This window comes from Streptacidiphilus pinicola (assembly GCF_003258295.1).
GTDB lineage: Bacteria > Actinomycetota > Actinomycetes > Streptomycetales > Streptomycetaceae > Streptacidiphilus > Streptacidiphilus pinicola.
The window spans coordinates 1-114,444 of sequence record NZ_QKYN01000040.1 but is presented as its reverse complement, the minus strand read 5'-3'; the positions used below and the strand labels follow the sequence as shown (position 1 = coordinate 114,444).

Below are 114,444 nucleotides of genomic sequence, written 5' to 3'. Positions count from 1 at the left end.
CCGGGACGCTGTGGCTCAGCTGGGTCCAGGCAGTGTCCTGGATGGCGGCCCGGGTGATGCGGCCCCAGACGCCGTCCAACTCCGCGATCAGCTCGGGGAGTTGCTCACTGAGGTTGCGTGAGTGCGGCCACCAGGCGCCACTGAGTCGGGACCGCGGACCGTCGGGGGTCAGGGCCAGCCGCAGCGAAGGCCGGGCCTGCGGCGCGGCTGAGAGTGCTGCGCGGGTGTACGTACTCATGATGCTGACCGCCTTGTCGGTTCTCGGTTTCGGGGCCGGGGTCTGGTTTCGGGTCCGGGGTCTGTGGGGGCCGGATCGAGACGGCGACCGTGGGTGGGCGGCGTCTCCTGCGCAGGCGCTGTTGGGCCCCGGTCGGGCTGTGCGTTCGCCGGGCGATGCGTTCGTTCGGCGGCCGGTCGTCAGGGACGGTGCTTTGTCCTGGCGTTGGCCAGCTGGATCAACAGCACGCAGGCGCTGATCATGGCGGCGAGTACGAGGATGGTGAAGAGCGTTGCCACCGTTCTCACCGCCCCCGGGACACGTGGACCCGGCCGATCGGCATGGACAGCGGTACCGGCAGGGGTGCGCCGCCCTCGGACTCCCACGCGGCTTCTGCGCCGGTGTCGCGGGACGGGGGGTTGCCGTCCAAACGGCTCCCCTCGGCGGCGATCAGAGCGCTGGCGGAGGGTGCGCCGGCCGGGTCGGAGGCGGCGGCCATCAGCCGGCCGGCGGACGCCTGGCCGGTGTGCGGTGGGATGACGAGCAGGTCCCAGCGGCCGGTGCGGTAGGACACGAGCAGGAGTTTGTGCGGGTCCTGCTCGGCGAACCGGCCGACCTTGACCAGGTGTGCCTGGGCCGGGACCTCGCGCGGCAGGGGCTGCCATGTGGTCGGGTTGACGTCGACCCTCGTGATGCGTCCCCACTCTCGGTCCAACACGGCAACGAGGGAGGGCAGTTCACGCAGGAGGTCGTCGGAGCGGGGCCACCAGGCGCCGTCCAGGGCGCCGACGGAGGGGCCGCTGCCTGCGGCGTGCCGCAGGGCGAGGCGCAGCGGGGGAGATTCCGTCCGGGGTGGGGGGACGAGGGAGGAGGGCGGTCGAAGGAGCGACACGGTCATCGTGCGTGTCCTGTCCCCGGGCCTGCGCGCAGGCCCGGTGTCGGCGTTCGCCGAGAACGACAGGGGCACTGCAGCCGGTGTTCGGAAGACCCTCGGTACCCTCAGCCTACTCCGCGCCGGGCCGGAAAGGACCGACCAGGACGCGGGAGCCGGGGGAGGACGGCTTCCTGGCCTGGGCCCGGCGCAGCCCGACAGCGGCACCCTGCTCCGCCCGCGGCGGAGTAGCGTGGAAGCGGGCCCCGCAGCGGCTCGGCGGGTCGGCCTCCCGGCCGCCATGCCTGCCGGTCGGCCGACAGGCGTCGGCCCTCGGGCGCGGTGGTCCGCGGCGAACAGGCGGTGTTCCATGAATGTCGATCCTTCGACACCGGCAGCCGGAAGGTTGCTGCCGGACACGAACGACTGGCCGCACGCGCCCGGCGCGGTGGTGTTGCGGCTGGAGACGACCGCCTCCCGGCTGGGGGCTCACGACGGTGCCTGGTGGCCGCGCTCGCGCCACCTGGCCGCGGAGCTTCCGGCGCTGATCACGGCGGTGGCGGAGTCCGTGGGGCCGATCCAGCGGGTGGGCCTGGACGCCGCCGCATGGGACGAGGTGCCGGGGCGGATGATCGTGGACGACCGCGTCGTCCACATCGACTGGTTCCCGGTCGGCGACGACACAGTGATCCTCACCCGAGGCGACCACGACCACTTCCTGCTCCTGGTCGTCCCTCCCGACACGGACCCCGCGGCTGCCCAGGCCGCCATGGCTGCGGCGGTGCTGGCGGGGGCATCGGACTCGGCCCGGCAGATCTTCGTCAAGACCGGCATCACATCCGCGGCGTGACCCGCGGACCGCCGGACGCTCGCAGCCGACGGTCGTCGGGTGCCCGTGGCCGCATGTGTTGTTCAGGCAAAGTATGTGCCGCTGCCCTGCCGTATCGGTGCTCGTTCGGGTGCACGATGGAAGGGACACACCTCTGATCTCCGAATCGGCATGCCCGCGCAGGGTGGATTCCCCTTCGGCCCGGGGCGACGTGGCGCCGAGGTTCGATCGTGGACCTCGAGGCGAGCGTCGCCCGGAGGAGCGGATCGCCACCTGGCGGCCCGATCGGATCCTGCGGGGGTGATGTCGCCAGAGGAGATGACCATGTTCGGTTATCGAGTTCCCGCTCCGGACCAGGCGATGCTGATCTCCGGGGGCCGGCGGGGGATGGGGACGGCGCCGTTCCGCGTCGTCACCGGCCACGGCGCGTTCGTGTCGCCGGTCTTCCGCAAGACCCGGTTCCTGACACTGGCGATGTGCGAGGCGGAGGTCGACGAGAACTGCGTCACCCACCAGGGCATCGCGTTGACGGTGCGGGCGGTGATCGCGTTCAAGGTGGGCAACGACAAGGAGAGCATCGTCAACGCGGGCCAGCGGTTCCTGTCCGACCAGGATCAGATGTCGGTGCTGACGGGGAGGATCTTTGCCGGTCACCTGCGTTCGATCATCGGGTCGATGACGGTCGAGGAGATCGTGACGGAGCGCCAGAAGCTGGCGACGGAGGTGCTGGAGACCTCGAAGGCGGAGATGGCCAAGATCGGCCTGATCGTCGACTCGTTGCAGATCCAGTCGATCGACGACGGGAAGACCGGCTACATCGCGGCGATGGCGGCTCCGCACCAGGCCGCGATCCAGCGGCAGGCGAAGATCGCCCAGGCCCAGGCCGCCCAGGCCTCGGCCGAGGCGGAGCAGGCGGCTGCCCGGAACCAGGCCGAGTACGCCCGCCAGACGGCGGTGGTGAAGGCCGAGTACACCGCCCAGGTCGACCGGGCCCAGGCGCAGGCCGCGCAGGCGGGTCCGCTGGCCGCGGCGCATGCGCAGCAGGAGGTGCTGACGGCGCAGACCGAGCTGGCCCAGCGCGCCGCGGAACTGCGTCAGCAGCAGTTGGTGGCCGAGGTCGTGCGGCCTGCGGAGGCGGAGGCGGAGCGGATCCGGGTGCTGGCGTTGGCCGAGGCCGAGCGGATGAAGATCCAGGCGGAGGCGGCGGCGTCCAACGACCGCGTCGCGCTGGACCGGATGTTGATCGACCAGCTGCCGCTGATCGTCAAGGAGGCGGCGGGCGGTCTGGCCGGCGCCAACGTGAACGTGCTGAACGGTGCGGACGGCCTCGGTGAGATCGCGGCGGGGCTGGTCGGACAGGGCCTGACGATCCTGGACTCGGTCCGGCAGAATCTCGGTACCTCCCGCTCCCTCCCGGACGGCGAGGGAGCAGCGCGCGCACGGCACCTCGGGCCGGTGGACTGACACTCCAGCAGATCCGGAGGCCGCCTGTCTGGCTGGGCTGCGGCGCAGGACCGGCTGAGGGGATCAGGACTGTCGTGCTACGCGCCGTCCGGTGGCGTGTCGGCGCAGCCGGCGGAGCAGAAGCGGCTGCGCGCACTGTTGCCCCAGCGTTGGTGCGGGGTGCCGCAGCGGGGGCACTGGCGGATGATGCCTGTGGCGTGGGGATCGATCAGGTCCAGGGCGCGGAGGAGATCGTGACAGTCCTTCGCGCCCTGCGCTCGGGAGGCCACCAGTAGGCGGGCCTGCTGACGGGTCTGGTGGTCCTGCATGGTGTAGATGTCGAACTCGCCTGAGTCGTAGGGGTCCCGCATGCGTGGCCTTCTCTCACGGACCGCTTTGGCGGTGGCCGATGTCGGGTTCCCGCCCGGCTGGGCGGGGTCGGTCGTGCGAATGGTGCGGTCATGCTCCGGTGCGGCGCGTCGGACGGGCGCGTCCGTCCCGACGTCAGCGTGCTCCGTCGCGGATGTCCCAGGTGCCGAAGCCCGGCAGGGCCGGTGGCCTGAGGGCCTCCAGACGTCTGCGGAGCCAGGCGATGCGCTGTTCGGCATGGTCGCCGCGGATGCCGAAGGTCAGGCCGTGCACGCGGCCGCGGTGCCGGCACTCACGGGTGCCGACGGCGCGGTCGAAGGCGTCGAGAGCCTCTTCGTACAGCAAGGCGTCGGCGCGGCCGTTGGGAGCGAGATTCTCCACCGTGAGGAAGTGCCAGCCCTCGGCGACGTCGTGAGCCTCCGCTACCAGCAGCCGATCGGCCCGGAGTTGCGCTTCGCCGTCGGAGGTCACCGGAGCGCAGCCGGGGGCGGGGTGGTGCGAGGCGCGCGTACCCGGCCGGGACTGCGTGGAATGTGGGACATGGGGCACCTTCTCGTTCGAGCGTCGGCGGGAGCCGTCCTGACGAGAACGCGAGCGCTGCATGGCGCGTGCTTGCCGTGGGCCTTCGGAAGCAGCTTGGCGCACGGAGGGGGTGTCTGACTAGGGCCGTCCGGTGGTGGCCCGGTGACGTCCTCTTCGGATGACCGACGGTTGGAAGCTATTCCGTGCTACTGTCGATATCAGTTGCAGTTGTGGTTCCCAAAAACTTCAAGTCCCCGCCCGGTCCGCTTCAGGGCCGAGCGGCGCGCTTTCTGTATTTCCGGTGCATCCGGACGGGGCAATCATCGCGGCGACCGCGGGTCCGCACAGTGCGGTTCCCGGGTATTGCCCCTGAAGGAGATTCAAGATGGCATCCGGTACGGTCAAGTGGTTCAACGCGGAAAAGGGCTTCGGCTTCATCGAGCAGGAGGGCGGCGGTCCCGACGTCTTCGCCCACTACTCGAACATCGCCACCCAGGGCTTCCGTGAGCTCCAGGAGGGCCAGAAGGTGAACTTCGACGTCACCCAGGGCCCGAAGGGTCCGCAGGCGGAGAACATCATCCCGGCCTGACACTGACGCGTCAGACGCGGCCGGGGCCCGCATCCACGGGGGTGCGGGCCCCGGCCGCGTCGGCTTTTCGCCGGTGGGCGATGTACCCGCCCGAGACGCCCGGATTCGGCCGCCGGGTGAACCCCTCGAACCTGCGCTCCGCTTTTTTGGAGCGCCGTCTGGCCCCGCCGTCGAGCGCCGGAGACGTTCTCGTCGTCCTGTGCGCAAGGCTCCACTTCACGTGAAGAGAAACCGTCGCTTTTGGCGTCGTTTCCGTTGTTCCGTTCGTTGCTGCAATTCGCACCGCAGTCGGCGGCCGTGAATTCCTCGAAGCGCCTGCCCGAGGAAGGATCTGCATGCACCGTACACACAGTTTGAACAACGAAACGCCGCTCGCCGGGCCGGACGACTCCGCGAGTCCGGCCCCGGCCACTCCGGCGATTGTCGCCACGTCCTTCGCGGATCTGGGCTTGCCGCCGGCCCTGGTGAGGGAACTGGCCCGTCAGCGGATGTCCGCGCCGTTCGCGATCCAGGTGGCCACGCTCCCCGACAGCCTCGCCGGGCGCGACATGCTCGCGCGTGGGCGCACCGGGTCCGGAAAGACGCTCGCGTTCGGGCTCTCCGTGCTGGCCCGGACCGCCGGGCAGCGCGGCGTTTCCCGGCGGCCTCGTGCCCTGATCCTGGTACCCACCAGGGAGCTGGCCCAGCAGGTGGCTGAGGCGCTCGCCCCCTATGCCCGGTCGCTGCGGCTCACGGTGGCGACCGTGGTGGGCGGCCGGTCGATCGGCAGCCAGGCTCGCATCCTGCGCGGCGGCGCCGAGGTCGTGGTCGCCACCGCGGGCCGGCTGGCGGATCTCGTCGAGCGCGGCGACTGCGTTCTGGACCGGGTCGCCGTCACGGTGCTCGACGAAGCGGACCAGATGGCCAACCTGGGCTTCCTGCCGCAGATCACCGCCTTGCTCGACCAGGTTCCGTCCGGGAGCCAGCACCTGCTGTTCTCCGCCACCTTGGACAGCGACGTCGACCAGTTGGTGGACCGCTACCTGACGGATCCGGTCGTGCATGTGGTGGACCCGTCGGCCGACGTGCTCGCCGCGACGGAGCATCACGTCCTCGAGATCACCCTGACGGACAAGCAGGCCGTCGTCGTCGAGATCGCAGCCCGCGAGGAGCGGGTGCTGCTGTTCGTGGAGACCCGTCTCGCGGTCGACCAGCTCACCGAGCGGCTCCTGGACGGCGGAATACGTGCCGACGCCCTGCACGGCGGCAAGTCACAGGCCCAGCGCTCGCGCACGCTGGAACTCTTCAAGGCGGGACAGATCACCGCGCTGGTGGCCACCAACGTCGCCGCCCGCGGCATCCATGTCGACAACCTCGGCCTGGTCGTCTGTGTCGACCCACCCGGCAACCACAAGGACTACCTCCACCGCGGAGGACGCACCGCGCGCGCCGGCGGATCGGGCACGGTCGTCACCCTGGTCCTGCCCCACCAGCGTCGCGCCGTCGCCCAGTTGATGGCACGGGCCGGCATCAGCCCGCACGCCGTCCAGGCCCGCGTCGGAGCAGGAGAGCTGAGCGACGCCCTCTGCCCGGCAGCCCGTTCACGCACCCCGCTGCACCAGCCCCCGGACAGTTCGCAGTCGGCAACCGGGTGACACACGACAAGCACGGCCTCGGGCGCGTGGTCGCGGTTGCCAGGGAGAGCCGCACGAGAGAGGACGCTCAGCCACCGGCACCGGTGGTAGGCGTGTGCCGGGTCCGAACGTGGAGGTGATGGCGAGGTGCCGCCGCCAAGGGGCCTGCGGGACCGTCGGTGACGAGCGCTCGGGCGGCCTGCTGGGCCCGCGCGCAGGAAGAACGCGCGTGCCCTGCCGCCTCGATGCTGCTTCGGGTGCAGGATGGAATTGGCTCACCCCCGGCGAGGGTGACCGGCCCAGCCATATTTCCCCGGATGCGACCGGCCGCGCCCGGCGGCACCCTGGACCGGGGACGCCATGACAGGAGACCGGATGGGTACGAACGCCGACCAGGTGGAGACACGGCTCTCGGTTCGGGAGAACAGTCCGGTGGCCGGCACGGTCCTGGACGTCCGGATCACCGCGGATGCCGGGACTGCCGGACGGATCGCCGACCTGGTCCGGGAGGCCTGCGCCCCGGGCCTGCTCGGCGGGGACCTCGCCGTGCCCCGGGAAGGCGAGCAGACCCGGCCGCTGCCGTCCTCGGACGGCATCGCCCGGATCGAACTCGTCTCCCAGGACCTGGCGCTGCTCGACGTGATCCGCAAGCACGTCGGCACCGTGTACGAGACGTCGCCGGACAGCGAACGCGCCTCCGCCCACGGCACCGTGCGCCTGGTGGTCCTGCGCGAGACCGACCGTCGTTGATCCGCGCGGAACGTGTGCGCGGCCGGTCGGGTGAACGGGGCGTGAGGTGAGCCAAGGAGGCATCGACTACCAGGCGGTGTTTCTGGCGCTTCCGGGGATGGTGGCGCTGCTGACGCCGGATCTGGTGTACGCGGACGCGAACGAGGACTTCGTGGGCAACTCCGGCCGCAGCCGGGAGGAGCTGATCGGCCGCTACCTGTTCGATGTGTTCCCCGACAACCCGAACGACCGCACGGCCACCGGGGTGCGGAACCTGGAGGCGTCGCTGCGCCGGGTGCTCGCGACCGGGGAGCGGGACACGATGGCCCTGCAGCGGTACGACGTGCAGTCGTCGCAGCGCCCCGGTGAGTGGGAGGAGCGTTACTGGAGCCCGATCAACGCGCCGATTCTGGACGCCGAGGGCCACGTCGTCCTGCTGGTGCACCGGGTGGAGGACGTCACCGAGCTCATCCACGCCCGCGGCCGGGCGGCAGCCGGCGGCCGGTCGCAGGTGATGGAGGCGGAGCTGTACACCCGCTCCCGGGAACTGCAGGACGTCAACGAGCGGCTGCGGCTGGCCCACGCCCGCGAGCGGGAGATCGCGCTCGCGCTGCAGGAGGCGATGCTGCCGGTCCCGCACCTGGCCGACCACCACCAGGCCGCGGTGCGCTACCGGCCTGCCGTCGGCGCGCTGAACGTGTGCGGGGACTGGTACGACCTGGTCGAGCTGCCGGGTGACCGCATGGCGGTGGCGGTCGGCGACGTGGTCGGGCACGGACTGGCCGCCGCGTGCGTGATGGGACAGCTGCGCAGCGCGCTCAGCGCCGCCTCCCGGGTGGCGGCCGGACCGGCCCAGGCCCTGGACGTGCTCGGTCTGTACGCCCGCGCGGTCGACGGCGCCGAGTCCACCACGGCCGCGTCCGTCCACATCGACTGGACCAGCCACACCCTGGCCTACAGCAGCGCCGGGCACCTCCCGCCCGCCCTGGCGCGCGCGGACGGAACCGTGGTCTTCCTCGACCAGGCCACCGACCCGCCGCTCGGCGCCCGTCCCGAGCACGTGCCCCGCCCCCAGGCCGGCCATGCCTTCACCAGCGGGGACACGCTCGTCCTCTACACCGACGGACTGATCGAACGCCGCCACGAGGACATCGGGACCGGCCTCGACCGCCTCGCCCGCTCCCTCGCGGCGCACCGCACCCTGCCACCGGACCACATCGCCGACGCACTCCTGCTCGATCTCCTCCCCACCCCGGGGGCCACCGACGACACGGCCCTGGTCGTCCTGCGTCTGTGACAGTCAGGCGGGCAACGGCCTGATCGGCTGTCAATCCTGGAGGGAAACAAGGCCGTCGGCCGCATACGTCGGAGCGAGCAGTTGGGCGGAGGTCTTGTGATTTCCGCGCCTGGAAGCGCCGGCCATCGCGGCCGACGCCGTGTCCGCGTCCGTGGCCGGTGGGATGACCAGGAGCAGGAAGTGGTCCTGGAAGCCGCGGGTGAGGCTGATGGTCCAGTCGCAGCCGGGGAACCAGCTGATCCGGATCAGGCGGCCGTTCACGGTGACCGCGCGGGGGACCCCGTCCCAGGCCACGCTGTCGAGTCCGACCCGTAGAACGCTGCCCAGGTGGGCGGTCAGCGCGGTGACCAGGTCGGGCAGCTCGGCCTGGACATGGCGTGAGCGCGGCCACCAGGCGCCGTCGAACATTCCGGTTCGCGACAACGTCGCTTCCAGCAGCAGCCGGGGCAGGAGCGGAGTGCCGAGCGCGTCCACGCGCAAAGGCGGGGGGTAGGAGGAAAGGTTCATCGGCGCCATGTGAGGTCGCCCGTCCGGTCCGCGAGCGGACCTGTCATGACCCAGGGCGGCACCAGCGCGGGTGTTGGTGGGAATGCGCTTCCTCGGTTCCCTCCACCGTACTCCGGCGGCGGGTCGCCGCCGCGGTTGTTCCCCGGCGGAGTAGGCTCGAAGCGTCCAGGGCACCCCGTATCCGGTACACGTCCGGTATCGTCCTGGGCTCACAACACCGCCGGGCCGTCCAAGGCCGCCCGGAGACAGGCGCAGGTGCCATCGTGGCCAGCCAACCTCTCGCCCCCCCGGGCCCCCGCCTGACCGTGGCCGACGCCATGGAACCGTACGAGCACCAGATCGCCGACGACACCACCATCGACCAGGCCAACGACCTCTTCGACGACAACCCCGGCATTCCCTACCTGCTCGTGCGCGACGCCGCCGGACGCTGCGAGGGCCTGGTCACCAGGTCAGCGCTGCTCGTCTTCCTGGCCCGTTCGTGGTACACCCAGCACACCTTCATCCGCGACGTCACCCACCAGCGCGGCCCCTTCGCCCGACCGGCCATGAAACTCGAGTTCGCCGCAGAGGCCATGCGGCTCAAGCGCCTGCGGGCGTGGCCCGTCGTCGACTACGACGGCCTTCTCCTGGGTGTCCTGACCACGCGTCGGGTCAATGCCCTGTCACCCGTCCTGCAGCCGTCCTGAGGGCGGCACGACCGCCCCGTCGCTCGAGGCGCCCCAGCATGATGCGCTCTTCTGACCGGGCACGCTCGCGCCGGACATGGTCCGGACTTGCTCCCGCTACTCGGCGGGCGCGGCTACAGGCGTCGGCATCACGGCGGTCCACAGGGGGCTGGCCTGGCCGCGGTTGCGGGCGCTGAGCTCCTCGAAGTACCAGTCTTGGCCGAGGAGTTGCTTCACGCGCGGGATCGCCTCGCCGTCCGGGCCCGAGTAGTAGTGGACCTTCTTGCGGTCGCCGTCGGTGACCATGCGGAACATGACCTCGGCCGTTCCGGCGGGGTCCGAGCGGACGAGGTTGAGCGAGGCGAAGGCCGCCCAGCCGGCGTCGTAGTCGGCGGGCACGTCCTCGGCGCGGTCGACCTTGCTGAAGATCTTCGTCTCGTGGCTGCCGGGGTGCAAGGCCTTCACGATCACGCCGAACTCCGCGAGCTCGGCGTGCAGGCCCTCCGTGAGGGACGCGACGGCGGCCTTGGACGCCTGGTAGACGGAGGTGTAGGGGTAGCCGCCGTCGGCGCTGATCGAGCTGACGTTGACGATCACGCCGGACCGCTGCTTGCGGAAGAGCGGGATGAACGCCTTGTTCAGCGCGATCAGCCCGAAGACGTTGGTCTGGAACTGGCGGTGCACCTGGTCCATCGTCGATGCCTCCAGGGGTCCACCTTGGAAGTAGCCGGCGTTGTTGATCAGGGCGTCCACGTTGCCGAACTGGGACAGGGCGAGGTCAGCGAACGCAAGGTCGGCCTGCTCGTCGTCGACGTCCAGCAGGAGCGTCTTGACGTTGTCCAGGCCGGAGTGGACGTCGAGGTCCGCCTTCTTGCGCACGGTGGCGACGATGTTCCATCCGGCGTCGGCGAAACGTCGTACGGCGAGATGACCGAAGCCGCTGCTGGTGCCGGTGATGACGACCGTCTTGGCTGGCATGGCGTGCCTGCTTTCACTTGCACTGGGAGCTGAGGGGGTCGCGCCAGGGGCGCACTCCTAGTGAAACGCTGTTTCGTTAATAGTGCAACCCGGTTGCGCTAGCATGATCGGGTGAACCAGCCGAAGTTCGAGCGCGCCCGCAGCCCCGAGGCCAAGCTGATCCGTGAGACCGCGATCCTCCAGGCGGCCGAGCGCCTGGCCACCGAGCACGGTGTCCGCGCGGTGACCCTCACCGACATCGCCTCGGCCGTGGGCATGCACAAGTCGGCGATGCTGCGGTACTTCGAGACCCGGGAGGAGATCTTCCTGCGGTTGGCGGCGGACGGATGGCGGGAATGGTCGCAGGACGTCCGCGACCGCCTTTGCCCGCCGGCGGGCAAAGGCGCTGCTGACACGGAGACCGGACCCGCCGCGGTCGCCGACGTCCTGGCGCGGACGCTCACGGCCCGGCCGCTGTTCTGCGATTTGCTCGCCCACACCCCGCTCAACCTCGAACGCGGAGTTTCCCTCGACGCCGTCCGCATCTTCAAGACCCTCGCCCTCACCGAGGCCGCAGCCGTCGGCTCGGCGCTGTGCGCGGTCCTCCCGCTCACCCCCGCTCAGGCCGGCAATGCCGTCGCGACCGCCACCGGCATGGCCGGCGCGCTGTGGCAGATGGCCGCACCCGGCACCGAACTGCGCCGCTTCTACGAGGACACCCCCGAACTCGCCCACGCTGTCGTCGACGTCGCACCGCGCCTCGCCGACATCCTCACCGCCGTCCTTCGCGGCTACTCCACCGGGAACGCGGCCTGACCAACGTGGGGGCCGTCGGCGGCCTTCCCTCATGGGGTCTTTGTGGTCGCGGGCTGTCAGCGGACTGCTCCGGCGTGGGTCATCAGGGCGAGCGTGCTGTGGGGAGCCTGGCCGTCGATCATGAGTGAGTACATTCCGTCGTCTGCTTCGACGGCCACGGCGCGGGCGAACAAGTCCTGCCCGAAGGCGGTCAGTGCGGCCTCCATGTCGTCGGGGTAGGCGGCGAGGGCCCGGCCGAGTTGGGCGGCGTCCTGCATGGCCAGATTCGCCCCTTCGCCGTTGGGCGCCCTGGGATGGGCGGCGTCGCCGACCAGGGTCCCGATCCGGCAGCGCTTGATGCGAGCTGAGTCTCATGATTGGAGTCAACTTGCTAGGCTTGGTCCATGGACACCAGTGAACCGACGACCCCGCAGGCCTCGACGGGCCGTGTGAACCAGAAGCTGCGCACGCGCCGGGCGATCGTGCAGGCCGCGGTGGAGTTGATGCGCAGCGGGCGCGAGGTGGCGATGCCCGAGGTGGCCAAGGCCGCGTTGGTGTCCGAGGCGACGGCCTACCGGCACTTCCCGGACCTGGTGAGCCTGCTCCAGGAGGCCATGGCGGGGCAGATGCCGTCCCCGGCCGAGGCGCTCGCGTCGGTCGCGGATTCCCGCGACCCGGTGGAACGCGTCGCGGTCGCGACCGAGCACCTGCTGCGGACGGTGCTGACCTACCAGGGGGCGACGCGCGCGATGATCGCGGGCACGATCACCCGCCCCGAGTCGGCCGGCGCTCGGCCGGCCATGCGCTTCGGGCTGATCGACCTCGCCCTCGCCCCGCTGGACGACACCCTCGCGGCCACCGACCCGGCCGCGCTGCGGCAGCTCAAGAACGACCTCGCCGTCGTCGTCAGCGCCGAGGCGCTGTTCGCCCTGACCGACCTGGCGCACCTGGACCCCGAGCAGGCCGTCGCCAGTGTCGTCCGGACTGCGAGCACCTTGACCCGGGCCGCCTTGGACGCCGCCGCGTCGCGCTGATGAGGCGTCATGCCGCTGCGCCGTCAGGGATGCCTGCTTGCCGCACAGGGCCTGGGCGCCAGCATGCTCAACCCGGTGGTCCGCTCACTGGAGCGTGCAGATCGCGGCCGACGGCGGGCAGGGCCACGTTCACGGCTGTGGTGGGGCGTGGGCGTCGTCACGCCGGCTCACTGCCGGGCTTGACCTGGGTGTCGACGAAGTCGCCGATCGCGGCGAAGACGGCGGCGGGCTGCTCGATGTGGGGGAAGTGGCCGGCCTCGGCGACGGGGCGGAAGGTGGCGTGCGGGAAGGAGTCGGCCAGGGTGCGCTCGTACGCCAGCGGCGCGATGCCGTCCTGTTCGCCGGCGAGTACGAGGACCGGGACGGTGACCCGGTGCAGGCGGCCCTGGAGCTTGGGGTCGTAGCAGAACGGGTCGCCCGCGTACACGGCCAGAGTGCGCTGGTTGGCGGCCATCGCGGCGAGCTGTTCGGGGCCGAGAGCGGCCGGGTCCAGGCGGAACTGCGGGTTGTGGAAGGCGAGTTCGCTGGTCTTCACCGGGCCGAGGTCGGCCGGGTCGGCGATCCGCGCCGGCGGTTCGGGGGCGATGCCGGTCGAGGCCAGCAGCGTCAGGCAGGAGATCCGGGCGGCGTTGTCGCGCAGCGCCATCTCCGCGGCAATCCAGCCGCCCACCGAGCTGCCGGCCACCATGACGCTGCGTAGGTCGAGCGCGTCGAGCAGGTCGAGGTAGGCGGTGGCCAGGTCGGCGACGGTGTCGGTGGTCTCGGGCCGGGGCGTGCCGTCGAACCCGGGGTGGGTCGGCACGACGACGTAGGCGTGCTGCGACAGGCCGGCTGCGAAGCCGGTCATCGACCGCGGTCCGGCGCCGCCGTGCAGTACGAGCACGCCCGTGCCCGCGGCGTTGGCGCCGAACTCCTGCATGGTGACGGCGAGGCCGCCCGGCAGGTCGATGGTGCGGGTCGTGGAGGTGGAAGCGGGGACGGTCATGGTGTGTGGCCTTTCGGGGGGAAGGCGGGAGGCGTCCTGGTAGCGCTGCGGGTTCTTGTCGCTGCGGGTGGTCAGGCGAAGTCGGTGGCCGGTTCGGTGGCGTAGCGGCTCATGACCTCGACGGTGGACTCGGGGGTGAGCGGGCGGCCGCCGGCGATCATGTCGCGCAGGTCCCGGAAGTAGTCGACGTACAGATCCGGCGTGAAGGTGTTCAACAAGACGGTGGTTTCGTCAGTGGGGTTGGCGAAGGTGTGCGGGGCGCCGGGCGGGATCATGACCAGCGTTCCGGCGGGCGCGTCGTAGACGGTCTCGCCGACGGTGAACCGAGCTGCGCCGGACACGACGTAGAAGCCCTCGTCGTGGCGGGCGTGGCGGTGCTGCGGCGGTCCTTCGGTGTGCGGGGCGAGCGTGATCTCGCCGACGCCCAGGCGGTGCCCGGTGGTGCTGCCGTCCTCCAGGATCCGCATCACGGTCGGACCGAGTTGGATCGACTCGCCGGCCTCGGGGCCGACCACGGAGACGTCTGCCATCTGAACCTCCAGGGAAGAGAGCTTGCCAACGTTGTGAGAGTTGGCTCTCATGAGAGTATGCGCTGCTCTATGCGATTCATGCAAGTGCACTCTCATGATGAGATATGACTATCTTCGGTGCGGCCGGCGTAGAGGTGCTCGGCCAGGGCGTCGCGGTAGAACGGGCGGCTGAGCTCAGGCGCGGGTGGGAGGCGGAGTTCGGCACCACCGCCCCGCTGCCGGCGGTCAGCCCGGCCACGAGGGGCGACTTCCGGGTCAGGAGCCGCGCGGTCCGGGTGGACGACGTGGCGGTCACCGACCTGCGCGGCGCGTCTGTCATCCGGACCGAGGGCCCGCTGGGCGGGCCGGAGGACGTGGTGCGGCTGTACGTCGTCAAGCGTGGCGCCTGGACATTGGGGGGCGGGCACGACGGTACCGAGCGCACCGTGTCGGCCGGTCAGTTCCTGCTGAAGCACATCGGAAGGCCGCAGCACTTCGCAACCGTCGCCGACACGACGGCGAAGGTCCTGGTGCTGCCGGCGCCCATGCTCACACCGCTGTTGGGGAACCGCGCCGTCACGGGCGCGGCGGGTACGGCGGAAGTGCGCCTGCTGACAGCGCACACGAACATGCTCTACCAGACGATGCACGACCTGGGCCCGGCCGGTGCGCAGGCCGCGCACAGCACCCTGATCGAGCTGGCCCGGGCGGCCAGGGAGCTCGCCGACGGCCGCCTGACTGACCCGGGGTTGTCCGCAGCGGTACTGGCACGGGATTTGAACGTGTCCGTCCGCACCCTGCAGCGGGCGTTCGCCGCGACCGGCGAGTCAGTGATCTCCTACATCCGCCGGCGGCGGCTGGAAGAAGCCAGGCTCGCGCTCGCCGCGCCGTCCCGCCGACTCAGCATCTCGGAACTCGCAGCGCACTGGCAGTTCTCGGACAGCAGCCACTTCATCCGCACCTTCAAGAAGCACTACGGCAGCACACCGAGTGAGTACGCCCGATCCCAGAAGCCGACCGGCGCCCTGATGCGCCGCGCCTCCGCGCACAGCGGTCGGCACGCGCAGCAGCGTGCCGACCGCAGGCGCCTTGGTGGGGCGTGAGGCGTCCTCAGAAAGCCGACAGGCCGTTCGGCGTCCCGAGACCGGTCGGACCGTCGTACCCCGGTACGGCGGTACAGAGGTAGTCCCCGGCACAGGATCCGTCGGACCCTCCCACCACGTCGTTCAGGCCGGCGGCGGCCGACGGCGCGTAGAACGCTGAGGCGTTGGGGAACTTCGCCGGGTTTCCGGCCTGCGCGACCACCCCGGCGAGGAACGGGGAGGAGGCGCTGGTTCCGCCGACGACGGTCCAGCCGCCCGACGGGCCGACATCGGTGGTCGCATACACCGCGGGACCGGTGTACGGGTCGGCGTCGGCCGACACGTCGGCGGTCATGCGTCCCGGACAGTCCTGGTCGGTCTGCCACGCCGGCTTGTCGATCCAGGCCGAGCAACCGGCACCCGCCCCGTACCACGCCGTCTCGCTCCAGCCGCGCGCGCTGGAGTCCTTGGTCAGCGAGGTACCGCCCACGGCGATCACGGAGCTGTAGGCGGCCGGCACGATCGGGATGCCGTAGCCGCTGTCGCCGGAGGAGGCGAAGATCGCCACTCCGGGGTGGGCGTAGTCCCGGGCGTCGGCCTGGATGCCGTTGCCCTCGGTGGCGCCGTAGCTGTTGGACACCTCGGTCGCCCCGAGCCGCACCGCGGTGTCGACGGAGGCGGCCAGGTTCTGCGAGTAGGCGTCGTCGGACTCCACCAGCAGGATGTGGCACTGCGGGCAGGCCGCGGACACCATGTCCACGTCCAGGGCGATCTCGATGCCCCAGCCCTGGTCCTTCGGCAGCGGAGCGGAGGCGCCCGTCTGGTTCACCTTCCTGAAGCAGCCGTTGGCCGTGGTGCAGGCCGGCAGGCCGTAGGTGGAGCGGTAGACGGCGAGGTCAGCCTCGGCGGTCGCGTCGTCGCCGGCGTCGACGATCGCCACGGTCTGGTTCGCGCCGCCGGTACTCGGCAGCTTGTAGGCGGCCTGCAGGTCGGCCGGGCCGAAGCCGGCCGGAAGCGCCGCCGCATGCCCGGTGACGGCCGCGGCCGCCTTGCCGCGCACGCCCAGGCCCTCGTGCACGTCCGTGCGGACCTCGGCCAGACAGCGGTCGTACCCGGCCTTCGCCGTACCGCACACGTCACGCACGGTGGGGGAGGTGGTGTGCGCGGACGCGGCCGGTCCGGCGTACGCCGTGGTGGACAGGGCCGCCGTCGAGACGGTCGCCGTCAGGGCCGCCACGCCCACTGCGGCCGCCCCGAGGCGGAATCGGGATCCGGATATCAGCCTCATGATGACGTCCCGTCAGCCGATGGTGTAGGCGTTGGTGATGGTCTGGGTGATGGAGCCGCCGATCGAATCGGTCGCGGTGACCCGCAGGGACGGCATGCTGCCCTTGGCCCCGGTGTCGGGCCAGATGGCCAGGTAGTGGTCCCGGCCGGTCGGGACAGTGGCCGCCGAGGTCCAGGTGGCGCCCCCGTCGAAGGAGACCTCGACCTTCGCCGACGTGGCCGCGGCCTGCGAACCCTGGCCGTCGTAGCTCTCGTGACCCACCGTCAGGCTCAGGACCGACACGGCGTGGCCGGTGTTGCTCCCGTCGGTGTTCAGCCGGTAGTTCAGGTTCAGCATGGGGAGGATCCGACACGACGCGGGATCGCTGAACCCCTCGTAGCAGGAGTCGCCCGGGGGCAGCGTCAAGTGCGGGTCGTCGGCGGGGTTGTAGACGAACGTCAGGTCCGTGTGGGTCTTCGTGGCCTGTGACACCGAGCTGATCCCGCTCGCGTCGACGTCGAACACCGCGCGGTAGGTGTCGACGTGCTGTGGGACGTCGGACAACCACGCGCCCACGCCTGGCTGCTGGGCGATCTGTTGGCCGTCCCGGTAGACCGTGAAGTTCTCGACGGTCGGGTTGGGGTACCCGAAGGGGACTTCGTAGTAGCCGGACGTCTCGGGTTCACTGTCGGTGAAGTCGCCGTTGAAGCCGATGCCCATCGACGTTCCGGCCACGCAGGCGAAACAGAGGTTGGGGCCGTTGAACCGGCCGACCTGCGGGGCCAACGGCCCGTGCCCCCAGGTGCGCCACACCTGTTGCCCGCCGGTGAAGCTCGGCAGGTCGCCCGGCTGCAGGCCCGCGAACCCCTCGTCCGGTGCCTTGCCCAGCTCCGCGTAGTAGCTCTGGAGCCACGCGAATCCGGTGGGCAGCGGTGCGGTGACGTAGTCGGTGAGGCTCATGGGCACCGTCACCGGGTAGGTGCCGACCAGGCCGCCCAACTGCTGGCTGCGCACGCCGATCTGGTACAGGCCGGTGTGGGCGGTGTTGGCCGCGTCGGTGTCGAAGGTGTAGTGGAGCGAGGCCAACCCGCTCGCCGACACCGGGTAGGTCTCGTTCGCGGGAACACCGTCGGTCTGCGGGAGCAGGACGTCGTAGCGGTACGGCGAGCGGGTACCCGCCGGGCTCACCCCGTCCCACATCGCCTGCGAGCTCAGCTTCCCGATCGTCGGCGCGCCCTGCGGGGAGACGAAGACGTTGCCTGACGCGACGGCCTGGACCGGAATCGCGTTGCCGACGGCGTCGGTCCGGGTCACGTCCAACGTCACGTTGTCCGACGTCGCGGGCCGCGGCGTGGCCGCGGTGACCTGGGCGGTGGCGGCGCGTTCGTCGGCGGTGACCACGGAGACGCCGGTGGTGTGCGGCACCGCCAGGTTGTCCTGCAGCACCAGACGCAGGCCCGTGGGATTGCCACTCGCGTCGTACTCGGCGAACCCGGTGTAGATGGCGTAGTTCCCCACCGGCACGGCCACGCGGGCCACCCCGCCGATGTCCGGGATCACCGCGGCGAACTTGCCGGCGGAGTCGACGTTCATCACAAAGCTCAGGGCGTTCTGTGCCGGCCCCGAGGCCAGGTCCTTCGCGTTGATCTGGACGATGTGCAGCGGATAGCCGGACGACGCCTGCCGCGCCAGCGTCGTGGCGAGCGGGGCTGCGGAATGCGACAGTTGCGGCACGTCGTACTGCGCGGTGTCGAGTGACGCGACGTCGGACAACGCGGAGGCCGGGATGACGTAGCTGTGCCCGTTGCCCGGATCGAACTTCAGGAACGGCACGGTCCTGCCGTCGCGCCCGACCACGTTGTACGTCCGGTGTCCACTCGCCCCCTGATACACGACGCGGTCACCGCCCGGGAGTGGTACTCCGGGCGGCGGCGAGGGGCTCGCCGACGGCGTCGCGTAGGCCGACGCGCTGCCGGCCACGGGAGCCAGCACGAATCCGGCCGCGCAGGCCAGCGCGAGGCAGGCCTTGCCGCCGCCACGTGTTCGGAGTCGTCGGGTCGACGTTGACGGTAGTGCTCTCACCAGCAGGACCTCCTGAGAATGTGTGAACCGCGCAGGGATTGCCGAAGCGTTCCTGTTCGTCGGCAGAACACCTGTGGTTCGCCCGCTGTCAGGCTATGAACGCGCTCTTGCCGCCGACCATGACGATTCGGATGATGGTTTCCGGCGGAATGCCAGGCAGTTTCCGTGGTCGGACCGATCGCCTGGGGCGCGCCACGAGCGGAGGGACGACGATGACGCCGGAGCTTCTGGGCGGTGACCTTCGCGCCCTCCGCCGGAGCAAGGGCCTGTCCATCGAGGAGTTGGCGACGCGCGCGGGGGTGAGCGTGCGCGCGATCAGTGAGATCGAGCGCGGCCGGACCCGACGACCGCATCCCAGCACGATGCGTCGCATCTCCGGGGTCCTGGGCGTCCTGCAGTTGACGCAGGCTCAGGGCACCCCAGCCGCCGGTGCGGCGTCCGGCCCCGGCGACGACGGTTCAGCGGCAGCGTACGCCACTGACGCGCGATGTCAGTTGCCCGCCGCGACACGGCTGTTCGCCGGCCGCTCGCGGGAGACGGCCGCGTTGACCGCGGCGGCCACCGCGTCGGAGTCCGTCGGCTGGCTGGTGATCGCCGCGGTGGACGGGATGGCCGGGATCGGCAAGAGCGCGCTGGCGATCCACGCGGCGCACCAACTGAAGGACCGCTACGGCGACGGCCAGCTCTTCGTGGATCTGCATGCCCACTCGGCCGGGCGGGAGCCGATGTCGGCGGCCGATGCCCTGGAGACGCTGCTGCGGTCCTTGGAGGTGCCCGCGCGGGCGATCCCGCCGGGGGTGGAGGCGCGGGCCGCCCTGTACCGGTCCCGGCTGGCCGGCACCCGCACCCTGGTCCTGCTCGACAATGCCCTCGACGCCGCCCAGATCCGACCGCTGTTGCCGGGTGAAGCCGGCTGCCTGGTCCTGATCACCTCCCGGACCCGCCTGACCGGGTTGGACGACGCGCACACGCTGACCCTGGACGTGCTCGACACCCATCAGGCCACGACGTTGCTGCGTCAGGTCGCCGGGCCGCACCGGGCTGCCGACGACGAGACGGACGCCCTCGCCGAACTGGCGGAGCTGTGCGGCCGGCTCCCGTTGGCGCTGCGGATCGCCGGAGCGCGACTGCGCCACCGTCCGGCCCTGCGCGTGGCGGACCTGGTCGCCCAACTGCGGGACGCGACCGACCGCCTGGTCCACCTGCGCGACACCGAGCGCGACGTGACCGCGGTCTTCGCCACCTCCTACGCCCGGCTGCCCGAGGCAGAGCGGCGCCTGTTCCGCCTGCTCGGTCTGCTCCCCGGCGACGACATCGACGCCTGCGCCGCAGCCAATCTGGCCGATCTGGGCGACCTGCGCACGGCCGAGGAGCTGCTGGAGTCCCTGCTCGACCACAACCTGCTGCTGCAGCACCAGGCCGGACGCTACCGCCTGCACGACCTCGTCCGCGCCTACGCCCGCACGCTGGCCGGACAGGAGGCACCCGGCGCGGCGGGCCCCGCCACTGCCCGGCTGCTGGACTACTACCAGCACACCGCCCGGTGCGCGCAGGCTCTGGTGACCTCGACGCCACGGCTCCCGGTCGAGGGTCCCGCGCCGAGGGTCGCTCCCACGTTGGCGGACCGCACCGCGGCCTGGGCCTGGCTGCGCACCGAACGAGCCAACCTGCTGGCCGCGTTCGGCCGCGCCGCTACCGACGACCCGCTCCGGGCCGTGCGGCTCGCGGGCGCGACAGCCTCCCTGCTGGCGACCGACGGCCCGTGGGACGAGGCGATCACCGTGCACACCACCGCCGCCGGCCTGGCCGAGGGACTGCGCCTGCCTGCCGTCCTGGGCACCACGCTGACCGACCTCGCCTATGTGCGAGCCCTGACGGGAGACTTCACCGGCGCCGCCGCCGACCTGGACGTCGCACTGGACCACTGCGAACGGGCGGGCGCGCACCTCGGGCACGCCAACGCGTTGACGCTACTCGCGCAGATCAGCGCGTTCACCGGCGAGCGCGCGCTGGCAGAGCGGCACCTTCACCACGCGATCGTGCGGTACGCGCGACTGGACGAGCGCCTCGGACTGGCCAACGCCCACACCCAGCGAGGAACGGTGTACCGGCTCAACGGCGACTACCCGGCCGCCGAGCGCGACCTCCACGCCGCCCTCGCCGGCTACGAGGCGCTCGGCCACCAGGAGGGGCAGGCCACCGCCCTGTCGAACCTCGGCGTGGTCCACGAGACCACCGGCGACTACCCCACCGCCACCCGCTACCAGCAACAAGCCCTGCACCTGCACCGCCAGGCCGGCAACCGGATCGGCCAGGCCAGGGCATTCCTGGGGCTCGGCCAGGCCTACGCCCACGCCGGCGACCACTTCGCCGCCATCGACGCGGCACGGCAGGCGCTCGAACTCTTCCGCGAGCTGGCCGACCCCAACGGCCAAGGCAACGCGCTGGGCAACCTCGGCTACTTCAAGCGCCTCGCCGGTGACCCCGAGGACGGGCTCCCGGATCTCCAGGACGCCCTCGACATCTTCCGCCGCATCGGCGCCCGGGGGAACGAGGCCTGGGCCCTGGACCTCTACGCCGGGACCGTCGCCGCGACCGGCGACCACGCCCGCGCCCTGCGGCTCTACCGCGACGTCCTGGACCTGGCCCGCCGGACCCACATGACCGCCGTCGAAGCCGCCGCCCACGCGGGTATCGGCGAGTGCTACCGGCAACTCGGACGTGTCGAGGACAGTGGCGGACACCTCGACCAGGCCCTCGACATGTTCCGGAACCTCGGCCTGAAGACCGAGGCCGCGCGTGTCCGAGCGAGCCTGGACGCCAGCTCGTAGGCCGACCGACGCGACGCGGTCAGTCGGCTCCGGCGACCGTGAAGGCCGACGTCACGAAGACATGGTGGGGCCAGTCGACGCCGATGAAGTGCACCTCGTACTCGCCGTTACCGAGCTGGACGACCCGGTCCACGACGCCGCCCGGGTAGGCCGCCAGGGCCGCCTCGGTCGCCTTGTCCGCGCTCGTTCCGCCGACGATCGTGCCCGAGCCCTCCGTGTAGTTGGCGGGGACCTGGCCGACCTGCTTGGACACGCTCGGCGCTCCGCTCTGGAACGGGACGACCTGGGACGCCGTCGAGCTTGTCGACCCGCTGCCGGGTGGCTGCACGATCACCTGCGAGGCGGTGACGGCGGTGCTGTTCACCGTGCCGAGGACCAGGACGGGCGCGCCTGCCGTTACCGCCGACGAGGACGCGGACGCGCTGCCTTCTGCGTAACTCGTCGTGGGCGTCTCGGTGACGGTCGCCGTCTCGCCGGTCGCCGTCGTCACGGTGAAGCCGGAGCCCGACACGGCCGAGACCGTGCCGGTCGTTCCTCCCTCGGCCGGGCCGGAGCGCGCGTTGGAGCCGGAGGCTCCCTGCGCCGAGGCGGGCACCGCCGCGGCGCCGCCGACCAGGAGGGTTGCCGCCGCGATCACCGCGGCCACGACGACACCCTTCTTCCTCCTGCTCCCGGGCCATTCGTCGCCGGGCCGAGGGTGTGCTGCCGGTTCGTTGCTGTTCATGACCGCGTCCTCCCGCTGCGTTGGGGTGGCGAGCTGCCTGGAACCCAGACTTCCGCGCGGCCATGAGGCGGCTCTGGACGTTCCCTGAGAAGCCCGTAAACCCCGTGAGGCTAGCGGAGGCGACCGGCCCAGGAGAGGGCGCCGAGCAGGTGGGCGCGGAAGGCGGGGTCCTGGTAGGCGTCGCCGGTGTGGCCGAGGGCGGTGACCAGGCAGCGGCCCGCGTCCAGCGTGTGGCACCAGACCAGCGGGTGGTCCGCGCCCATCCGGCCACCGTGGTAGCCGAGTTCGTCGACGCTCGCGAGGACGCGGACGCCGGGTCGTGGGTTCGCGGTGAAGTCGTACCACTCGTCGGTCCACGTCCACCGCGCGGGCAGGTGGGCGGTGGCGGGGTGGGCGTGGTCCTCCACCGTCACGGTGGCGGGCTGGAGTTCGGGGTGCCCGTCGAAGCGGACGCCGCCCAGGAGTTCGGCGTAGAAGGGCCAGCCGGGTTCCGTTCCGGCGGCGGAGTGCAGGGCCAGGAAGCCTCCGCCGCCACGCACCTGACGCTCCAGCGCCCGGCGGGCGTCGTCGTCCAGGACGTCGCCGCTGGTGGAGGCGAACACGGCGACCGCGCAGCCGCCGTTCTCCAGCGCGCGGGTGAGGACCACGGGGTCCTCGGTGTGCAGGACGGTGAGACCGTTCGCCGCGCCCAGCTCCTCGAACGCGGCGACGGCCGCCGGGATGGAGTCGTGGCGGTAGCCGGTGGTGCGGGTGAAGACGGCGATCACCGGAGGGCTAGTGGTCACGGGACGTCCCTTCGGAGGGGTGTCAGCTCCGGCTCGCCGGCCGGGATCGGCCGCAGGGCCAACGCGGCGGCGCCGACCAGGCCGGCGCGGGTGCCCAGCGCGGCGGGCAGGATCTGGATGCCGCGGGTGAAGGGCAGCGCCGCGTAGGTGCGCAGGTGGCGGCGGAGGGGGTCGAGGAGCAGCTCGCCCGCGCGCAGGACGCCGCCGCCGAGGATCGCCGCCTCCAGCTCCACCAGGGTCGCTGTCGCGGCGATGCCCGCGGCCAGCGCCCGGCCCGCGCGGTCGAAGGCGGCGAGTGCCACCGGGTCGCCCGCGCGGGCGGAGGCCGCGACCGCCGCGGCCGACGTGTCGTCACCCTCCGGGCGCCAGCCGTGGCCGGAGGCCCACGCCGCGATGGCGGTGCCGCTCGCCACGCGCTCCAGGCAGCCGCGCGAGCCGCAGGGGCAGGGGTCGCCGTCGAGGTCGACGGTGATGTGGCCCAGATGTCCGGCGTTGCCGGTCGCTCCCGCGTGGACCTCACCGTGCAGGACCAGCCCCGCGCCGACGCCCGTGGAGACCACCAGGCACAGCGCGTGGGAGAAGCCACGGGCGGCGCCCGCCCAGTGCTCCGCGGCGGTCATGGCGACCGCGTCCCCGCCCAGCACCACCCGGAGCCGCCCGACGGCCACGGCCGGGTGCGCGGCCATCCGGGCGACGAGCGGATAGTCGCGCCAGGCGGGGATGTTCACCGGGCTGACCGTGCCCGCCACCGTGTCCACCGGTCCGGCGCTGCCGACGCCGACCCGGTCCACCGCGCGCCAACCCTCGTGCGCGACGAGGAGGTCGAGCACGGCGCGGACCGCGCCGAGGACCTGCGCGGCCTCCGCCTTGGCCGGGGTCGGGACCTGGACCTCGTGCAACAGCGTCCCCGCCCGGTCCACCAGCCCGCCCGCGATCTTCGTGCCGCCGATGTCCAGGGCCGCGACCAGCGCGTCACTTCTCATGCCCGGATGTCCCGTCACGCTTCACGCCATCCGGGGCAGGTCGGTCCGGCGCACCTCGTGGCGGAGTGGCACCCCGGCCGCCAGGCGCTCCGCCTCCTCGACCACCGAACGGCCCAGCAGCTCCAGCTCGTTGCCGAGCGAGCCGGCGATGTGCGGGGTGAGCACGACGTTGGGCAGGCCGTGCAGCGGCGACCAGCGCGGGAGCGGCTCCGGCTCGGTGACGTCCAGGACCGCGTTGATGCGGCCGGAGACGAGCTCTGCCTCCAGCGCGTCCGGCGCGACCAGCGCGCCGCGTGAGGTGTTGACCAACGTCGCGCCGTCGGGGATCAGCGCCAGCTTGCGGCGGTCCAGCAGCCGGTAGGTCTGCGGGTTGTCGGGTGCGTGCAGGGTGACGACGTCGCTGCCGCGCAGCAGGTCGTCGAGGGGGAGCAGGGTCACGCCGAGCCGGGCGGCCTCCGCCTCGTCGACGTACGGGTCGCTGAGGGAGACCACGAAGTGGAAGGGCCGCAGCAGGTCGAGCAGGGCGCGGCCGACCCGGGAGGCGCCGATGACGCCGACCCGTCGCCGGTAGTTGCCCACCTCGGCGCCCGCGCCGGGCCGCTGTCGGCCCTCCTGGGCGGAGGTGCGGCTGAGGCGGAACGCGTCCTTGCCCGCGAGCAGGATCGCGGCCAGCGTGTACTCGGCCACGGGCCGGGCGTTGGCCTCGGCGGCGGTGGAGACGACGACACCCCGCTCCCAGCAGGCGTCACTGACCAACTCCCTTACTGTGCCCGCTGAGTGGAGCACGACGCGCAGGCGCGGAGCGGCTGCCACGGCCCGCTCGTCCAGCGGCGGGCACCCCCACCCGGTGACCAGTACCTCGACCTCGGCGAGGGCGGCGCGCTGCGCGTCGGTCGCGAGGCCGGAGATCACACGGGGCGCTCCGGGCTCGCCCAGGTCGAGCAGGGAGGCGAGCCGATCCATGAGAACGGGCGGGAACAGTCGACTGACGTTGACGGGATCCATGGCGAACGCCGCCGTGGGTCGATCGGCCACGGTGATCCTCCTGGATCTCGGGCGCTGACAGGGGAGGGGAGCGGGGCCGCGGCCTGAGCGGCCACCGGACAGTAAATCCATCGACTGGGCTAAGTCAATGGCCCGTCAGGGCATCGATGCGGCGCCCACCATGGCGGCAGCCGAGTTCTGTGCATCAGAGTTCATCCAACGTATTGACAAACTCGGACGCTGATTCGTAGGTTCGCCGGGCAAGCGACTACCACCCAACTCCGGGCGCCTCGGCGCGCGGTGCCGAGGGGAGCGTGCCACCACCTTGACCTCTGACAACGCCACCCGGCGGGCCCTGGTCGTCCGCGGCGGCTGGGACGGACACCAGCCCGTGGCGATCAGCGACAGCTTCGTCCCCTTCCTGAAGGAGCACGGGTTCGCCGTCGAGACCTCGGAGAGCCTCGCCGTCTACGAGGACGCGGAGCGCCTGGCCGCCACCGACCTGATCGTGCAGTGCTGGACCATGGGCACGATCACCCGCGAGCAGTGCGACAACCTCGCCGCGGCCGTGCGCGGCGGCAGCGGACTGGCCGGCTGGCACGGCGGCATCGTCGACTCGTTCCTCGACCACGGCTACCACCTGCTGACCGGCGGCCGGTTCGTGATGCACCCGCCCGGGTTCCACGACCACACCGTGCACCTGCTGCCCGAGCACGCGGAGCACCCTGTCCTCGCCGGGCTCACGGACTTCCAGGTGCACACCGAGCAGTACTGGATGCTCACCGACCCGCACATCGAGGTGCTGGCCACCACCACCTTCCCGCCCGACGAGCTGCGCGACCGGCCCGCGGTCACGCCGGCGGTCTGGACCCGCACCTGGGGCGCCGGGCGGGTCTTCGTATCGACCATCGGGCACAAGCCCGACGACTTCGACGTGCCGGAGGTCCGCACGTTGACCGAGAGGGGACTGCTGTGGGCGAGCCGCTGAGGATCGGCATCGTGGGCGCGGGCAAGATCAGCGGCGCGTATCTCGACACGCTGGCCCGCCTGACGTCGGTCCGGCCCACCGCCGCGACCGACCTGGACCGTGAGCGTGCCGAGGCCCTCGCCCGGGACGCGTCGACCGGGGCGGGGGGCAACGGGGTCGCGGTCGTCGGGTCCGTCGCCGAGCTGGTCGCCCGGGACGACGTGGACGCCGTGCTCAACCTGACCATCCCCGCCGCGCACGCCGAGGTGGCCCTGGCCGCGCTCGGCGCGGGCAAGCACGTCTACGGCGAGAAGCCGCTCGCCGTCGACCGCAAGGAGGCCGAGGCCGTCCTTGCGGCGGCCCGCGCCGCCGGACGGCGGGTCGCCTGCGCGCCCGACACCGTCCTCGGCACCGGGACCCAGACCGCCCGCAGGGCCGTCGACGACGGCCTGATCGGTAGGCCCGTCTCCGCCACCGCGTTCATGACCGGCTCCGGGCACGAGAAGTGGCACCCGGACCCGGAGTTCTACTACCGTCCCGGCGGCGGCCCGCTGCTCGACATGGGCCCCTACTACCTCTCCGCGCTGGTCCATCTGCTGGGTCCCGTGGTCAAGGTGACGGGGGCCTCCTCGCGTCCGAGGTCCGAGCGGACCATCGGCAGCGGCCCCCGCGCCGGGCAGAGCTTCCCGGTGGAGGTGGACACGCACATCACCGGCATCCTGGAGCACGCCGACGGCGCGCTGAGCACCCTGGTGATGAGCTTCGACGTCAAGGCCGCGCGCCTGCCGCGGATCGAGGTCCACGGCACCGAGGCCTCGCTGTCGGTGCCCGACCCCAACAACTTCGACGGGCCCGTCGAGATCAACCGCGGCGACGGCTGGCAGGCCCTGGAGCCGAGCGCCGGCTACCGGGATGCCGGGCGCGGCACGGGCCTCGCCGACCTCGCCGAGGCACTGGCGGCGGGGCGACCGCACCGTGCCTCGGCCGAACTCGCCGCCCACGTCCTGGACGTCATGCTCACCCTGACGGAGTCCGCCGGACAGGGCCGCGCCCTCCCGGTCGTCAGCACCTGTGAGCGCCCTGCCCCGGTGGCCTGAGCAAGCGCACACCGTCCCCTGATCCGCACCCCGTACGTTCGTAGCAACAGGAGATCCCATCCCATGCACGACGACCGGCAACTGGTCGAAGCACGACTGGAGCGCGTCCTGCGGGAGCGCATCCGTCCGGCCCTGTACCCGCTGACGGCCCCCCTGGACGTCGAGATCTGGTCCACCCCGGGTGAGCCCGTGCCCGTGGCCGAGGGGCTGACCGCGCCGACCCGCCCGATCGCCGAGGGCACGCCGTGGGGTGCGCCCTGGGGGACCAGCTGGTTCAAGGTCACCGGGACGGTCCCCGCCGAGTGGGCCGGGCGGACCGTCGAGGCCGTGCTCGACCTCGGCTTCACCCCGCGCACCCCCGGCTTCCAGTGCGAGGGCCTGGTCCACCTCCCCGACGGCTCCCCGGTGAAGGGCCTGCATCCGCGCAACTCCTATGTGCGGGTGGGATCCCCGGTGACCGGCGGCGAGCAGGTGCACTGGCGGATCGAGGCGGCCTCCAATCCGGACCTGGACTCGGCCGGCGTGCCGTTCCAGCCGACGCCGCTGGGCGACCGGGCCACGGCCGGCGACGCGCCCCAGTACGTGCTCGGCCCGATGCGGCTGGCGGTCTTCGACGAGACGGTGTGGGACCTCGTCATGGACCTGGAGGTGCTCGGCGAGCTGATGGCCGAGCTGCCGCTGGAGAGCGCCCGCCGCTGGGAGATCCTGCGCGCGGTCAGCCGCGCCCTGGACGCCGTGGACCTGCAGGACGTGAACGCCACCGCCCAGGCGGCCAGGGACGAGCTGGCCGGGGTGCTTGCCGCCCCCGCCGTCCCGGCCGCGCACCGGATCAGCGCGGTCGGTCACGCCCACATCGACTCCGCCTGGCTGTGGCCACTGCGCTTGACGGTGCGCAAGGTCGCCCGGACGACCTCCAACATGACCGCGCTGATGGAGGAGGAGCCGGAGTTCGTCTTCGCCATGTCCCAGGCCCAGCAGTTCGCCTGGATCAAGGAGCACCGGCCGGAGGTCTTCGCCCGGGTCAAGAAGGCCGTGGCGGACGGGCGTTTCGTGCCCGTCGGCGGTATGTGGGTGGAGTCCGACACCAACATGCCGGGCTCGGAGGCGATGGCCCGTCAGTTCGTGCACGGCAAGCGCTTCTTCCTGGAGGAGTTCGGCATCGAGAGCGAGGAGGCGTGGCTGCCGGACACCTTCGGCTTCGCCGCCGGGCTGCCGCAGATCATCAAGGCGGCCGGGGCACGCCGGCTGCTGACCCAGAAGATCTCCTGGAGCCGGACCAACCGCTTCCCGCACCACACCTTCCTGTGGGAGGGCATCGACGGCAGCCGGATCTTCACCCACTTCCCGCCCGTGGACTCCTACAACTGCGAGATGCGCGGCCGTCAGATCGCGCACGCGGCGAACAACTTCAAGGAGAAGGGCGTCGCCACCCGCTCGCTCGCGCCGACCGGCTACGGCGACGGGGGCGGCGGCACGACGCGCGAGATGGTTGCCAAGGCGGCGCGCCTGCGGAACCTGGAGGGCTCCGCCACCGTGCGCTGGGAGGCCCCCGCCGAGTTCTTCGACAGGGCCGAGGCCGAGTACCCGAACCCGCCCGTCTGGGTCGGCGAGCTCTACCTCGAACTGCACCGCGCCACGCTGACCAGCCAGGCGCAGACCAAGCGCGGAAACCGGCGCAGCGAATCACTGCTGACGGAGGCCGAGCTGTGGGCCGCGACGGCGGCGGTGCGCGCCGGAGTGCCGTACCCGTACCAGGAGTTGGACCGGATCTGGAAGACGGTGCTGCTGCACCAGTTCCACGACATCCTGCCCGGCTCCTCCATCGCCTGGGTGCACCGCGAGGCCCGGGAGACCTACGCCCGGGTGGGGGAGGAGTTGGAGGGGATCATCGCGACCGCCCAGCGGGCGCTGGCCGGTGAGGGTTCGGTCGAGCTGGTCTTCAACGGCGCGCCCCACGCGCGCGGTGGGGTGCCCGCGGGCGGTGCCGCGCCCGAAGCCGGGGCGGCCGGGGCGGTGGTGCCCCGGCCGCGCGAGGGCGGCGGGTACGTGCTGGACAACGGCCTGCTGCGGGTCGAGATCGACGCGCGCGGGCTGGTGGTCTCCGCCTACGACTTCGCCGCCGGGCGGGAGTCGGTCGCTCCGGGGCAGGCCGCCAACCTGCTCCAGCTGCACCCCGACTTCCCCAACCAGTGGGACGCCTGGGACGTCGACGCGTTCTACCGCAACACCGGCCGCGACCTGGTCGAGGTCGCCGCTCTCGGCGTCGAGGGTGCCTCGGTCCGCGTCGAGCGGGACTTCGGCGCGTCGAGGGTCGTCCAACTCCTGTCGGTGCCGCACGGCGTGAAGCGGCTCGACATCGACACCGAGGTGGACTGGCACGAGCGTGAGCGCTTCCTGAAGCTGGCCTTCCCCCTCGACGTGAAGGCCGACCGCTACGCCTCGGAAACCCAGTTCGGGCACGCCTACCGGCCCACCCACCAGAACACCAGCTGGGAGTGGGCCAAGTTCGAGGCCTGCAACCACCGCTTCGTGCACGTCGACGAGCCGGGCTGGGGCGTGGCCGTCGTCAACGACGCGACCTACGGCCACGACGTCACCCGCACGGTGCGCGCCGCCGACGGCGGCACCACCACGACTGTCCGGGCCTCGCTGCTGCGCGCCCCGCGCTACCCCGACCCGGAGACCGACCAGGGCGTCCACCGCTTCCGGCACGCGCTGGTGCCGGGAGCGATCGCCGACGCGGTCCGCGAGGGCTACCGGGCCAACCTGCCCGAGCGACGGGTCACCGGCGCCGCGAGCGAGGTGGCGCCGCTAGTGACGGTGGACGGGGACGCGGTGGTCGTCAGCGCGGTCAAGCTGGCCGACGACCGCAGCGGCGACCTCGTGGTCCGGCTCTACGAGGCCCACGGCGGACGGGCCCGCGCCACCCTCGCCGTGGCCGACGCCTTCGCCGCCGACCGCGCCGTCCTGACGGACCTGTTGGAGCGGCAGCTCGCCGACGCCGGGCCGCAGGCGGCCGGGCAGGGGAGCGTCTCGCTCGACCTGCGCCCCTTCCAGTTGGTGACCCTGCGCCTGCCGCGGGCCTGACACCCCGACACCGGCCACCCCCGATCGGAGGACCCACCATGAGCCGCACGCCCGCCGAGGACCGCGCCCACTGGGAGCGGACCGCGGACCGGATGCTGTTGGCCGTGCGACCGTACGCGACCGCCGGGCACGCCCTGATCGGGCTGCCCGGCGTGCCGAGCCTCAACGGCGCGCACAGCGACGGCCTGGAAGGCTTCGCCCGCACCTTCCTGCTGGCCGCGTTCCGGCTGGCGGGCACGGGCGGGGCCGACCCGCACGACCTGGCCGGCTGGTACGCGGCCGGGCTGGCCGTCGGCACCGACCCGGCGAGCCCCGAGCGCTGGCCGACCTTCGCCGAGGCCAACCAGGCGAAGGTCGAGGCCGCCTCTATCGCGCTCGCCCTGCACGAGACCCGGCCCTTCATCTGGGACCGGCTCGACGACAAGGTCCGCCGGCAGGTGCTGGACTGGCTCGCGCCGATGGTCGGGACCCTGATGCCGGGCAACAACTGGATCTGGTTCCAGGGCGTCACCGAGGCGTTCGCCCGCACCGCCGGAGGCGAGTGGCTCCAGCAGGACCTGGACCGCACGATCGCGCTCACCGATGGCTGGTACGCGGGGGAGGGCTGGTACTCCGACGGGCTGACCGGAGCGGAGCGCCGCAACTTCGACCACTACAACGGCTGGGCCATGCACCTGTACCCGCTGTGGTTCTGCCGCATCCTCGGCGACGCCGCCCCCGCCGGGCTGCTCGACCGCTACCGGGCCAGACTGCGCCGCTTCCTGGCGGACCAGCAGCTGCTGGTCGGCGCCAACGGCTCGCCGCTGGTCCAGGGGCGCTCACTCACCTACCGGCACGCCGCGCTGGCCCCGCTGTGGACCGGCGCGCTCTTCGACGCCACCCCACTGGCCCCGGGGGAGACCCGGGCGATCGCGAGCCGCATGCTCGACCACTTCACCCGCCACGGCGCCACCGACGAGCACGGCCTGCTCACCCTGGGCTGGCACCGCCCCTACCGGGGCGTCCTGCAGGGCTACTCCGGGCCCGCCTCGCCCTACTGGGCCAGCAAGGGCTTCATCGGCCTCGCGCTGCCGCCGGACCACCCGGTCTGGACCGAGGAGGCCACCCGACTCCCCGTCGAGCAGGCCGACTTCACCCGCGCGCTGACCGCGCCCGGCTGGCTGGTCTCCGGGACCGCCGCCGACGGCGTGGTGCGCGTCGTCCACCACGGCGGCGACCACGCCGACCCGGCCCGGCTCCACTCCGACGACCCCTGCTACGCCCGCTTCGCCTACTCCACCCACACCGCCCCGGAGACCCCCGGCGACGCCAGCCCGGGCCCCGGCTCCTGCCCGGACGCCGATCCACTCGACAACGCCGTGGTCCTGCTCGACGCCGACGGCCGCGCCTCCCACCGGCGTCCGTCCACCCGGCTGTCGGTCGACGGCGCCACCGCCGTCTCCCGCTCCCGCGCGCACTGGCCCGACGACGCCTCCTGGGACGTCTTCGGCGGCCCAGACACCGAGTACCGCCTCGGGCCGTGGATCACCGTCGGCTCCGCGCTGCGCGGCTCCGTCGAGGTGCGGGCCGTGCGGGTGGACCCGGCCGGTGACGGGGGATCAGCAGGCTGTCCGCTCCGGATCGGCGGCTGGGCCCTGGCCGGGGACGCGCCCGACGCGTTGACCTGCGTGGCAGGCAGGGCCACCGCGCGCGTCGCGACCGGTGAACTCGTCTCGCTCGTCACCGGCGTCCACGGACTGCCGCGCGCCGCCGTCGTGCCCGGCCGGGACAGCAACGCGATGGGTGCCTCCTCCGCGACGCCCGTCGTGGCGACCGAGGGCCGTGTCGCCCACGGCACCGCCTACGTCGCCCTCGTCCACCTCGGCGGAACCGACCCCGCCGCCCTGCCCGAGGTCGCCACCCGAGCCGAGGGCGCCGACCTGCTGGTGGACGTCCTCTGGCCCGACGGCACGCGCGACGGCTTCCGTCTGCCCGCCCCCGACGCCGATCCGGCCCCCGCGCAGGACCCCTGGAAGGACCTCCCCCGTGCATGACGACCGCCGGATCATCGAGACCCGGATCCGCAAGCTGCTGGACCGGGTGATCCGCCCCGCCCTCCACAGCCACCCCCGCCCGCTGACGCTGAGCGCCTGGCAGGTCGAGGGGGAACCCGTGCCCGTCGCCGAGGCGTTGACGGCCGACTACCAGCCCTTCGCGCTCGGCTCCAGCTGGGGCGGCCCCTGGTCGACGACCTGGCTGCGGGCGCGGGCGCGGATCCCCGAGGAGTGGGCGGGCCGCCGTGTCGAGGCCGTCTTCGACCTCGGCTTCGACCTCAGCCGCGGCCCCGGCGGCCAGGCCGAGGGCCTGATCCACGACGCCAACGGCTCACCGATGCAGGGCCTGCACCCCTACCACCGCAGCGTGCTGCTCAGCTGCTCCGCCACCGCGGGCGAGGACGTCGAGCTGCTGGTGGAACTCGCCGCCAACCCCTGGATCGTGGGCAGCGCCGGCCGCAACACCCACTACGGCTCGCGCGAGACGGCCGGCACCGAGCACCTCTACCGCCTCGGCCAGGCCGAGATCGCCGTGCGGGAGGAGGAGGTCTGGCAGCTGATCCACGACGTCGAGGTGCTCGACGAGCTGATGCACGAACTGCCCGAGCACTCCACCCGGCGCCACGAGATCCTGCACGCGCTGCGCCGCGCCGCCGACGCCGTCGATCCTGGCGACGTCCCCGGCACCGCCGCGGCCGCCCGCGCCCGGCTGGCGCAAGTGCTCGCCCAGCCCGCGCACGCCTCCGCGCACACCGTCGCGGCGGTCGGGCACGCCCACATCGACTCCGCCTGGCTGTGGCCGGTGCGCGAGACCGTGCGCAAGTGCGCCCGCACCTTCACCAACATCACCACCCTCGCCCAGGAGTATCCGGAACTCGTCTTCGCCTGTTCCTCGGCGCAGCAGTACGCGTGGATGAAAGAGCAGCACCCGGAGGTCTTCGCGCGCATCCGCAAGGCCGTCGCCGCGGGCACCTGGGCGCCCGTCGGCGGCATGTGGGTCGAGGCCGACGGCAACCTGCCGGGCGGGGAGGCGTTGGCCCGCCAACTGGTGTATGGCCGCCGCTTCTTCACCGAGGAGTTCGGTATCGACCAGCCCGGCGTCTGGCTGCCCGACTCCTTCGGCTACACCGCCGCCTACCCGCAACTGGCCAGACTCGCCGGGGCACGCTGGTTCCTCACCCAGAAGCTCTCCTGGAACGAGACCAACCGGCTGCCGCACCACACCTTCGCCTGGGAGGGCATCGACGGCTCCCGCGTCTTCACCCACTTCCCGCCCGTCGACAGCTACAACGCAGAACTGACCGGCGCCGAACTCGCCCACGCCGAACGTAACTTCGCCGAGAAGGGGGTGGCCTCGCGGTCGCTCGCGCCGTTCGGCCACGGTGACGGCGGTGGCGGGCCCACCCCCTCGATGCTGGAGAAGGCCCGCCGTCTGCGGGACCTGGAGGGCTCGCCCCGCGTGGTGGTCGAGTCGCCGGACGCCTTCTTCGCCGCGGCGGCGGCCGAGCACGAGCGGCTCCCGGTCTGGCGGGGGGAGCTGTACCTGGAGAACCACCGCGGCACCTACACCAGCCAGGCCCGCACCAAGCGCGGCAACCGCCGCGCCGAGGCGCTGCTGCGCGAGGCTGAGCTGTGGGCCGCGACCGCGGCCGTCCGTGCCGGCGCCGCCTACCCCTACGAGCGGCTTGAACGCCTGTGGCAGCGGGTGCTGCTCAACCAGTTCCACGACATCCTGCCCGGCTCGTCCATCGCCTGGGTGCACCAGCAGGCCGAGCGCGAGTACGGGGAGATCCACGGGGAGCTGGAGGAGATCGTCGCCGACGCGGTGGCGCAGCTGCCGGGCGGTCCGGGGTTCCTGAACAGCGGGCCGCTGCCACGCCGCGAGGTCGCCTTCCTCCATCCGGGCCAGGCGGTGGCCGGCGGCCAACTGCTCGCGGACGGCAGGACCGCCGTCCTGGCCGAGACGCCCGCCCTCGGCTCCGGCACCGCTTCGATTCCGGCGAGCCCGGTCACCGCCCGCGCGCAGGACGGCGGCTACGTCCTGGACAACGGCAGGCTCCGCGTCGTCGTCGACCACCGCGGCCTGGTGACCTCCGCCTATGACCACGCCGCCGACCGCGAGGCCGTCGCACCTGGCACGGCGGGCAACCTGCTCCAGATCCACCCCGACGACCCGAACCTCTGGTCGGCCTGGAACCTCGACTCCTACTACCGCGACACCGTCCGCGACCTCGACCACGCCGAGAGCGTCACCCTCGTCGACGAGGGACCGCTGCTGGCCTCCGTTCGCGTCGAGCGCGCCCACGGCGCCTCCCGCCTCATCCAGCACCTCGAACTCGCGGCAGAGAGTGGGTGGTTGACGGTCCGGAACGAGGTCGACTGGCAGGAGCGCGACACCGTGCTCAAGGCGGCCTGGCCGATCGACGTCCACGCCGAGCACGAGAGCGCCGAGATCCAGTTCGGCCACGTGCGCCGTCCCACCCACGAGAACACCAGCTGGGACGCCGCCCGGTTCGAACTGTGGGCCCACCGCTGGATCCACGTCGGCGAACACGGCTGGGGAGCCGTGCTGCTCACCGACTCCACCTACGGCCACGACCTGCGCCGCGACACCCGTGCGGACGGCGGCACCACGACCACCGTGCGGCTCTCGCTGCTGCGCGCCCCGCACAGCCCCGACCCGCAGGCCGACCGCGGCCATCACCGGTTCAGCTACGCCTTCGCCCCGGGAGCCGGGGTCGGTCAGGCCGTCGCCGGTGGCTACGCGCTGTCCCTGCCGCTGCGCCCCGCCGCCGTGGCGGCCGCTCCGCTGGTCGCGCTCGACAACGACGCGGTCGTGGTGGAGTCGGTCAAGCTGGCCGACGACCGCAGCGGCGACGTGGTGGTGCGCCTCTACGAGGCGGGCGGCGGCACGGCCCTGGCCCGCCTGACCGCCGGCTTCCCGCTCGCCGCCGCCTGGGACTGCGACCTGCTGGAGCAGCCGTGGCCCCAGCCCGCGCCGGGCACGCCCGGCGCGGCCGAACCGCGCCCGGCCGTCCTGCCGGACGGCGCCGACGCGCTCCGCCTGCGGCTGCGGCCCTTCCAGATCCTGACGCTGCGCCTGCGCCCGGCGCAGCCCGAAGGTGCGGAGGCCGCCGACGGCGGCGAGCCGGGGTGAGCCGGACGCGTTCTGGTACGGGGGACGGGTCCGCGCCGTCTTCCGCCGCGGGTCCGTGGCATACCATGCCAGCGGGCGGACGGCAGTCCACGGAGGCGAAGAGGCGCAGGTTGACGAGCATGAGGGCGGGTTCCGACGCGCAGTCGCCGATCCGGCGCGGGACCAATCTGCCGCGGGTGGGGGACTTCAACGAGTCCGTGGTCCTGGACGCGATCCGGCGCCAGCCGTCCGGCCTGAGCCGGGTGGAGCTGGCCAAGGCCACCGGCCTGTCGCCGCAGACCGTCTCCAACATCACCCGTCGGCTGCTCGACCAGGGCCTGATCCGCGAGTCCGGTCGGCAGAGCAGTGGCAGCGGCAAGCCCCGCACGCTGCTGGAGGTCGTGCCGGACTCCCTCTACGCCGTCGGCGTGCATCTCGATCCGGCTGTCATCACCTGCGTCGTGGTGGACCTGTTGGGCACGGTCGTGGCCCAGCGCAGCCAGAGCACGCCGAGCGGCGGCGACACCGACAAGATCGCCGCCGACATGGCCGCCTCCGTGTCCGCGCTGCTGGACGGCTCGGTCGCCGACCGCGACCGGGTGTTGGGCCTGGGCATCGCCGCGCCCGGCCCGATCGACGCCGCCGCCGGCTGGGTGGTGGACCCCCCGGAGCTGCCCGGCTGGGGCCGTTACCCGCTGCGTGACCGGCTGAGCGAGGCCACCGGCCTGCCGGCGGTGCTGGACAAGGACGTGACGGCGGCGGTGGTGGCGGAACGCTGGACGGGCGCCGCGACCGCCAGCCGGAACCTGCTCTTCTTCTACTTCGGCACCGGCACCGGCATGGGCCTGGTGGTCGACGACACAGTGCTGCGCGGGACTTCGGGCAACGCGGGGGAGATCGGCGGCCTCGGCGCGGCCTGCTCCACCCGGACGCTGGTGGAGGAGGCGGTCGCCCTCGGCGTGCTGGGCGCCGAGTACACGGTGGTCAACCCGGCGGACGCGCAGCGCGGGCTGCGGCGCCTCGCGGAGCTGTCCGCCTCGGGGGACGCGTCCGCCGACGGCGTCCTGGAGCGGCTGTCGGTCCGGATCGGCCGGGGCGTGTGCGCGGCGGCGACGCTGCTGGACGTCGACACGGTGGTCTTCGGAGGTCCCGTCTGGGAGGTGCTGGGCGAGCGGGTGCTGCGTACGGTGGAGCCGATGGTCGCGAGCAGCCCCTTCGTCAAGGCGACGCACTCGACCGCGGTCGTCTCGACCACCTTGGGAGAGAACGTCGCCGCGGTCGGGGCCGCGTCGCTGGTGCTGGACGGCGCCCTGTCGGCGCAGCCGGGCGCGCTGCTGCTGAAGTAGCCCCGCGAGCCCGCTCCGCTCAGGGGTTGCGGCGGAGCCGCGGCGTGAAGGTCGAGTGGAAGATGGTCGAGGCGGCGCCGACCGCCACCGCCTCACTGCTGTTGACGGAGCGTTCGACGCGGACGCGGCGCAGCCGCCGCGCGGTCGGGTAGGCGTTGACCGCGTGCTCGATCTCATTGAGGTAGACGTCGGCCACGTCCCCGGTGAAGAACGGGCCGCCGATGACGACCAGGCCGAGGTCGAGCAGGTCGATCACGGACAGCACGCCCTTGCCGATGGCCCGCGCCGCCTGGGGGACCGTCAGCCGCGTCCGCTGGCGCCCCACCACACGGGAGGGCTCCTGGCCGGAGTAGCTCCCGGGGTTGCACTCCGGGAGGATCTCCGGCCGCCCGTCGGGGTCGAAGCGGCCCAGGGTCACCGCGCAGAGCTGGCCGAACTCGCCGGCGTTGGCGGTCAGTCCGCGGTAGAGGTCGCCGTTCAGGAACAGCCCGGAGCCGACGCCCGTCCCGAGGTAGAGGTAGACGAAGTCGCAGGCGCGGCTCTCCCGCCCGATCCAGCGCTCGCCGACTGCCGCCGCGGAGCAGTCCTTCTCGATCACGATCGGACAGGAGAAGCGCCGCTCCAGCAGGGTGCGCAGCGGGACGTCGCGCAGGGCCGACATCAGCGGCGGGTCCAGCACCGTCCCGGAGACGGTGTCCACCGGGCCCGGAGTCGCCACGCCGATCCCGAGGAAGCCGTCCTCCCAGCGCCCGGGCCCGGCCTGCGCGAGCACCGTCTCGCCCAGGGCGGCGATCTGGCCCACGACCACGCCGGGGCGCGGATCGGCCGTGATCGGCTCCGCGTGGCGGGCCACGATCCGGCCGGAGAGGTCGACCAGTACGGCCGTCAGCACGTTCGGGTCGATGTGGATGCCGAGCGCGTGCGCCGCCCCGTCGCGCAGCCGGACGGGGCTGCTGGGCTTGCCGATCGACGAGTGGCGTGGCCGCTCCTCGACCAGCAGCCCGCGCTGGATCAGCGAGCGGGCGATCCGGGAGACGGACTGCTGGGTCAGCCGGGTGCGTTCGGCGATCTCGCCGCGGGTGACCGTGCCCGCCAGCCGGACCGTCTCGATCACCACGCACTCGTTGAACGAGCCGAGGTCGATGTGGTTGGCCCCGCCGCCGGCCGCGGGGCCCGTTCCGGGGGGCGGCGTCGGAAGCCGGGTGTCGGCCGTTGTCGGCAGCGGCTCGCGCACCCACTGGACCCGGGAGAGCCCGCCGCTCTCGGTGTACCCGGCGAGGGCCGCCGCGAGGTCGAGCAGGACCCGCGTCGAGGACTCCGGGTGCCGCGTGGCGTCGAGGGCGAGCACGGCGCGCAGGAACGAGACCTCGGTCGTGTGTCGGGGGATGTGGTGCACCGAGATGCCGCGCGCCCGGCCCAGTTCGGTGACGTCGTCCGCGCCGGACGCCGCACGCAGGACGACGATGTGCAGGTCCGGATGCGGATGGACGCGCCGCACCGAGTCCAGGAACCCGGCGGCGCCGCCGCGCTCCGGCGCCGGGCCCTGCGCGGGCACCTCCGCCACGAGCTGCGCCGCGACCGTCACCGCGTCCGTCATGGCGGAGCTGACGGTGGACAGCGCGTAGGAGTCGGCCCGCCGTCCTGGCGCGGGCGGCATCGGCGGGCCGCTGCGCCCGGCCAGCACCAGCAGGGTGCACTGCGGATCGAGATGCAGGCCCACCGTCCACAGGTCGGCCGGCGGCAGGGCGGGGTGCAGCGGGATCGCGGGCAGGCCCAGGTGACTGCCGGTCAGGTTCCAGCGGCGGCGGGTCTCCGCGATGACGGTGTGCGAGCAGCCGAGCCGACGGGCCAGCAGCCGCGAGCTCCGGTCGTCGGCGGGGGCCGTCAGGATGCCGACGACGATCTCCGCCTCGTCGATCTCCACCGGCCGCCCGGCGCGGGCCCGGTCCCGCAGCCCCTCGACGCCCTCGGCGGCGTACCGCTGTCTCCAGGTCGTGACCGTCTGCCGCGAGACACCGAGCTGCCGGGAGATGTCGCTGGGGGAGAGCCCCTGGGCGGCGAGCAGCACGATCGAGGCGCGGATCGCCAGGGGACCGCCCCCCTCGGCCCACCGCCGCAGCGTCTCGCGTCCGTCGGCGGGCGGCACGGTGCCGGTGGCGGGGGCGTCGGAGTGGAGGTGGTGCACGGTGGGGCGGTCCCTTCGAACGGTGGTGGCGGTGCGGGTGGCCCTGGGTCAGCCGGCGGACAGGGTCACGTTGCTGACATAGAGCGGTTGGCTGGGATCGGTGACGGAGAGCCGCAGGTCGGCGGAGAGGTTCTGCAGCTCGTTGAACTGCGCGCCCGTCAGCGTGACGGTCGCGGTCTGCCAACTGCCGGTGCCGCTGCCGGCCACGGTCGGTCCGCCGAGGTAGGCGTTGCCGGGTGCGTCGTACTGCACCTGGAAGCCCTGTCCGGCCACCGACCAGTAGGTGACGTCCACCGTCACCGTCGAGGCCTTCGCCACCTGGCTGGACGGGTCGAGCTGCAGGTAGAGGTTGGCCGGGCCCACGCCGCTCTGCGCGCTCGTCCAGGTCTGGTAGGCGGCGCGGCCGCCCTGCGTGACCAGGGTGAGGTTGCCGTCGGCGCCCAGGCCGGTGGAGCCGACGCTGAGGACCTTCACGCCGCCGCCGGTCTGACCGGCCGTGGCGGAGATGCTCGTCGCGCCGCCCGCCGTAACCGGGCAGGTGGCCGGGACGGGGGTGCCGGCCGGTGCGGCGCCGGGCAGCAGCGACCACTGGTCGAGCCGCGCCGGGCCCATGGTGACGGGCACGCAGACGCTGCCGTCGGCGAGCAGCGCCTGCGCGGGCACCTGGCCGCTGAGCGCGTCGACCACGTGGTAGCTGCCGGGGGCGAGGTTCAGCCCGTTCGGATGGAGCGTCACCGACCCGGTGTAGCCGAAGGAGGCGTTGACCTCGCCCACGGTGAGCGAGGCGCTGCGGTGGTCGGCGGCCGTCGCGGGGACGACCTGCAGCGCGTGCTGGCTGGTCAGGTCGGCGTAGGCGGGCACAGCCTGGTCGAACTGCGCGGGGCTGGTCAGCAGCGTCCCGCCGTTCTTCTGGTAGGCCGCCAGGTTCGCGTCGACGCCGTTCATCGGCAGCACGGCGCGGTAGTGGGCCAGGCTGTCCGCGTGGTTCGCGATCTCCTCGCTGGTGACCACGGAGAACCCGGCCTGGTGGCCGGCCCAGAGCGCGCCGATGCTGTTCTCCACGCCGCTCAGGGTGCCGCCGCCGGTGTTGCCGCGCGCCTGGGAGTAGTCGATGTACACGGCCACCGGCTGCGTCGGGTAGGAGCCGGACAGCTTCTGGAGCACCGGCAGCCAGGAGGTGAAGATGGGGAAGCCGACCACGTCCTTGCTGGTGCCGTCGTGGATGAAGAAGTCCTCACCGCCGCCGGTGGGCAGGGTCATCGCGTAGTCGGAGAGCCAGAGCGAGGCCTCCGCCGGCAGCAGCGAGTCGTCGGCCGTCACCGTCCACTCCTGGGCGACCGGGACGCGGTAGGCACGGCCCAGGCTGCCGAAGAGCAGGCTCAGGCCGTTGGAGTTGGCCGCGTCCTCGACCACGGTGACGCCGTACTTGCGCGCCAGAGAGAAGAAGACGTCGGGGAGGTTGCCCAGCTGGGGCGCGTTGGAGATGTGCCCGCCGAAGTAGTAGTAGAGCGGCGCGGAGGTGATCCGGCGGGCGGCGGCGGTGAGCCGGTCGTAGGTGTCCTGCACGCTCCACTCGCGGAACGCCTGGTAGACGCCGGCCAGCGGTGCGCCGGGGACGGCGGCCGGCACCTGCGCGAATGAGGTGTACGTCGTGCCGTTCTTGGCGTTGAACGCCGCGATCGTGCCGTAGGTGGCCGGGAGCCAGCTCGCGCGGAAGTAGGCGATGTCGGCGGGCGCCCAGCCGCCCGAGCCCGAGCTCTCGAGCCACTGCGCGTCGGTGTGGCCGTAGTCCATGAACGCGCCGCCGAAGCCCGTGCTGTGCGCGATGTGCGTCAGGGTGGTGGTGACGTAGGTGAAGTAGTCCTGCTGCTGGGTCAGGTCCCACCAGGCGGGCGCGACGCCCTTGGCGCCGGTGTTGGTCACCTCGAAGTCGGTGATCCAGCTCGCCGGGCTGCCGCGCCAGCCGGAGGACCAGAAGATCGGGACGAGCTTCACGCCCTCGGCGGCCGCGGCGGCGAGCTCCTGGTCCAGCTCGGAGAAGTCGAAGGTGCCGCGGCTGGGCTCGATCTTGGACCAGGGCATGTTGATCTCGGCGCGGTCGACGCCCTTGGCCTTGAGCTCCGCGAAGGTCGCGGTGGTCCAGGGCGTGCCGTTGTTGTCGAACTGGAACTGGGTGGCCCAGTAGGTCGACGGGCTGCCGCCGTCGTGCTTCTTGCTCTGTGGGTCCGGTGCGGGTGTCGGGCTGGCGTGCGCCGTGGTGGTGGCGAACACGGTGGTGGCGAGGGCGCAGCAGAGCAGTGGTATCGCTCCGCGTCGAACCGTGCGCGGCATCGTCTCCCCTTTCCCGGGGTCCGAGGGGCGGTTGGTTGACGTGCTCTCCAGGGCGCCGTCAGCGCGTGAGGGGTACGTAACTCCAAGAGTGTTACGTTCGACAAGACCTGCCCCCGAATTCCGCGTGTGGTCCGCGCCGACCTGCGGTGACGTAAGTTCGGTCGGGCCAGGTTAACGGTCTTGGCTGTCAGAGAAGTCTTTGCCCGTCATCAAGGGTTGACCTGCCCGCAACGTGGAACGGAGACTTCGGGCACTCCAGGACCGCGATGGCGACGCCCATCGCGCCGCGCCGTCGGCCGTGACCTCCCCTTCTGCCTGAGGAGCCGTCATGGCCAGAATCCTTCGTCATCGCCGCCCGCTCGCGGCGGTCGCAGCCTGTCTTCCCCTTGCCGCCGGCCTCACCGCCTGCGGGAGCGGCAGCGCGGGCTCGTCCTCGGACACCCTTGTGGTCGCCATGTGGACGAACCCCGCCGCCGTCCAGGCGACCCAGGCCATCGACACCGCTTTCGAGAAGGCCCACCCCGGCGTCACGATCAAGCTGCAGACCGCACCCACCACCGCGGGCGCCTGGCCGGCGCTGCAGAGCTCGCTGCTGGCCTCCAAGGACGTGGACGTGCTGGCCCAGTTCGCGCAGAGCCCGACCAAGTACCCGTCGGCCGCGACGAAGATCCAGCCGAGCGGCACGGCCGCCCTGGTGGCCAACAAGCAGTTCCTGGACCTCAGTTCGCAGCCGTTCATGCAGCGCTTCGACCCGGCCACGCAGAAGTTCACCATGGGCTACCAGGGTGGCGTCTACGGCGTGACCACCGCCGAGTACGTCAACAACACCGGCCTGTTCTACAAGAAGGACCTGCTGGCCAAGTACGGCCTCGCGGTACCCACCACCTTCGACGAGTTCATCGGCGACCTGAAGACCCTCAAGTCCAAGGGCGTCAGCCCGGTCTTCGTGGCCGGCAAGGACGGCTACCAGTCCATCATCTGGTTCGGCATCTACAACCAGCTGCTGATGCAGGACCAGCCCGCCTCCTCGGCTGTGAACGTCTGGATGCAGCGCGACCAGCAGTTCTGGAACGGCCAGCAGAACTGGAACAGCCCGGTCTACCAGGAGGCCGCCAAGCGCTACGAGGAGGTGATGTCGTACATCGAGCCCAACGCGGGCGGCGTCCCCGCCGCGACCGCCTCCGGCGTGTGGGCGACCAAGGCCGACGACTTCCCCTTCTTCGTGGACGGCTCCTTCGACGGCAACACCATCGCCCAGGCCAACCCCTCGCTCAACTTCGGCTTCTTCGCCGTCCCCGGCGCAGACAACGCTGCCTGGAACCGGGCCGACCTGGCCCCGGACCTGACCTGGGCGGTGCCCACCTGGGCCAAGCACCGGAAGCTGGCCCTGGAGTACCTGGACTTCTTCACCCAGCAGAGCAACTACGCCGCCTGGATCAAGGCCACCGGCTCCGTCTCCACCGAGCCGGCCGTGCCCACCCCCAGCCTGAAGTGGACGGACTGGCTGACCACCCACGCCGCCCAGGGCTTCATCGGCACCACCCTGCCCTGGCTGCCGCCGTCCGCCGGCAACGGCAACCCGGCGGGCGGGCCGACGCTCACCGACACCCTGCCCTTCGGCACCGAGCCGCTGGCCGCCGCGCTCGACAAGTCGGCGAGCGCCTACACGGCCGCCGTCAAGGGTTAGGAGCATCTGTGTCGTCGTCCACCACCTGCCCCTTCGGCACCCGGCGGACCAGGCGCTGGATCCCCTGGCTCTCCGTCGCGGTCCCCAGCCTCGGCTGGCTGGTCTTCGGGCTCTACCCCTCGCTGGCCACCGTCTACTACTCCTTCACCACCTACTCGGGGCTGCCCGGCACGCCGATGACCTTCTGCGGGCTGTGCAACTACCGGGACATGTTCACCAGCAACTACTCGCAGCTCTCCCAGGCCGTCGTCACCACGCTCGAGTACGTGGGCGGGGTGACGGTGCTGCAGATCGGCCTCGGGCTGGGCCTGGCGCTGCTGCTGCAGCGCCGGCGCTTCGGCTACGGCCTGTACCGAGCGCTGATCTTCATGCCGCAGGTCTTCTCGGTCACCATCGTCGGCGTCCTCTTCTCGCTGCTGCTCGACCCGAGCAGCGGCCCGGCCGAGGCCGTCTACCACTCGGTGATCGGCGGCTACAGCTCCTTCCTCGGCGACTCCAACCTGGCGATCTGGCTGATCGTCCTGGTCAACGTCTGGATGTTCTCCGGCTACACGATGCTGGTCTACATCGCCGGCCTGCGGCGCATCCCGCCGGAGGTCTACGAGGCCGCCTCGCTGGACGGCGCCGGGGCGATCCGGCGCTTCTGGAAGATCACCTGGCCGCTGCTGGCCCCCTCCACCACCGTCAACGTCTTTCTGACGGTGATGGGCAGCCTGGGCGAGTATGCCCTGATCCTGGTGCTCACCCAGGGCCAGTACCACACCCAGACGCTGGGGATGTTCATGTTCAACACGGCCTTCGGGGTCAACCCCGACCTCGGCCTCGGCTCCATGCTGGCGATGGTCCAGTTCGTGCTGACCGCGGTGATCGGCGGCGTGCTGCTGTGGGCGCTGCGGCGACGGGAGGTGTCGCTGTGACCACGACGCAGACCGCACGACTGCTACGGGACACCCCCGTGCGGACCGATGCCCAACGGGCAGCCCGGCGGCGGTGGTTGATCCGCGGGCTGCGGCTGAGCGGCGTCCAGTTGCTCTGCTTCGCCGTCTCGGCGGGCCTGTTCGCGCTGCCGCTGGTCTACCTGCTGCTGCAGGCGTTCAAGACCTACCCGTCGTTCCTCAAGGACCCGACCGGACTGCCGCACCCGTGGACGCTGAGCAACTTCAGCGCGGCGTGGAGCCAGGGCGACTTCGGCACCGAGATGGTCAACTCGCTGCTTTACGCGGTGGTCCCGGACGTCCTCACGCTGATCCTCGGCGTGTTCCTGGCCTTCCCCATCTCCCGGGGCTGGTTCCGCCGTTCCAACCTGCTCTACGGCTTCTTCGTCTTCTCCGGGTTCCTGCCCGCCGGTCTGATCCCGCTGTTCGGTGAGGCGCAGAAGCTGGGGCTGTACGACAACCAGGTCGGCTACCTGATCCTGACCTCGCTGACCGGCGCCGGGTTCTTCTTCTTCGTGGGCTACATCAAGACCATCCCACGGGAGTTGGACGAGGCGGCGGCGATGGACGGCTGTGGCTACTTCCGCTTCGTCTTCACCATCATCCTGCCGCAGATGAAGCCGGCCCTGGCCACCTTCGCCATCTTCGGTTTCGTGGCCTCCTGGAACAACCTGATCCTGCCGCTGATCATGCTCAGCGACTCCACCCTGTGGCCGGTCACCCGGGGTCTGTACGGCTTTTTCGGCGAGCACACCACGCAGTGGCCGCTGATCGCCGCGGCGACGGTGATCGTCGCCGCACCGATCCTGGTCGTCTTCGCCGTCCTGCAGCGCCACTTGGTCGAGGGCGTCGCCGGCGGCGCGGCGACCGGCTCGGCCGGGGTGGGCAACGCGCCCGCCGCGGCGGTGGCCGCGGAGGAGTAGGGACCGGGACGACCGGCTGGGACGAGGACGAGGGCTGCCGAGCACTCGGCAGCCCTCATCGTTCTCCCACAGCCCCCGCTCACGGTCCGCACATCCTTGACCTGCTGAATCTTCGCCTCTTAGGGTCGCGATCACCTTGGCCTCGGCAGCAGCTCACCCATGTGCGGAGAACCGACCGGATGCACCGCCCCCGCCCGACCCGGCTCGCGGCCCTCGCGCTCGCTCTCGCGACCGCGTTCGCCGCCACGGGCTGCGGCACGGGCTCGCTCGCCCCCGGACGCACCCGGGTGGAGCCGGCGGACACCCTCACCATGTGGACGTTCAAGCAGACCCATGTGGCCGCGCTCGAACAGGCCGCCGCCGCGTTCAGGCGACAGACCGGCGTCACCGTGACGATCACCGCGTACACCCCGGACGACGCGTTCAGCAGCAAACTGGAGAGTGCCGCCGCCACCGGGCAGCTGGCCGACGTGATCGAGGTGCACGCGGGCGGCGAGGACCGGACCTTGGGCGGCGCGCAGATCGCCGACGACCTGTCCAAGGACTTCACTTCCGCCCAGCTCGCCGCCTTCCTGCCCGGCACCGCCGAGGCGGGCCGGATCACCCCGGCTGTTCAGCAGGCCTCCCTCGCGCCCCAGGCCACCGACCCCGGCGTGCGCGTCGGCCAGCTTTTCAGCGTGCCGCTCACCGCAGGCACCTTCGGCATCGTCTACGCCGACCGCGCGCAGCTGACCGCCGCCGGGCTCGACCCGGCCCACCCGCCCACCACCTGGCAGCAGTTCGTCGCCTGGCTGGCCGCCGTCCACCGGCACGACCCACGACACGGCGGACTGACGGTCGGGCTGCGGACCAGCTCCACCGCATTCCAGTGGCTGCTGGAGCCCCTCGCCTACGCGGACCTCGGCGCCCAGCGCTACCACGCGCTCTTCGGCAAGAACCCGGACACCGACTGGGCCGGACCGGACGGGCAGGCGGTGCTTCGGCTCTACGACCAGATCACCCCCTACTGGCAGCCCGGCACCCAGTCGCTCGGCATCGACGACGCGGACCGCGCTTTCGCCCAAGGCAAGGCCGCCTTCGACCTCGGCGGCACCTTCACTCTCGCTTCCGTGCGACAGGACGGCATGCGGGCGGACCAGGTCGTGGCCTTCCCCGTCCCGGCACCCGCCGGCGGAGCGGCCCGTACCCTCAGGCTCGCGCCGATCGCGCTGACGGGCCTCACCGTCACCACCAGCAGCCCGCACAAGGCCGCCGCGCTGGCCTGGATCCGCTTCCTGACGTCCCCGCAGCAGGCCGCCGCCTTCGCCCGCGCCTCGCTCGACCTGCCCGCCACCGATCTGGGCGCCGCCACCGCGAACGTGGTCGGCCCCCAGGCCGCCGCGTTGGAGCAGGCCTTCGGCCCACCCGGCCCTGACACCTACACGCCGAACGACACCACCTTCAAGCCCCCGGCCGAGGACGACGAGCAGCTGGGCGACGTCCTGGTGCGGCTCTCCCCGCTGCGGGAGTCGACCGCCGCGGCCGCCGCCCGGCAGCTCGGCACGCTGACCACCGACGACTGGAAGTGAGGTGACCGTGCCATGGCCCTGCCCGCCCCGACAGCCCGCCGCGTCCGCGAGGCGCTGACCGGCTACGCCTTCGTGCTGCCGGCTGTCGCCCTCTTCCTGGTGATGGGCGTCTACACGATCGGCTACGGACTCACGCTCAGTTTCGCCCGCTGGAACGGCTTCAGCCGCCACTGGACCTGGGTCGGCCTCGGCAACTACCTCGACCTGCTCTACCGGGACCCCGTTCTCGCGCCCGCCGTCCGGTCGGCGGCGTTGCGCACCGGGGTGGTGATGGTCGCCGCACCCGCGTTCGCCGTCGTCATGGGCCTCCCGCTCGCCGTCCTGCTGAACCGGATCGGCCGACTGCGCGCCCTCTACCGCACGGTCTTCTTCCTGCCGTACGTCACTGCCGGCATCGCCGTCTACTACGCCTGGACCTACGCCCTTGCGCCGGACGGCTCCGTCAACTTCCTGCTGCGGCACCTGGGGCTCGGCTCGCTCGCCCAACCGCAGGGCTTCCTCGGCAACCCCGCCACCGCTCTGCCCACCCTGATCGTCGTCACGGCCTGGTCGGCGGTCCCGGTGGCCACCCTGCTCTACCTGACCGCGCTGCAGGCCCTGGACACCTCGGTGCTGGACGCCGCCGCCGTCGACGGCGCGGGCGGGGCGCGCACGATGACCGCCGTGGTGTGGCCGATGCTGCGGCCGATCACCGCGGCCGTGGTGATGCTCGGCATGCGCGACGCGCTGCAGGGCTTCCAGCTCTTCCTGGTGATGACGAACGGCGGACCGGGCGGGCACACCACGGTGCTCGGTCTGGAGGCGTACGACCTGTCCTTCGCCAACCAGTTCCGGCCCACGCTCGGTCTTGCCAGTGCGCTCGGATGGCTGCTCTTCGTCGTCGCCTTGCTGCTGTCCGCCGTCAACGTCCGAGCCTTGCGCAGCCGCGCATGACCAGACGCGTCGTGGTGCATCTGCTGCTCGGACTGTACGGGCTGGTCAGCGCGTACCCGTTCCTGTGGATGGTCTCCGGTGCCCTGCAGGGCACCAAGGAGATGCTCGGCGGCGGCCACCTGATACCCCGCCACCCCACCCTGGGCACGCTCGCGCAGACCTGGACGCAGCTGCACTTCCTGCGCTACTTCGGCAACAGCCTGGCCGTCACCGTGGCCACCACCGTCGGCGCGCTGGCGGTCTACTCACTGGCCGGCTACTCCTTCGGCGCGCTGCGCTTCCCCGGGCGGCGGCTCCTCTACGGCTGCTTCGTGGCCCTGCTGTTCGTCCCCGGCATCACCATGCTGCTGCCGCTGGTGATCCTGCAGAACAGGCTGGGCCTGCTGGGCACCCGCACCGGGCTGATCCTGCCCGGCATCAACGCCACCGCGCCGCTCGCCGTGATGCTGCTGACCAACGCCTTCCGGGCGGTCCCGCGCGAACTGCGCGAGGCCGCCCGGATGGACGGAGCGGGGGAGGCGCGCACCTTCGTCTCGGTGTACCTCCCCGCGGTGCGCCCGGCCCTGGTCACCCTGGCCCTGCTGACCGCGATCCCCACCTGGAACGAGTTCGTGCTGGCGCGGGTCTCGCTCGGCGACCCGGCCACCTACACCCTGCCGCTCGGACTGCAGGACCTCAGCTCCTCGGCGAACCCGCAGCAGAACACGCTGATGGCCGCCTCGCTGATCATCGTGATCCCGGTGGTGCTGCTCTTCGTCTTCCTGCAGCGCTCCTTCGTCAACGGGCTGACCGGCGCGGTCAAGGGCTGAGCCGGTCCGCTGACCGGCCTTACTTCCCAGCGGTGCCGGTGGACCAGAGCGAGGCCCCGGCCGCGCTGTAGAGCACGGTGTTGCCGTCGTTCTGCACGTCGAGGTAGGCGCCGGTGTTCCCGGCGGTCTTCGTCGACCAGACGGCCGTGCCCGCGCTCGTGGCGAGCACCAGGTTGCCGTCACCCTGCATCGTGGCGTGGGTCGCGCCGGAGTTGGTGGTGCCCGAGGACCACAGCGCGGTGCCGCTCTTGTACAGCACCAGGTTGCCGTCGCTCTGCAGGGTGAGGCGGTAGGTGCCGTTGCAGGAGGCGACCGACGCACCGGCGGCCAGCTGCTGGTTCGCGGTCAGCGCGCCGCACGAGGGCGGGGTGCCGGTGCCGCAGCCCGCGGGCGTGGGGGTACCCGCGGGTGCGGCCCCGGCCACCACCGACCACTCGGCGAGCGAGGCCGCCGCCACGTTCGCCGAGGCGCAGATGCCGCCGGAGACCGCCTCCTGAGCCATCGCCTTACCGGTCGCGTCGACGAGGTGGTAGGTGCCGGAGGCCAGCCCGAGACCGGCCGGGTGGACGGTGACCGCGCCGCTGTAGGCGGTGGAGGAGCTGATGTCCGCGAGCGTCAGCTGTGCGCCGGTCTTCGCGGCGTCGACGACCGGGACGATCTGCAGGACGCCGCTGCTCGCCAGCGTGGCGTAGGCCGGGGCGTAGCCGGACAGCTGCGAGGAGGCCGTCAGCAGGTGGCCTCCGCCGTTCTTGTACGCCGTCAGGTTTCCGTCGACGCCGTTGATCGGCAGGACCGCCTGGTACTGGGAGAGCTTGACGACGCCGGTGTCGACCTCCTCGCTGGTGACGACGGAGAACCCGGCCTGGTAGCCGTCCCAGAGGGAGGCGATGCTGTTCTCGGGCGCGCCCAGGGCACCGCCGGAGGTGTTGCCGTAGGCGAGGGAGTCGTCGAGGTAGACCGCGACGGGCTGCTGCGGGTAGGACCCGGACAGGCCCTTGAGGTTCGCCAGCCAGGCGGTGTAGATGGGGTAGGCGACGGTGTCCTTCTGGGTGCCGTCGTGGATGAAGAAGTCGGTGCCGCCGCCCTCGGGCAGCATCATCGGGTAGTTGCCGATCCACTGCACCGCCTGCGCGGCCAGCTGCGTGCTGTCGCTCGGCGCCGTCCACTCGGTGGCGACGTTCACGCCGTAGGCGCGGCCGAGGGCGGCGAAGAGCAGGTCGATGCCGGTGGACTCCGAGCAGTCCTGGATGACGGTCACGCCGTACTTCTTGGCGAGCGCGAAGAACACCTCGGGGACGTTCTCGTAGTTCGCGAAGTTTCCGACGTGGCCGCCGAAGTAGTAGTAGAGCGGCGTCGACGCGGAGACCGCGCGCACGTCGGCGGTCAGCTGCCCGTAGACCTGCTGGACGCTCCACTCACGGAAGAGCTGGTAGACGCTCGCCAGCGGCTGTCCGGGTGTGGCGGCGGGGACCTGCGCGAACGTGGTGTAGGAGGTCTTGTTGGCGCTGTTGAACGCGCCGATGCTGGTGTACGTCTGGGGCAGGTAGACGTTGTGGAACTCGTTGACGTCGGCCTGGGCCCAGCCGTCGACCTGGCCGCTGACGGTGCTGTCCCAGACGGAGTCGAGTCGGCCGTAGTCGAGGATGCTGCCGCCGTATCCGGCCTCGCCGGCAACGTGTTTGACGGTGTCGGTGACGTAGGTGAGGTAGGCGGGTTCGTCGGTGGGGTCCCACCAGACGGGGGTGGCGCTCTGGGCGCCGGAGGCGGTGGTCTCGTGGCTGGTGACCCAGGAGGCAGGGCTGCCGTTCCAGCCGGAGTACCAGAAGATCAGGACCAGGTGGATGCCGGCGGCGTTCGCGTTGGCGATCTCCTGGTCCAGCTCGGTGTAGTTGAAGGTGTTCTGGGCGGGCTCGACGGTGTTCCAGGACATGTCGATCTCGGCCTGGGTCAGCCCCTTGGCCTTGAGCGCGGCGAAGCTCGCCGCGGACCACGCGGTGCCGTTGTCGTCCCACTTGAGCTGGGTGGACCACAGCGTGCTGCTTGCCGCGGTCGTCGCGTTCGCGTGGGTCGAGGTGGGGGTCGTGGTCGCGGCGTTCGCCCCGAGGAGCGGGGCGGCGAGTGCGGCCCCGACCACGAGGAGGCCGGCGAACAGTGCCGCCGGAACCGGTATCAGGAACTTCCGCGCTCGGTGCCGGGGCGCGGACGCGCGGGCCCTTCTCGGTCGCGTGAACATGGTCCGTGGCCTCTCTCGGGTGGGGGTGGGAAGGCTGGATCAGGCGTGGATCAGGGCGTCGATCCGGGTCAGCTCGTCCGGGTCGAAGTCGAGGTTGCGGACGGCGGCGACGTTGTCCTCCAACTGCTCCGGGCTGCTCGCGCCCACCAGGGCGGAGGTGACCCGGCCGCCGCGCAGGACCCAGGCGAGTGCCATCTGGGCCAGGCTCTGACCACGCGACTTGGCGATGTCGTTCAGGTCGCGCAGCGTCGACACCAGCTCCTCGGTGAGCCGGTCACTGTGCAGCGGCGAGCCCTGGTCGGCGGCCCGGGAGCCGTGCGGGACACCGTCGAGGTAGCGGTCGGTCAGCAGACCCTGCTCCAGCGGGGAGAAGACGATGGACCCGACCCCGAGCTCGTCGAGGGTGTCGAGCAGGCCGCCCTCCTGCGGGCCGCGGTCCACCATCGAGTACTTGGGCTGGTGGATCAGCAGCGGCGTGCCCAGCTCGTCGAGGATGCGAGCGGCTTCGCGGGTCTGCTCCGGCGGGTAGTTGGAGACGCCGACGTACAGCGCCTTGCCCTGCTGCACCGCGCTGTGCAGTGCGCCCATGGTCTCCGCCAACGGCGTGTCGGGGTCGTAGCGGTGCGAGTAGAAGATGTCGACGTAGTCCACGCCCAGCCGGCCCAGGCACTGGCCGAGCGAGGACAGAACGTGCTTGCGCGATCCCCACTCCCCGTACGGGCCGGGCCACATCCGGTATCCGGCCTTCGTGGAGATCACCAGTTCGTCGCGGTGGTGCGTGAAGTCCGCCCTGAGCGCCTCGCCGAGCGCGGTTTCGGCGGCCCCGCCGGGCGGCCCGTAGTTGTCGGCGAGGTCGAAGTGGGTGATGCCGAGGTCGAACGCGCGGCGCAGGATCGCCCGCTGCGTCTCGGCCGGGCGGCTGGGGCCGAAGTTCTGCCACAGGCCGAGCGAGATGGCGGGCAGGTGCAGGCCACTGCGTCCCACACGCCGGTAGGTCATGCCCTGGTAGCGGTCGGGGTGGGCGAGGTACAACGCGACTCCAAGCACGGGTGGACGGACAGGGCTCCCGGGGTGGTCACTCACCCTGTCGCATCGCGAGAGGTCTAGTCCAACAGGAGAAAGCGATCGGATTCAGTAGTTACGCTTCTCGGTCATGGAGATGCGCCAGCTTCATCACTTCGTTTCGGTCGCCGAAGAACGGCATTTCACGCGGGCGGCAGAGCGGCTCACGATCTCCCAGTCGGGGCTCTCGGCGTCCATCCGCGCGCTGGAACGCGAGCTGCAGGCCGCGCTGTTCGTGCGCTCGACCAGGGGCGTGCGACTCACCGAAGCCGGCCGGGCACTGCTCGTCGAGGCCGAGCGGATCCTCGCGCAGGAGCGCGCGGCGCGCGAGGCCGTCGCCGCCGTGCAGGGCGTGTTGCGCGGCACCCTGACGCTGGGCGCGGAACAGTGCATCCCCGGCATCCACCTCGCGGGGCTGCTGGCGCGGTTCCGGCAACGCTGCCCGCAGGTGGAGATACGCCTGCGGCAGTCCGGCTCGGCCGCGCTGACGACCGCGGTGGCGGCGGGCCGCCTCGACGTGGCCCTCGGCTACCGCACCCAAGGAGAACCGGACCAGCTGCGCGCGGTACCGCTGAGCAGCCAACCGATGATCGTGCTGTGCCATCCCGACCATCGGCTGGCGCAGGCGGGGACGGATCCGGTGCCCGCGGACCTCGACGGAGAGGTGTTCGTCGACTTCCATCCGGACTGGGGTCCGCGGCGCGTCACGGACGCGGTCTTCGCAGACGTGGGGATGCGGCGAACTGTCGCCCTGGAGGTCAACGACGTCCACGGCCTGCTCGACCTGGTGGACGAAGGGCTCGGCGTCGCCGTCGTGCCGCGACACTTCGCGTCCAAGCGCCCCCGCCTCGCTGCGCTGACCCTGCAGGGCAACGGCGGTGTGGCCTACGAGGCCGCGGCGCTCCTGCCGGTTCCGGAAGCGACCAGTCCGGCGGCCCGGGTGCTGATGGATCTCCTTGCGGCCAGGGTCTCCGCGGCTCCACGGCCATGACGCTCGGCTTCCGCCGAGAGTTCATCACGTGCTTTCGGTACTGTGCTCAAATTTTTCATTGACAGTTCCGCATCTTGCTCTGCTCTGTGGCCTGGGCAACTATGTGCCCTGCGACCGTCCGATACCGGACCACCCACCCGAGCCCGAGGAGGATGCATGACCGCCCCGCGGTCCCCCTTCCCAGCCACCTCGCTCCATCGTCCCCGGCGTTTCGCTGCCCTGGTTGTCGCCTTCGTCTCCGCTTCAGCCGGTCTGCCGGCGTTGCTCGGTGCGACGGCGGCACACGCGGTGACGCCCAGGGTCGTCTCTGCCGCGTCCGCCACGGGCGGCACCGGCGCGAGCCTGCCCTACGCCGAGGTCGAGGCGGAGCACGAGCCCACCAACGGAACCGTCATCGGTCCGAGTTTCACGCAGGGTCAGCCGGCCGACGAGGCCTCCGGCCGCAAGGCGGTGACGTTGCAGGGCACCGGCAAGTACGTCACGTTCACCACGCCGGTGGCCACGAACTCGATGGACTTCCGCTACAGCATCCCGGACTCGTCGACCGGCGCCGTCTACACCGCGCCGCTGTCGCTCTACGTCAACGGGGCCAAGCAGGCCGACTTCACGCTCACCAACGCGTACAGCTGGTACTACGGCATCTACCCGTTCACCAACACCCCGAGCAGCGGCAACCCGCACCACTTCTACGACGAGGTCCACCGGCTGCTGCCCACGACCTATCCGGCGGGCACGACCTTCAAGCTGCAGGTCGACTCGGAGGACACCGCTTCCTCGTACACGATCGACCTGGCCGACTTCGAGAACGTGGCCGCGCCGCTCGCCCAACCGGCCGGCTCGGTCAGTGTGACCAGCAAGGGCGCCGACCCGACCGGCGCCGCCGACGCCACCGGCGCGTTCAACGCCGCGATCGCCGCGGCGGGTCCGGGCGGCACCGTGTGGATCCCGCCCGGGACGTACGACATCCCGGGCCACCTCAGCGTGAACGACGTCACCGTCGAGGGCGCCGGCATGTGGTACTCGACGATCAAGGGCACGGCGCCGGGACTCTACGGCAACGCGGCACCGAACCCGAGCACCAAGGTTCACCTGTCGAACTTCGCGATCTCCGGCAACGTCCAACAGCGGTGCGACAGTTGCCAGGTCAACGGCATCGGCGGCGCGATGAGCAACTCGACCGTGAGCAACATCTGGGTCGAGCACATGAAGGTCGGCGCCTGGATGGACGGCCCCATGACGAACCTGACGTTCAGCGGTATGCGGATCCGCGACACCACCGCCGACGGCATCAACCTCCACGGCGGCGTCACCGGCTCGACGATCACCAACAGCAACATCCGCAACACCGGCGACGACGGACTCGCCCTGTGGGCGGACGCCGGTATCGGCGCGGACTCCCAGGACACGATCTCGAACAACACCGTGCAAGTGCAGCAGTTGGCGAACGGCATCGCCGGCTACGGCGGCGACCACAACACGATCACCGGGAACCTCGTCGAGGACACCGGCATCACCCAGGGCGGCGGCATCCACATCGGCCAGCGGTTCAAGTCGACCCCGGTGGGCCTCTACACGATCTCGAACAACACGCTGCTGCGGGACGGCGACCTCGACCCGAACTGGAAGTTCGGCGTCGGCGCCCTGTGGTTCGACGCCCAGCAGGCCACCATCGCCGGGCCGCTCGACGTCAGCAACGCCCTGATCGAGCAGAGCCCCTACGAAGCGATCCAATGGATCCAAGGCACCGTCAACGGAGTCAACCTCGACACCGTGACCATCAGCGGCACCGGTACCTTCGCTCTCCAGGACCAGACCGGCGCCTCAGTGACCGTCAAGAACGTCACCGCCACCGGAGTCGCCCAGGCCAACCAGGGCAAGGCCCCCAGCTACAGCTGCGACATCGGGCACTTCATCGTCACCGATGAGGGCGGCAACTCCGGGATCACCCCCACGCAGTGCGGCCCCTGGCCGGCGCCGGTCTACCCGCCGTACCCGAGCACGACCCACTAGCTCGCCCGGCAGCGGTGCGGCCGCGGGTCACGCGGCCGCACCCGTACGCGTTCGATCGCGGCAGCGGTGACACCGGTTGGGGCACCACACCCGCTCTGACGACCTTCCCGGCCCCGGCACAGCCCGGCGTACGTAAGGCATCGCCGTCCGCGCTGGCGTTCGGCAACGTCACCTCCGTCCAGACCAGCGCAGCGCAGACGGTGACCATCACCAACCGGCACCGCCCCGGCCTCGATCGCCTCGATCACGACCGGCGGTCCGTTCACACAGAGCAAGACGGTGTCAACTACACGACCCTCGTGCCCTCGCGGGGCTACACCTTCAACCCCGTGACCGGCAACACGGCGAGTGCCACCTTCACCGCCAACGCCGGCTGGCCCGCCGGACAACTCTCCGAACTGCAGGTGTTCCAGGGCTGAGACGAGCCGGCCCCAGGCGAGGTGGGTCAGCCTACCGGCGGCGTGGGCGAACAGCCGGGCGCTGCGGGCTCCCTGTGGGGGCGTGAACTGTCCGCGCGTGGGGAGATGACGACGGTGGTGGACGGTCCAGGACGGTCCCGATGTCGCGGTGGCGCGTAGGGGAGGGTGCGGCTGCCGGCGATGCGGCCGAGCCAGTGCGCCGACGGTTTGGGGACGCGCAGGTGGGTGGCGCGGTCGACGGCGATCAGCCCGAACGTGGGCCGGTAGGACCCCCACTCGTAGCCGTCCAGCGCACTGCGGTGCAGGTAACCGCGGACATCGAGGCCGTCGGCCAGGGCTCGGGCGAGGTCGTCGAGGCCGGCCGCGGTGTAGGCGGTGCGGCGGCTGTCGTCGTCGGTGGCGATGCCGTGCTCGGTGACGATCAGCGGGACGTCACCGACCACCTGCGCGGTGTGGCGCAGCGCCTCCCCGAGGGCCTGCGGGTAGAACTCCCAGCCGGTGAGCGTGCGTTCGGCGGACACCGGCAGGGGCAGTGGGCCGTGGGGACCGATCTGGGCGCGGGTGTGCGCCTGGACGCCGGTCCAGTCGTCGCCGCGCGCGGCTTCGAGGAAGACGTCCTCGCGGGCGCGGCGGTAGGCGTCGGCGACGCCCTCGGCGCCGGGCGCGGCCTGGCAGACCTGGTTGGCCACCGACCAGCCGATCTGGACGTGGGGTGCGACGTACTTGATCGCCTGTGTGGCCCTGCGGTGTGCCTGGACGAGTGTGTCGGTGACCCGCGGGTCCGGCAGCGGCAGGCCGCCGCCGTAGGCGAGGCCGGGGCCGGGTCGGGCCAGAGTGCCGAGGACGGCGGTCACGTTCGGCTCGCTGATGGTGCACACATGCCGGACGTCGGAGCGGACGACGCAGGCGGCGGCCCCGGCGTAGCGAGCGAAGCGGTCGGCGGCGTCCGGGGCGGTCCAGCCGCCTCGCTCGGCGAACCAGCGCGGGACGGTGAGGTGGTTGAGCACCACCATCGGGCGCACCCCCTCCTCGTTGGCGCCGTCGACCATCCGGCGGTAGTGGTCGAGTGCCGCCCTGGAGAAGTGACCCGGGGCGGGCTCGATCCGGGCCCACTCGACACCGAAGCGGTAGTCGGTGAATCCGAGGTCGGCGAGCAGGCCTATGTCGACGCGCCAGCGGTGGTAGCTGTCCGCCGCGTCCCCGCTGGGCTCGGCCGGCCCTGCCCCGGTCGTGGCGGCGTGGTGTTCGCGGTGCCACCAGTCGCTGTTGGTGTTGCCGCCTTCGGTGGCGTGCGCCGAGCTGGAGGCGCCGAACAGGAAGTCGTGGGGGAGTGGCAGACCGGGGGCGGAGGAGAACATCGCGGCCCTTTCCGGGTCGGGGCGGCTCGGGGGTGGCGCCGCCTTTCGCCCAGAGTAACTCGAAAACAGTGAGACTGTCTGTTTCCGATTCCTGGCCCCCCGGGCTAGAGTGCTGAGGGTGAGCACCGGTCGGCCCCGTGGCCCTTACGCCAAGACCGCCGAGAGGCGGAGGGTGATCCTCGACGCGGCCCTCGCCGCCTATGCCGAGGCCGGGAGCCGCGGAGTGTCGATCAAGGACATCGCCGACCGGGCAGGCCTGAGCCACACCGGGGTCGTGCACCACTTCGGCACCCGGGAGGCACTGCTCACGGCGGTGCTGGAGGATCGCGACGCGGCCGCTGCCGAGGCCTACGGCGAGGAGGCCGCACTCTGGCGCACTGACATGTTGGCCGCCAACGCCGAGACCCCCGGACTGGTGAAGCTCTTCGTCGACCTGGCCGCCGCGGGCGCCGAAGCCGACCACCCCGCCCACGACTTCTTCGTCGACCGCTACCAAGGGCTGCGCGAGCGCTTCCGCCGTGCGATCGAGGACCGGCCTCCCGTGGCCGAGCGCCCGGCTCCGGCCGGAGGGATCGATGCCGAGTGGGCGGCCCGCATGCTGATCGCCGCCACGGACGGCCTCCAGGTGCAGTGGCTGCTCGACCCCGCGGCCACCGACATCGCGGCCGACATCGGCCGACTGCGCGACGTTCTCCTCGATGCGCTGGACCGGAAGGCGGAACGGGGCGACGTGGCGCAGGGTGATCGCCCGGCCTGACGCCCGCCGCCCGGCAGTTGTGCACGCCGCTGCGGGCGGAAGTGACCGAGGCGGGTCGCGATTCCTGCGTATCCCTACTTTTCTGCGCCCTTATTGCAGGGCGGCTCGCGAGCTTGGCACGGTCGAAGACGCCTCCGGAGGCACCCGCCTCCCGCCCTTGGCATGCGCGATGATGCTCGAAGCTCCGATGATCTTGCGCGAAGATGACTAGATAACGAAGAAGTTATGCAAAATCAAGCATGAGTCTCTAGGCATCGCGCATGCAGCGACCTAGCATCGGTGCCACGCCAAGCACCGAGGCGCCCGCGCAGAGCGGGCTTCACCAGTGGTCGTCCAGTCGCCTCACCCGCGGTCACGAACGCCTCGGCGGTAACCCTCAAACCGTTTAGAGCATCCGGGCTGGACCGAGCGTCGGCCCCGGCCGAAGGAGTAGGCAATGAATCGGCGTCTTCTGAATGCGTCCGTGCTGGCGGCCGGCGCCGCCCTCGCGCTGACGGCCTGTGGCAGTGACAGCAGCGGCGGCGGGAGTGCTTCCGGCGACGGGGTCACGACCATCAAGCTCGTGGCGGCGGACTACGGGTCCAACGGCCAGAACCCGAGCCAGGCCTACTGGGACGGCGTCATCGGCGCGTTCGAGCAGGCCAACCCGAAGATCAAGGTCGATGTCCAGGTCATCAACTGGAACGACATCAGCACCAAGCTGTCGACCATGGTGCAGAACAAGCAGTACCCGGACGTCGTGGAGGGTCCGGGTTACGCGAGCTTCGCGCAGAGCGGCCTGCTCTACACCGCCGACCAGGTGCTCGACCCCGCCGTGCAGGCGAACCTGATCCCCTCGCTGGCGAAGGCCGGCGACCAGGGCGGAGCCGCCTACGGCATCCCGTTCGTCTCCTCCTCCCGCGCGTTCCTGATCAACAACGCGCTGTGGCAGAAGGCCAAGCTGCCGATGAACGGCAACCAGGCTGTGGCGCCCAAGACTTGGGCGGATGTCGAGTCCGACGCCAAGGCGCTCAAGGCAGCCGGCGTGGAGGTGCCGCTCGGGCTGCCGCTGGGCTCCGAGGAGGCGCAGGCCGAGTCCTTCATGTGGGAGATGAACAACGGCGGCGGCTACGTCGACGCGAGCGGCAAGTGGGCCATCAACTCGCCCGCGAACATCGCCACCTTCAAGCAGCTCGGCACGTGGGTGAACGAGGGCCTGACCGAGAAGGACCCGGGGTCGGTCAAGCGCACCGACCTGTACGCGGACTTCGCGTCCGGCAAGGTCGGCATGCTCAACGGGATGCCGATCCAGTTGCAGGACGTCCAGAAGAGCAACCTGGACGTCACCTGGGCCCCGCTGCCGACCGCACAGACAGGGCAGACCCCGCAGACCCTCGGCGTCGGCGACTGGATCTACGGCTTCAAGGCGGGTGGCCACGCCTCCCAGGTCAAGGCGTTCCTGGACTTCGCGTTCCAGAAGCAGTGGCAGGTGAAGTTCGACGAGGAGTACGACCTGCTCCCCGTCACGCAGGACGCCGTCACCCAGGTCAGCAAGGACGTCCCGGCGCTGGTGCCGTTCCTCAAGGCGCTGCCCGCCGCCCGGTTCGTGCCGGTCTCCAACCCGGCCTGGGACACCGTCAACGCCCAGGTGAAGGTGCAGATCGGTGGCGCGCTCAAGGACCCGCAGGGCGTGCTGACCACCCTGCAGACCGCCGCCACCCAGGCCGGCCAGTAGCAGGACGCGGCGGGACGGGCCCTGTCCATCCGTCCCGCCGCGCCCGGCCGTCCGTCGCCCGACCAGCAGGAGAACGTGCTCGTGTCCCAACAGACGACTTCCGCAGAACCCGTGCCGACGCCACCCCTGCCACCACGGCGCGGCGCCAAGGCCGCCAGCGCCCCGAGACCCACCGCGGCCGGTGGACGTAACAGCCTGGCCCGGCTCGGGCCCCTGCCCTGGATCGGCCCGAGCATCGTGCTGATCCTGCTGGTCGTGGTCTGGCCGGTGGCCGAAATGGTGATCACCTCCACCCACCGGATCAACGGTCTCGGCATCGACTTCGGCTTCAACGGCGTCGGCCGCTACACGAAGCTCTTCGACGACCCGCGGCTCGGCTCGGTGATGCTGTGGACGGTGCTGTGGACCGTCCTGGTGGTCGGCTTCACCATGGTGATCTCGCTGGCCCTGGCCCAGCTCTACAACCAGAACTTCCCCGGACGCAGGGTCACCCGCTGGGCTCTGATCATCCCGTGGGCCGCGTCGGTGATCGTCACCTCGATCGGGTTCCGCTGGATGCTGGACGAGGTCGCCGGCATGCTCAACCGGCTGATGCTCGATCTCGGGCTCATCCCGTCGGCGCAGAACTGGACGGGTGACGCCGCACACGCCAAGCCGTGGCTGGTCTTCGTGGCGGTTTTCGTGTCGCTGCCGTTCACCACCTACACGCTGCTCGCCGGCCTGCAGTCCGTGCCCGCGGAGGTGTACGAGGCGGCGCGGGTGGACGGGGCGAGCACCTGGCAGACCTACTTCAGGATCACGCTGCCACTGCTGCGGCCGTCGTTCCTGGTCGCCCTCGTGATCAACCTGATCAACGTGTTCAACTCCTTCCCCGTCATCTGGGGCATGACCCAGGGCGGCCCGAACACCGACACCTCGACCTCCACGGTGTTCATGTACATCCTCGGCCAGACCGACGTGGGGGAGTCCGCGGCGATGTCGGTCGTCAACTTCGCCGTCGTGATCGTCATGGTGCTGCTCTTCCTCAGGGTCAGCCGCTGGAACGAGGAGAGCTGACCATGACCTTGCTCAGACTGCCCGTCGTCAAGAAGTCCCTCATCACCGCGCTGGCCTGGCTGCTGGCGGCGTTCTTCCTCGCGCCCTACCTGGAGATGGTCCTCACGGCCGTGCGCCCGGCGAACGAGCTGCGCGACAACTCCTACCTGCCACACCACTTCGCCTGGAACAACTTCCTGGACGTATGGTCGCAGACCACCATCGGCCAGAACCTGCAGGTCTCCCTGCTCGTCGCCGTCGGTGCGACGCTGCTCACCCTGCTCGTCGCCCTGCCGGCCGCGTACTACACCGCCCGGATCCGGTTCCGGGGCCGCAAGGTGTTCCTGCTGCTGGTGCTGGTCACCCAGATGTTCCAGCCCACGGCCCTGCAGGTGGGTCTGGCACGGGAGTTCACCTCGCTCGGGATGATGGACTCCGATCTCACCCTGATCGTCGCGAACGCCGCCTTCAACCTGGCCTTCGCCGTGTGGATCCTGTCCGCCTACATCTCCTCCATTCCGGCGGAGTTGGAGGAGGCCGCGATGATCGACGGCACCAGCCGGGTCGGGGCCCTGCTCAAGGTGACCCTGCCGCTGGCCCTGCCCGGCGTGGTCACCTGCGTGATCTTCACGTTCATCACGGCCTGGAACGAGTTCGTCATGGGCCTGATCCTGATCAACACCCCGTCCAGGCAACCGCTCACGGTCGGCATCGACTCCATGATCGGCGCCTACCACCCGCAGTGGAACTACATGTTCGCGGCCTCTCTCGTCGCGATCATCCCCGTCGTCGTCCTCTTCGCAAGCATCGAACGCCATGTCGTCTCCGGCCTCACCGCCGGCTCGGTGAAGTAGGGGCCATGAGAAGACGTCTCCTGGATGCGGCGGCACCGGCCCTGGCCGGCCTGCTCGTGCTGACCGGCTGCGGCCTGATCGGCGGACAGGACGGCATTCCCGGCGCCACGATCACCCTCGTCGCGGCCGACTACGGCTCGGACGGCCACAACCCGAGCCGCGCCTACTGGAACAGCCTGATCGCCGCCTTCGAGCAGGTGCACCCGAACATCAACGTCAAAGTCCAGACCTTCAGTTGGACCGACATCGACGCCAAGCTCGCCGCGATGATCCAGGCCGGGCAGTGCCCGGACATCGTCGAGGGCCCCGGCTTCGGCTCCTGGGCCCAGCAGAAGCTCCTGTATCCGGCCGACCAGGTCACCGGTGGCGTCACCGCGGCGGAGTTGCTCCCGGGACTGACCATGGCGGGCGAGCAGGGCATCGTCGAGTACGGCATCCCGTTCGTCGCGTCGACCCGCGCGTTCCTCATCAACAACGCGCTGTGGCGGCAGGCAGGCCTGCCGACCAAGGACGGGAAGGCCGTTGCCCCCAAGAGCTGGGCGGACGTCGAACAGGCGGCACGGCGGATGAAGGCCGCCGGTGTTGCGGTCCCACTCGGCCTGCCCCTGGGGCCTGAGGAGGCACAGGACGAGGCGTTCATGTGGGCGATCAACAACGGTGGCGGATACGCCAATGCCACTGGCAGATGGACCATCGACTCACCTGCGAACGTCGCCACCCTGACCCAGCTGAGCACATGGACGGACCAGGGGCTCACCGAGCAGAACCCCGCATCGGTGGACCGCACCGCCCTGTACGCACAGTTCGCGGCGGGCAAGGTCGGCATGCTCAACGGGATGCCCATCCAGCTCGCCGACATCACCAACCACCACCTGGACGTCACCTGGGCGCCGCTGCCGACCGCGCAAGCAGGGCAGACGCCGCAGACTCTCGGGGTCGCCGACTGGATCTCCGCCTTCAACCCCGGCGGCCACGACCGGCAGATCGGAGCCTTCCTCGACTTCGTCTACCAGCGGCAGTGGCAGGTGAAGTTCGACGAGGAATACGGCCTGCTGCCTGTCACCCAGAACGCCTGGGACCAGGTGCACGACGACGAGCCCGCTCTCGTGCCCTTTCTCGACGCCCTGCCGAACGCCCAGTTCGTGCCCGCCGACCTCCCGGCTTGGAGCGCCGCCGACCGGATGCTCAGGTCCCGCATGGGCCAGATCATCAGGGACCCGCAGCGGGGCCTGGACAGCGTCCAGAACGCCGTGGACCAGGCCGGCGAGTGACCACCCCGCAACTCAGCACATCCACCGAAAGGACCCTGACCATGACCCACGTCGCCGAGGAGATCGCCAGCCAGCCCGCATGCTGGCGCCGCGCCATGCAACTGGCCCCGGCCGGGCTGCCGCAGGCAGGCGAACGGGTGGCCGTGGTCGGCTGCGGTACGTCCCTCTACATCGCCCAGGCCTACGCGGCGTTGCGCGAGAGCGCCGGGCTGGGCGAGACCGATCCCTTCGCCGCGTCCGGGTACCGCTCCACGCGCCGCTACGACCGGCTCGTCGCGATCACCCGCTCCGGCACCACCACCGAGGTCCTCGACGCGCTGGCCCGCGCCCGCGCAGCGGGCATCCCCACCACCGCCCTCACCGGCGACCCGGAGACACCCGTGGCCGCTGCCGCCGACACCGTGGTCGACCTGTCCTTCGCCGACGAGAAGTCGGTCGTGCAGACCCGCTTCGCCACCACCACTCTGGTGCTGCTGCGCAGCGGGCTCGGCCTGACCCCGGCCGGCCTGCCCGAACAGGCCGAGCGGGCCCTGGTCCAGGACCTCCCTCAGGAGGTGCTCGCCGCAGGCCAGTTCACCTTCCTCGGCACCGACTGGACCGTCGGCCCGGCCAACGAGGCCGCCCTCAAGCTCCGCGAGGCCGCCGGAGCCTGGACCGAGTCCTACCCCGCGATGGAGTACCGCCACGGACCGATCAGCATCTCCGGACGCGGCGGAGTCGTCTGGTTCTTCGGCGAGCCCCCGGCCGGACTGCTCGACCAGGTCGTCACCACCGGTGCGACGGTCGTGACCTCGGACCTGGACCCGCTCGCGGACCTGGTGCGCGCCCAGCGGCTCGCGGTCGCCCTGGCCGAGGCCCGGGGCCTGGACCCGGACCGGCCCCGCAATCTGACCCGCTCGATCGTCCTGGCCGGGTCATGACCACGCCCGGGGACGGATCCGCCGACCAGGTCGTGCTCGCCCTGGACGTGGGCGGCACCCACATCAAGGCCGCCGTCATGGCGACCGACGGCACCGTGGTGGACACCGCCGACGCCGCGACCGGTGCCGAACGCGGCCCCGACGCGGTGGTCGAGAACATCCTCGCCCTCGCCGCGACCCTGACCGAGCGTCACCGGCCGGTCGCCGCAGGCGTCGCCGTCCCCGGCGTCGTCGACGAAGGCGCCGGGATCTGCACCTTCGCCGCGAACCTCGGCTGGCGCGAGGTACCGATCCAGCGCTGGGTGGAGGAGGAACTCGCCATCCCCGTCGCGCTCGGCCACGACGTCCGCGCCGGCGGTCTCGCCGAGGCCCGGCTGGGCGCAGGCCGGGGCTGCCGCTCCTTCCTCTTCGTCCCGGTCGGCACCGGGATCGCCGCGGCCATCGTGTTGGACGGCAGGACCCTGCTCGGCGGTCACGGGGGCGCGGGAGAGCTGGGCCACCTGGTGGTGCGCTCCGACGGGGAGCCCTGCGGCTGCGGCAACCTCGGCTGCCTGGAGACCCTCGCGTCCGCCTCCGCCGTCGCCCGCCGCTACCACCGGGCCACCGGTGAGCGGGTGACGGCCGAGGAGGTGGCCCGGCGTGCGGAGGCGGACGACCAGGCCGCGATGGGGGTCTGGCACGACGCCGTCGACGCGCTCGCCGACGGCCTCGCCGCCACCGTCACCCTGCTCGACCCGCGGCGCGTGGTCCTCGGCGGTGGACTCGCCCGGGCAGGCCGTTCCCTGTTCGGCCCGCTCCGCACGGCCTTGGCCGCCCGGCTCACCTTCCAGACGCTCCCCGAAGTCGTCCCGGCCGCCCTCGGCCACCGGGCCGGAAGCCTCGGCGCGGGCCTGCTGGCGCTCGACCTGTGGCAGGCGCGCCGGGGGGCGCGCCGGCCTGGTGCCGCGCCCCAGCTCTACGCGGTCCCCGGCCAGGGCCTACGGCCGCGCGGGGAGGAACGGTGATCCTGACCGTCACTCTCAACGCCGCCCTGGATCTGACGCACCGCCTGGACCGGCTGCGCCCCGGTGCCAGCAACCGCGTCACCGCCGTCGCCGAGCGCGCGGGCGGCAAGGGCGTCAACGTCGCCCGGGTACTCCACGGCCTCGGGCATCCCACCGTCACCACCGGACTCGTGGGCGGACGCAGTGGCCAGGCCCTGCGCCTCGACCTCGCCGAGGCCGGCATCGCCGACGAACTCGTGCCGATCACCGGGGAGACCCGCCGCACCGTCGCGATCGTCGACGAGCAGGCGGGTGCCACCACGATCCTGCTCGAACCCGGCCCGGTCGTCACGGCGACCGAGTGGGCCTGCTTTCTGACACGCTTCGACGGACTGCTGGCCGGCGTGTCCGCCGTGGTGCTCTCCGGCAGCCTGCCGCGCGGCCTCCCCGCCGACTCCTACTCCCAGCTGATCCGACTGGCCCGCGCGCACGGCGTCCCCGCCGTCCTGGACACCGAGGGCGAGCCGCTGCTCGCCGCCCTGCCCGAGCATCCCGACCTCGTCAAACCCAACGTGGACGAACTCGCCTCCAGTACCGGCGAGAGCGATCCGATCACCGCGGCCGCGCGGCTGCGGACCGCCGGAGCCCGCGCCGTCGTCGCTTCGCTCGGCCCTGACGGCCTGCTCGCCCTGACCGACCGCGGCGCCTGGCGGGCCCGGCCGCCCGCGCCCGTGCGCGGCAATCCGACGGGAGCGGGTGACGCGGCCGTCGCCGCGCTGACCCTCGGCCTCGTCAACCGGGAGCCCTGGCCCACCCGGCTCACCGAAGCCGTCGCCCTGTCCGCCGCCGCCGTCGCGGCGCCCCTCGCCGGAAGCTTCGACCCGCAGATGTACGCCCGACTGCTCACCCGCGTGCGCGTCGAAGCCCTCACCGACATGGCAGAAGGAGAGAACCCATGCCCCTGACCGGAACCGGCGCGATCGTCGCCACCGCCGCACGGGCGGGACACGGCGTCGGTGCGTTCAACGTCATCCAGCTCGAACACGCCCAGGCGATCATCGCCGGCGCCGAGCAGGCCGGCGCGCCCGTCGTCCTGCAGATCAGCGAGAATGCCGCCCGCTACCACGGGGCCCTCGCCCCGATCGCCAAGGCGAGCCTGGCCGAGGCCGAGCGCGCCACGGTCGCGGTCTCGGTCCACCTCGACCACGCCACCTCCACCGAGCTCGTGCGCGAAGCCGTGGACCTCGGCTTCGGCTCGGTGATGTTCGACGCCTCCGCCAAGGACTACGAGGACAACCTCGCCGCCACCGCGGACGTCGTCGCCCGCTGCCACGCCGCAGGCTGTTGGGTCGAGGCCGAACTGGGCGAGGTCGGCGGCAAGGACGGCGTGCACGCCCCCGGCGCGCGAACCGACCCCGCCGAGGCCGCGGCTTTCGTCGCCGCCACGGGCGTCGACGCCCTCGCCGTGGCCGTCGGCACCTCCCACGCCATGCTCACCCGCGACGCGTCACTCGACTTCGACCTCATCGCCGCCCTACGCGCCGCCGTTCCGGTGCCGCTGGTCCTGCACGGCTCCTCCGGCGTCGCGGACGAGGACCTGACCGCCGCTGTCCAGCACGGCATGACCAAGGTCAACATCGCCACCCACCTCAACCACGTCTTCACCACTGCGGTGCGCGACGCCCTCACGGCCGACATGCGCCTCGTCGACACCCGCCGCTACCTCGGCCCCGCCCGTGCCGCTACGGCGGAAGAAGTGGCGCGGCTGCTGCGGATCCTGAACGCCCTGAACGCCTCTCAAAGCCATCCCGATCGAAAGTGATTGGAATGTGAAGAATTAGCTCATCTTCAATCATCAACCAGTGCAGAAAGGCACCACCGTGACCAAGCGCACCCGCAACCGCACCGTCCCCCTGTTCCTGAGCGCCGCCGTACTCGTCGGCGGTTCCGCCCTCACCGCCGCCCCCGCGAGCGCCGACGACGGGGTCAGCCAGTCGGCGGCCAACTACTCCGACGCAGCGAACCCCGGCGGCGCCATCGCCCCGGTCCCGCCGATGGGCTTCAACAACTGGGCCCGCGCCCAGTGCACCCCTCAGGCCCCGCTGGACGGATCACCTCAGATCAACTACTCGTTCCAGCAGTACATGGAGGACAACGCCAAGGGCCTGTCCGACGCCGGCCTGATCGCCGCCGGCTACAAGAACGTCACCGTCGACGACTGCTGGATGTACCGCAACAGCTCGGGCTACCTGCACGGCGCGCTCAACTGGGGTGGCGCCACCGACGTCCGCAACACCTCGACGCAGCCCGGATTCGACTCCGAGCTCACCAACTACGGCAGCTACCTGCACGGCCTCGGCGCCAAGTTCGGCATCTACGAGACCTCCGGCACGCACACCTGCAGCACCGCGGCCCCCACCTCACCCAACCTCCCCAACGGCAGCGAGGGTTACGAGCAGAACGACGCCAATTCCTTCGTCGCCTGGGGCGTCGACGAGCTCAAGTACGACAACTGCGGGGACCAGGAGCCGGTGCAGACGCTCGACACCCGCATGTCGAACGACCTGAGCACCGCGGTTACCAACGCCAACAACGCGGGCACCGCCACCCCGAACGTCATGTTCAACATCTCCGCCCCGGCCGGGCTCGCGAACGGCTCCGCCAAGTTCGCCGCCATGGACTGGGTCCGCCCGCTCGGCCAGCTCTGGCGCGTCGGCCCCGACATCTACAACGACCAGGACAACGGTGCCACCGACCCCTGGAACCAGGCCCTCGGTGTCCAGTCCTCCTACAACTTCGGCGCCTACCAGAGCTTCGACAACACCCTCGAACTCGCCCGCTACACCTCGCCCGGCAACTGGAACGACGCCGACATGCTGCTCATCGGCGACAACGGGATGACCACCCCCGAGGAGCGCAGCCAGATGTCGCTGTTCTCCGCACTCGGCGCACCACTGGTCATCTCCACCGACGCCCGCAAGTTCGAACCCTCCTACATCTCCTCCCTCGCCACCACCGACCCCGCCATGGCCACCCACCTGCAGAACTCCGTCGCCATCCTCGGCGACAGCGAGGTCATCGCGGTCGACCAGGACTCCCTCGGCGCCGGTGCCTACCGCGTCAGCGGCGGCGCCACCAACGCCGACGGCACTCCGGCGGCGAGCAGCGGCATCGATGTCGTCGTCAAGCCGCTGGCCGACGGCAGCCGCGCCGTCGTCGTTCTCAACAAGGGCTCCGCCACTGCCCACTACACCCTCGACCTGAACGCCCTCGGTTTCAGCGCCTCCGGCGGCAGCTACACCGTCCGGGACCTGTGGGCCCACAGCACCAGCACCTCGACCGGAACCGTCGCGCTCTCCATCGGGTCCCACGACAGCGCCATGCTCAAGATCACCCCGCCCAGCGGCGCCACCTTCACCCCGCGCGGGCAGATCACCGTCTCCCGCAACGACTGGAGCAAGGAATCGCTCTGCCTGGACAACTACCGGTCCGGGACCGGCACCAACAACCCCGTCGACGTGTACAACTGCACCGGCAACTCCAACCAGCAGTGGCAGATGAACACCGACGGCTCGGTCCAGCTGCTCCAGACCGGCACCTCCAACCTCTGCCTGACCCCGCAGAGCGGCACCAGCACCGGAACCGTCAACGGCCAGACGGGTCAGTGGGTCGGCATCGCCGCCTGCGGCTCCGCCCCCGGCTACCAGACCTGGACCTACAACCGCGACGGCAATCTCAAGCTCGCCGGCACCGGTAACTGCCTCGACGTCTACAACGGCACGACCACCACCCCCGGCACCCCGGTCGACCTCTACAACTGCGGCGCCGCACCGAACGCCATCCAGACCAACCAGACATGGGCGGCCCCGTTCAGCGCCCCGCCCGCCGCCTGACCCTCCGCCACCAGCTCCGCCCAGGCCCGCGCCGCACGCGACGCGGGCCGCTGAGCTGCGCCTGCGCACGGTACCCTCGGGGGCCTGAACCGACGCGGAGGAGTAGGTCATGGCGGCACACGAGCGCTGGTCGCAGCTGCTGGAGCTGCTCGGCGCCCAGGGCAGGATCGGCGTGGAGGAGGCAGCCGAGGCACTCGGCGTCTCCCCGGCCACTGTGCGGCGCGACCTGGAGGAGCTCGCCGCCCAGCAACTGCTCATCCGCACCCGCGGCGGCGCTGTCGCCGCCGCCGTCGCCTACGACCTGCCCATCCGCTACAAGACCGCCCGCCAGGCGGACGAGAAGCACCGCATCGCCAAGGCCGCCGCGGCCCTCATCCCGCCGGGCTCCATCGTCGGCCTCAACGGCGGCACCACCACCTCCGAGGTCGCCCGCGAGCTCGCCACCCGAGCCGACCTCGCCGAACACGCCGACGGCACCGCCCTGACGGTGGTGACCAACGCGATCAACATCGCGAGCGAACTCGCGGTCCGGCCCCACGTGAAGACCGTCGTCACCGGAGGCGTCGCCCGCCCCAGCTCCTTCGAGCTCACGGGCCCGCTCGCGATGCTGGTCATGGCGGGGCTCTCGCTGGACTACGCGGTCCTCGGCGTCGACGCCATCGACCCCGGGTTCGGCGCCCTCACCCACGACGAGAGCGAAGCCGGCGCCAACCGTGCCATGGCCGAACACGCCGACAAGGTCATCATCGTCGCCGACTCCACCAAACTCGGCCGCCGCGCCTTCGCCCGGGTGTGCACCATCGACGAGATCTCAGTCCTGGTCACCGACAAGAACGCGCCCGAAGAGATGGTCGAACAACTCTCCTCCAGAGGCGTCGACGTGCTCTGCGTCTGACAGGTCATCGACCTGGGCCGGCCTCAGTCGTGGTGGCGGTGCTTGTTCGCCTGGGCCAACTTGGCGTCGGCAGCCGCGATCTCCTGCTGCCGGCGCTGCTCGGCGAAATCGGCCGCCGACCGCTTCCAGGCCTCGTGCTTGGCCTCCAGCTTGAGCACGTCCAGGACCACATGCTTGTGGTCGGCGCTGTAGCGGACCGGGACGATCGTCCCGACCTCGAGGTCACCGAGCTTCGAGGTGTCGAGGTACGCGGACGAGAACGCGCCCTCGGTACCGTCCTCGAACTTCATGTGCCCCTCGATACCGAGGTAGAAGCCGGAGTAGGCCCGGTCGCCCTTCATGCCCTCGACCTTCTGCTTGGTGATCACTCCCTGGCCCTCAAGACCCTCGTGCAGGAGCTTGTGGTGCAGCAGCTTGTCGAACATGCCGGGATCCTCTCGCGCCGGCCACGGGCGGGCGGCTGCAGAGTACACCGTAGCCCTCGCCCGACCTCTGCTGAACCGTCACGCGCGATCCCCCGAGCTGGACCGAACGGGCGAGAAGTGAGCGCAGGAGTGCGCGTGCTCGGCACGTCCGGACGAGGATGATTCGCCCCTGATCTAGCCTGGCGGCGCGACCGCGACAGGAGGCCGCGGAAGGGCGGCTGAACGGATGGGGCGTGGGTCCAGGCTGACGCGCAGGTTCTTGTTCCTGGTGGCGGCGCTCTCGATCGTCGCAGGCGTGACGCTGGGCGGGTACGTGGCATGGCTGCGCGTCGGGGCGGCGCCGACACCGGATGCGAACCAGGCGGCGCGTACCGATCGGCTGGCGTCAGCGTTGGCGCGTCCGCGCGGCGCGGACACGGTGGCGCCCCCGCGGGCGGGGGACGTCGTGGCGGTCGTCCGGATCCCGGCGCTGGGCCGCACCTGGGCGTACCCCGTCTACGAAGGGACCGACGACGCGGAGTTGAGCAAGGGCCTCGCGCACTACCCAGGTACGGCGGGCCCCGGTGGCGTGGGCAACTTCGCGATCGCCGGGCACCGCTCGTCGATCACCGGCTTCGAGCCCTTCGCCGATCTGCCGGATCTGGTGCACCCCGGCGACGTGATCACCGTCACGGCCCGCGGCGGGGTCTTCACCTACACGGTCACCGCGACGCAGAACGTCTCTCCCAGCGCGGTCCAGGTTCTCGCTCCCGACCAGGGCCGCGGTGCGGACCCCGCACAGCGGCTGATCACGTTGACGACGTGCACACCTCGTTTCGGGCACACCGGCCGGTATGTGGTCTTCGGCCGGCTGGAGTCCTTGCACGGGTGAGCCGCCGGAGTGAATTCCGGGACCCCATCGGACCCCAGTGATGCGTCGGTGCCGTCTTCGGTGCGCCGCCTCCGCTACTAGTCGTCCCATGGCGAGACTCGCCGAAATTCCCCACCCCGTCTCGTGCGGTTCCGGGGAATGCGCGACGGCTCGTCAGGAAATCATCGGCGCCCCGTGACCAGGTTGGTCTCCCGCCGATTCGACGACGATTCAATCGGGAGCTCCTGTGACGCCGAGCGTGACACGCAGTACCACTCGCAGAGTCAGAAACGCCGCCCTGGCCGGCTCCGCCGCCGTGCTGCTCTCCGTGGCCGCCCCGGTCACGGCGTGGGCCGCTCCTCCGGGCAACAACGGCCACATCCAGATCCACGACACCTCCACCCCGGTCGACACGGACAGCAACGATCCCAACGTCGGCTGCTTCTACATCGACGCATTCGACTTCGACGCCAACCAGGCGCTCAGCTGGTCGGTGTTCACCGGCACCGCCGGCCAGCCCGGCAACCAGGTGGCGGCCGGGACGGCCACCTTCACCGCGACTGCGCCGCACGGCCAGGACATCTCCGGACCGATCGCGCTGCCCCAGGGCATGTACGTGGCCTTCGAGGACGACTCAGCCGGCCGCAAGTCCAAGGAGTTCAAGGTCAATGCGACCTGCAACTCCGGCGTCCCGCTGGTGAACGCCGAGGTCGCCGGGGTTGCCGGGGCCATCGCTGTACCCGCGGTCCTCGGGTACGTCTTCTGGCGCCGCCGCAACGCCGCGGTCTGAGGGCCGTGCCGATGACCAGTCCGAGATCCGTCGCGGTCGTGCTCGGCACCCGCCCCGAGATCGTGAAGCTCGCGGGCGTCATCCAGGGTCTCGCCGGGCGCTGCCAGGTCATCTACACCGGACAGCACTACGACGAGGAACTGGCGGCGGGCATCTTCCGCGGCATCGGCCTGCCGACCCCGGACATCCGGCTCACCGGGATCGGCGGGGCGAGCCGGGGGTACCAGGTCGGAGCCATGATCTGCGACCTCTCACGCCGCTTCGAACAGGAGCGGCCCGGGGCGGTGGTCGTGCAGGGCGACACGAACTCCACCTCGGCGGGGGCCCAGGCCGCGCACTACCAGGGCATCCCCGTGGTGCACGTCGAGGCGGGGCTCAGGTCCCGGGACCGGGCCATGCCCGAGGAGATCAACCGACAGGTGGTCGGCGTCCTCGCCGACGTCCACTGTGCACCCACGCAGCAGGCGGCCGACAACCTGCGGTCCGAGGGCGTAGCCCCGGAGCGGATCCACCTGACCGGTAACACGGTGGTCGAGGCGGTCAGCAGGTCGCTGCCTGCTCCGGCGGTGTCGCTGAACCTGCTGCGGCACTACGGACAGAAGCCCGGCGCCTACGTCCTGGCGACGATCCACCGGCCGGAGAACACCGACGACCCACGGCGCCTGCGGCGGATCCTCCGGGAACTCGCCGGCCTTCCCCTCCCGGTCCTCTTCCCGGCCCATCCCCGGACCGTGCGCGCCTGCGAGCGGTTCGGACTGGTCCGGGAACTCCGGGCGCTCCATCCGGTCCCGCCTGTGGACCACGCTGCGTTCCTCGGCCTTGCGCAGCACGCCGCCCTGCTGGTGTCGGACTCCGGCGGGATCCAGGAGGAGTGCACGGTGCTGAAGAAGCCGCTGATCGTGGTCCGCAACAGCACCGAGCGGCCCGAGGCCGTGGCTGCGGGGTTCGCCACCTTGCTGCCACCGGGACCGCAGCTCGGCGCCACGGCGCGGCGTCTCCTCCAGGATCCCGGGCTGCACCGTCGTCTTGCCCAACTGCCCTCGCCCTACGGCGACGGCCGGGCGTCCGACCGGATCGTGGCCTTCGCGACGACACTCGCGGATCGCCCTGTCGCGGCCGGCCCGCCGCCGGTCGAGGCAGTCCCGGTCGCCAGCCCGCTCATCCCACGCTTCCCCGCAGAAAGCGAGTCACCCGCATGTACCGTCCTCCCGCAGTCGGCGGAGCTCTCGCGGCCACCGGTGCCAGCCTGATGCCCCTTCAGATGGCGGCCGTGTCGCTGCTCGTCCTCGGCCTGCTGCTGCTGGTCCTGCTACTGGTGCGTGGCCGGCGCACGGCTCCCAGGAACGACTGAGATGGTGTCCGCCCCATCGGTCTTCGGAACCCCCGGACGGCGCTCCCGCGTCGCCCGGGGGTTCCGGGCGCCGGTGTCCCTGGTGCTGCTCGCCGCAGGCCTCGCCCTGGCCCTTGAGAACTCCTGGTTCCGGGTCCTGGAGGCCGGAACCGCGGCTCCCCTGGTGGGATTCAGCACGTCCAGCACCGTCAGCGTGCGGCCCGGTACGGAGACGATCTTCCTGGGCCTGTACACCCCGCGGGTCTTCGGCCTGACGGTGACGCCCGAGTGCACCGCCGCACTGCCCATCGCCGCGCTGCTCGCCCTGGCCGGCGTCCTGACGCTGACCGGCCGGTTTCCACTGGCCCGGATCCTTTTCGGTCTGCTCGCCGCCACGAGCGGCATCTTCGCCGTCAACCAGTTCAGGATCACCATGATCGGGTGGGCCGCCCACACCTGGGGAGCCGCCGGCTACGGCTGGGCCCACGCGACCGTCGGCTCCCTGGTGGTCCTCGCCGGGGTCAGCGCCGCCATCGTCGCCTTCCTCGCCATCTGCGGCGGCGGAGCGTTCCGCTCGACACGCCGCGCGCTCAACCCGTCGACCCCTGCTCCACCGGCGGACCCGCCGGACGGGGCTCCGAAGGGACGCTGAATCGATGACCTGGCCCGCCTTCAGCGCCGTCGCCCTGGTCGTGATCTGCTTCGCCGCCGCCTACTCGGGAGGGGTGATGTTCCTCGGCCTGCTGGAGTGGCGCAGGCGTGGACTGGCCCTTCCGACGCAGAGCGACGCGCAGTACGGCCACCCGCACCTGGACCGGTCCGACCAGGACCCGTACTGGGTGTACTACCTGGTGCCGTGCCTCAACGAGGCCGCGGTGATCCAACCGACCGTCCGAGGCCTCACCGGAGACCGCCGCAGCACCTTGATCGTGATCGACGACGGGTCCGACGACGCCACGGGTGAGCTGGCCCGTGCGGCGGATGACGGCCAACTCGTGGTGCTGCGCCGCGAGTTGCCGGACGCCCGCAAGGGCAAGGGCGCCGCGCTCAACGCCGGACTCGCCCTGGTGCGGCGACTGGTGGCCGAACGTGGCCAGCAGCCCGCCCAGGTGATCGTCTGCGTCATGGACGCCGACGGCCGCCTCTCGGACGGTGCGCTGGCGCGGGTGCTCCCGCATTTCGACGACCCGCGGGTCGGCGGACTCCAACTGCCGGTTCGTATCCGCAACCGGACCTCGATGCTGCTCTGGTACCAGGACTACTGCTTCTGGGCACTGGCCGCCGTCTCCCAGGTCGGACGCGCCCGCCTGCGGACCGCGAGTCTCGGCGGCAACGGCCAGTTCAGCCGCCTGAGTGCGCTGAACGGGGTCGGCGCCGAACCGTGGTCGCCCTCACTGACCGAGGACCTGGACCTCGCCATCACGCTCGCCGTCCAGGGCTGGCACCTGGAGACCGAGCCGAGCGCCTCGGTGAACCAACAGGGCGTCGACAGCATGCGCCGACTGCTGAAGCAGCGCGTGCGCTGGTACCAGGGCCATATGACGGCCGGCCGCAGGATCGGCGAGGCCTGGCGCTCGCCCCACCTCTCCAACGCCGGGGCGCTGGAGATCGCGGGCTACCTGCTCATCCCGTGGGTCGTGGACCTGCCGTGGAGCATCCTGTTCCACATCGGCTGGTACCGCTTCGTCACCCGCGCGCCCGAGCTCTTCTCCTTCGTCGACGGGTGGGTCTCCGGTCTGGCCGGGGGCCTGGTCTGGTACGCCCTGTCGTTCCTGCCGTGCCTGCTGGGCACCTGGCTCTGCCTGCGCCGCTCCAGGGGGATCGCGCGTTGGCGGGCCTTCGTGCTCGGACACAACTTCCTGCTGATGAACTACATCGCCTTCGTGTGTGTCTGGCGCGCCCTGTTCCGCATCCTGCTGCGCAAGGACGGCTGGGCCAAGACCGTCCGCCTCGACGAACCCGAGGCCGCGGAGATCCCCGCCCAGGCGGCCGACCGACCCGCGTCGCACCCGACGGGCCGTCACCGCGCCGCCCCACGCCGGTAGCGTCAGGACCGGAAGCAGGTGACGGACCGGTCACACCGGCTGCGTGTCAGCTCCGGTAAGGCGTGGGCGCCGGGGGCTCGCAAGCATCGCGGTCGTGGCGCTCTCGGTGGCGTAGGCAGTCTCGCAGACCCGTCGGCAGGCTCGCGACAGCGAAGCCGGCGACGGCTGCCGTGCCGCCGAGCAGGAGGGCGGTCATGGGTTCGGGGCCGGCGGCCCGAGCTGCGGCGTAGGCGGCCGCCGCGGAGCACAGTGTCGCGGCGCACAGGCGGCCCAGCTGAGCGCCGATCCGGGTGATGCGGATCGGCAGGCCGCGGGGCGGTAGGCCGGTGAGGAGAAGGACGGCGGTGAGAGTGACTCCGACGACGTTGGCCGCGGCGAGTCCCTCTGCACCGAACCTCGGCGCAGTCAGGGCGCTGACGCCAAGGGTGACGACCAGCCCGATTCCTGCGGCTCTTGCCGGGGTCCAGGCTCCCTGCCGCGCTGCGGACCGGGCGCGGCCGCCGGAGGCCCGGAGGGCGAAGTGGGGGCGTGCCGCCGCGCCGACCAGGACTTGGCCGAGGAGACCGAGGCTGTACACGCGCAGGACCGTCGAGGTCGCCGCGGTGTCGGCGGAGGAGAAGGAACCGCGCTGGAACAGGAGCGTCACCACCTGCGGTGCGCAGGCAATGAGGAATGCCATGGCCAGAAGCGTCATCGCGCTCGCCAAGGTGAGGTCCTGCTCGACGCGATCGCGTGCGCGGGCGGTGTCGCCTTGGGCCAGTGCACGAGTGAGAACCGGCACGGTGACGCTGCTGATCATCACTGCGACGGCCATGGGGGTTTGTGCGATCTTCTCGGCGTAGTTGAGATGCGAGATGGTGCCGGCGGGAAGACGTGAACCGAAGAACCGCTCGATGTAGACCTGGCCCTGGCGGCCGAGGGAGAACACCATGACGGGCAGCAGCGTCCGGACACCCAGGTCGGCACCGGTCGCGCCGAGCCGGGCCCGCCGCGACCGGCGGCCGCGCAGCAGCGGGCAGCAGTGCCGGTGGAACGCCAGTCCGGTCGTGCCGATGACCAGCAGGCTGCCGACGGAGACTCCGGCCGCGACCGCGCGAATGCCCCAGATGTCGTGGGCCACGATCGTGACGGCCACGATCGCGATGTTGTAGACGGTGTAGAGGGCGGCAGCGGCCGTGAATCGCTGATGTGCGCGCAGCCCGGCCGCGAAGTAGCCCGCCAGACCGAATCCGAGCAGGGCGATCGAGGTCAGGCGAATGCAGGAGACAGCCAAGGAGGGATCGGTCAGACCGGGCGCCATCGCGGCGACCAGGGCGGGTGCCCCCAGTTCGAGTGCGGCCGTGGCCGCCATGAGCAACAAGGTGAGGTGCGGAAGGGTCGCCCTGACCAGCGCGAACACCGGGTCACGAGAACTGACGAGAGTGCGCGGTCGCGGCCCCCGGGCGGGGTGGGGGATCTGCGGGCCGCGTACTGGTTCGACGGCCAGGGCGGCGCTGAAGGCCGGGATCAGGGCGAGGGGCTGCGCGCCGTCGACGAGCAGGGGAGCCGCTGTCTCCGGGACCGTCCATGCGACCAGAAAGGCATCACTGCCGGCTCCCGCGCCGAAGAGCCGTGCCAAGAGCAGGTCCCGGGCAAGTCCGAGGAGGGAACTGACAGCGCTGAAGGCGGCCGTGACGCCGAAAGCGCGGGCAAGGCCACGAGGACCACGTCGTGCCGAATCGGAAGGGGCCCCGGCAGGGGGTGCGGAGGGGCCGGGGGGCTGAGCTGACAGCGTCATGCTTGGGGGCGGCTCGGCAGCGACGCGGACGCCAGGACGCGAAGTCTGCTCCGCAGTTGCACCAGCCAGGGTTGTCTGCGCGCCATCTGGACGATTCGCGTACGCAGCCAGAGCGCGGAGCCGAAGGCGGACATGGCTGCCCAACCCCCCATGAGCAGGCGTTCATTGCGGGCCTGCTCGGGGCGCCATCGCTCCTTGTAGGGCTCAGTTCCCCGCAGCAGGTTGACTTCCGACCGCCCGGTCAGGTGCGCGTGAGCCAGGCACTCACGCAACAACATGCCGGAGATGTCGAGATGTTCGCGCGCCGTCGGGAGCACCCCGTACAGGTAGGTACCGGTGAAATCGGGACCGTGAACGTTGAAGTGGCAAGCGATCAGCTCGCCGTCGCACAGGAACTGACGCACGTTGGCTCGTCCTGAGCCGACCATGGAGGCGGCCGCGCGAGTCAAGTGGGTGGCGAACCGGTCGTGCAGATGCTCGGGAGTCACGCGTCGGCCCTCCCACTGCAGCTTGTGCAGCCGTAGCAGGCTCGCCACGGCGTCGGGCACCTCGTGCGGCGCGGTCGCCCGCGCCACGACGCCGGCCGAGTCGAGCTTGCGCAGTTTGGCGCGCATTCGCTTGGCTGATCGCCCTGGCAGACGCTGCAGCAGCTCTTCCATCGGGACCCCGGGCAAGCGCTGGCAGACCGAGTCGGGCAGGCGCCAGCGAACGCCGGGCCAGTGACGGTAGAGGTGCTGTGCTGCCCCGTTCGCCCGGACCTCGCGAAGGTCGACCAACGTCCAGGACGTTCGTGCCAGGGCTTGGGCGAGCACCTCCGCGGTCTGCTCGGCAAGGTCGTCGTCAAGCAGGACGTCGCCGAAGTCGCTCAGCCCGGCGCCGATCGGAACCAGCACGGGAAAGGGGCGAAGGCGCAGTATCAGTGGCGCCGCGCCGACCAGCCGACCCCGATGGTGGACCAGCACGAGTCGCAGCCGTCCCGGGCGTCCGTAGGACCGCCACCACGACTCCAGCCAGGCGTAGCACTGGAAAGGGGTTGCGGCGGAACAGCGATCGACCAGATCGTCCCAGACGCCGTCGTCGAAGTCGGCAAGGGCTCGGTCGCCTTTGTGCATCACGACCGACCACGGCGATGAGCCGACCGAGGTGGTCATCGGGCGGCTCCGAGGCTGGTGCCCCTGGCGTCAGGTCCATCGGTCGGCAGGTCGAAGACATCGTCCGTCTTGGTGGGGTGGACGGTCGCACGTCGACGCCATCCGCGCAGGGCGTGTCTGGCCAGCTTGGCAAGCAGTCGCAGGCTGTTGTCGCGATCGCCGACGTAGGTTCGCGGCAGGGCCCACGCGGTGGGCAGGTCGCTGTGGGCGATCGCGCACGCGTGCTCGTAGCCCGCCGAGCGCACCGCCGCGACCGACTCGGCGTTCACGTCCCCGTACGGGTAGCAGAACCCTGTCACCGGAACGCCGGTGACCTCCTGGAGGATCTCACGGCTGCTCATCAGTTCCGCCGTCAACTCTGCGCCCGTCGTCGAGGGGACGGAGCGGTGGTTGAGCGAGTGCGAACCGATCTCGATGCCTGCATCGGAGAGGGATTTGACCTGGTCACGGGAGAGCAACGGCTTCGGCGGCGCATCGGGATCCCAGGTGTTGGTGCCGCTCATGAGTCCTGCCACGACGTAGACGGTGGCCGTGAACCCGCGTTCCTTCAGGACCGGCAGCACGTTCTCGACGAAGTCCGCATATCCGTCGTCGAACGTGAGACCCACGAGACCGTCCGCGGTTCCGGCGGAAACAGCCTGCAGCAGCTCGGAGACGCTCACCCCGCGCAACCGCCGACGTTCAAGCCAGCGCATCTGAGCTGCGAATCTCGCCGGAGTGACCGTCAGCAGATACGGATCCTCCTGGTAGACGTCCACTGAGTGATACATCAGGATCCAGGGATTTCGATGCGACCGCGTTCGACGGATCAACGTTCCGCTCAGCTGACGAGCGTTCATCAAATCACTCCAGTGAGGTGACCCCGGACACACGCGGTACAGGCGCAGTCACGATACTGCCCCCGGATCCGGAAAATCCCAGCTGCCCAGCCGCGCATGGGAAATGGCCGCCCACGATCACCCAAACGGGCTCAACGGGCCTGACGGATGAACCGCGCGCGACGAAGTGATCAGGAGGTGAGCCCGAGCTGGTCGGCGGCCCGCAGGGCAAGCCAGACCTCGGCGAAGGACTCGGTGGTGGCAGGGTCGCGGCCGGTGAGTTCGGCGAAGCGGCGAAGCCGATAGGCGAGAGTGTTCGGGTGGATGTGGAGGGCGTGGGCAGCTGCTTCGGTTCTGCGGTCGCGTTCCATTCAGGTGCGGACGGAGAGCAGCAGGTCGGCGTTGTGGGTGGCGTCGTAGCGCAGCACCGCGCCGAGGACGTGGTCGACCAGGGCACGCAGGACCGTCGGGTCCTCGGGCAGCCAGCGGCCGGTGGTGTCGTCCCCGTACGCGACCAGGGGGCGGCCGGACTGTTCGGCCTTGGCCACGGCCCAGAGCGCCTCGCGCTCCGCCAGCCGCAGCGACTCGCCCGGGGTGAAGGGGCGGCTCATGCCGGCCGCGACGCCCGGGATGGTTCTGACCGCCTGGGTCAGGTCGGGTGAGCCGAGGAGATAGCGCTCCTTGCCTCGGGTGAGCAGCAGGTACGGCAGCTCGTCCAGGCGGCCGAGAAGGTCGTCCTCGCCGGCCCCGCGGACGATCAGCAGCACAGCCTCGCCCTCGATCGCCAGCCGCCGCAGGCGGCGCCTGGCGGTCTGCGGGTCGAGGACGTCCTGCAGCAGCTCGGCCAGGGTCTCCGCACCTTCGCGGCGCAGGGTCTCGCGTTCCTGGCGGACCATGGCCAGATGCAGTGCCGCCACCGTCGCGATGTGCTGGACGACGGCGAGCCCCGCGGGACGCGCGCCCTCGCGTTCGAAGGCGACCAGGAACCCGGCGGGGCCACCGGGCGCGAGGACGGGGAGAGCGAAGCCGCCGGGGATGGTCGGCGGAGCCTCGACGGAGTCGGGCAGCACGGCCGGATCGGGCACGGGAACACCGGGCACCAGCGGTCGTCCCTGCGGGGTGCACAGGAACACCTGGTAGCCGGAGAGCTGCTCCAGCCTGCGGAACAGCTCGGCGGTGTCCAGGCGTTCGGCCGCCAGCCAGCGCAGCGCCCCGAAGACCTGGAGTTGGGCGCCCAGGCGCTGCTCGGCGCTCTCCTGGACGGCCGCGGCCACCTCCTGGGCGACAGCGATGAAGGGAACCGCGAGCGGCACCTCCAGCACGGGCATCCCTCGCTCCTCGGCGGCCTGCAGGAAGCCACGGTGCAGCGGCGGCACGTGCAGCTGCGCCGAGAGGGCGAGGGCAGCCACGCCCGCGTCGTCCAGCCGTTCCAGATAGGCGCGTTGGCGGGCAGCGGCGCGGGGGACGGCCAGGCCGATCGTCATGATCACCTCGGCGCCGAGCAGCCACGGCGTCGGGTCCTCCAGCTCGCTCACATGGGCCCAGGAGACCGACCGTCCCAGCCCGGACTCACCCGCGAGCACCCGCAGCTGCAGGGCGGGAAAGGACAGCAGGTCCCGGACGCTGAGTTTGTGTTCTGCCACAAGAAACAGGCTAGTGCTTCATGGCAGCGACAATTGTCCAGCCGATCCGGTCCCCGCACACTGGTCCGCACAGCGCGCCCCACAGCGCCGTGTCAGCAGGAACGGAGAACGTCCCATGCCCGACCCCATCGGTCCCGTCGACTCCTCGCGGATCCCGCGCTTCGCCGGTCCCGCCACCTTCGCGCGGCTGCCTCGCCTGGACCAGGTGGAGCGGGCCGATGTCGCGGTGGTGGGCGTGCCCTTCGACACCGGCGTCTCCTACCGGCCGGGGGCCCGCTTCGCGCCCGCCGCCGTCCGGGAGGCCAGCAGGCTGCTGCGGCCCTACCACCCGGGCCTGGACGTGTCGCCTTTCGCCGCCCAGCAGGTCGTCGACGCCGGGGACATCGCGGTCAACCCGTTCCACATCAACGAGGCGATCGAGACGATCGAGCAAGCGGCCGGCGAACTGCTGGACACGGGCGCCCGGCTGGTCACCATCGGCGGCGACCACACCATCGCCCTGCCGCTGCTGCGGAGCGTGGCCCGCCGCCACGGTCCGGTCGCGCTGCTGCATTTCGACGCGCACCTGGACACGTGGGACACCTACTTCGGTGCCGAGTACACCCACGGCACCCCCTTCCGCCGGGCCGTGGAGGAGGGCATCCTCGACACCTCCGCGCTCTCCCATGTGGGCACCCGGGGTCCGCTGTACGGCAAGGGGGACCTGGACGAGGACCAGAAGCTTGGCTTCGGCATCGTCACCTCCGCCGACGTGATGCGGCGCGGCGTCGACGAGATCGTCCAGCAGCTGCGCGAGCGCGTCGGTGACCGTCCGCTGTACGTCTCCATCGACATCGACGTGCTCGATCCCGCCCACGCCCCCGGCACCGGCACTCCCGAGGCGGGTGGCATGACCTCCCGCGAGCTGCTGGAGATCCTGCGTGGTCTGGCCGGCTGCCGCCTGGTCGGCGCGGACGTGGTGGAGGTCGCCCCCGCGTACGACCACGCCGAGATCACCTCGATGGCCGCCTCGCACGTCGCCTACGACCTGGTCAGCCTGCTCGCCCTGGGCGGCCGGCCGTGACCGTGACCGCGCCCGACCGTGCGGGCGGCCCTTGTGACGTCGTCAGTTGCCACCACGGGGAGCGTGTTGGGCGGGCCAGATGTCGGGATTGTCGTCCCAGTGGATCTCGTCCGGGTCCCGGGGGTCGATGTCCGGGCGCTCGTGGGACACGTGGCGGACGAACTCGGCGTGTGTCGCGCACGGGTAGGGCTGGCTGACGGAGCCGTTCGCGCGCATGACGCGGACGTAGCGGTGACGCAGGTTCGGGATCAGGGCGGACACCCGGACGGGGCAGTCGGGGTTGGGCCAGGTCGTGTGTTCGGCGTGGGTCCTGGCGCGGACGCGATGGACCGGCGGCGGGGGGAGGGGCAGGTCGCCGAATCCGGCCGGCAATGCGTCGGGCGCCTGCTCGGCGGGGGGATCGGGCCAGGCCACATCGAGGATGGTGGCGCTGCCGACGACTCGTTCCCCGTCGCGCATGGTGATCACATCGCCCGGCATCAGGTTGTGCCAGTGCGCGTCGTCCAGGGGGAGCAGTCGTCCGACGGCCCGGCCGCCGCTGCGAAGGGGTTCGTCGCCCTCCAGCCACAGTGCCGCCACGAGCACGGCGCGGTAGCTGCTGACGGCGTGCTCGCCCAGGTCCCACAGGGGTTCCAGGCTGCGTCCCGGCGGGATCGGCGCGATGTCGCGGTCCGTGGCGAGGGTGAGGTCGATGCGCAACTGTCCGCGAAGCGCCTCGGTGGTGCGCCAGCGGTACCACGCGGCACCGGGTGCGCCGGGGAGCTGTTCGGCGGCGTCGGTGAGGAACTCCCAGAAGCGCGGCGGTGCGGGGTGCTGGTCCGCGGCCTCGGCGAGGGCTCCCAGCGCGGCGGCGTGGTCGCCCTTGGCGACGAGGGCGCGGGCGGTCTCGGCGCGACCGCTCGGCAGCAGTTCGGCGGCGGATTCGAGGACGTCTTCGAGGTGCACGTCCGGCCTCTGTTCGGTTCGGCTGTGGTCGGGGGCGGCTGTGGCCGGGCCTGCGCAACGCCGAGGGGCCCGCACCGGGTACTGGACGCGGTGCGGGCCCCTCGCTGCTAGGCGGGTGCCACGGCAGAAGAACTACAGCGGGCGAATGTTCTCGGCCTGCGGGCCCTTCTGGCCCTGGGTGACGTCGAACTCGACCTTCTGGCCCTCGAGCAGCTCACGGAAGCCCTGGGCGTTGATGTTCGAGTAGTGGGCGAAGACGTCCGGGCCGCCACCCTCCTGCTCGATGAAGCCGAAGCCCTTTTCCGCGTTGAACCACTTCACGGTGCCATGAGCCATGAAAACTATCTCCTTCAAGGGGCTGTCCGGAGCATGCACGCTGCACGCTCCGAGTCGCCGCGATGAGCACCCACCCGGGCATGAAGCCGGGAAAACAAAAATGCGCCTGCAGACAAGAGCAGGCGCACACAAAGTTCATGGGAACCACTACTGCAACTGGAGAAAGCGTAACAGGCCGCGGCTCCTCCCGCTGGGCCGCGCGTGCTCGAGCGCGCGCGGATCGCCAGGTCGCGGATGGGGCTTGTGGTGCACGGGCTCCGTGGCCGCATACTTGCGGTAATGACAAGATCTGAGGGACCCCGACGCACTCTGCCCGCCAGCCCGTTCATCCGCCGGGCCGCACCAGCCCCCGAACAGTACGTTGTCGGTGACCGGGTGTCGCACGACAAGCACGGTCTGGGCCGCGTGGTGGCGGTGGAGGACGACGCCTCGGTGATCGTGGACTTCGGCACGACCCACCGGCGCATCGCCACGCCGTTCACCGCCATGACAAAGCTCTGATGCCGGCGACGCCGCGCGCGTTCGCGAGGGACGGCGGGGCCTTGGCTCAGTGAAGGGTCAGGGCAGCGCGCCCCTGGTCATTGCTCCTCCGGCGGTCCAGGAGCAGTGCGGGCGCCCTGCCCGACTACGGTGGCTCTTGTGAGCGAGCAGACAGACATGGACCGTGCGTGGGAGGGGCACACCAAGCGCGACCTCTACGCGCGGCACGGCATCCCGGTGTACGTGATCGTGGACCCGCGTGACGCCACCTGGCAGGTCTTCCTCCTCGCGGAGGGCATGTACGCGCACAAGAGCGATGGTGTCTTCGGACAGACCATCGTCGCGGATCTTCCAGCCGGAACGGTCGGCATCGACACGCGCGAGTGGCGGCCGTACCCCGAAGCTGAGCGCGGCGGCGGAGCGTGAATGCGGTGCCGCGCCTTGCAGGCGGGTGAATGACGCGCTGCAACGTGCGGCCCACCCCGGCCTCGTGCCCCGCGGCTCCGGTGCGCCCGCGAGAGACCGCGAACTCGACATCGAGCACGGCGAGCTCACTCCCAGCCTGAAGATCAAACGGCCGGTCGTCGAGCGTGCCTACGCCGAGGTGATCGAAGCGGTGCACCGGGGTGCACGGGAAGCCTGGAAGCGGAGCGCGGAGCTCCGCCGTCCGGGGGGTGTCTCTTGACGTGGAGGGGCGGACCCAGCAGAGTCTCTAAGCAAGCGCTTAGTCATGGGAAGGCGGCAGGCAGGATGACCATCGACGAACAGGGGCTGCGGCGGCAGGTTGAGGAGTTCCTCGCCGCGCACGACCCCGCGACGACCGAGCGGCTGGAGTTCCTTCGGGCGCGGTATGACGCGGGGCTGGCGTGGGTGCACTTCCCGGAGGGCCATGGCGGTCTCGGCCTGCCGCAGGCTTGGCAGCCCGCTGTCGACGCGCTCTTCGAGGCCGTAGGTGCGCCGGACAACGGCAGGAAGACGAACGGCATCGGCCTGGGCATGGCCGCCCCGACCATCCTCCGGTTCGGTACCGAGGAGCAGAAGCAGCGGTTGCTGCGCCCGCTGTGGACGGGCGAGGAGGTCTGGTGCCAGCTGTTCAGCGAGCCCGGCGCGGGCTCGGACCTCGCCGCTCTCGGCACCCGCGCGGTGCGTGAGGACGGCGACGGGGACTGGATCGTCAACGGCCAGAAGGTGTGGACCTCCGGCGCCCACAACGCCCGGTTCGCGATCCTTGTCGCCCGCACGAATCCGGACCTGCCCAAGCACCAGGGCATCACCTACTTCCTCGCCGACATGACCGACCCCGGCGTCGAGGTCCGCCCGCTGCGGCAGATCACCGGCGAGGCCGAGTTCAACGAGGTCTTCCTCACCGACGTGCGGATCCCCGACAGCATGCGCCTGGGCGAGGTCGGCCAGGGCTGGGCCGTCGCCAACGCGACGCTCAGCAACGAGCGCGTGGCCATCGGCGGCTCCGCGGTGCGTGAGAACGGCATGATCGGCGTCGTCGCCCAGACCTGGCGCGACCGCCCCGAGCTGCGCACCCCCGAGCTGCACGACCGGCTGCTGCGGCTGTGGGTCGAGGCCGAGGTCTCCCGGCTCACCGGCCAGCGGGTCCGGCAGAAGCTGGCCCAGGGTCAACCTGGGGCCGAGGGAGCGGCGTTGAAGGTCACCTTCGCCCGGATCGCCCAGCAGCTGTCCGGCCTGGAGCTGGAAATGCTCGGCGAGGACGGGCTGCGCTACTCGGACTGGACCCTGGTCCGGCCCGACCACGTCGACTTCACCGGCCGCGACGCGGGCTACCGCTACCTGCGCGCGAAGGGGAACTCGATCGAGGGCGGTACCTCGGAGATCCTGCGCAACATCATGGCCGAGCGCGTGCTCGGCCTCCCGTCGGAGCCCCGCGTCGACAAGGACGTGCCCTGGAAGGACCTGGCCAAGTGAACCTCCTCTACACCGAGGTCGAGGACGACCTGCGGGCCACGGTCCGCAAGCTGCTCGCCGGCCGCTGCGACGCGACGGCCGTGACCGCCCTCTACGACGGCGACCGCTCCGTGGTCGACGTGCTCTGGAAGGCGCTCGCCGGTGAGCTCGGCCTGGCCGGGCTGCTCGTGCCCGAGGAGCGCGGCGGCGCGGGCGCGACGGCGGCCGAAGCCGCAGTCGTGCTGGAGGAGTTGGGCCGCGCGGCGGCCCCGGTGCCGTTCCTGACCAGTGCCGTCATCGCCACCCTGGTGCTGTGCGAGAGCGAAGGCCCGCTGCTCGGCGAGCTGGCCTCCGGTGAGAAGACGGCGGCGCTCCTCGTCCCGCTGTCCACGGCCCCGCACACCCCGCTGCCGGTCATCCAGGCGGCCGACGGCCGACTCACCGGAACGGTCACCAGCGTCGCCGGCGCGATCGAAGCCGACGTGCTGTTGGTGGTCGCTGACGGCGCCGTCCACGCCGTCTCGGCAGCAGACGCCGAGATCACCCCGGTGGTGTCGCTCGACATGACCCGCCAGCTGGCCGATGTTCGACTGGCAGGCGCTGCGGGGGAGTTGGTCGTCGCCGACGCGGAGATGGCCGTCCGCGACGCCCTCTCGGCGGGCGCGGCGCTGCTGGCCTCCGAGCAGGTCGGCGTCGCCCAGTGGTGCCTGGAGACCACCGTCGCCTACCTCAAGGAGCGCAAGCAGTTCGGGCGCGCCGTCGGTGGCTTCCAGGCGATCAAGCACCGCCTCGCGGACCTCGCCATCGGCGTCGAGTCGGCCACGGCCGCCGCCCGATACGCTGCGGCGACCCTGGCCGCCGGCGACGCGGACGCTGCCGTCGCGAGCAACGTGGCCCAGGCCTACGTCAGCGACCTCGCCGTGCTCGCGGCCGAGGAGGCCGTCCAGCTGCATGCCGGCATCGGCATGACCTGGGAGCACCCGGCCCACCTCTACCTCAAGCGGGCCAAGGCCGACCAGATCGCCCTCGGCACGGCCGGCGCCCACCGCGCCCGCCTCGCCGAGCTGGTCGATCTGCCCGCCCCGCGGTAGCCGCCGTCGCGCTGACCGCACGTCATGGCCGCCCGCGCTCGGGGTGAGTCGGGTGGCCCGCTACGTCAGCAGAGCCCGGCACTCGTCCGCCCGTGCGCGGATCTGTGTCGGCACCCGGACACGGGGCGGCAGGAGGCTGTGCGGGCCGCCGCCGTCCCGTGCCCGGGTGCACCTCTGCGGGCCGGTGTGGCCGTCGGCGGGCGGTCCGACCCACAAAGGTGCTCGGCGGGGCGTACTGCGCTTTTCTGACGCGTCCCGCCGTTGACCTTGATCCAACACCCGTCCGCCGGGCGCGAAGCACCTTCCTTACGCCGGCCTTACGCCGGACCAGGATCTTTTGACGCGATCTTCGCGCCGTCCCAGCCTGGAACTCACCACTCCTACCCGAGGGGTTCTGCTACGTCAGGAACTGCGCGGCGATACGGCAGTTCGCTTGGGCGTTGGGCTCGGGTCGGGCCACCTGTCTGTGCATCACCAATCCTTCACCTGTGAGGTCTATGCGCGTCAACCGATGCGGCGTCACACTCCTTGGCGTACCCGCACCGCGTCCTCGTCCCGCCGCGATCCGCCGGGAGGCAGCCCGTGATACCGGTCAAGATGCCCCGCCTGAAGAAGCCCAGACGCCGAACCACCGTTCTCGCCGCTCTGATCGCTGCCGCCGCCGTCGCGCTCGCGGCCTTCCTCTCCGCCGGCGCCGTCAGCGCCGGCCCGCGTCACAGTGCGAGCCCGGACGAGGAGGAACGCGAGGAGGTCACCGCGGTCCACGCCGCCACCACGGGGAGCTGCGGCGTGGAACGCTGGGCGGTGAAGACCGGCACGGACGCCGATGCCGGTCTGATCAACCTCTCCTCGTCCACCCCGACCAGCATCTCCGCGCTGACCTCGCGCACCGCGCCGAGCACGCTGCCGGCCAATAACCGCGTCCAGCCCACCGAGACGACCGTCTTCAAGGTCACCGCGACCCTCGACGAGTTCAAGCTCGAAGCCGACTCGGACTACCACCTCGTCCTGGACGACGGGGCAGGCCACACCATGATCGGGGAGATCCCCGACCCCGCCTGCGTGGGCACCGGCAGTCCGCTCGCCTCCGGCATCGCGAACGCCCGCAACGAGTTCGACGCCAAGTACAGCCCCACCGGCAGCTTCCGGACCGTGAACGTCCCGGTCACCGTCACCGGCGTCGGCTTCTTCGACTTCCTGCACGGCCAGACCGGCGTAGCCCCGAACGGGATCGAGCTGCACGCCATCCTGGACATCAACTTCGGCGGTTCCACCGGTGGCGGCGACACCGTCACGGTGACGAGCCCCGGCAGTCAGACCGGCACCGTCGGCACCGCCGTCAGCCTGCCCGTCCAGGCCTCGGACTCGGCCAGTGGACAGACCCTCGGCTACACCGCCACCGGGCTGCCCGCCGGCCTGACGATCGACTCTTCCAGCGGCACGATCTCCGGTACGCCGACCACGGCCGGCACCTCCTCGGTCACCGTCACGGCGACGGACGCGACGGGCGCGAGCGGCTCGACCACGTTCACCTGGACGGTGAACCCGAGCGGCACCGGGGGAGGCTGCAGCGCGCAGCAGCTCCTCGGCAACCCGGGCTTCGAGGGCGGGGCGCTGAGCCCCTGGACGGGTTCGACCGGAGTCATCAACAACAGCAGCTCGGAGCCGCCCCGCAGCGGCTCGTGGGACGCCTGGCTCGACGGCTACGGCACCACGCACACCGACACTCTCGCCCAGAGCATCACCCTCCCGAGCGGCTGTGCGAGCTACGAGTTCAGCTTCTGGCTCCACACCGACACGGCCGAGACCACCACGACGACCCCGTACGACACCCTCGACGTCCAGGTGCTGAACTCCGCCGGCACGGTGCTCGGCACGCTGGGCACGTTCTCCAACCTTGATGCCAACACCGGCTACAGCCAGCACACCTTCGACCTGTCCGGCTACGCGGGCCAGGCCGTGACGCTGAAGTTCACCGGCACCGAGGACAGCCAGAAGCAGACCTCGTTCGTCATCGACGACACCGCGGTCAGCATCAGCTGAGTCGCGACGGCCCGTCGCAGGCCGCGGGACCCGGACGGGGGGCCGGGTCCCGCGGGGCGGGCGTTCCGAGCCGCAAGGTCGGGAGCCCGCATCGGGCGCCTACCCGGCTGCCCTGCGCTCAACCACCCGGTCGGGCGGGAACCGCGCGCGATCGTGCGCGCTTGCCGCTCGCCGGGGGCTCGGGCCCCCAGATCCCCGTCAACCGGATCGATCCGGGTCGCCGCGCAGGCCTTCGGCGTCCGTCAGGTGGCGGCCCACGCGGCGGGCCGTGGCCGGGGCGGCGCAGACCGCGACCGCGGCGGCCGCCAGCCAGCCGCCCGCGACGATCGGGAACCAGTGACCCGGGCCCGACGCCGGGTAGGGGACGACGTTGCGGTAGACGGTGTAGCCGAGCAGGGCCAGCGCCGCGAGCGGGATGACGACCTGCCACATGGGCACGGACATGCGCCGTTGGACGAAGAGCAGCCGGATCGCGCCCAGCGTGGTCAGCACGTAGGCGACCAGCAGGATCAGCGTGCCGACGGTGCCGCCCCAGACGAAGGTGTCCTCCGGTACCGCCGAGAACGCCACCACGCAGATCCCCAGGGCCAGGGCCATCGCCAGGGACGCCGCCGTCGCCGCCCGGGCGGGCGTGCCGGCGCGGGAGACCCGGGCCAGGCCGCGGTCGCCGAAACTGTCGCGGCCCAGCGCGAACAGCAGCCGGGCCGAGCCGACGGTGCAGGCCAGGCAGCAGCCGAAGGCGCTGACCGTCGCGCCCAGGGTGACCGCGTCGCCCACCCACGGGCTCAGGTACGCCCCGCCGAGGTCGCCGATCAGCGAGGCGGAGCTGCCGAAGGCGGTCACCCCGGCGGTGTTGGCGCCGAAGCCCATCATCTCGATGCCGGTCACGACGACGAAGAACACCCCGCCGAAGAGCGTGGTGCCGAGGATGGCGCGGGGGATGTCGCGGCGGGGTTCGTTCGCCTCCTCACCGAGGGTGGCGGCGGCCTCGAAGCCGGCGAAGGAGAGGAACCCGAAGACCACGCCCAGGAAGAGCGCGGACGGTGCCGTGCCCGGCGGCACGGTGAAGACGGACAGGGTGAACCGATGCCCGGCCGGCGCGTCCCCGGCCACCAGCCGGACCAGCACGACGGCGCTGATGGCGAGGATCAGCGCCACGGTCGCGCCCTCGACGGTCAGCAGCACGTTGGTGCCGCGGCGCACCGAGGCGACCGTCAACCACCAGGCCAGGACGAGGACGCAGCCGGTGAGGAGGAACGGGGCGTCCACGGGCGGATGCGGCCACACGCCGGTGCGCTGGAGGAAGGAGGTGCCGAAGATGCCGACCACGGAGGAGGTGGTGACGCCGTAGCAGAGGTAGGTGCCGACCAGCCCCCATCCGGCGACGACGCCGAAGCGCGGGCCCAGCGTGGCGCCGACGAAGGCGTAGACGGAGCCGGAGTGGTGGAAGTACTGGCACAGCCGGACGAAGACGTAGGCCACCAGCAGGACGCCGACGGCGGCGATCAGGAAGGTGAGCGGCACCGCGCGCCCGACACTGGGCGCGGCGGCCTGCGGATTGATGTTGACCGCCATGCTGGGCGCCATCAACGCCATGGACAGGCCGACCGCCTGCCAGACGTTCAGCGTCCTGCGCAGGCGCGGTTCCCGGGGCGCGGCGTCGGCCGCCGCGACGGATGAGCCGGAACTCGAGTGGGGACGTGCACTTGAGTCGGACATGGCTACGAGTGTGACCCTCGTCCGGCCCGGGCGTAAGACGTGTCACGTCCACGGCCGCTGCGACCGTCGCCGCCAGTACTGCTCGGCCGGCTCGGTCGGCGTGGGGAGGCCGGCTTGCCAGGGGTCGGCTTCGAGGGTCGTGGCGCAGACGTTGTGGGCGAGTTGGGCGGGGGTGACCGCGCCGGACAGCACGACGTCGACCCATGGCTGCCGCAGGGCCGCGGCGAGCGCGACCGCGTCGGGGGTGGTGTCGAGGTCCGCGGCGAGGCGGGTCAGGACGGCGGTGGTCGGCTCGTCGCCGGTGGGGTCGACCAGTCTGCCGTTGGCCAGCGCCTCCTTGACGACGACCAGGCATCCCGCCGCGTGGGCCTCGGCGAGGGCGTCGCCCGCGGACGGCTCCAGCAGGTTCCAGGTGGTCTGGAAGCTCTGGAACAGCCGCTCGCCGTCGACGGTGAGTCCCAGCGCGGTCAGGATGGTGTCGCTCTGCCGCGGACCGCTGGTGGACAGTCCGATGAGCACGCCCTCGGCGGCGAGCTCGGCGAGGCGGTGGTGCAGGGCGGTGTCGTGCAGGGCGGGGCTGTCCGGGGTGACGGAGTGGATCTGGTAGAGGTCGAGCAGGGAGCCGAGTTGGGCGCGGGTCTCGCCGATCTGGCGCTCGAACGCGTCGACGCTGTGGTCCTTGACCTCGTGGACCTCGGCGTCGGTGCGCCAGTCGGCGGTGTAGGTGTAGCCCCACTTGCTGGCGACGGTGAGGTCCTGGTGGTCGGGGTGGTCGTGGAGCCAGCCGGCGAGGAACTCCTCCGCGCGCCCGTAGGAGCGGGCGGTGTCCAGGTGACGGATGCCCAGCTCGTAGGCGGCGTCGAGCAGTTCGCGGGCGCGGCGTTCCAGGGCCGCGGGGGAGCGGTCCCCGGGCAGGTCCTGGGCCCGCCCGGAGGTGATGTAGGCGGGGCGGCCGACGGCGGCCAGGCCGAGCCCGAGACGGGCGGTCATTCGGCCGCGTGGAGGACGGCCGCGAGCGTCTCGACGGCTGCCGCCGCGTCCTCGCCCTCGGCGCGGACGGTGACGGTGGCGCCCGCGGTCGCTCCGAGTCCCATGACGGCGAGGATACCGGCCGGGTTGACGGACTTTCCGGCATGCTCGATCAGGATGGTGCTGCTGAATCTCGCGGCGGCCTGGGCCAGCTTGCCCGCAGGCCGGGCGTGGAGGTTGGCGGGCAGCACGACCGAGGTCTCGCAGGCGGCGCCGGCGTTGTCAGAACTTAGGGACATGGCGGGCCTCCTGGGCGGCGGTGGCGACGGCGGTCAGGTCGGCTCCGATCGAGGCGGTGATCGCGGCGGCGAGGGCGCCTTCCACGAACGGCGCGTCGACCAGGAGCACGTCGGGGCTTGGGTGGTCCTCGAGCACGGTGCGGGCGGTGAGCACGGAACTGCCGAGGTCGGGCACGATCACGACGCCGTTCCCGTGGTCGGCCGCGTGGATCGCCTTGAGGACGAGGTCGTAGCTGGTGCCGATGCGGCCGTCCTCCGTTCCGCCCGCGACCTGCACGGGGACGGAGTCGGAACCGATCTGCGCGAGGAGATCGCGTAGTCCGGCGGCCAGCTGGGCGCTGTGGGACACGAGTACGATGCCGACGGATTGAGTCATAACTCGGATGCTAGATTTCAGAACGCAGTTCCGCAATACCGAACAGGCGAAAAAGAGAGAGCGGGTGCCGTCATGGTGCAGTCGGTCCACCGGGCCGTCCGGGTCCTGCGGGAGCTGGCGACCGCCGGTCCGCGGCTGGGTGTCACCGAGCTGGCGGAGCGGATCGGGGTGGCCAAACCGACCGTGCACGCCCTGCTGCGCACCCTCGAGTCCGAGGGTCTGGTGCGGCAGGACCGGGAGACCGGCAAGTACCTGCTCGGGCCCGGTCTGCTCCAGCTCGGGAACGCCTATCTGGACACCCAGGAGCTCCGCACCAGGTCGGTGACCTGGGCGGACGCCCTGGCGAGCCGGACCGGCGAGGCCGTGTGGGTCGCGGTACTGGCCGACGACCACGTGCTGGTGGTGCACCACGCGTTCCGGCCCGAGGGCGCGGTGCAGATCCTGGAGGTCGGCGCGACGATCCCCTGGCACACCTGCGCCCTGGGCAAGGCGATCGTCGCGTTCCTGCCGGAGGAGCGACAGGCCGCCCTGCTGGGCGGCGAGCTGCCCAGGCTGACCGGCCGCAGTGTCGCCGACCCGGCCGCGCTGGCCGAACAGCTGGAGCAGGTGCGCGGCATCGGCTACGCGCTGGAGGACCAGGAGTCGGCGCTGGGCGACGCCGGCATCGCCTCGCCCGTCTTCGACCGTTCCGGCGAGGTGGTCGGCGCGATCGGCGTGGTGGGGCCCGTCGAGCACGTGCTCACGGACGAAACCGCACGTCGCAAGCATGCCGTCGCGGTGCGGGAGGTCGCCAGGAACCTCTCCAGAGAGCTGGGCGCGGGCCGGGGAACGGCCTGGTCGGAGGCCTGAGGGCGACCAGGGTTCGACACCTTCTGCGACACGAGGCCGTATCGGGCTGCCGAGCCCGGTACGGCCTCTTTGTGTCCAGCCTCTTGACAGCGGCGAAACGACGGACTTAAGTTCCGAACACGGTTCAGGGATGACGAACAAGTTTCCAAGCCATTTCTCCCAGGGGACCGGCGGGCGGCCGTCGAGGCCGCCGCATCGGGGGGCCGGTCCCCTCCCTCCCTCCCTTTCCCTTCTGGTCCGCCCCACGCGGAGGAGGTGAACGCCTCGCAGGCCCGAGGGCCGCAGGCGCACCATGAGACAGAACACCTACCCTCAGAAGCTGTTCGCCGAGGTTCTCGGCACGGCGACCCTGGTCTTCATCGGCGTCGGCTCGGTGCCCGCCACCCTGCTGCTCGGCGGGAAGGCGCCGTTCACGATGGCCGAGCTGGGCATGATCTCGCTGGCCTTCGCGCTCGCGGTGGTCGCCCTGGTCTACTCGATCGGCCACATCTCCGGCTGCCAGATCAACCCCGCCGTCACCCTCGGGCTGGCGGCGACCGGCAAGATGCCCTGGCGGGACGTGCCGGGATACCTCGCCGCCCAGGTGGTCGGCGCCGTACTCGGAGCCCTCGCGATCATCGCGGTCCTGGGCCACAAAGCCGTCGACGTCGGCCTCGGCATCGCCTCCTACGGCCCGCACGTCAGCGCCGGCCAGGCGTTCGGCGCCGAGCTGATCGGCACCTTCCTGCTGGTCTTCGTGGTCTTCGGGGCGATCGACGCCCGGGCACCCGGCGGCTTCGCCGGGATCGCGATCGGCTTCGCCGTCTTCGCGATCATCATCCCGGTGGCGCCCGCCACCGGCGCCGCGATCAACCCGGCCCGCACCCTCGGCCCGATGATCGTCGGTCAGCTGGCCGGCGGGACCGTCCACTGGAACCAGCTCCCCGTCTACCTGCTGGCCGAGATCGCGGGCGGCGTGCTCGCGGGCTTCGCCTACCTCGCCCTCAACCACCACCGCACCGCGGCCCCCGCGACACCGGCGCAGCCCGCCGCCCCGTCCACGGAGACCCCCGCAGCCGAGGGAGTGCTGTCGTGAAGAAGTTCCTCAACACCCCGGAGTCCGTCCTCTCCGACGCACTCGCGGGCATGGCCGCCGCCCACCCCGGGCTGCACGTCGACCAGAACGCGGGCGTCATCAGACGCGCCGAGGAGACCCGGGTCGGCAAGGTGGCCCTGCTCTCCGGCGGCGGCTCCGGCCACGAACCGCTGCACGGCGGGTTCGTCGGCACCGGCATGCTGGACGCCGCCTGCCCCGGCGAGGTCTTCACCTCACCCGTGCCCGACCAGATGCTCGCCGCCGCCAAGGCCGTCGAACGGGGCAGCGGCGTGGTGTTCGTCGTGAAGAACTACACCGGCGACGTCCTCAACTTCCAGATGGCCGCCGAACTGGCCGCCGACGAGGGCATCGAGGTCCAGACCGTCCTGGTGGACGACGACGTCGCGGTCCAGGACTCCACCTGGACGGCCGGTCGCCGCGGCACCGGCGCCACGGTCTTCGTCGAGAAGATCGCCGGCGCGCTCGCCGAACAGGGCGCGGACCTCGCGGCCGTCGCCGGGATCGGCCGGCGGGTCAACGAGGCGTCCCGGTCCTTCGCGGTCGCCCTCACCGCGTGCACCACCCCCGCCAACGGCAAGCCCGGCTTCGACCTGCCGGACGACGAGATCGAGATCGGCGTCGGCATCCACGGCGAACCCGGGCGCCACCGTCAGAAGCTCGCCCCCGCCCGGGAGATCGTGGCCTCGGCCATGGACGCCATCCTCGCCGAACCCGCGCTCGCCGACGCCGGCCAGGTGATCGTGATGGTCAACGGCCTGGGCGGGACACCGCTGATGGAGCTGTACGTGGTGTTCCACGAGGTCGCCGCCCTGCTCGCGGACAAGGGTGCCGCCATCGCCCGCAGCCTGGTCGGCAACTACGTCACCAGCCTGGACATGGCCGGCGCCTCGATCACGGTGTGCCGCGCCGATGCGGAGCTCCTGTCCCTGTGGGACGCTCCCGTCAACACCCCCGCCCTGCGCTGGGGCCTGTGAGACCGGGCCGTGCCCGGCACCACGGAATGCCCTGACCAGGCCGGGCACGGCCCACCCACCGAACCGATCCCACCACCGATCCACCACCCTTGCACCGAAGGAGACCCCGATGGACATCGCCCTCACCCGCCAGTGGGTGCAGGCCGTCGCCGAGGCAATGGACGAGCACAAGGACCGGCTCACCCAACTGGACGCGGCCATCGGCGACGCCGACCACGGCGCCAACATGAACCGCGGGTTCTCCGCCGCCGTCACCGCCCTCGACACCTTCGAGCCGGAATCCGTCGGCCAGCTGCTGACCAAGGTCGGCAACACCCTGATCTCCAGTATCGGCGGCGCCTCCGGCCCCCTGTACGGCTCCGCCTTCCGCGCCGCCGGCAAAGCCCTCACCACCCCGGAGCCCGACGCGGCCGAGTTCCTGGCCGCGCTGCGCGCCGGACTCGCGGCCATCCAGGCCATGGGTGCGGCCGTCCTGGGCGACAAGACCATCGTCGACGCCTACGCCCCCGCCCTCGACGCGTTTGCCGAGGAGCTCGGCGCCGGAGGCGACCTCGCCCACGCCGCCGCGCGGGCCGCCAAGGCGGCGGACGACGGCGCGCACGCCACCATCCCGCTCCAGGCCCGCAAGGGCCGCGCCTCCTACCTCGGTCCGCGCAGCATCGGCCACCAGGACCCCGGCGCCACCTCCACCGCCCTGATCTTCGAAGCCCTCGCCAAGGTGGTCAACCCCTGATGATCCCTCAGTCCTACGCCGGCCACACCGCCTCCGGCGGCATCGCGCTCGGACTGGCGCACGTCCCCGACCGGCCCGCGGACATCCCCCTGCCCCGTCGGCGCCCCGTCGACCCGCGCAGGGAGGTCACCGACGCCTTCGACGCGGTCGCCGCCGGGTTGGCCCGTCTCGCGGAGACCCTGCGCGACAGCGGCCAGCCCGAGCAGGCCGAGATCATGGAGGTCAACGGCTACCTCGCCCAGGACCCCGACCTGCGCGGCGCCGCGCTCCGCAGGGTCGCCCAGGGAACGCCCGTCGTGATCGCGGTCCGGCAGGCGGTCGACGAGTACGCGCGCGCCATCGCCGCCCTCGACGACCCGACGCTGGCCGAACGCGCCACCGACATACGGCAGGTCGGCCGCCGGGTCCTCGACCACCTGCACGGGACCACGTCCGCCGTCCCCGACGGACCGCTGGTGCTGCTCGCGACCGAGGTCGGCGCCGCCGACCTCCTCGAACTCGGCCCGGCCGTGGTCGGCGCCGCCTCGGTGATCGGCGGCCCCAACTCGCATGCCGCCATCGTCGCCCGCTCGCTCGGCATCCCGCTGCTCCTCGGTATCGACCCCGTCCTGCTGGACCTGCCCGCGGGCACCGAGATCGTGGTCGACGCACAGGCCGCCCGCATCGCGGTCCACCCGGACCCCCACCAGCGCACCCTCGCGCTGTCCGCGATGGACGCGGCCCGGGCCCGTCGGACCGCCCTCGCCGCCGAGCGCTCGCTGCCCTGCGAGACCCTGGACCGGCACACCGTCGTCCTGCGGGCCAACATCGCCACCGCCGCCGACGCCGAGGCGGCGCTGCGCTCCGGCGCCGACGGCGTCGGCCTGCTGCGCACCGAACTCCCCTTCCTGGAGGCCGCGTCGTGGCCGACCGAAGCCCAGCACGCGGCCACCCTGGTCCCGGTCCTGCGCAGACTGGAGGGCCGCCCCGTGACGGTGCGCACCCTCGACTACGCGGACGACAAGCTGCCGCCGTTCCTCGCCGACGGCACGGCAGGGCAGCGGATCGGCCGCGGCCTGCCGCTGATGCTCGCCCGACCGGAGGCCTTCGCCGAGCAGTTCCGCGCCATCCTCACCTCGGGCGCCGGGGCCGACGTGCGGATCCTGATCCCCATGGTCGCCACGGTGGACGAACTCCTGGCCTGCCGCGCGATCCTGCGGGCCGCCGCCACGAGCCTGGGCGTCGCCCCGCCGCCCCTCGGCGCCATGGTGGAGCTCCCCGAAGCCGTCGCCGTCGCCGACGACCTCGCCCGGGAGTCCGCCTTCCTCTCCATCGGCAGCAACGACCTCACCTGCCAACTCCTGGGCCTGGACCGGCGCGACCCCGCGGCGACTCCCGCGCTGACCGCGCATCCCGTGGTCCTGCGGGCCATCCGCGACGTGATCGAGGCAGCCCATCGCCACCACCGTCAGGTGTCGGTCTGCGGCGACGCCGCCGCCCACCCGCTCGTCACCCCGCTGCTCGTCGGTCTCGGCTGCGACATCCTCTCCGCCGCCCCCGCCGCGCTCGACGAAGTCCGCGCCCGCATCCGCCGCCTCGACGCCGAGACCTGCGCCCGGGCCGCCCGCGACGCGCTCGACGCCACCACGGTGGACGAGGTCTGGCGGATCGTCGAACGCCGCTGCTCTCCGACGCTGCCCTGACGCCGCCTCAGACGTACTCGTACTGCATGGGCGAGCCGGGCGAGTGCTCCACGTCCGGCGAGGGAGGTGACAGTTCGTCATGCGCCGCGCGCAGCTTTGCGCGGACCTCGTTGTGCAGACTCGTGAACTCGGACTCGGTGATGACGCCGCGGTTCGCGTCCATGATCTGCCGGTGCACCGCCGGGTACAGGACCCTGGCGTCGCGGACGTCGTCCTCCGTGGCCCGGCGGCCGGGAGCCTCGATGATGTCGATGGCGTAGCTGATCCAGTCCGCCTTGTTGTACCGGCCGTACCCGTCGCGCTCGTTGTCGGGGACGAACTCGGCGGTGGCCTCGGTCCGTTCGAGCAGTGCCTGCACGTTCAGCCGGATCGCGCAGCCGAGCCCGCTGAAGGAGCGGACGTAGTCGCGCAGCGCCGTCTCCATGGCCAACTGCTCGGTGTTGACCGCGTTGGTGCCGACCACGAGGTTGTCGAACCAGTTGGGCCCGCCGTCGCCGTCACCCACGAGATGGCACCACTCGTGGGAGGCGAGCCGTCCGCGCGTGCCGCCGTGGCCGGTGGTCGGCATCAGGGCGTGCGCGGCCACGCCGCCCATCGCCGCCATCGGACTGCGCCCGCCGGTACCGCGGTCGACCAGCGGCGGGTTCGACACCCTGACCTGCTGGCGGAATGTGCGATCGGGCGTGTCCCTCGCCTGCTCGTCGAAGCGTCGGGCACTCATGAAGCGGCGGCTCTCGTGGGCTGATCCGTCGCTGTGGGTGAAGTTGGAGTCGGTGATCCTGCGCGTGTAGAAGACGAACGGCTGCCGACGGTCGGTCGGCAGCGCCACGAGGTCGGGTGTGGGGCGGTCGACGCGGTTTGCGTCGTCCAGTCCCCGCTGCTCGGCCAGGTCCGCGGAGGCCACGCCCGCGTAGCCCGGGTTGTAGCCCCAGAAGTCGCCGAACCGGTACGTCCGTCCCATGGACCGGCCGCCCGACCCCTTGGGGATCATCTGGGTGATGGTGAAGGGCTGCGTCGGGTCGATCAGCGTGGCGCTGGTGCCATGACGGTCGTTGATCAGCTGGACGCGGTAGACGAAGAACGAGGTCTGGTACTCGACGACCCAGCTGGTCCGTACCGAGCCCTCGCGGAGCCTCGTCGAGGCCCTCGGCGGGAGCGGATTGCCGACGCGCAGGGCGTCCGTGCGATAGCCGCGCTGCTCGCGGGCGTAGGCGACCGTGGGCGGGGCGACGAGCCGCCCGTCGGCGTCGAACTCCTCGGCCGGAACCCACATCGCGGGCAGGAAGGCGATCTGCTCGATCTGGTCCTCCTGGTCCTCCCGGGTGGCCCGCTGCGTCCCCGGCTCGGCCGCCGTCCGCGGCGCCGTCACGGTGCCCCGGCGCGGCATCCGCTGCAGCGGGGTCGCCGCCTGGTCGTCGGCGCGCGACCGCTGGACGGCCCGGGTGACGGCGGCGTTCCCCGCGAGCCGCTGGAGGGCCGGCAGGCTCCCTGGCCCGGAGGGGAGCCCTTGGCCGCCGGTCGGGAGCAGCTCGGGGGACGTGCGGGCCGGCCGGGAGGAGCCCGGACCGTCGTGGTCCTGGTTCCCGGTGCGACGGGGGCGCTGCGGTGCCATCGACTCTCCCAGCGGCGTGACCATGTGAGGCACCGCCACCGTAGGAGCGGGAGGGCGCTCGGCCGGAGAGTCCCGCGGACAGGAAATCGGGCAGACCTCGGTGTCGCCTCAGCGGGCCGCGGCGGGAGGCGGCAGGCGGAGGCCGGCGAGCTCCGGCGGCACGGGGGAGTCGGGGCGGAAGAAGGGCGCCGACTCGCCGTCGGTCGCGGTGGCGGGCGCGTCGGTGAGGCGGAAGCGGTCCCGCAGACGGCCGTAGAAGTCGGTGGGCTGGAGGCGGATGAGCCGGAGCCGCTGCGGGGCGCGGTAGACGCCGACCCAGTCGCCCGGGTCGAGCACGCCGCGGAGCTGACCGTCGATGCTGACCGCGGCCCGGCCGGAGTGCGGCAGGATGCGCAGCGCGACCGACTCGTCCGGGGCGGCCACGACGGTGCGGTTGAAGGTCATGTGCGGCGCGATCGGGGTGAACACGACGGCGTCCATGTGCGGGGAGAGCACCGGACCCCCGGCGGCGAAGCAGTAGGCGGTGGAACCGGTGGGCGTGGCCACGACGAGGGCGTCCGCCGAGTAGGCCGCCAGCAGCCGGCCCGCGATGTAGACGCCGGCGGAGACTTGGTGGTCCCGGCTCAGCTTCTCCACCACGACGTCGTTGAGGGCGTTGACGTCCAGGGCCATTCCCCAGCCGTCGCCCACGGTGGTCGTCGGCCGGACCTGGGGCGGGGGCAGCGCGGGGCCGCGTCCGTAGCAGAGCGGCGACTCCAGCTCGGCCGGGATCTCCGGGGGCCGGGACGCGCGCATGGTCAGCGTCATCCGCTCCTCGACCAGCGCGTCACCCGTGCGGACGGCGTCCAGGGCGCGGATGACGTCGCCGACGGGCACCTCGGTGAGGAAGCCGACCTTGCCCAGGTCGACGCCGAGCACACTGGCCCCGGTCTTGACGGCGATCCGCGCCCCGCGCAGGAAGGTCCCGTCCCCGCCCAGGGTGACGACCAGGTCGGGGTCCCCGGCGGCGCGGGCCTCCTCGCGGCCGGAGCGGCGTTCGTGGTCGGGCGCCCAGACGTCGATCTCGGTACAGGAAATGCCGTGGTCGCCGGACCAGGCGTGCACGGATCGCGCGGCCGCCACGGCGGCTGAGCGCCCCTGATGGACGACCAGTCCGATGCGCTGTACCGGCATGGGGACCTCGTCTCGGTGCGGGCGGCGGCCGGGAGCGGTCGCCTCTCCCATTGGCTCAGTCCGGCGGGGGAAGGGCAACCTGTGCGACGATCTTCTTCGCAACCTGGAGCCACCTCGGGAGCCGGTGACTGACCATGAAGGTCGCAGTACTCGACGACTACCTGCACGTCGCCCTGAGCCTCGCGGACTGGGACTCGCTGGGCGCCCGGGTCGACGTGTTCGACACGCCGTTCCACGACGAGGAGGCGGTGGTCGCCGCGCTGGCCGACTACGAGGTCGTGGTCGCCATGCGGGAGCGGACCCCTTTCCCGGGGTCGACCCTGAGCCGGCTGCCCAAGCTGGCGCTGCTCGTCACGACCGGCCCCGGCAACGCCGCCATCGACCTCGACGCCGCCCGGCGGCAGGGCGTCACCGTCACCGCCACGCGGTACTTCCCCCAGCCCACCGTCGAGCTGACCTGGGCGCTGATCCTCGCCGCGGCCCGCCTGATCCCCGAGAACGTCGCCTCGGTGCGGAGCGGCGGCTGGCAGGTGGGGCTTGGGACGAGCCTGAACCGGGCCACCCTCGGCATCCTGGGCCTCGGCGTCATCGGCCGCCGGGTCGCCGAGGTCGGCCGGGCCTTCGGGATGGAGACCGTCGCCTGGAGCCAGAACCTGCGCCCGGAGGATGCGCAGGCCCAGGGGGTGACGTACGTGTCGCGCGAGGAGCTGTTCGCCCACGCCGACGTGCTCAGCGTCCACCTGCGGCTCAGCGAGCGGACCCGCGGCATCGTCGGCGCGGAGGAGCTGCACCTGATGAAGCCCACCGCGATCCTGGTCAACACCTCCCGCGGGCCGCTGGTCGACGAGGCCGCGCTGCTCGACGCCCTGGACCAGCGCCGGATCGCGGTCGCGGCGCTGGACGTCTTCGACCGCGAACCGCTGCCCGCCGGGCATCCGCTCCGCTCCGCACCGAACGCGCTGCTGACCCCGCACGTCGGCTACGTGACCAGGGACCTGTTCGAGGTCTTCTACCGCGACGCGGTCGAGGACATCGCGGCCTGGGCCGCCGGAGCCCCGGTGCGCGTCCTGGCCTGACCGTCCTCGCGGCCCCGTCAGGCGAGTCGCGCGGGGAAGCCGCCGGTGGCGATCGGGCCCCAGCGCTCCGGGGTGATCCGGAGGAGCGCCTTGCCCTGCTCGACCATCGCCTCGCGGTACTCCGCCCAGTCCGGGTGCTCTCCGGAGATGTTGCGGAAGTACTCGACGAACGCGTCGAGCGCGGCCGGCCCCTCGGCGGCCTCGAGCACCTCGGCACGCCCGTCCACCTGCACCCACGGCCCGTCCCACTCGTCGGACAGCACCAGGACGCTGACCTCGGGGCGCAACCGCGCGTTGCGGACCTTGGCCCGCTCGGGGTAGCTGGAGACGACGATCCGGCCGGAGTCGTCGACCCCGCCGGTCAGCGGCGACGCCTGCGGCGTGCCGTCGGCGCGCCGGGTGATCAGGATCATCCGGTGACGCGGGCGGACGAACTCCAGCAGGTCCTCACGCTCGACCTTGGTGGTGGTGGCGATGCTCCGTGCCATCAGTTCCCTCTCCTCGCAGCGGCCTTCGCCCACCCTATCCGGGCTCCAGTCCGCTCGGCCGGAGCGCTCAGTCCATGGTGCGCAGGACGAGCTTGCCGCGGGTGCGGCCCTGCTCGCCACGGGCGTGGGCCTCGGCGGCCCGCTCCAGCGGGAAGGACTCCTCGACCTCGACCACGACCTGGCCCGCGTCGATCAGCTCGGCGATCGTGGTCAGCGCCGGGCCGTCCGGCTCGACCAGGAACGGGGTGACCCGGGCCCTCGCCACTGCCGCGGCCTCGGCCAGCTCGGGGGAGACCCCGGCCGGGATCGCCACCAGCAGGCCGTCCTGGCGAAGCACCCGCAGCGAGCGCCGCGAGGTCTCGCCGTGGGCGTCGCCGACCAGGTCGATGACGACGTCGACGTCCCGCACGGCGTCCTCGAAGCGGACGGCGGTGTAGTCGATCGTCTCGTCCGCGCCCAGCTCCTTGAGCCACGCGTGGCGCCCCGGGCTCGCCGTGGCGACCACGGACGCGCCCAGGTGCCGGGCGAACTGCACCGCCAGGTGTCCCACGCCGCCGGCGGCGGCGTGGATCAGCACCCGCTGCCCGGGCCGGACGTCGGCGGTGTCCACCAGCGCCTGCCACGCCGTCAGCGCCGCGAGCGGCACCGCCGCGGCCTGCTCGTGCGTCACCGTGGCCGGCTTGCGGGCGAACTGCCGGGCGGGCGCGGTGACGTACTCGGCGTAGCCGCCGGCCGCGCGCGGGAACCACGGCATCCCGTAGACCTCGTCGCCCACGGCGAGGGTGGTGACGCCGAAGCCGACGGCCTCCACCACGCCGGAGACGTCCCAGCCCAGGACGAACGGCGGCTCCCCGAGCACCCCGGCCATCCCGCTGCCGGACCGGGTCTTCCAGTCCACCGGGTTCACGCCGGCGGCGTGCACACGCACCAGCACCTCGGTCGGCAGCGGCTCCGGCCGTGGCACCCGCTCCACCCGGAGCACCTCCGGTCCGCCGAAGGAGTCCTGGACCACCGCGCGCATCGTCGACTGCTGTTCGGACATGGCTCATCCCCTGAGAAGGCCTGGTGCGGAGGCCTCGGGCGCTCCGCGCTGACGGGAATGAAGCTAGGTCCGCGGGTGTAGTTACCCGCAAGAGGAGCTACTTCCTCTTGGGAAGTATCCAGGTGAGGAGTGTTCTACATGGCCACCAACTGCCCGACCGGCCGCCACGCGCACCACGACGTCTACGCCGCCCAGTGCCCCTGCCGGGCGCTGCTGGACCTGTTGGCCAACAAGTGGTCCACGCTCGCCGTGGGAGCGCTGGAGGAGGGACCGCAGCGCTTCGGGGCGCTGCAGCGCAGGCTCCAGGGCATCAGCCCCAAGGTGCTGACCCAGACCCTGCGCCGGCTGGAGGACTTCGGCCTGGTCGACCGCACCGTCTACCCGGCCGTTCCGCTGCACGTCGAGTACGCGCTCACCGCCCTCGGCAAGAGCGCGGCCGTCCCGCTGAACGCGCTGCGCACCTGGGTGGAGGAGAACATCGACTCGGCCGGTGCCGTGAGCGCCGACGCGGGGGAGTAGCCGCGCCGTCCGCGCGCCCTCACCCGGCGTCGGCCCGGGGTGCGGCCGGCGTCGCGGGCGGGGCGGGGACGGTGCGCAGCGTGAGGCGGGAGGGCGGGGCGGCGTCGAGCGCCGTGGGCAGTTCGCTGCGGCCGCGGATGTTCAGCTTGCGGTAGGTGCTGGTCAGGTGGGTCTCCACGGTGCGCCGGGCCAGGTGCAGCAGCGCGGCGATCTCGGTGTTGGTGCGGCCGTCGGCCGCGAGGCGGGCGATGCGCAGCTCGCTCTCGGTCAGCGCGTCCACACCGCTGTGGCGGGTCGACCGGAGCCTGGGGCTGCCGGTGCGCAGCGCCTGCTCCGCCTGGTCCAGCAGCCTTACGGCGCCCTCGCGTTCGGCGACGGCCGCGGCCTCGCGGAGCAGCGCGCGGGCCTGCAGGCGCTGCCCGGCGGTCGTGAGGCGGCGGCCCTGGGCGATCAACGCGGCCGCCAGCTCGGAGGTCAGCCCCGGCTGCCCGCCGGCGCCGCGCAGCGTCTCGACGGCCCGAGCGGTCAGCTCCAGGCCGCGCCGGCCGTTGGCCGCCGCGCCGAGCACGCGCAGCGCGCGGCCGAGCACCCGCGGGGTACCCCAGACCGCCGCGAGTCGGTACTCCTCCTCGGCGAGCGGCAACGCGGTCTCCGGTGAGCCGAGGAGGAGCAGGCACTCGGCGGCCGCGGAGCGCCACGGCGTCACCACGGGGCTGAGCACGTCGCGGGTCTGCTGCCTGCGGCCGGACTCCAGGAAGTCGTCGACCGCGGCCTGCAGCCGGCCCGAGGCCGCGCGCACCACGCCCCTGGCATACAGGAAGCGGTTCAACTCCCACGTGTCGTGGGCGTCCTGGACGTCGACTGCGGCGGCGAGCCGTTCGGCCTCGGCCGCGCGGCCGGTGGCCACCAGCGCGAGCAGGACGTGCGCCGTCAGGTTGCCCGGTCGGTGCGGCGCGCCGTCGCGGCGCTCGAACTCGGCCAGCAGCCGGGCGTGCCCGCCGCGCGCCGCGGTGATGTCCCACTGCGTGTTGCGCAGGGACTGGTGCATCGGATGGAGCGCGGGCAGCCGGAACGCCGTCATGCTCTGCCGCACCAGCCGCTCGGCCTCGTCGAGTTCGTCCGCCCACTGGGCGACGGCGGCGGCCGTGCCCAGCAGATACGGCATCAGCGGGGCTTCCTCGCCGGACGAGAGGAGAGCGCGGACCCGCCGCATGGCCTCCTCGGCGGAGACCAGACCGGCGGTCGCGTCATGACGGACCAACAGCGCCCGCTCGGCCGCGCCGATTCGGGACGGGGCCCGCTCGGCGGTCTCGCGCAGCTCCTCGTAGACCTGGCGGCGCACCTCCTGGTCGTGGTCGGACAGCAGCGCCGAGGCCAGCCGGACGGTGCGGGTCAGCACCGGGTGGTCGGCCAAGGTCCCGTCGGCGTCCAGGTCGTGGAGCAGGGCGACGCCGGCGTGCGCGTCGCCGCGCCGGGCCAGCGCGAGGCCCAACGCCACCGTGGCCTGGGCGCGTTCCCGCGGTTCCTCCCGCAGGCGCAGCGCCTCGGTCAGCCGGGGTATCCCGGTGCCGCACAGCGAGGCGAGCTCCAACGAACCGAGTTCGGTGAGCACTTCGGCTCGGCGCGCGCGGGAGACGGGCTCCTCCAGCGCGCGGCGCAGCAGCGCGACGGCGTCGGAGGTCCGACCGGTGCGCACGGCCGACGCGGCCGCGTCCCGCAGCGAGTCCACCGCCCAGCCGGCGCCCGCGGCGGGGGTACGCAGCAGGTGGGCGGCGACCGCCTCGGCCGGGTCGCCCCGGCGCTGCCGGAAGGCGGCGGCCTGGTGGTGGGCCGCCTGCCGGTCGGCGGGTCGCCAGCCGTCCAGCACGGCGTCGCCGAGCAGCGGGTGGGCGAAGCGCACCGCGCCGCGCTCGCCGTCCTCGCGGAGCAGACCCAGCCGCACCATGGCGGTCATCCAGCCCGCCGCCCGCGCCGGATCGGCCCCGGCCACACGGGCGACTAAATCGACGTCACCGGACGCGTCCTCCAGGCCGCCCGCCAACCCCACCTGGGTGAGGTCGGCCAACGCGCGTGCCACGGCCGCGGTCTCCGGTCCCGCGCTCTCCAACCACCAGGCGACGGCGGCCGGATAGGCGCCGGGGTAGAGGTCGGCGCAGCGCTCCGGGAAGGCCGCCGGGGCGGGCCCCTCGACCGGACCCGCGCTCAGGTCCTCGAGCAGGGCGCGCAGTAGCAGCGGGTTGCCGGCGCTGGCCCGCAGGCAGCCGTCCACCCGGGCGTCGGTCGTCTGCTCGCCGAGGTGGTCGCGCACCATCGCCTCCGCGGCCCGCCGGCTGAGCGGCGCGAGGACGTGGCTGCGGACCAGCGTCGGCGAGAGGGTGTGCGCGAGCCCGGGCACGGGCGTGGCGATGTCGTACTGGCCGCGCTCGGTGGCCACGATCAGCAGCGGCAGCGTGTCCAGCCGCCGGGCCGCCTCGGTGAGGAACCGCCGCGAGGCCGCGTCGGCGAGATGGACGTCGTCCACGGCCAGCAGCAGCGGCGCCTCGGCCGCGCGGTCGCGCAGCAGCCGCCAGAGCCGGTCGGCGATCCCCGGGGCGTGCATCCGCGCACCGGCCCCCGGGGCGTCGGCCGCCCGGCCGTCGGCCCCGTCCGTCCGCGTGGTCGCGGTCAGCGCCGTGGTCGTGGTGCGTTCCAGGTCCAGCAGGTGGCGCAGCGCGCCGAACGCGGTGTCGGAGCGCTCGGCGGAGCAGCGGGCGCGCAGCACCCGCAGCCCCTGCGCGGCGCCGTTCGCCGCGACGGTCTCCAGCAGCGCGCTGCGCCCCGTGCCGGTGGCGCCGCGCAGCAGCACCAGTCGCCCGGAACCGGCCCGCGCACGGCGGGCCTCCAAGGCCACCAGGCGCAGGGCGTCCTCACGTTCGCACAGCGGCCCGTCGCCGAGGTGCTTGCAGGTCGAGGTCATCGGATCCCCCTGGATGTCCGGACAGTGGTCTTGGGTGTCGTGGTGCCTCTCGTGGTGCGTCTCGTGGTGTCTGTCGTGGTGCCCCTCGTGGTGTTCGTCCCGGACGCGCTCGTGGCGCATCCCGTGGTAACCCACGATTGCGGAGGTGGTTCGGTTCAACGGAGGCTTGGTTCCATCGGGTCGACTTTGTCACACATCGGTCAACAGGCCTGGAAAGTGGGGATGGTGGGTCATGGTGGTGCGCACGTGTTCCGGGTCGACGGAGGTCGTCGGCGCCGTGCCGTCCGGCGCCATCCCCGTCGCCGTGTACGCCGACGACCCGATCTCGCTCGCCGGGGTGCGCAGCCAGCTGCGTCCGCAGCCGGGGGTCGATCTGGTCGACACCGTCTCGGGCCGGGCCGGTGCGGTCGCGGTGTTGGTGGCCGAGGCGCCGGACGAGCCCACGCTCTCCTCGTTGCGCCGTCTCGCGCGCACCGACGGCACCCGTGCCGTCCTGGTCGCGGCCACGGTCCGCGAGGCCGAGCTGCTCCAGGTGATCGAGTGCGGGGTCGGCGCCATCGTCTGGCGTCGTGAGGCCACCGGCCACCGGCTGCACCAGGCGGTCGTGGCCGCCTCCCGCGGCGACGGCGACCTTCCGGCGGACCTGTTGGGCCGGCTGATGACCCAGGTGGGCACGATGCAGCGCGGCGCCCCCGGTTCGTCCGACGCCCCCGTGCACGGTCTGGCGCCGCGCGAGGTCGACGTGGTGAGGCTGGTCGCCGAGGGAATGGACACCGGGGAAATCGCCAGCAAGCTCTCGTACTCCGAACGAACCGTCAAGAACGTGATGCACGGGCTCACCACCCGGCTCCACCTGCGGAACCGCGCGCACGCCGTGGCCTATGCCCTGAGGGAAGGCTACATCTGACGGTTGGGGCGTACACCCATGACCCCCCGGGCACGTCGCGTTGCCCCCGGAACGTCCCCCGCAAGCCTGCCGGGGCAGGGCCGCGCGGGTGCAGGCTGATGAACTGCAGGTGACGGCAAGCGAAGGGCGCGGCAGTGATCCACGAGGTGGACGAGGTCCTCAGGAGACTGCTGACCGGAGGTGCCCTCGCGGGCAGCGGCGTCGAGATCGCCTTCGAGGCGCCGACCCGCGACTGGGCCGCCCGGCGCAACAACCCCACCGTCGACTGCTACCTCTACGACATCCGCGAGGACACCACGCGGCGCGAACGCGGGGCCCTCCCGGTCCGCAACGAACAGGGCGTCACCGTCGGCCGCCGGCGCCCCCCGCGCTGGTTCCGGCTGGCCTACCTCGTCACCGCCTGGACCAAGCGTCCGCAGGACGAGCACCGGATGCTCTCCGCGGTCCTCGCCACGCTGCTGCCGCGCGAGCTGCTGCCGCCCGACGAGCTGACCGGCTCCCTGGCGGAGCTCGGCCTCACCGTCCCACTGAGCGTCGCCTCACTGAGCATGGAGGCACGCTCCACCGCCGAGCTCTGGTCCGCGCTCGGCGGCGAACTCAAGCCCTCCGTCGACGTGGTGGTCACCGTCCCGATGCCCTCCTTCCCGGACTACGACGCCGGTCCGCCGGTCACCGAGCTCGGGGTGCAGGTGCGCGGCCTCGACGGCACGTTGGCGGACGCGCCCGAACGTCACCTCCCGCGTCGCCCGCTCTCCCGGAGCGTCGCTGAGTGAACCCTCCGGTTCCCCTGCTCGCCCGCCTCGACCGGCTGCGCGACCGGGTCGCCCGCCTGGTCGCCTCCCGCAGCGCCGACGACCCCACCGCCGAGGACCCCCTCCGCGGCCTCTACCTCACCCCGGAGGCCGTCAGTCACGTGCTCCGCCGCGCGAACGCCGGACTGGCCCCCGAGGGCTCCGGGGAGGCCCGGAACGCGGTCCCGGCGGAGCCCGGGGAGGCGGTAGGTGACGACCGGCTGCACGTGCTCGCCGACCGACTGCGCCTCACAGCGCTCGACGCCGAGCTGCTGCTCGTCGCGCTCGCGCCCGATCTGGAGCGCGCGTTCGAGCCGCTCTACGGGTACCTCAACGACGACGTCAGCCGTCGGCGGGCCACCGTCGGCCTGGCCCTGGAGCTCTGCGGGCTCCCCGCGTACGCGGTCGAGGCGCGCGCCCGTCTCCACCCCACGGCGCCGCTGCGCGCGCTGGGCCTGCTCCGGGTCGAGGAGCCGGAACGGCCGTTCCTGAGCCGGTCGTTGCGCGTTCCGGACCGGGTCGTCGCGCATCTGCTCGGCGACGACACCCAGGATCCCGGGCTGGAGGGTCGCGTCCGGCCGCTCGCCGCACCGCTCGACCAGCTGGAGGCGGACCTGCTGACCCAGCGCCTCGCCAAGCGTCTGGCGGCCGGACCGCTGACCGCCTACCTCCGCGAACACCGGGCGGGCGACGGATCCGTCTGCGCCGCCGCCGCTCTGCGCGCCGCCGGGCTGGAGGCCCTGCACTACACCCCGGAAGCCCCCGCCGACGCCGGTGTCGACGCCGGTGATCACGAGATCCGGGCGCTGCTGCGCGAGACCCGGCTGCGCGGCTGCGCACTCGTGGTCTCCCCGCTGCCCGATCAGCCCGGAACGCTGGTGCGGACCCTGGCCGTTGACGACGTCCCGGTCCTGTTCGCCGGGATCGCGGCCTACGACCCGCAGTGGTGCGACGGCCGGCCCGACCCACTGGTCCTCGACGCCCCGCGGCAGCGCTCCGGCGGTCTGGACGCGTGGTCCGCCGCCCTCGGCGAGCCCGTCCACGAGCTGGCCGAGGTCGTCGCGCCCTACCGGCTCGGCGGCGAGCAGATCCGCCGCGCCGCGCGCGCGGCCCAGCAGTTGGCCGCCTTCGAGGACGCCCCGGTCTCCGGCGTCCACCTGCGCCGCGCCGCCCGCCAGCAGTCGGCCTCCGGCCTGGAGCAGCACGCCCGCCGGATCCGGCCCGCGGTCGGCTGGGACGACCTGGTGCTGCCCGAGGCGCCCCAGGCGCATCTGCGGGAACTCGCCCTGCGGGCCCGGCACCGCGACCGCGTGCTCGGCGACTGGCGGCTCAGCGCGGGAGGTGGCCGGGGACGGGGCGTACTGGCGCTGTTCGCGGGCGAGTCCGGGACCGGCAAGACGCTCTCCGCCGAGGTCGTCGCCGCCGAACTCGGCCTCGACCTCTACGTCGTGCAGCTCTCGTCCGTCGTCGACAAGTACGTCGGCGAGACGGAGAAGAACCTGGAACGGATCTTCACCGAGGCCGACCGCACCGACGCCGTGCTGCTCTTCGACGAGGCCGACGCCGTCTTCGGCAAACGCTCCGAGGTCAAGGACTCCCACGACCGCTACGCCAACCTGGAGAGCGCGTACCTCCTGCAGCGGCTGGAGTCCTTCGACGGCATCGCCGTGCTCACCACCAACCTGCGCGCCAACATCGACGACGCCTTCACCCGGCGCCTCGACCTGGTGGTCGACTTCCCCTTCCCCGACGCCGCCCAGCGGCTCGCCCTGTGGCGGCACAGCCTGGTCTCCGTGCCCTGCGTCCCCGGCATCGACCCCGAGCGCTGCGCCCGGGAGTTCGAGTTGGCCGGGGGGTCGATCCGCAGCGCCGTCGTCACCGCCGCCTACGCCGCCGCCGGGCGGGGCGAACCCGTCACCGACGCCGACCTGCTGGCCGGCGCCCAGCGCGAGTACCGCAAGGCCGGGCGCCTGGTCCTGGACGAGTACAACGCCTGGTGACGGCGGGGGTCCGTCACCAGGCGTCGGATTCGGGCGGGCCTCAGGGCTTGGCCTGGACCCACTTCTGGTTGGAGTTGCCGGTGCACTCCCACAGCTGCAGCCTGGTCCCGTTGCCGGTCCCCTGGGCGTTCGCGTCCACGCACTTGTTGGCGAGGATGCTCACCAGGTCGCCGCCGGCGGTGGTGTTGAGGGTCCAGACCTGGGCCGGACCGCCGTTGCAGTTGGCGAGTTGGACGGTGGTGCCGTCGGCCGTGTTGGCGTTGGCCACGTCCATGCACAGGCCCAGCGAGTGGATGGTGCCCCGGTTGTCGGAGGTCCCGTCCAGGACGAAGGTCCACTGCTGCCAGACGGCTCCGCTGCAGTCCCACAGCTCCAGCGGCTTGCCGTCCTTGCCGCCGGGCGCGGCCCCGTCGGTCACCGTGATGCACCGGTTGGAGCCCCGGCCGACCAGCTCGACGGCCGATCCGTTGCCGGCGGGCGGGTTCGGGGGCGGATTGCCGCCGCCCCCGCTGCTCCCGCCGCTGCCGCCACCACTGCCGCCGCCGTTGCCGCCGGCGGGCGGCGCGGCCGGCGGCGCGGTGGTGGGCGCGGGCGCCCCGCCGCCCGGGGTGGTGGCGACGGGCTGGGTGGGCGCGGGCGCGGGCGCCAGGCTCGGCGTGGGCAACGCGCTCGGGGTGACCTGGGCGGCCAGCGGGGTCGCCGCGCTGCTGAAGGCGGGCGGGTTGGTGAACCAGAGCGCGACGAAGGCGATGACCAGCCCCAGACAGAGGCTCAGCGCCGTGAAGAGCCAGCGGGGCAGGAAGCCGCGCTGGACGTAGGTGCCGTCCACGGTCAGCGGGTTGACCCCGGAGCGGCGCACCGACAGCCGGTACGGGCGGTTCTGCTTGTGGCCGATCCAGATGATCTGACGGGGCTTCAGCGTGGCGTTGACGAAGGCCGCCCGGCCCGGCTCGATCTGGACGTTGGCGGGGACCACCTCGTACCCGAGCTGGTCGCCGTTGTCGTCCCCGGCCACGGAGGCGGTGAGGGTGGTGTTGCCGAGGTTGTCGATGGCCAGCTTGGGCCGGCCCCGGAAGCGCCCCTTGACGGTGTGCGGGACCAGTTCGGCGCGCACCTCCATGAACGGCGTCACCGTGATGTTGCCCTCGGGGACGGTGGTCGCCTCGGGGTGCTCGGTCGGCGTGACCTGCACGGCGTAGGGGTGCGGCCCGGCCGCGGCGTCCGGGGTGCGCGGTGGTGCGACCGTGAGCTCGACCGTGCCCGTGGTGCCCGGGTAGAGCCGCAGGGAGGGTGGCTCGACGGTGACATAGGGCGCCAGATCACCGACCACGGTGACGCGGTACTCGTCGACGACGTCGCCGGTGTTGCGGATCCGCAGGCGTACGGTGGCGGTGCTGCCCGCGTCGACCGTCGTGGACGCGGGCTCCAGAGAAGTCCATAGGCTCACCTGGGGAACCTACTCGGCGGGCCGACGCCGGGTCAGGAAGCTACGGGGCAGGGTCGGCGTCCCAAAGGGCCTACTGCGCTGCCCCGTCGGGCAGCCGAGGCGGGCCGCAGCCGACGCCGCTCCGCGGGATGCCCCCAGGTCTGCCCGAAGGTACCTGTTCCCCGGGGTGGTTCGGGGGTATCCAGTTGCCAGGCCCACACCCTCGCCGGAGGCAGGTTTCATGCGCGTCCCCGCCCACGACAAGGCAGCAGCCCAGGCCCGGACGGACGACCCCGTCCGTTCCCTCCGGGGACGCGAACCGCAACAGCCCTCGACGGCGCCCAGAGGGGTCGCCGAACTGCTGGCCCTGCAGCGGGCGGCGGGCAACGCCGCGGTGACGCGCACGCTGGCCTCGGTCCAACGGTCCGCAGCGGAACAGGAGTCGGAGGGTCGGCCGGTCCAGCGGGCGACGGCCCACCAGGTGCTCCGGTCGGCGGGGCAGCCCCTCCAGGAGCCCCTGCGTCGCGAGATGGAGTTCCGGCTCGGCGCCGACTTCTCCGACGTCCGGATCCACACGGACCCCGTCGCGCAGCGGTCCGCCGCCGAGGTCGGGGCGCACGCCTACACCTCCGGCCACCACGTGGTCCTCACGGACGGCGGCCAGGACAAGCACACCCTCGCCCATGAGCTGACCCACGTCATCCAGCAGCGGCGCGGGCCGGTCGCCGGCACGGACAACGGCGAGGGGCTGAGCGTCAGCGACCCGGGTGACCGCTTCGAGCGCGAGGCCGAGACCAACGCGACGCGGGTGATGGCCGCGCATCCGCCCGTCCAGCGTGCCGTCTCCGGGCAGGCGCACGAGGCGCACGAGGCGTGCGAGCACGCCGAGGGCACCACCCCGGTGGCTTCCGGCGCGCCGATCGCCGTGCAGCGCAAGGGCTTCGACGAGATCAGCGGGGGGCTCCCGGCCGAGCCGTCGGCGCCCACCGGTGGGTTGTTCGGAAAGCTGCAGGCGCTGACCGGGAACCAGGCGCGACCGGACGGCCCGGTGGCGGCCAAGGTGCGTGCCGACATCGCCGCGTACGACCGCGACGGGAACCGCGACCCCATGCACTGCCTGATGGCGCTGTCGCGCATCCAGCACCAGTTGATCTCGGCGGAGGGGACCGCTGAGGGGTCGTCGCCCTTCCTGGCCGCCGCAGGGAGGGCGGTCGACGCAGAACTGGCGCTGATCAGGGGGCAGATCTCCCGTGACGACAGCTTCCCCGAGGACGCCCGCCGGCCGTTCCGTGCGATGACCGACCAGGGCATGCTCTGGAACCATCCGGACTGGGCGGACAGCGCGGCCGCGTTCCACATGCGGGGCCCCAGCTACTTCCGCGAACTCTCCGAGCTGAACCGGGCCGGAATGGCCAAGGAGATCGCCCGGCGGGGCGAGCAGCCCTGGGTCGCCGACGTCAGGAGCCGGCTGACCCGGGCGCTCGACAACAGCGTGCTGTGCCACTACACGCCCAAGTCCCGGGCCCAGGTGATGCTGGACCACGAGCAGCAGATCAAGTCGAAGACCGAGCTGCTCGCAGCCGACAAGGACGCCCCGAACAACTCCGAGGCGTACGACCGGCACGGCCTGGCCAACGAGGGATTCGTCTTCTTCTACCTGGAGGTGCCGAACAGCCCGTTCCGCGACTCGCGGTTCGCCGGCAAGGACGAACCGGCCCGGGTCGAGCTCCCGCTGACCCGTTCCCCTCTGATGTCGCAGGGCTGGCTGATGCTCAGCGACTTCGCCCAGCGCGAGTACCCGACGCTGCGCACCGACCCCCAGGACCCGGGTTCGCTGCAGAGCCGGCTGCCCACCCGTGAGGAGGGGTTCTCGGACCGGTTCACCCGACCGGTGCGGCGCTTCGACGTGGGCACGGGCCGCGCGGAGCTGGACTTCGACAAGGTCACGAGTGGGATGGAGCAGGAGCCGGACCGGGACCGCCGAGGCCAGATGATGTTCCTCGCGAGCCAGGCCGCCGCGGATCCGCACAGCGCGATGACGTACGGCGCCGCCCCGGGTCCCCAGACCGCTCACCCCGAACGGCTGCGCTCCAACACGCTGATGGGCAGCGACATCGTCCCGGGTCTGGTCGAGCGGGCGATCGTGGAGATCCAGCGCATCGGCGAGGTCGACCGGCACCTCGCCGACCGCCTGAAGGCCATGTCCGGCAACGAGCTGCTGCGTTTCCTCCTCAAGGACGCGCTGCGACCGCAGGCGATGCTGCCGAACACCGTGAGCCTCGCCCAGGCCAGGGTCGTCCTGTCCAGCGGCGAGGAGCTCCACCCGACGCCCGTCCCGGCCTGACCTGAACCGATCGGATCTGATCTGACGACTGCACCCGGGTGCACCTCCCGGGGCAACGGCGGTGCCCCGGGGGAGGTACCGGGGGACGTTTCGGGAACGCGTACGAACAGCGACAGTTGTCGTGGTCCTGTCTTGTACCGCGAGGAGCACCCAGTATGCCGTCGTACCTGTCGCCAGGCGTCTATGTGGAGGAGGTCGCCAGCGGCTCGCGCCCCATCGAGGGTGTGGGCACGTCGGTGGCCGCGTTCGTCGGCCTCGCGCCGAACGGGCCTCTCAACGAGCCGACGCTGGTGACCAACTGGTCGCAGTACGTCGCCTCGTTCGGCGAGTTCACCGAGGGCTACTACCTCGCGCACTCGGTCTACGGCTTCTTCAACAACGGCGGCAGCGCCGCCTACGTCGTGCGGGTCGGCGGCGTGCCCGGTGGCGTCTCCGACGCCACCCCCCAGGCTTCGGCCGCGCTGGCCGGCGGCACCGGCCCCGCCGCGCTGCTGCCGGGCGAAGCCAAGGAGCTTGGCACCTTCAAGGTGTCCGCCATCGCTGCCGGCGAGAGCGGCGCGCTGAGCGTCGAGGTCGCCGACGCGGAGGGCGAGGGCCCGGCCGACCGCTTCCGCCTGGTCGTCAAGGACGGCGAGAAGCCGGTCGAGACCTTCGACGTGTCGGCGAAGCGTGGCGGTCGCAGCTACGTCGTCACCCAGGTCAAGGAGCGCTCCAAGCTCATCAGCATTCAGGAGGCGACCCCGGCCGGGCAGTTGGTCCGCCCGGAGAACCAGACGGTCGCGCTGCCCGCGCCGTCCGCCGCCCCCGTTCCCGCCAACGCCCCGGTCCCGGTGGGCGAGGGCGAGCAGGTCGGCGTCCGCGAGTACGTGGGCGACTCGGCCGACCGCACCGGCTTCGGCGGCCTGGAGGCCGTGGACGAGGTCTCCATGGTCTCCGTCCCGGACCTGATGGCCGCCTACCAGCGCGGCGCCATCGACCTGGAGTCCGTCAAGGCCGTCCAGCTCGCACTGATCGCGCACTGCGAGTTGATGGGCGACCGGCTCGCGATCATCGACCCGCCGCCGGGTCTGAATGCCCGTCAGATCAGGGTCTGGCGCCAGGAGACGGCCGGTTACGACTCCAAGTACGCCGCGCTGTACTACCCCTGGGTCAAGGTCTTCGACCCGGCCTCCGCGCAGACGCGTCTGGTGCCGCCGAGCGGCCACGTGGCGGGCATCTGGGCCCGCAACGACTTCGAGCGCGGCGTCCACAAGGCCCCCGCCAACGAGATCGTGCGCGGCGCGGTGGACCTGGAGATGCAGATCACCCGCGGCGAGCAGGACCTGCTCAACCCGCTGGGCATCAACTGCATCCGGGCCTTCCCCGGCCGCGGCATCCGGATCTGGGGCGCGCGCACCCTCTCCTCCGACCCGGCCTGGCGCTACCTCAACGTCCGCCGGTACTTCAACTACCTCGAGGAGTCCATCCTCACCGGCACCCAGTGGGTGGTCTTCGAGCCGAACGACCAGGCCCTGTGGGCCAGGATCCGGCGCAACATCTCCGCCTTCCTGGTCACCGAGTGGCGCAGCGGCGCCCTCTTCGGCGCCACACCCGACGACGCCTACTACGTGAAGTGCGACGCCGAGACCAACCCCCCGGAGTCGGTGGACCTCGGCCGGGTCATCTGCGAGATCGGCGTCTCCCCGGTCAAGCCGGCCGAGTTCGTGATCTTCCGGCTGGCGCAGTTCTCCAGCGGAGCGGGTGAGTTGGAGGAGTAGCGGCGGGGGTGACCTCGTCGCCCCTCGGCTCCCTCCACCGCACGCGTGCCACGACCCCAGCCCGAGCAGAAGTAAGGAACACCCGGCATGAGCCTCCAGCCCGGCGATTCGCTCACATCGCACAATTTCGGCCTCCAGATCGACGGCGTCATGGTCGAGTACCTCCAGGAGGTCTCCGGCCTGGACATGAACCAGGACGTCATCGAGTTCCAGCAGGTCTCCGCCAACGGCCAGCCCGTCACCAAGAAGCTGCCCGGCGTGAAGCGCGCCGGCGAGGCCACGGTGGTCCGCGGCATGACCCAGTCCCGGGCCTTCAACGACTGGATCAACGCCTCCGTCCGCGGGGACATGGGCTCCGCCCGCAAGAACGCCAGCATCATCGTCATGGACTACCAGAACAACCCGGTGAAGCGGTACCACCTGCGCCAGGCCTGGTGCAGCAAGGTCTCCGCGAGCACGGTCAAGGCCGGCGAGGCGTCCGCGCTGACCGAGACCGTCACCATCACCTACGAAGAAATGATCATGGAGTAATGCGCCGCGGAGCAGCGACCAGGACCGGCGGCCTCACCGCCGGCGCCGACTCCGCCCCGGCCGCCGACGCCGCCTTCGCGGTGCCGGCGGCCCCGGCCCCGGTCGAACCCGCCCCCGTGCGGCGGCAGTTGCGCACGGAGTTCGCCTTCGAGCTGCCGCGCGGCTACGTGGACGAGCACGGCACCGTCCATCGCGAGGGCGTCATGCGCCTGGCGACCGCCAGGGACGAGCTCATCCCGCTGCGCGACATCCGGGTGCAGGAGAACCCCGCCTACCTGTCGGTGGTGCTGCTCGCCCGGGTGATCACCCGGCTGGGC

General features: G+C 71.9%; 98 protein-coding genes and 2 pseudogenes (1 of these 100 only partly in view). 62 read left to right on the top strand and 38 right to left on the bottom strand.

The window, feature by feature from the left end:
* Both DN069_RS11490 and DN069_RS11485 read right to left on the bottom strand, forming a co-directional pair.
* A protein-coding gene (locus DN069_RS11490; RefSeq protein ID WP_111500817.1) for a DUF5994 family protein crosses the window boundary here: on the bottom strand, window positions 1-238 show its 5' end (the start). Its footprint begins 293 nt before the window's first position; 238 of the gene's 531 nt are visible here — the first part of the coding sequence; its start codon is at window positions 236-238; its stop codon lies off the left edge, out of view.
* A 283-nt stretch (window positions 239-521) separates the two neighbouring features.
* The gene (locus tag DN069_RS11485; RefSeq protein WP_111500816.1) at window positions 522-1,115 is read right to left on the bottom strand and encodes a DUF5994 family protein; all 594 of its coding nucleotides are present in this window, start codon (window positions 1,113-1,115) and stop codon (window positions 522-524) included.
* Window positions 1,116-1,458: 343 nt separating this feature from the next.
* On the opposite strand from DN069_RS11485, the gene DN069_RS11480 reads away from it, so the two are divergent.
* Complete coding sequence (locus tag DN069_RS11480) at window positions 1,459-1,938, top strand: DUF5994 family protein (protein WP_133259894.1); 480 nt, start codon at window positions 1,459-1,461, stop codon at window positions 1,936-1,938.
* A gap of 303 nt (window positions 1,939-2,241) precedes the next feature.
* Window positions 2,242-3,381, top strand: a complete 1,140-nt coding sequence (locus DN069_RS11475) for an SPFH domain-containing protein (RefSeq protein ID WP_111500814.1) — start codon at window positions 2,242-2,244, stop codon at window positions 3,379-3,381.
* Between the two features lie 77 nt (window positions 3,382-3,458).
* Here DN069_RS11475 and DN069_RS11470 read toward each other — a convergent pair whose 3' ends face one another.
* Together DN069_RS11470 and DN069_RS11465 are read right to left on the bottom strand one after the other, a co-directional pair.
* Window positions 3,459-3,731, bottom strand: a complete 273-nt coding sequence (locus tag DN069_RS11470) for a hypothetical protein (RefSeq protein WP_111500813.1) — start codon at window positions 3,729-3,731, stop codon at window positions 3,459-3,461.
* A 133-nt stretch (window positions 3,732-3,864) separates the two neighbouring features.
* On the bottom strand, window positions 3,865-4,200 hold the full coding sequence (locus tag DN069_RS11465) for a hypothetical protein (protein WP_111500812.1): 336 nt from the start codon (window positions 4,198-4,200) through the stop codon (window positions 3,865-3,867).
* A gap of 436 nt (window positions 4,201-4,636) precedes the next feature.
* Here DN069_RS11465 and DN069_RS11460 point away from each other — a divergent pair, with 436 nt between their 5' ends.
* The 4 genes from DN069_RS11460 (at window position 4,637) to DN069_RS11445 (ending at window position 8,479) form a co-directional block, all read left to right on the top strand.
* On the top strand, window positions 4,637-4,840 hold the full coding sequence (locus tag DN069_RS11460) for a cold-shock protein (protein WP_111500811.1): 204 nt from the start codon (window positions 4,637-4,639) through the stop codon (window positions 4,838-4,840).
* A gap of 335 nt (window positions 4,841-5,175) precedes the next feature.
* On the top strand, window positions 5,176-6,474 hold the full coding sequence (locus DN069_RS11455) for a DEAD/DEAH box helicase (RefSeq protein WP_111500810.1): 1,299 nt from the start codon (window positions 5,176-5,178) through the stop codon (window positions 6,472-6,474).
* Window positions 6,475-6,828: 354 nt separating this feature from the next.
* A complete protein-coding gene (locus tag DN069_RS11450) occupies window positions 6,829-7,203 on the top strand; it encodes a hypothetical protein (RefSeq protein ID WP_111500809.1) in 375 nt (124 codons plus the stop codon).
* 97 nt (window positions 7,204-7,300) lie between these two features.
* The gene (locus DN069_RS11445; RefSeq protein WP_424556277.1) at window positions 7,301-8,479 is read left to right on the top strand and encodes a PP2C family protein-serine/threonine phosphatase; all 1,179 of its coding nucleotides are present in this window, start codon (window positions 7,301-7,303) and stop codon (window positions 8,477-8,479) included.
* A gap of 30 nt (window positions 8,480-8,509) precedes the next feature.
* Here DN069_RS11445 and DN069_RS11440 read toward each other — a convergent pair whose 3' ends face one another.
* Window positions 8,510-8,986: a DUF5994 family protein gene (locus DN069_RS11440; RefSeq protein ID WP_133259893.1), complete on the bottom strand. Its 477-nt coding sequence runs from the start codon at window positions 8,984-8,986 to the stop codon at window positions 8,510-8,512.
* Window positions 8,987-9,249: 263 nt separating this feature from the next.
* Between DN069_RS11440 and DN069_RS11435 the strand changes: the two genes are divergently transcribed.
* On the top strand, window positions 9,250-9,675 hold the full coding sequence (locus DN069_RS11435; protein WP_111500806.1) for a CBS domain-containing protein: 426 nt from the start codon (window positions 9,250-9,252) through the stop codon (window positions 9,673-9,675).
* A gap of 96 nt (window positions 9,676-9,771) precedes the next feature.
* Here the strand turns inward: DN069_RS11435 and DN069_RS11430 are convergent, their stop codons facing one another.
* Window positions 9,772-10,632 carry an SDR family oxidoreductase gene (locus DN069_RS11430; RefSeq protein WP_111500805.1) on the bottom strand — a complete coding sequence of 287 codons (861 nt, stop codon included), beginning with the start codon at window positions 10,630-10,632 and terminating at the stop codon, window positions 9,772-9,774.
* Between the two features lie 111 nt (window positions 10,633-10,743).
* Between DN069_RS11430 and DN069_RS11425 the strand changes: the two genes are divergently transcribed.
* Window positions 10,744-11,427, top strand: coding sequence for a TetR/AcrR family transcriptional regulator (locus DN069_RS11425; RefSeq protein WP_111500804.1), 684 nt, complete (start codon window positions 10,744-10,746; stop codon window positions 11,425-11,427).
* Window positions 11,428-11,483: 56 nt separating this feature from the next.
* Here DN069_RS11425 and DN069_RS11420 read toward each other — a convergent pair.
* Window positions 11,484-11,744: pseudogene (locus tag DN069_RS11420) on the bottom strand (FAD-dependent monooxygenase); the annotation flags it as partial.
* Window positions 11,745-11,810: 66 nt separating this feature from the next.
* Between DN069_RS11420 and DN069_RS11415 the strand changes: the two are divergent.
* Window positions 11,811-12,440, top strand: coding sequence for a TetR/AcrR family transcriptional regulator (locus DN069_RS11415; protein WP_111500802.1), 630 nt, complete (start codon window positions 11,811-11,813; stop codon window positions 12,438-12,440).
* Between the two features lie 157 nt (window positions 12,441-12,597).
* Here DN069_RS11415 and DN069_RS11410 read toward each other — a convergent pair whose 3' ends face one another.
* Entirely contained in the window at window positions 12,598-13,425 is an 828-nt protein-coding gene (locus tag DN069_RS11410; RefSeq protein WP_111500801.1) for an alpha/beta fold hydrolase, read from the bottom strand.
* 71 nt (window positions 13,426-13,496) lie between these two features.
* On the bottom strand, window positions 13,497-13,955 hold the full coding sequence (locus tag DN069_RS11405) for a cupin domain-containing protein (RefSeq protein ID WP_111500800.1): 459 nt from the start codon (window positions 13,953-13,955) through the stop codon (window positions 13,497-13,499).
* Window positions 13,956-14,059: 104 nt separating this feature from the next.
* On the opposite strand from DN069_RS11405, the gene DN069_RS11400 reads away from it, so the two are divergent.
* Complete coding sequence (locus DN069_RS11400; RefSeq protein ID WP_111500799.1) at window positions 14,060-15,037, top strand: helix-turn-helix domain-containing protein; 978 nt, start codon at window positions 14,060-14,062, stop codon at window positions 15,035-15,037.
* A gap of 7 nt (window positions 15,038-15,044) precedes the next feature.
* Here the strand turns inward: DN069_RS11400 and DN069_RS11395 are convergent, their stop codons facing one another.
* Together DN069_RS11395 and DN069_RS11390 are read right to left on the bottom strand one after the other, a co-directional pair.
* The gene (locus DN069_RS11395; protein WP_111500798.1) at window positions 15,045-16,304 is read right to left on the bottom strand and encodes a S53 family peptidase; all 1,260 of its coding nucleotides are present in this window, start codon (window positions 16,302-16,304) and stop codon (window positions 15,045-15,047) included.
* A gap of 12 nt (window positions 16,305-16,316) precedes the next feature.
* On the bottom strand, window positions 16,317-18,116 hold the full coding sequence (locus DN069_RS11390; RefSeq protein ID WP_133259892.1) for a hypothetical protein: 1,800 nt from the start codon (window positions 18,114-18,116) through the stop codon (window positions 16,317-16,319).
* 461 nt (window positions 18,117-18,577) lie between these two features.
* On the opposite strand from DN069_RS11390, the gene DN069_RS11385 reads away from it, so the two are divergent.
* The gene (locus tag DN069_RS11385) at window positions 18,578-21,196 is read left to right on the top strand and encodes an ATP-binding protein (protein WP_165845468.1); all 2,619 of its coding nucleotides are present in this window, start codon (window positions 18,578-18,580) and stop codon (window positions 21,194-21,196) included.
* A 19-nt stretch (window positions 21,197-21,215) separates the two neighbouring features.
* Here DN069_RS11385 and DN069_RS11380 read toward each other — a convergent pair whose 3' ends face one another.
* The 4 genes from DN069_RS11380 to DN069_RS11365 form a co-directional block, all read right to left on the bottom strand.
* Window positions 21,216-21,920 carry a hypothetical protein gene (locus DN069_RS11380; RefSeq protein ID WP_133259891.1) on the bottom strand — a complete coding sequence of 235 codons (705 nt, stop codon included), beginning with the start codon at window positions 21,918-21,920 and terminating at the stop codon, window positions 21,216-21,218.
* Between the two features lie 110 nt (window positions 21,921-22,030).
* Window positions 22,031-22,705 (bottom strand): ThuA domain-containing protein, encoded by a 675-nt coding sequence (locus tag DN069_RS11375; protein ID WP_111500794.1) that lies wholly within the window; start codon window positions 22,703-22,705, stop codon window positions 22,031-22,033.
* A complete protein-coding gene (locus DN069_RS11370; RefSeq protein ID WP_111500793.1) occupies window positions 22,702-23,688 on the bottom strand; it encodes an ROK family protein in 987 nt (328 codons plus the stop codon). Before DN069_RS11370 ends, DN069_RS11375 begins: the two co-directional genes overlap by 4 nt.
* A 21-nt stretch (window positions 23,689-23,709) precedes the next feature.
* The gene (locus DN069_RS11365) at window positions 23,710-24,729 is read right to left on the bottom strand and encodes a hydroxyacid dehydrogenase (protein WP_424556275.1); all 1,020 of its coding nucleotides are present in this window, start codon (window positions 24,727-24,729) and stop codon (window positions 23,710-23,712) included.
* Between the two features lie 268 nt (window positions 24,730-24,997).
* On the opposite strand from DN069_RS11365, the gene DN069_RS11360 reads away from it, so the two are divergent.
* The 6 genes from DN069_RS11360 to DN069_RS11335 all read left to right on the top strand — a co-directional run bounded on the left by DN069_RS11360 (window position 24,998) and on the right by DN069_RS11335 (window position 36,338).
* Window positions 24,998-25,660: a ThuA domain-containing protein gene (locus DN069_RS11360; RefSeq protein ID WP_111500791.1), complete on the top strand. Its 663-nt coding sequence runs from the start codon at window positions 24,998-25,000 to the stop codon at window positions 25,658-25,660.
* Window positions 25,645-26,736 (top strand): Gfo/Idh/MocA family protein, encoded by a 1,092-nt coding sequence (locus DN069_RS11355; protein WP_111500790.1) that lies wholly within the window; start codon window positions 25,645-25,647, stop codon window positions 26,734-26,736. Before DN069_RS11360 ends, DN069_RS11355 begins: the two co-directional genes overlap by 16 nt.
* Before the next feature lie 63 nt (window positions 26,737-26,799).
* Entirely contained in the window at window positions 26,800-29,823 is a 3,024-nt protein-coding gene (locus tag DN069_RS11350) for an alpha-mannosidase (protein ID WP_111500789.1), read from the top strand.
* A 38-nt stretch (window positions 29,824-29,861) separates the two neighbouring features.
* Window positions 29,862-31,856: a DUF2264 domain-containing protein gene (locus DN069_RS11345; protein ID WP_111500788.1), complete on the top strand. Its 1,995-nt coding sequence runs from the start codon at window positions 29,862-29,864 to the stop codon at window positions 31,854-31,856.
* Window positions 31,849-35,013 carry an alpha-mannosidase gene (locus DN069_RS11340; protein WP_111500787.1) on the top strand — a complete coding sequence of 1,055 codons (3,165 nt, stop codon included), beginning with the start codon at window positions 31,849-31,851 and terminating at the stop codon, window positions 35,011-35,013. The genes DN069_RS11345 and DN069_RS11340 overlap by 8 nt, the downstream gene beginning before the upstream one ends.
* Window positions 35,014-35,132: 119 nt before the next feature.
* Entirely contained in the window at window positions 35,133-36,338 is a 1,206-nt protein-coding gene (locus tag DN069_RS11335; protein WP_243639097.1) for an ROK family transcriptional regulator, read from the top strand.
* A 19-nt stretch (window positions 36,339-36,357) separates the two neighbouring features.
* On the opposite strand, the gene DN069_RS11330 is transcribed toward DN069_RS11335, so the two are convergent.
* Entirely contained in the window at window positions 36,358-38,523 is a 2,166-nt protein-coding gene (locus DN069_RS11330) for an ROK family protein (RefSeq protein ID WP_243639095.1), read from the bottom strand.
* A 48-nt stretch (window positions 38,524-38,571) separates the two neighbouring features.
* Window positions 38,572-40,854 (bottom strand): beta-galactosidase, encoded by a 2,283-nt coding sequence (locus DN069_RS11325; protein ID WP_111500785.1) that lies wholly within the window; start codon window positions 40,852-40,854, stop codon window positions 38,572-38,574.
* A 328-nt stretch (window positions 40,855-41,182) separates the two neighbouring features.
* On the opposite strand from DN069_RS11325, the gene DN069_RS11320 reads away from it, so the two are divergent.
* The 6 genes from DN069_RS11320 (at window position 41,183) to DN069_RS11295 (ending at window position 47,709) form a co-directional block, all read left to right on the top strand.
* Window positions 41,183-42,541: an ABC transporter substrate-binding protein gene (locus tag DN069_RS11320; protein ID WP_111500784.1), complete on the top strand. Its 1,359-nt coding sequence runs from the start codon at window positions 41,183-41,185 to the stop codon at window positions 42,539-42,541.
* 8 nt (window positions 42,542-42,549) lie between these two features.
* Window positions 42,550-43,458, top strand: a complete 909-nt coding sequence (locus DN069_RS11315) for a carbohydrate ABC transporter permease (RefSeq protein WP_111500783.1) — start codon at window positions 42,550-42,552, stop codon at window positions 43,456-43,458.
* Window positions 43,455-44,399, top strand: a complete 945-nt coding sequence (locus DN069_RS11310) for a carbohydrate ABC transporter permease (protein WP_207892121.1) — start codon at window positions 43,455-43,457, stop codon at window positions 44,397-44,399. Before DN069_RS11315 ends, DN069_RS11310 begins: the two co-directional genes overlap by 4 nt.
* 179 nt (window positions 44,400-44,578) lie before the next feature.
* Window positions 44,579-45,967: an ABC transporter substrate-binding protein gene (locus DN069_RS11305; protein WP_111500781.1), complete on the top strand. Its 1,389-nt coding sequence runs from the start codon at window positions 44,579-44,581 to the stop codon at window positions 45,965-45,967.
* Between the two features lie 12 nt (window positions 45,968-45,979).
* On the top strand, window positions 45,980-46,900 hold the full coding sequence (locus DN069_RS11300) for a carbohydrate ABC transporter permease (RefSeq protein ID WP_111500780.1): 921 nt from the start codon (window positions 45,980-45,982) through the stop codon (window positions 46,898-46,900).
* Window positions 46,897-47,709 carry a carbohydrate ABC transporter permease gene (locus tag DN069_RS11295; RefSeq protein ID WP_243639094.1) on the top strand — a complete coding sequence of 271 codons (813 nt, stop codon included), beginning with the start codon at window positions 46,897-46,899 and terminating at the stop codon, window positions 47,707-47,709. The genes DN069_RS11300 and DN069_RS11295 overlap by 4 nt, the downstream gene beginning before the upstream one ends.
* A gap of 19 nt (window positions 47,710-47,728) precedes the next feature.
* Here the strand turns inward: DN069_RS11295 and DN069_RS11290 are convergent, their stop codons facing one another.
* Both DN069_RS11290 and DN069_RS11285 read right to left on the bottom strand, forming a co-directional pair.
* Window positions 47,729-49,942 (bottom strand): beta-galactosidase, encoded by a 2,214-nt coding sequence (locus tag DN069_RS11290; protein ID WP_111500778.1) that lies wholly within the window; start codon window positions 49,940-49,942, stop codon window positions 47,729-47,731.
* Window positions 49,943-49,981: 39 nt separating this feature from the next.
* Window positions 49,982-50,974, bottom strand: coding sequence for an aldo/keto reductase (locus DN069_RS11285; protein ID WP_111500777.1), 993 nt, complete (start codon window positions 50,972-50,974; stop codon window positions 49,982-49,984).
* Window positions 50,975-51,095: 121 nt separating this feature from the next.
* On the opposite strand from DN069_RS11285, the gene DN069_RS11280 reads away from it, so the two are divergent.
* From DN069_RS11280 to DN069_RS39365, 3 genes are all read left to right on the top strand, one after another.
* Entirely contained in the window at window positions 51,096-51,995 is a 900-nt protein-coding gene (locus tag DN069_RS11280) for a LysR family transcriptional regulator (protein ID WP_111500776.1), read from the top strand.
* 156 nt (window positions 51,996-52,151) lie between these two features.
* On the top strand, window positions 52,152-54,005 hold the full coding sequence (locus tag DN069_RS11275) for a glycosyl hydrolase family 28-related protein (RefSeq protein WP_111500775.1): 1,854 nt from the start codon (window positions 52,152-52,154) through the stop codon (window positions 54,003-54,005).
* Between the two features lie 200 nt (window positions 54,006-54,205).
* A complete protein-coding gene (locus DN069_RS39365; protein WP_133259890.1) occupies window positions 54,206-54,424 on the top strand; it encodes a hypothetical protein in 219 nt (72 codons plus the stop codon).
* 26 nt (window positions 54,425-54,450) lie between these two features.
* Here DN069_RS39365 and DN069_RS11265 read toward each other — a convergent pair whose 3' ends face one another.
* On the bottom strand, window positions 54,451-55,782 hold the full coding sequence (locus DN069_RS11265; protein WP_111500773.1) for a family 1 glycosylhydrolase: 1,332 nt from the start codon (window positions 55,780-55,782) through the stop codon (window positions 54,451-54,453).
* A gap of 118 nt (window positions 55,783-55,900) precedes the next feature.
* Between DN069_RS11265 and DN069_RS11260 the strand changes: the two genes are divergently transcribed.
* From DN069_RS11260 to DN069_RS11210, 11 genes are all read left to right on the top strand, one after another.
* A complete protein-coding gene (locus DN069_RS11260; RefSeq protein ID WP_133259889.1) occupies window positions 55,901-56,539 on the top strand; it encodes a TetR/AcrR family transcriptional regulator in 639 nt (212 codons plus the stop codon).
* Between the two features lie 436 nt (window positions 56,540-56,975).
* Window positions 56,976-58,253, top strand: coding sequence for an extracellular solute-binding protein (locus DN069_RS11255; RefSeq protein ID WP_111500771.1), 1,278 nt, complete (start codon window positions 56,976-56,978; stop codon window positions 58,251-58,253).
* 111 nt (window positions 58,254-58,364) lie between these two features.
* Window positions 58,365-59,309 (top strand): carbohydrate ABC transporter permease, encoded by a 945-nt coding sequence (locus DN069_RS11250; protein ID WP_424556272.1) that lies wholly within the window; start codon window positions 58,365-58,367, stop codon window positions 59,307-59,309.
* Window positions 59,310-59,311: 2 nt separating this feature from the next.
* The gene (locus tag DN069_RS11245) at window positions 59,312-60,142 is read left to right on the top strand and encodes a carbohydrate ABC transporter permease (protein WP_111500770.1); all 831 of its coding nucleotides are present in this window, start codon (window positions 59,312-59,314) and stop codon (window positions 60,140-60,142) included.
* Window positions 60,143-60,147: 5 nt separating this feature from the next.
* Entirely contained in the window at window positions 60,148-61,413 is a 1,266-nt protein-coding gene (locus DN069_RS11240; RefSeq protein WP_111500769.1) for an extracellular solute-binding protein, read from the top strand.
* A gap of 41 nt (window positions 61,414-61,454) precedes the next feature.
* Entirely contained in the window at window positions 61,455-62,333 is an 879-nt protein-coding gene (locus DN069_RS11235; protein WP_111500768.1) for an SIS domain-containing protein, read from the top strand.
* The gene (locus DN069_RS11230; protein ID WP_111500767.1) at window positions 62,330-63,337 is read left to right on the top strand and encodes an ROK family protein; all 1,008 of its coding nucleotides are present in this window, start codon (window positions 62,330-62,332) and stop codon (window positions 63,335-63,337) included. The genes DN069_RS11235 and DN069_RS11230 overlap by 4 nt, the downstream gene beginning before the upstream one ends.
* The gene (locus DN069_RS11225) at window positions 63,334-64,281 is read left to right on the top strand and encodes a 1-phosphofructokinase family hexose kinase (protein ID WP_111500766.1); all 948 of its coding nucleotides are present in this window, start codon (window positions 63,334-63,336) and stop codon (window positions 64,279-64,281) included. The genes DN069_RS11230 and DN069_RS11225 overlap by 4 nt, the downstream gene beginning before the upstream one ends.
* Window positions 64,272-65,138 carry a class II fructose-bisphosphate aldolase gene (locus tag DN069_RS11220; protein WP_111500765.1) on the top strand — a complete coding sequence of 289 codons (867 nt, stop codon included), beginning with the start codon at window positions 64,272-64,274 and terminating at the stop codon, window positions 65,136-65,138. The genes DN069_RS11225 and DN069_RS11220 overlap by 10 nt, the downstream gene beginning before the upstream one ends.
* A gap of 40 nt (window positions 65,139-65,178) precedes the next feature.
* Entirely contained in the window at window positions 65,179-67,209 is a 2,031-nt protein-coding gene (locus tag DN069_RS11215; protein ID WP_111500764.1) for a ricin-type beta-trefoil lectin domain protein, read from the top strand.
* A gap of 109 nt (window positions 67,210-67,318) precedes the next feature.
* Window positions 67,319-68,104, top strand: a complete 786-nt coding sequence (locus DN069_RS11210; RefSeq protein WP_111500763.1) for a DeoR/GlpR family DNA-binding transcription regulator — start codon at window positions 67,319-67,321, stop codon at window positions 68,102-68,104.
* 23 nt (window positions 68,105-68,127) lie between these two features.
* Here the strand turns inward: DN069_RS11210 and DN069_RS11205 are convergent, their stop codons facing one another.
* The gene (locus DN069_RS11205; RefSeq protein ID WP_111500762.1) at window positions 68,128-68,529 is read right to left on the bottom strand and encodes a hypothetical protein; all 402 of its coding nucleotides are present in this window, start codon (window positions 68,527-68,529) and stop codon (window positions 68,128-68,130) included.
* A 295-nt stretch (window positions 68,530-68,824) separates the two neighbouring features.
* On the opposite strand from DN069_RS11205, the gene DN069_RS11200 reads away from it, so the two are divergent.
* From DN069_RS11200 to DN069_RS11180, 5 genes are all read left to right on the top strand, one after another.
* Window positions 68,825-69,400 carry a sortase gene (locus DN069_RS11200; RefSeq protein ID WP_165845467.1) on the top strand — a complete coding sequence of 192 codons (576 nt, stop codon included), beginning with the start codon at window positions 68,825-68,827 and terminating at the stop codon, window positions 69,398-69,400.
* Window positions 69,401-69,638: 238 nt separating this feature from the next.
* The gene (locus DN069_RS11195) at window positions 69,639-70,169 is read left to right on the top strand and encodes a hypothetical protein (protein ID WP_133259888.1); all 531 of its coding nucleotides are present in this window, start codon (window positions 69,639-69,641) and stop codon (window positions 70,167-70,169) included.
* 11 nt (window positions 70,170-70,180) lie between these two features.
* On the top strand, window positions 70,181-71,419 hold the full coding sequence (gene wecB / locus DN069_RS11190) for a non-hydrolyzing UDP-N-acetylglucosamine 2-epimerase (protein ID WP_111500759.1): 1,239 nt from the start codon (window positions 70,181-70,183) through the stop codon (window positions 71,417-71,419).
* A 102-nt stretch (window positions 71,420-71,521) separates the two neighbouring features.
* Window positions 71,522-72,151, top strand: a complete 630-nt coding sequence (locus DN069_RS11185; protein ID WP_341538464.1) for an exosortase/archaeosortase family protein — start codon at window positions 71,522-71,524, stop codon at window positions 72,149-72,151.
* Between the two features lie 4 nt (window positions 72,152-72,155).
* Window positions 72,156-73,544 carry a glycosyltransferase gene (locus DN069_RS11180; RefSeq protein ID WP_111500757.1) on the top strand — a complete coding sequence of 463 codons (1,389 nt, stop codon included), beginning with the start codon at window positions 72,156-72,158 and terminating at the stop codon, window positions 73,542-73,544.
* Window positions 73,545-73,590: 46 nt separating this feature from the next.
* Here the strand turns inward: DN069_RS11180 and murJ are convergent, their stop codons facing one another.
* From murJ to DN069_RS11160, 5 genes are all read right to left on the bottom strand, one after another.
* On the bottom strand, window positions 73,591-75,162 hold the full coding sequence (murJ, locus tag DN069_RS11175) for a murein biosynthesis integral membrane protein MurJ (protein WP_165845466.1): 1,572 nt from the start codon (window positions 75,160-75,162) through the stop codon (window positions 73,591-73,593).
* 155 nt (window positions 75,163-75,317) lie between these two features.
* Entirely contained in the window at window positions 75,318-76,472 is a 1,155-nt protein-coding gene (locus tag DN069_RS11170) for a GNAT family N-acetyltransferase (protein WP_111500755.1), read from the bottom strand.
* A complete protein-coding gene (locus DN069_RS11165; RefSeq protein ID WP_111500754.1) occupies window positions 76,469-77,311 on the bottom strand; it encodes a polysaccharide deacetylase family protein in 843 nt (280 codons plus the stop codon). The genes DN069_RS11170 and DN069_RS11165 overlap by 4 nt, the downstream gene beginning before the upstream one ends.
* 170 nt (window positions 77,312-77,481) lie before the next feature.
* Window positions 77,482-77,661, bottom strand: a complete 180-nt coding sequence (locus DN069_RS42595; RefSeq protein ID WP_341538463.1) for a helix-turn-helix domain-containing protein — start codon at window positions 77,659-77,661, stop codon at window positions 77,482-77,484.
* Window positions 77,662-78,933 carry a PucR family transcriptional regulator ligand-binding domain-containing protein gene (locus DN069_RS11160; protein ID WP_341538462.1) on the bottom strand — a complete coding sequence of 424 codons (1,272 nt, stop codon included), beginning with the start codon at window positions 78,931-78,933 and terminating at the stop codon, window positions 77,662-77,664.
* A 115-nt stretch (window positions 78,934-79,048) separates the two neighbouring features.
* Between DN069_RS11160 and speB the strand changes: the two genes are divergently transcribed.
* Window positions 79,049-79,996, top strand: a complete 948-nt coding sequence (gene speB / locus DN069_RS11155; protein ID WP_111500753.1) for an agmatinase — start codon at window positions 79,049-79,051, stop codon at window positions 79,994-79,996.
* Between the two features lie 42 nt (window positions 79,997-80,038).
* Here the strand turns inward: speB and DN069_RS11150 are convergent, their stop codons facing one another.
* Window positions 80,039-80,941 (bottom strand): hypothetical protein, encoded by a 903-nt coding sequence (locus tag DN069_RS11150; RefSeq protein WP_111500752.1) that lies wholly within the window; start codon window positions 80,939-80,941, stop codon window positions 80,039-80,041.
* 132 nt (window positions 80,942-81,073) lie between these two features.
* Entirely contained in the window at window positions 81,074-81,277 is a 204-nt protein-coding gene (locus DN069_RS11145; protein ID WP_111500751.1) for a cold-shock protein, read from the bottom strand.
* Between the two features lie 375 nt (window positions 81,278-81,652).
* Between DN069_RS11145 and DN069_RS42590 the strand changes: the two genes are divergently transcribed.
* The 5 genes from DN069_RS42590 to DN069_RS42830 all read left to right on the top strand — a co-directional run bounded on the left by DN069_RS42590 (window position 81,653) and on the right by DN069_RS42830 (window position 86,808).
* Complete coding sequence (locus tag DN069_RS42590; protein ID WP_341538461.1) at window positions 81,653-81,778, top strand: hypothetical protein; 126 nt, start codon at window positions 81,653-81,655, stop codon at window positions 81,776-81,778.
* A gap of 138 nt (window positions 81,779-81,916) precedes the next feature.
* Entirely contained in the window at window positions 81,917-82,183 is a 267-nt protein-coding gene (locus DN069_RS11135) for a Uma2 family endonuclease (protein ID WP_243639093.1), read from the top strand.
* A gap of 324 nt (window positions 82,184-82,507) precedes the next feature.
* The gene (locus DN069_RS11125) at window positions 82,508-83,695 is read left to right on the top strand and encodes an acyl-CoA dehydrogenase family protein (RefSeq protein WP_111500748.1); all 1,188 of its coding nucleotides are present in this window, start codon (window positions 82,508-82,510) and stop codon (window positions 83,693-83,695) included.
* Window positions 83,692-84,765 (top strand): acyl-CoA dehydrogenase family protein, encoded by a 1,074-nt coding sequence (locus DN069_RS11120; protein WP_243639091.1) that lies wholly within the window; start codon window positions 83,692-83,694, stop codon window positions 84,763-84,765. The genes DN069_RS11125 and DN069_RS11120 overlap by 4 nt, the downstream gene beginning before the upstream one ends.
* Before the next feature lie 597 nt (window positions 84,766-85,362).
* Window positions 85,363-86,808, top strand: coding sequence for an Ig domain-containing protein (locus DN069_RS42830; protein WP_111500844.1), 1,446 nt, complete (start codon window positions 85,363-85,365; stop codon window positions 86,806-86,808).
* 198 nt (window positions 86,809-87,006) lie between these two features.
* Here DN069_RS42830 and DN069_RS11110 read toward each other — a convergent pair whose 3' ends face one another.
* From DN069_RS11110 to dhaM, 4 genes are read right to left on the bottom strand one after another with little or no spacing between them, the layout of a single operon-like run.
* Window positions 87,007-88,527 carry an APC family permease gene (locus DN069_RS11110; RefSeq protein ID WP_111500747.1) on the bottom strand — a complete coding sequence of 507 codons (1,521 nt, stop codon included), beginning with the start codon at window positions 88,525-88,527 and terminating at the stop codon, window positions 87,007-87,009.
* A gap of 42 nt (window positions 88,528-88,569) precedes the next feature.
* Window positions 88,570-89,517, bottom strand: a complete 948-nt coding sequence (locus DN069_RS11105; RefSeq protein WP_111500746.1) for an aldo/keto reductase — start codon at window positions 89,515-89,517, stop codon at window positions 88,570-88,572.
* Complete coding sequence (locus DN069_RS11100; RefSeq protein WP_111500745.1) at window positions 89,514-89,795, bottom strand: HPr family phosphocarrier protein; 282 nt, start codon at window positions 89,793-89,795, stop codon at window positions 89,514-89,516. Before DN069_RS11100 ends, DN069_RS11105 begins: the two co-directional genes overlap by 4 nt.
* Entirely contained in the window at window positions 89,779-90,171 is a 393-nt protein-coding gene (gene dhaM, locus DN069_RS11095) for a dihydroxyacetone kinase phosphoryl donor subunit DhaM (protein ID WP_111500744.1), read from the bottom strand. The genes DN069_RS11100 and dhaM overlap by 17 nt, the downstream gene beginning before the upstream one ends.
* Before the next feature lie 72 nt (window positions 90,172-90,243).
* On the opposite strand from dhaM, the gene DN069_RS11090 reads away from it, so the two are divergent.
* From DN069_RS11090 to DN069_RS11070, 5 genes are all read left to right on the top strand, one after another.
* Window positions 90,244-91,020 carry an IclR family transcriptional regulator gene (locus tag DN069_RS11090; protein ID WP_111500743.1) on the top strand — a complete coding sequence of 259 codons (777 nt, stop codon included), beginning with the start codon at window positions 90,244-90,246 and terminating at the stop codon, window positions 91,018-91,020.
* Window positions 91,021-91,312: 292 nt separating this feature from the next.
* Entirely contained in the window at window positions 91,313-92,095 is a 783-nt protein-coding gene (locus DN069_RS11085) for an MIP/aquaporin family protein (RefSeq protein ID WP_111500742.1), read from the top strand.
* Window positions 92,092-93,090: a dihydroxyacetone kinase subunit DhaK gene (dhaK, locus tag DN069_RS11080; RefSeq protein ID WP_111500741.1), complete on the top strand. Its 999-nt coding sequence runs from the start codon at window positions 92,092-92,094 to the stop codon at window positions 93,088-93,090. Before DN069_RS11085 ends, dhaK begins: the two co-directional genes overlap by 4 nt.
* 109 nt (window positions 93,091-93,199) lie before the next feature.
* The gene (dhaL, locus tag DN069_RS11075) at window positions 93,200-93,823 is read left to right on the top strand and encodes a dihydroxyacetone kinase subunit DhaL (RefSeq protein ID WP_111500740.1); all 624 of its coding nucleotides are present in this window, start codon (window positions 93,200-93,202) and stop codon (window positions 93,821-93,823) included.
* Window positions 93,823-95,505 (top strand): putative PEP-binding protein, encoded by a 1,683-nt coding sequence (locus tag DN069_RS11070; RefSeq protein WP_111500739.1) that lies wholly within the window; start codon window positions 93,823-93,825, stop codon window positions 95,503-95,505. Before dhaL ends, DN069_RS11070 begins: the two co-directional genes overlap by 1 nt.
* Window positions 95,506-95,512: 7 nt before the next feature.
* Here the strand turns inward: DN069_RS11070 and DN069_RS11065 are convergent, their stop codons facing one another.
* Window positions 95,513-97,117, bottom strand: a complete 1,605-nt coding sequence (locus tag DN069_RS11065) for a DNA/RNA non-specific endonuclease (protein ID WP_133259886.1) — start codon at window positions 97,115-97,117, stop codon at window positions 95,513-95,515.
* Window positions 97,118-97,225: 108 nt separating this feature from the next.
* Complete coding sequence (locus DN069_RS11060) at window positions 97,226-98,290, bottom strand: NAD(+)/NADH kinase (protein WP_111500737.1); 1,065 nt, start codon at window positions 98,288-98,290, stop codon at window positions 97,226-97,228.
* A 134-nt stretch (window positions 98,291-98,424) separates the two neighbouring features.
* Between DN069_RS11060 and DN069_RS11055 the strand changes: the two genes are divergently transcribed.
* Window positions 98,425-99,366, top strand: coding sequence for a D-2-hydroxyacid dehydrogenase family protein (locus tag DN069_RS11055; RefSeq protein WP_111500736.1), 942 nt, complete (start codon window positions 98,425-98,427; stop codon window positions 99,364-99,366).
* Window positions 99,367-99,383: 17 nt separating this feature from the next.
* Here DN069_RS11055 and DN069_RS11050 read toward each other — a convergent pair whose 3' ends face one another.
* Window positions 99,384-99,854, bottom strand: a complete 471-nt coding sequence (locus DN069_RS11050) for a PPOX class F420-dependent oxidoreductase (RefSeq protein WP_111500735.1) — start codon at window positions 99,852-99,854, stop codon at window positions 99,384-99,386.
* Between the two features lie 67 nt (window positions 99,855-99,921).
* On the bottom strand, window positions 99,922-100,896 hold the full coding sequence (locus DN069_RS11045) for an NADP-dependent oxidoreductase (protein ID WP_111500734.1): 975 nt from the start codon (window positions 100,894-100,896) through the stop codon (window positions 99,922-99,924).
* Window positions 100,897-101,034: 138 nt separating this feature from the next.
* Between DN069_RS11045 and DN069_RS11040 the strand changes: the two genes are divergently transcribed.
* Window positions 101,035-101,415, top strand: coding sequence for a winged helix-turn-helix transcriptional regulator (locus DN069_RS11040; protein ID WP_111500843.1), 381 nt, complete (start codon window positions 101,035-101,037; stop codon window positions 101,413-101,415).
* Between the two features lie 19 nt (window positions 101,416-101,434).
* On the opposite strand, the gene DN069_RS11035 is transcribed toward DN069_RS11040, so the two are convergent.
* Window positions 101,435-104,371, bottom strand: coding sequence for an AAA family ATPase (locus tag DN069_RS11035; RefSeq protein WP_111500842.1), 2,937 nt, complete (start codon window positions 104,369-104,371; stop codon window positions 101,435-101,437).
* 232 nt (window positions 104,372-104,603) lie between these two features.
* Between DN069_RS11035 and DN069_RS11030 the strand changes: the two genes are divergently transcribed.
* The 3 genes from DN069_RS11030 to DN069_RS11020 all read left to right on the top strand — a co-directional run bounded on the left by DN069_RS11030 (window position 104,604) and on the right by DN069_RS11020 (window position 108,069).
* Window positions 104,604-105,278, top strand: coding sequence for a helix-turn-helix transcriptional regulator (locus DN069_RS11030; protein ID WP_111500733.1), 675 nt, complete (start codon window positions 104,604-104,606; stop codon window positions 105,276-105,278).
* Between the two features lie 134 nt (window positions 105,279-105,412).
* The gene (locus tag DN069_RS11025) at window positions 105,413-106,051 is read left to right on the top strand and encodes a Pvc16 family protein (protein WP_111500732.1); all 639 of its coding nucleotides are present in this window, start codon (window positions 105,413-105,415) and stop codon (window positions 106,049-106,051) included.
* Window positions 106,048-108,069 (top strand): ATP-binding protein, encoded by a 2,022-nt coding sequence (locus DN069_RS11020; protein WP_111500731.1) that lies wholly within the window; start codon window positions 106,048-106,050, stop codon window positions 108,067-108,069. Before DN069_RS11025 ends, DN069_RS11020 begins: the two co-directional genes overlap by 4 nt.
* Before the next feature lie 40 nt (window positions 108,070-108,109).
* Here DN069_RS11020 and DN069_RS11015 read toward each other — a convergent pair whose 3' ends face one another.
* A complete protein-coding gene (locus DN069_RS11015) occupies window positions 108,110-109,516 on the bottom strand; it encodes a ricin-type beta-trefoil lectin domain protein (protein WP_111500730.1) in 1,407 nt (468 codons plus the stop codon).
* Between the two features lie 220 nt (window positions 109,517-109,736).
* Here DN069_RS11015 and DN069_RS11010 point away from each other — a divergent pair, with 220 nt between their 5' ends.
* From DN069_RS11010 to DN069_RS10995, 4 genes and pseudogenes are all read left to right on the top strand, one after another.
* Window positions 109,737-111,839, top strand: coding sequence for an eCIS core domain-containing protein (locus DN069_RS11010; RefSeq protein WP_111500729.1), 2,103 nt, complete (start codon window positions 109,737-109,739; stop codon window positions 111,837-111,839).
* Window positions 111,840-111,994: 155 nt separating this feature from the next.
* A complete protein-coding gene (locus DN069_RS11005) occupies window positions 111,995-113,596 on the top strand; it encodes a phage tail sheath subtilisin-like domain-containing protein (RefSeq protein ID WP_111500728.1) in 1,602 nt (533 codons plus the stop codon).
* Window positions 113,597-113,683: 87 nt separating this feature from the next.
* A complete protein-coding gene (locus DN069_RS11000) occupies window positions 113,684-114,127 on the top strand; it encodes a phage tail protein (protein WP_111500727.1) in 444 nt (147 codons plus the stop codon).
* Window positions 114,127-114,444: pseudogene (locus tag DN069_RS10995) on the top strand (hypothetical protein); the annotation flags it as partial. The gene DN069_RS11000 and the pseudogene DN069_RS10995, both read left to right, overlap by 1 nt.

Bases quoted from the DNA above. Each gene is read 5' to 3' on its own strand.
- DN069_RS11485 (WP_111500816.1), bottom strand. From the start codon at position 1,115: ATGACCGTGTCGCTCCTTCGACCGCCCTCCTCCCTCGTCCCCCCACCC.
- DN069_RS11480 (WP_133259894.1), top strand. From the start codon at position 1,459: ATGAATGTCGATCCTTCGACACCGGCAGCCGGAAGGTTGCTGCCGGAC.
- DN069_RS11475 (WP_111500814.1), top strand. From the start codon at position 2,242: ATGTTCGGTTATCGAGTTCCCGCTCCGGACCAGGCGATGCTGATCTCC.
- DN069_RS11470 (WP_111500813.1), bottom strand. From the start codon at position 3,731: ATGCGGGACCCCTACGACTCAGGCGAGTTCGACATCTACACCATGCAG.
- DN069_RS11460 (WP_111500811.1), top strand. From the start codon at position 4,637: ATGGCATCCGGTACGGTCAAGTGGTTCAACGCGGAAAAGGGCTTCGGC.
- DN069_RS11455 (WP_111500810.1), top strand. From the start codon at position 5,176: ATGCACCGTACACACAGTTTGAACAACGAAACGCCGCTCGCCGGGCCG.
- DN069_RS11450 (WP_111500809.1), top strand. From the start codon at position 6,829: ATGGGTACGAACGCCGACCAGGTGGAGACACGGCTCTCGGTTCGGGAG.
- DN069_RS11445 (WP_424556277.1), top strand. From the start codon at position 7,301: ATGGTGGCGCTGCTGACGCCGGATCTGGTGTACGCGGACGCGAACGAG.
- DN069_RS11440 (WP_133259893.1), bottom strand. From the start codon at position 8,986: ATGAACCTTTCCTCCTACCCCCCGCCTTTGCGCGTGGACGCGCTCGGC.
- DN069_RS11430 (WP_111500805.1), bottom strand. From the start codon at position 10,632: ATGCCAGCCAAGACGGTCGTCATCACCGGCACCAGCAGCGGCTTCGGT.
- DN069_RS11415 (WP_111500802.1), top strand. From the start codon at position 11,811: ATGGACACCAGTGAACCGACGACCCCGCAGGCCTCGACGGGCCGTGTG.
- DN069_RS11410 (WP_111500801.1), bottom strand. From the start codon at position 13,425: ATGACCGTCCCCGCTTCCACCTCCACGACCCGCACCATCGACCTGCCG.
- DN069_RS11405 (WP_111500800.1), bottom strand. From the start codon at position 13,955: ATGGCAGACGTCTCCGTGGTCGGCCCCGAGGCCGGCGAGTCGATCCAA.
- DN069_RS11400 (WP_111500799.1), top strand. From the start codon at position 14,060: ATGACTATCTTCGGTGCGGCCGGCGTAGAGGTGCTCGGCCAGGGCGTC.
- DN069_RS11395 (WP_111500798.1), bottom strand. From the start codon at position 16,304: ATGAGGCTGATATCCGGATCCCGATTCCGCCTCGGGGCGGCCGCAGTG.
- DN069_RS11385 (WP_165845468.1), top strand. From the start codon at position 18,578: ATGACGCCGGAGCTTCTGGGCGGTGACCTTCGCGCCCTCCGCCGGAGC.
- DN069_RS11380 (WP_133259891.1), bottom strand. From the start codon at position 21,920: ATGAACAGCAACGAACCGGCAGCACACCCTCGGCCCGGCGACGAATGG.
- DN069_RS11370 (WP_111500793.1), bottom strand. From the start codon at position 23,688: ATGAGAAGTGACGCGCTGGTCGCGGCCCTGGACATCGGCGGCACGAAG.
- DN069_RS11350 (WP_111500789.1), top strand. From the start codon at position 26,800: ATGCACGACGACCGGCAACTGGTCGAAGCACGACTGGAGCGCGTCCTG.
- DN069_RS11345 (WP_111500788.1), top strand. From the start codon at position 29,862: ATGAGCCGCACGCCCGCCGAGGACCGCGCCCACTGGGAGCGGACCGCG.
- DN069_RS11335 (WP_243639097.1), top strand. From the start codon at position 35,133: ATGAGGGCGGGTTCCGACGCGCAGTCGCCGATCCGGCGCGGGACCAAT.
- DN069_RS11325 (WP_111500785.1), bottom strand. From the start codon at position 40,854: ATGCCGCGCACGGTTCGACGCGGAGCGATACCACTGCTCTGCTGCGCC.
- DN069_RS11320 (WP_111500784.1), top strand. From the start codon at position 41,183: ATGGCCAGAATCCTTCGTCATCGCCGCCCGCTCGCGGCGGTCGCAGCC.
- DN069_RS11305 (WP_111500781.1), top strand. From the start codon at position 44,579: ATGCACCGCCCCCGCCCGACCCGGCTCGCGGCCCTCGCGCTCGCTCTC.
- DN069_RS11300 (WP_111500780.1), top strand. From the start codon at position 45,980: ATGGCCCTGCCCGCCCCGACAGCCCGCCGCGTCCGCGAGGCGCTGACC.
- DN069_RS11295 (WP_243639094.1), top strand. From the start codon at position 46,897: ATGACCAGACGCGTCGTGGTGCATCTGCTGCTCGGACTGTACGGGCTG.
- DN069_RS11290 (WP_111500778.1), bottom strand. From the start codon at position 49,942: ATGTTCACGCGACCGAGAAGGGCCCGCGCGTCCGCGCCCCGGCACCGA.
- DN069_RS11280 (WP_111500776.1), top strand. From the start codon at position 51,096: ATGGAGATGCGCCAGCTTCATCACTTCGTTTCGGTCGCCGAAGAACGG.
- DN069_RS11275 (WP_111500775.1), top strand. From the start codon at position 52,152: ATGACCGCCCCGCGGTCCCCCTTCCCAGCCACCTCGCTCCATCGTCCC.
- DN069_RS11265 (WP_111500773.1), bottom strand. From the start codon at position 55,782: ATGTTCTCCTCCGCCCCCGGTCTGCCACTCCCCCACGACTTCCTGTTC.
- DN069_RS11255 (WP_111500771.1), top strand. From the start codon at position 56,976: ATGAATCGGCGTCTTCTGAATGCGTCCGTGCTGGCGGCCGGCGCCGCC.
- DN069_RS11245 (WP_111500770.1), top strand. From the start codon at position 59,312: ATGACCTTGCTCAGACTGCCCGTCGTCAAGAAGTCCCTCATCACCGCG.
- DN069_RS11240 (WP_111500769.1), top strand. From the start codon at position 60,148: ATGAGAAGACGTCTCCTGGATGCGGCGGCACCGGCCCTGGCCGGCCTG.
- DN069_RS11235 (WP_111500768.1), top strand. From the start codon at position 61,455: ATGACCCACGTCGCCGAGGAGATCGCCAGCCAGCCCGCATGCTGGCGC.
- DN069_RS11230 (WP_111500767.1), top strand. From the start codon at position 62,330: ATGACCACGCCCGGGGACGGATCCGCCGACCAGGTCGTGCTCGCCCTG.
- DN069_RS11220 (WP_111500765.1), top strand. From the start codon at position 64,272: ATGCCCCTGACCGGAACCGGCGCGATCGTCGCCACCGCCGCACGGGCG.
- DN069_RS11210 (WP_111500763.1), top strand. From the start codon at position 67,319: ATGGCGGCACACGAGCGCTGGTCGCAGCTGCTGGAGCTGCTCGGCGCC.
- DN069_RS11205 (WP_111500762.1), bottom strand. From the start codon at position 68,529: ATGTTCGACAAGCTGCTGCACCACAAGCTCCTGCACGAGGGTCTTGAG.
- wecB (WP_111500759.1), top strand. From the start codon at position 70,181: ATGACCAGTCCGAGATCCGTCGCGGTCGTGCTCGGCACCCGCCCCGAG.
- DN069_RS11185 (WP_341538464.1), top strand. From the start codon at position 71,522: ATGGTGTCCGCCCCATCGGTCTTCGGAACCCCCGGACGGCGCTCCCGC.
- DN069_RS11180 (WP_111500757.1), top strand. From the start codon at position 72,156: ATGACCTGGCCCGCCTTCAGCGCCGTCGCCCTGGTCGTGATCTGCTTC.
- DN069_RS11170 (WP_111500755.1), bottom strand. From the start codon at position 76,472: ATGACCACCTCGGTCGGCTCATCGCCGTGGTCGGTCGTGATGCACAAA.
- DN069_RS11165 (WP_111500754.1), bottom strand. From the start codon at position 77,311: ATGAACGCTCGTCAGCTGAGCGGAACGTTGATCCGTCGAACGCGGTCG.
- DN069_RS42595 (WP_341538463.1), bottom strand. From the start codon at position 77,661: ATGGAACGCGACCGCAGAACCGAAGCAGCTGCCCACGCCCTCCACATC.
- speB (WP_111500753.1), top strand. From the start codon at position 79,049: ATGCCCGACCCCATCGGTCCCGTCGACTCCTCGCGGATCCCGCGCTTC.
- DN069_RS11145 (WP_111500751.1), bottom strand. From the start codon at position 81,277: ATGGCTCATGGCACCGTGAAGTGGTTCAACGCGGAAAAGGGCTTCGGC.
- DN069_RS11125 (WP_111500748.1), top strand. From the start codon at position 82,508: ATGACCATCGACGAACAGGGGCTGCGGCGGCAGGTTGAGGAGTTCCTC.
- DN069_RS42830 (WP_111500844.1), top strand. From the start codon at position 85,363: ATGCCCCGCCTGAAGAAGCCCAGACGCCGAACCACCGTTCTCGCCGCT.
- DN069_RS11110 (WP_111500747.1), bottom strand. From the start codon at position 88,527: ATGTCCGACTCAAGTGCACGTCCCCACTCGAGTTCCGGCTCATCCGTC.
- DN069_RS11105 (WP_111500746.1), bottom strand. From the start codon at position 89,517: ATGACCGCCCGTCTCGGGCTCGGCCTGGCCGCCGTCGGCCGCCCCGCC.
- DN069_RS11100 (WP_111500745.1), bottom strand. From the start codon at position 89,795: ATGTCCCTAAGTTCTGACAACGCCGGCGCCGCCTGCGAGACCTCGGTC.
- dhaM (WP_111500744.1), bottom strand. From the start codon at position 90,171: ATGACTCAATCCGTCGGCATCGTACTCGTGTCCCACAGCGCCCAGCTG.
- DN069_RS11090 (WP_111500743.1), top strand. From the start codon at position 90,244: ATGGTGCAGTCGGTCCACCGGGCCGTCCGGGTCCTGCGGGAGCTGGCG.
- DN069_RS11085 (WP_111500742.1), top strand. From the start codon at position 91,313: ATGAGACAGAACACCTACCCTCAGAAGCTGTTCGCCGAGGTTCTCGGC.
- dhaL (WP_111500740.1), top strand. From the start codon at position 93,200: ATGGACATCGCCCTCACCCGCCAGTGGGTGCAGGCCGTCGCCGAGGCA.
- DN069_RS11070 (WP_111500739.1), top strand. From the start codon at position 93,823: ATGATCCCTCAGTCCTACGCCGGCCACACCGCCTCCGGCGGCATCGCG.
- DN069_RS11065 (WP_133259886.1), bottom strand. From the start codon at position 97,117: ATGGCACCGCAGCGCCCCCGTCGCACCGGGAACCAGGACCACGACGGT.
- DN069_RS11060 (WP_111500737.1), bottom strand. From the start codon at position 98,290: ATGCCGGTACAGCGCATCGGACTGGTCGTCCATCAGGGGCGCTCAGCC.
- DN069_RS11055 (WP_111500736.1), top strand. From the start codon at position 98,425: ATGAAGGTCGCAGTACTCGACGACTACCTGCACGTCGCCCTGAGCCTC.
- DN069_RS11050 (WP_111500735.1), bottom strand. From the start codon at position 99,854: ATGGCACGGAGCATCGCCACCACCACCAAGGTCGAGCGTGAGGACCTG.
- DN069_RS11045 (WP_111500734.1), bottom strand. From the start codon at position 100,896: ATGTCCGAACAGCAGTCGACGATGCGCGCGGTGGTCCAGGACTCCTTC.
- DN069_RS11040 (WP_111500843.1), top strand. From the start codon at position 101,035: ATGGCCACCAACTGCCCGACCGGCCGCCACGCGCACCACGACGTCTAC.
- DN069_RS11035 (WP_111500842.1), bottom strand. From the start codon at position 104,371: ATGACCTCGACCTGCAAGCACCTCGGCGACGGGCCGCTGTGCGAACGT.
- DN069_RS11030 (WP_111500733.1), top strand. From the start codon at position 104,604: ATGGTGGTGCGCACGTGTTCCGGGTCGACGGAGGTCGTCGGCGCCGTG.
- DN069_RS11010 (WP_111500729.1), top strand. From the start codon at position 109,737: ATGCGCGTCCCCGCCCACGACAAGGCAGCAGCCCAGGCCCGGACGGAC.
- DN069_RS11005 (WP_111500728.1), top strand. From the start codon at position 111,995: ATGCCGTCGTACCTGTCGCCAGGCGTCTATGTGGAGGAGGTCGCCAGC.
- DN069_RS11000 (WP_111500727.1), top strand. From the start codon at position 113,684: ATGAGCCTCCAGCCCGGCGATTCGCTCACATCGCACAATTTCGGCCTC.